General features: G+C 65.4%; 74 protein-coding genes, 1 rRNA gene and 4 pseudogenes. 34 read left to right on the top strand and 45 right to left on the bottom strand.

Annotation, left to right across the window (positions count from 1 at the left end; all coding sequences use genetic code 11):
• The 3 genes from AB0B25_RS16385 to AB0B25_RS16375 all read left to right on the top strand — a co-directional run.
• A partial coding sequence (locus AB0B25_RS16385; protein WP_357179535.1) for an IPT/TIG domain-containing protein occupies positions 1-1,607 on the top strand: 1,607 nt, incomplete at its 5' end.
• Positions 1,608-1,929: 322 nt separating this feature from the next.
• The gene (locus tag AB0B25_RS16380; RefSeq protein WP_357179532.1) at positions 1,930-2,136 is read left to right on the top strand and encodes a hypothetical protein; all 207 of its coding nucleotides are present in this window, start codon (positions 1,930-1,932) and stop codon (positions 2,134-2,136) included.
• Positions 2,137-2,845: 709 nt separating this feature from the next.
• The gene (locus tag AB0B25_RS16375) at positions 2,846-3,241 is read left to right on the top strand and encodes a hypothetical protein (protein ID WP_357179530.1); all 396 of its coding nucleotides are present in this window, start codon (positions 2,846-2,848) and stop codon (positions 3,239-3,241) included.
• 263 nt (positions 3,242-3,504) lie between these two features.
• Here the strand turns inward: AB0B25_RS16375 and AB0B25_RS16370 are convergent, their stop codons facing one another.
• The 4 genes and pseudogenes from AB0B25_RS16370 to AB0B25_RS16355 form a co-directional block, all read right to left on the bottom strand.
• Positions 3,505-4,296, bottom strand: a complete 792-nt coding sequence (locus AB0B25_RS16370; RefSeq protein ID WP_357179660.1) for a hypothetical protein — start codon at positions 4,294-4,296, stop codon at positions 3,505-3,507.
• Positions 4,288-5,295 (bottom strand): annotated as a pseudogene (locus AB0B25_RS16365) (family 2B encapsulin nanocompartment shell protein); the annotation flags it as partial. The gene AB0B25_RS16370 and the pseudogene AB0B25_RS16365, both read right to left, overlap by 9 nt.
• A gap of 682 nt (positions 5,296-5,977) precedes the next feature.
• Positions 5,978-7,504 (bottom strand): FAD-dependent monooxygenase, encoded by a 1,527-nt coding sequence (locus tag AB0B25_RS16360; RefSeq protein ID WP_357179527.1) that lies wholly within the window; start codon positions 7,502-7,504, stop codon positions 5,978-5,980.
• Between the two features lie 488 nt (positions 7,505-7,992).
• Positions 7,993-8,868, bottom strand: a complete 876-nt coding sequence (locus AB0B25_RS16355) for a hypothetical protein (RefSeq protein ID WP_357179524.1) — start codon at positions 8,866-8,868, stop codon at positions 7,993-7,995.
• A gap of 556 nt (positions 8,869-9,424) precedes the next feature.
• Here AB0B25_RS16355 and AB0B25_RS16350 point away from each other — a divergent pair.
• Complete coding sequence (locus AB0B25_RS16350) at positions 9,425-10,825, top strand: NAD-dependent succinate-semialdehyde dehydrogenase (RefSeq protein ID WP_357179521.1); 1,401 nt, start codon at positions 9,425-9,427, stop codon at positions 10,823-10,825.
• A gap of 90 nt (positions 10,826-10,915) precedes the next feature.
• Here the strand turns inward: AB0B25_RS16350 and AB0B25_RS16345 are convergent, their stop codons facing one another.
• Entirely contained in the window at positions 10,916-11,344 is a 429-nt protein-coding gene (locus tag AB0B25_RS16345; RefSeq protein WP_357179519.1) for a hypothetical protein, read from the bottom strand.
• 1,480 nt (positions 11,345-12,824) lie between these two features.
• On the opposite strand from AB0B25_RS16345, the gene AB0B25_RS16340 reads away from it, so the two are divergent.
• The 6 genes from AB0B25_RS16340 (at position 12,825) to AB0B25_RS16315 (ending at position 19,853) form a co-directional block, all read left to right on the top strand.
• Positions 12,825-13,007, top strand: coding sequence for a hypothetical protein (locus AB0B25_RS16340; RefSeq protein ID WP_357179516.1), 183 nt, complete (start codon positions 12,825-12,827; stop codon positions 13,005-13,007).
• Positions 13,008-13,139: 132 nt separating this feature from the next.
• A complete protein-coding gene (locus AB0B25_RS16335) occupies positions 13,140-13,364 on the top strand; it encodes a hypothetical protein (RefSeq protein ID WP_357179514.1) in 225 nt (74 codons plus the stop codon).
• The gene (gene uppS / locus AB0B25_RS16330) at positions 13,297-14,106 is read left to right on the top strand and encodes a polyprenyl diphosphate synthase (protein ID WP_357179511.1); all 810 of its coding nucleotides are present in this window, start codon (positions 13,297-13,299) and stop codon (positions 14,104-14,106) included. The genes AB0B25_RS16335 and uppS overlap by 68 nt, the downstream gene beginning before the upstream one ends.
• A gap of 50 nt (positions 14,107-14,156) precedes the next feature.
• Positions 14,157-15,146, top strand: coding sequence for a terpene synthase family protein (locus tag AB0B25_RS16325; RefSeq protein ID WP_357179508.1), 990 nt, complete (start codon positions 14,157-14,159; stop codon positions 15,144-15,146).
• A 629-nt stretch (positions 15,147-15,775) separates the two neighbouring features.
• Positions 15,776-17,782, top strand: coding sequence for an FAD-dependent oxidoreductase (locus AB0B25_RS16320; protein WP_357179505.1), 2,007 nt, complete (start codon positions 15,776-15,778; stop codon positions 17,780-17,782).
• 883 nt (positions 17,783-18,665) lie between these two features.
• Positions 18,666-19,853, top strand: coding sequence for a glycoside hydrolase family 19 protein (locus AB0B25_RS16315; protein WP_357179502.1), 1,188 nt, complete (start codon positions 18,666-18,668; stop codon positions 19,851-19,853).
• 270 nt (positions 19,854-20,123) lie between these two features.
• Here the strand turns inward: AB0B25_RS16315 and AB0B25_RS16310 are convergent, their stop codons facing one another.
• The gene (locus AB0B25_RS16310) at positions 20,124-21,332 is read right to left on the bottom strand and encodes an FAD-dependent monooxygenase (RefSeq protein WP_357179499.1); all 1,209 of its coding nucleotides are present in this window, start codon (positions 21,330-21,332) and stop codon (positions 20,124-20,126) included.
• A gap of 117 nt (positions 21,333-21,449) precedes the next feature.
• On the opposite strand from AB0B25_RS16310, the gene AB0B25_RS16305 reads away from it, so the two are divergent.
• Positions 21,450-22,040, top strand: a complete 591-nt coding sequence (locus AB0B25_RS16305; RefSeq protein ID WP_357179496.1) for a TetR/AcrR family transcriptional regulator — start codon at positions 21,450-21,452, stop codon at positions 22,038-22,040.
• A 205-nt stretch (positions 22,041-22,245) separates the two neighbouring features.
• On the opposite strand, the gene AB0B25_RS16300 is transcribed toward AB0B25_RS16305, so the two are convergent.
• Positions 22,246-22,518, bottom strand: coding sequence for a hypothetical protein (locus AB0B25_RS16300; protein WP_357179493.1), 273 nt, complete (start codon positions 22,516-22,518; stop codon positions 22,246-22,248).
• Positions 22,519-22,582: 64 nt separating this feature from the next.
• Here AB0B25_RS16300 and AB0B25_RS16295 point away from each other — a divergent pair.
• Positions 22,583-23,391: pseudogene (locus AB0B25_RS16295) on the top strand (IS5 family transposase).
• A gap of 9 nt (positions 23,392-23,400) precedes the next feature.
• Here the strand turns inward: AB0B25_RS16295 and AB0B25_RS16290 are convergent.
• Positions 23,401-24,894, bottom strand: a complete 1,494-nt coding sequence (locus AB0B25_RS16290) for a pyridoxal-dependent decarboxylase (protein ID WP_357179490.1) — start codon at positions 24,892-24,894, stop codon at positions 23,401-23,403.
• Positions 24,888-26,237, bottom strand: a complete 1,350-nt coding sequence (locus tag AB0B25_RS16285; RefSeq protein ID WP_357179487.1) for an ATP-grasp domain-containing protein — start codon at positions 26,235-26,237, stop codon at positions 24,888-24,890. Before AB0B25_RS16285 ends, AB0B25_RS16290 begins: the two co-directional genes overlap by 7 nt.
• Before the next feature lie 63 nt (positions 26,238-26,300).
• Between AB0B25_RS16285 and AB0B25_RS16280 the strand changes: the two genes are divergently transcribed.
• Both AB0B25_RS16280 and AB0B25_RS16275 read left to right on the top strand, forming a co-directional pair.
• Positions 26,301-26,828 (top strand): hypothetical protein, encoded by a 528-nt coding sequence (locus tag AB0B25_RS16280; RefSeq protein ID WP_357179484.1) that lies wholly within the window; start codon positions 26,301-26,303, stop codon positions 26,826-26,828.
• A 96-nt stretch (positions 26,829-26,924) separates the two neighbouring features.
• Entirely contained in the window at positions 26,925-27,845 is a 921-nt protein-coding gene (locus tag AB0B25_RS16275; protein ID WP_357179482.1) for a hypothetical protein, read from the top strand.
• A 365-nt stretch (positions 27,846-28,210) separates the two neighbouring features.
• Here AB0B25_RS16275 and AB0B25_RS16270 read toward each other — a convergent pair whose 3' ends face one another.
• The 5 genes from AB0B25_RS16270 to AB0B25_RS16250 form a co-directional block, all read right to left on the bottom strand.
• A complete protein-coding gene (locus AB0B25_RS16270; protein WP_357179480.1) occupies positions 28,211-29,170 on the bottom strand; it encodes a pyridoxal-dependent decarboxylase in 960 nt (319 codons plus the stop codon).
• 543 nt (positions 29,171-29,713) lie between these two features.
• Entirely contained in the window at positions 29,714-30,616 is a 903-nt protein-coding gene (locus tag AB0B25_RS16265) for a dioxygenase (protein ID WP_357179478.1), read from the bottom strand.
• Positions 30,617-30,684: 68 nt separating this feature from the next.
• Positions 30,685-32,271, bottom strand: a complete 1,587-nt coding sequence (gene npcA, locus AB0B25_RS16260; RefSeq protein WP_357179476.1) for a 4-nitrophenol 4-monooxygenase/4-nitrocatechol 2-monooxygenase oxygenase component — start codon at positions 32,269-32,271, stop codon at positions 30,685-30,687.
• Between the two features lie 15 nt (positions 32,272-32,286).
• A complete protein-coding gene (locus AB0B25_RS16255; protein ID WP_357179474.1) occupies positions 32,287-32,844 on the bottom strand; it encodes a flavin reductase family protein in 558 nt (185 codons plus the stop codon).
• A gap of 439 nt (positions 32,845-33,283) precedes the next feature.
• A complete protein-coding gene (locus tag AB0B25_RS16250; RefSeq protein WP_357179471.1) occupies positions 33,284-34,219 on the bottom strand; it encodes a LysR family transcriptional regulator in 936 nt (311 codons plus the stop codon).
• 188 nt (positions 34,220-34,407) lie between these two features.
• On the opposite strand from AB0B25_RS16250, the gene AB0B25_RS16245 reads away from it, so the two are divergent.
• From AB0B25_RS16245 to AB0B25_RS16230, 4 genes are all read left to right on the top strand, one after another.
• A complete protein-coding gene (locus AB0B25_RS16245; protein ID WP_357179468.1) occupies positions 34,408-35,277 on the top strand; it encodes a bifunctional riboflavin kinase/FAD synthetase in 870 nt (289 codons plus the stop codon).
• A complete protein-coding gene (locus tag AB0B25_RS16240) occupies positions 35,264-36,382 on the top strand; it encodes a maleylacetate reductase (protein ID WP_357179466.1) in 1,119 nt (372 codons plus the stop codon). The genes AB0B25_RS16245 and AB0B25_RS16240 overlap by 14 nt, the downstream gene beginning before the upstream one ends.
• A 68-nt stretch (positions 36,383-36,450) precedes the next feature.
• Complete coding sequence (locus tag AB0B25_RS16235; RefSeq protein ID WP_357179463.1) at positions 36,451-36,855, top strand: ester cyclase; 405 nt, start codon at positions 36,451-36,453, stop codon at positions 36,853-36,855.
• Between the two features lie 176 nt (positions 36,856-37,031).
• Positions 37,032-37,838 (top strand): nucleotidyltransferase domain-containing protein, encoded by an 807-nt coding sequence (locus tag AB0B25_RS16230; RefSeq protein ID WP_357179461.1) that lies wholly within the window; start codon positions 37,032-37,034, stop codon positions 37,836-37,838.
• A 115-nt stretch (positions 37,839-37,953) separates the two neighbouring features.
• Here the strand turns inward: AB0B25_RS16230 and AB0B25_RS16225 are convergent, their stop codons facing one another.
• A complete protein-coding gene (locus AB0B25_RS16225; RefSeq protein ID WP_357179458.1) occupies positions 37,954-38,982 on the bottom strand; it encodes an alpha/beta hydrolase family protein in 1,029 nt (342 codons plus the stop codon).
• A gap of 1,041 nt (positions 38,983-40,023) precedes the next feature.
• On the opposite strand from AB0B25_RS16225, the gene AB0B25_RS16220 reads away from it, so the two are divergent.
• On the top strand, positions 40,024-40,848 hold the full coding sequence (locus AB0B25_RS16220; RefSeq protein ID WP_357179456.1) for a hydrolase: 825 nt from the start codon (positions 40,024-40,026) through the stop codon (positions 40,846-40,848).
• A 76-nt stretch (positions 40,849-40,924) separates the two neighbouring features.
• Here the strand turns inward: AB0B25_RS16220 and AB0B25_RS16215 are convergent, their stop codons facing one another.
• Positions 40,925-41,425 (bottom strand): hypothetical protein, encoded by a 501-nt coding sequence (locus AB0B25_RS16215; RefSeq protein WP_357179453.1) that lies wholly within the window; start codon positions 41,423-41,425, stop codon positions 40,925-40,927.
• A gap of 673 nt (positions 41,426-42,098) precedes the next feature.
• Here AB0B25_RS16215 and AB0B25_RS16210 point away from each other — a divergent pair.
• The 4 genes from AB0B25_RS16210 (at position 42,099) to AB0B25_RS16195 (ending at position 47,832) form a co-directional block, all read left to right on the top strand.
• Positions 42,099-44,555: an FHA domain-containing protein gene (locus AB0B25_RS16210; RefSeq protein ID WP_357179450.1), complete on the top strand. Its 2,457-nt coding sequence runs from the start codon at positions 42,099-42,101 to the stop codon at positions 44,553-44,555.
• A gap of 248 nt (positions 44,556-44,803) precedes the next feature.
• Positions 44,804-45,640 (top strand): glutamate ABC transporter substrate-binding protein, encoded by an 837-nt coding sequence (locus AB0B25_RS16205; RefSeq protein ID WP_357179447.1) that lies wholly within the window; start codon positions 44,804-44,806, stop codon positions 45,638-45,640.
• Between the two features lie 247 nt (positions 45,641-45,887).
• Positions 45,888-46,691, top strand: coding sequence for a DUF6882 domain-containing protein (locus AB0B25_RS16200; protein ID WP_357179444.1), 804 nt, complete (start codon positions 45,888-45,890; stop codon positions 46,689-46,691).
• 478 nt (positions 46,692-47,169) lie between these two features.
• Positions 47,170-47,832: a YdcF family protein gene (locus AB0B25_RS16195; protein ID WP_357179442.1), complete on the top strand. Its 663-nt coding sequence runs from the start codon at positions 47,170-47,172 to the stop codon at positions 47,830-47,832.
• A gap of 247 nt (positions 47,833-48,079) precedes the next feature.
• Here AB0B25_RS16195 and AB0B25_RS16190 read toward each other — a convergent pair whose 3' ends face one another.
• Together AB0B25_RS16190 and AB0B25_RS16185 are read right to left on the bottom strand one after the other, a co-directional pair.
• Positions 48,080-48,331: a hypothetical protein gene (locus tag AB0B25_RS16190; protein ID WP_357179440.1), complete on the bottom strand. Its 252-nt coding sequence runs from the start codon at positions 48,329-48,331 to the stop codon at positions 48,080-48,082.
• A 234-nt stretch (positions 48,332-48,565) separates the two neighbouring features.
• Positions 48,566-49,051: a hypothetical protein gene (locus tag AB0B25_RS16185; RefSeq protein ID WP_357179437.1), complete on the bottom strand. Its 486-nt coding sequence runs from the start codon at positions 49,049-49,051 to the stop codon at positions 48,566-48,568.
• 593 nt (positions 49,052-49,644) lie between these two features.
• Here AB0B25_RS16185 and AB0B25_RS16180 point away from each other — a divergent pair.
• Both AB0B25_RS16180 and AB0B25_RS16175 read left to right on the top strand, forming a co-directional pair.
• Positions 49,645-51,090, top strand: a complete 1,446-nt coding sequence (locus tag AB0B25_RS16180; protein ID WP_357179435.1) for a lipase maturation factor family protein — start codon at positions 49,645-49,647, stop codon at positions 51,088-51,090.
• Between the two features lie 250 nt (positions 51,091-51,340).
• Entirely contained in the window at positions 51,341-52,660 is a 1,320-nt protein-coding gene (locus tag AB0B25_RS16175) for a DUF5933 domain-containing protein (RefSeq protein WP_357179432.1), read from the top strand.
• Positions 52,661-52,782: 122 nt separating this feature from the next.
• Here AB0B25_RS16175 and AB0B25_RS16170 read toward each other — a convergent pair whose 3' ends face one another.
• Positions 52,783-54,039 carry a cytochrome P450 gene (locus AB0B25_RS16170; protein ID WP_357179429.1) on the bottom strand — a complete coding sequence of 419 codons (1,257 nt, stop codon included), beginning with the start codon at positions 54,037-54,039 and terminating at the stop codon, positions 52,783-52,785.
• A gap of 121 nt (positions 54,040-54,160) precedes the next feature.
• Between AB0B25_RS16170 and AB0B25_RS16165 the strand changes: the two genes are divergently transcribed.
• The gene (locus AB0B25_RS16165) at positions 54,161-54,289 is read left to right on the top strand and encodes a hypothetical protein (RefSeq protein ID WP_357179426.1); all 129 of its coding nucleotides are present in this window, start codon (positions 54,161-54,163) and stop codon (positions 54,287-54,289) included.
• 55 nt (positions 54,290-54,344) lie between these two features.
• On the opposite strand, the gene AB0B25_RS16160 is transcribed toward AB0B25_RS16165, so the two are convergent.
• Positions 54,345-54,905 carry a DUF2165 domain-containing protein gene (locus AB0B25_RS16160; protein WP_357179423.1) on the bottom strand — a complete coding sequence of 187 codons (561 nt, stop codon included), beginning with the start codon at positions 54,903-54,905 and terminating at the stop codon, positions 54,345-54,347.
• 683 nt (positions 54,906-55,588) lie between these two features.
• Here AB0B25_RS16160 and AB0B25_RS16155 point away from each other — a divergent pair.
• Positions 55,589-56,356, top strand: a complete 768-nt coding sequence (locus tag AB0B25_RS16155; RefSeq protein ID WP_357179420.1) for a hypothetical protein — start codon at positions 55,589-55,591, stop codon at positions 56,354-56,356.
• Positions 56,357-56,410: 54 nt separating this feature from the next.
• On the opposite strand, the gene AB0B25_RS16150 is transcribed toward AB0B25_RS16155, so the two are convergent.
• Together AB0B25_RS16150 and AB0B25_RS16145 are read right to left on the bottom strand one after the other, a co-directional pair.
• Positions 56,411-56,932, bottom strand: a complete 522-nt coding sequence (locus AB0B25_RS16150; RefSeq protein ID WP_357179418.1) for a hypothetical protein — start codon at positions 56,930-56,932, stop codon at positions 56,411-56,413.
• A gap of 138 nt (positions 56,933-57,070) precedes the next feature.
• Positions 57,071-58,284, bottom strand: a pseudogene (locus AB0B25_RS16145) (DUF2252 domain-containing protein).
• Positions 58,285-58,577: 293 nt separating this feature from the next.
• Between AB0B25_RS16145 and AB0B25_RS16140 the strand changes: the two are divergent.
• Together AB0B25_RS16140 and AB0B25_RS16135 are read left to right on the top strand one after the other, a co-directional pair.
• Positions 58,578-59,228 carry a hypothetical protein gene (locus AB0B25_RS16140; RefSeq protein ID WP_357179415.1) on the top strand — a complete coding sequence of 217 codons (651 nt, stop codon included), beginning with the start codon at positions 58,578-58,580 and terminating at the stop codon, positions 59,226-59,228.
• Between the two features lie 186 nt (positions 59,229-59,414).
• Complete coding sequence (locus tag AB0B25_RS16135; protein WP_357179412.1) at positions 59,415-60,779, top strand: wax ester/triacylglycerol synthase family O-acyltransferase; 1,365 nt, start codon at positions 59,415-59,417, stop codon at positions 60,777-60,779.
• Positions 60,780-60,916: 137 nt separating this feature from the next.
• Here AB0B25_RS16135 and AB0B25_RS16130 read toward each other — a convergent pair whose 3' ends face one another.
• Together AB0B25_RS16130 and AB0B25_RS16125 are read right to left on the bottom strand one after the other, a co-directional pair.
• Positions 60,917-61,357, bottom strand: a complete 441-nt coding sequence (locus tag AB0B25_RS16130; protein ID WP_357179410.1) for an anti-sigma factor — start codon at positions 61,355-61,357, stop codon at positions 60,917-60,919.
• Positions 61,357-61,836, bottom strand: a complete 480-nt coding sequence (locus AB0B25_RS16125) for a DNA starvation/stationary phase protection protein (protein ID WP_357179407.1) — start codon at positions 61,834-61,836, stop codon at positions 61,357-61,359. The genes AB0B25_RS16130 and AB0B25_RS16125 overlap by 1 nt, the downstream gene beginning before the upstream one ends.
• Before the next feature lie 334 nt (positions 61,837-62,170).
• Between AB0B25_RS16125 and AB0B25_RS16120 the strand changes: the two genes are divergently transcribed.
• On the top strand, positions 62,171-63,658 hold the full coding sequence (locus AB0B25_RS16120; RefSeq protein ID WP_357179404.1) for a mannitol dehydrogenase family protein: 1,488 nt from the start codon (positions 62,171-62,173) through the stop codon (positions 63,656-63,658).
• On the opposite strand, the gene AB0B25_RS16115 is transcribed toward AB0B25_RS16120, so the two are convergent.
• A complete protein-coding gene (locus AB0B25_RS16115; RefSeq protein WP_357179401.1) occupies positions 63,655-64,413 on the bottom strand; it encodes an acyl-ACP thioesterase domain-containing protein in 759 nt (252 codons plus the stop codon). The genes AB0B25_RS16120 and AB0B25_RS16115 overlap by 4 nt on opposite strands.
• 300 nt (positions 64,414-64,713) lie before the next feature.
• Between AB0B25_RS16115 and AB0B25_RS16110 the strand changes: the two genes are divergently transcribed.
• Complete coding sequence (locus tag AB0B25_RS16110) at positions 64,714-64,974, top strand: hypothetical protein (protein ID WP_357179398.1); 261 nt, start codon at positions 64,714-64,716, stop codon at positions 64,972-64,974.
• Between the two features lie 164 nt (positions 64,975-65,138).
• On the opposite strand, the gene AB0B25_RS16105 is transcribed toward AB0B25_RS16110, so the two are convergent.
• Complete coding sequence (locus AB0B25_RS16105) at positions 65,139-65,978, bottom strand: LysR family transcriptional regulator (RefSeq protein ID WP_357179395.1); 840 nt, start codon at positions 65,976-65,978, stop codon at positions 65,139-65,141.
• Between the two features lie 105 nt (positions 65,979-66,083).
• On the opposite strand from AB0B25_RS16105, the gene AB0B25_RS16100 reads away from it, so the two are divergent.
• Both AB0B25_RS16100 and AB0B25_RS16095 read left to right on the top strand, forming a co-directional pair.
• A complete protein-coding gene (locus AB0B25_RS16100) occupies positions 66,084-66,809 on the top strand; it encodes an SDR family oxidoreductase (protein ID WP_357179392.1) in 726 nt (241 codons plus the stop codon).
• 73 nt (positions 66,810-66,882) lie between these two features.
• Complete coding sequence (locus AB0B25_RS16095; RefSeq protein ID WP_357179389.1) at positions 66,883-67,806, top strand: NADP-dependent oxidoreductase; 924 nt, start codon at positions 66,883-66,885, stop codon at positions 67,804-67,806.
• 115 nt (positions 67,807-67,921) lie between these two features.
• On the opposite strand, the pseudogene AB0B25_RS16090 reads toward AB0B25_RS16095, so the two are convergent.
• The 12 genes and pseudogenes from AB0B25_RS16090 to steA form a co-directional block, all read right to left on the bottom strand.
• Positions 67,922-68,216: pseudogene (locus AB0B25_RS16090) on the bottom strand (DUF4158 domain-containing protein).
• Positions 68,217-68,407: 191 nt separating this feature from the next.
• On the bottom strand, positions 68,408-69,826 hold the full coding sequence (gene der, locus AB0B25_RS16085) for a ribosome biogenesis GTPase Der (protein WP_357179386.1): 1,419 nt from the start codon (positions 69,824-69,826) through the stop codon (positions 68,408-68,410).
• Entirely contained in the window at positions 69,823-70,530 is a 708-nt protein-coding gene (cmk, locus tag AB0B25_RS16080) for a (d)CMP kinase (protein ID WP_357179657.1), read from the bottom strand. Before cmk ends, der begins: the two co-directional genes overlap by 4 nt.
• A 35-nt stretch (positions 70,531-70,565) precedes the next feature.
• A complete protein-coding gene (locus AB0B25_RS16075) occupies positions 70,566-71,636 on the bottom strand; it encodes a pseudouridine synthase (RefSeq protein WP_357179383.1) in 1,071 nt (356 codons plus the stop codon).
• Positions 71,637-71,645: 9 nt separating this feature from the next.
• A complete protein-coding gene (gene scpB, locus AB0B25_RS16070) occupies positions 71,646-72,317 on the bottom strand; it encodes an SMC-Scp complex subunit ScpB (RefSeq protein WP_357179381.1) in 672 nt (223 codons plus the stop codon).
• Positions 72,318-72,383: 66 nt separating this feature from the next.
• Positions 72,384-73,232, bottom strand: a complete 849-nt coding sequence (locus AB0B25_RS16065) for a segregation/condensation protein A (protein ID WP_357179654.1) — start codon at positions 73,230-73,232, stop codon at positions 72,384-72,386.
• 485 nt (positions 73,233-73,717) lie between these two features.
• On the bottom strand, positions 73,718-74,692 hold the full coding sequence (locus tag AB0B25_RS16060; RefSeq protein WP_357179378.1) for a ParA family protein: 975 nt from the start codon (positions 74,690-74,692) through the stop codon (positions 73,718-73,720).
• 410 nt (positions 74,693-75,102) lie between these two features.
• Positions 75,103-76,056, bottom strand: a complete 954-nt coding sequence (gene xerD / locus AB0B25_RS16055) for a site-specific tyrosine recombinase XerD (RefSeq protein ID WP_357179376.1) — start codon at positions 76,054-76,056, stop codon at positions 75,103-75,105.
• Between the two features lie 6 nt (positions 76,057-76,062).
• On the bottom strand, positions 76,063-76,722 hold the full coding sequence (locus AB0B25_RS16050; RefSeq protein WP_357179373.1) for an NUDIX hydrolase: 660 nt from the start codon (positions 76,720-76,722) through the stop codon (positions 76,063-76,065).
• Positions 76,723-76,726: 4 nt separating this feature from the next.
• Entirely contained in the window at positions 76,727-78,448 is a 1,722-nt protein-coding gene (locus tag AB0B25_RS16045) for a CTP synthase (RefSeq protein ID WP_357179370.1), read from the bottom strand.
• Between the two features lie 154 nt (positions 78,449-78,602).
• Positions 78,603-79,547: a copper transporter gene (locus tag AB0B25_RS16040; RefSeq protein ID WP_357179369.1), complete on the bottom strand. Its 945-nt coding sequence runs from the start codon at positions 79,545-79,547 to the stop codon at positions 78,603-78,605.
• Between the two features lie 13 nt (positions 79,548-79,560).
• A complete protein-coding gene (gene steA, locus AB0B25_RS16035; RefSeq protein WP_357179366.1) occupies positions 79,561-80,775 on the bottom strand; it encodes a putative cytokinetic ring protein SteA in 1,215 nt (404 codons plus the stop codon).
• Between the two features lie 584 nt (positions 80,776-81,359).
• On the opposite strand from steA, the gene AB0B25_RS16030 reads away from it, so the two are divergent.
• Positions 81,360-81,779 carry an SRPBCC family protein gene (locus AB0B25_RS16030; protein ID WP_357179363.1) on the top strand — a complete coding sequence of 140 codons (420 nt, stop codon included), beginning with the start codon at positions 81,360-81,362 and terminating at the stop codon, positions 81,777-81,779.
• A gap of 9 nt (positions 81,780-81,788) precedes the next feature.
• On the opposite strand, the gene recN is transcribed toward AB0B25_RS16030, so the two are convergent.
• The 7 genes from recN to rrf all read right to left on the bottom strand — a co-directional run.
• Positions 81,789-83,573 carry a DNA repair protein RecN gene (recN, locus tag AB0B25_RS16025; RefSeq protein ID WP_357179361.1) on the bottom strand — a complete coding sequence of 595 codons (1,785 nt, stop codon included), beginning with the start codon at positions 83,571-83,573 and terminating at the stop codon, positions 81,789-81,791.
• A complete protein-coding gene (locus AB0B25_RS16020) occupies positions 83,551-84,510 on the bottom strand; it encodes an NAD kinase (RefSeq protein ID WP_357179358.1) in 960 nt (319 codons plus the stop codon). Before AB0B25_RS16020 ends, recN begins: the two co-directional genes overlap by 23 nt.
• Positions 84,507-85,328, bottom strand: a complete 822-nt coding sequence (locus tag AB0B25_RS16015; protein ID WP_357179355.1) for a TlyA family RNA methyltransferase — start codon at positions 85,326-85,328, stop codon at positions 84,507-84,509. The genes AB0B25_RS16020 and AB0B25_RS16015 overlap by 4 nt, the downstream gene beginning before the upstream one ends.
• Before the next feature lies 1 nt (position 85,329).
• Positions 85,330-85,614, bottom strand: a complete 285-nt coding sequence (locus AB0B25_RS16010; RefSeq protein WP_357179353.1) for a hypothetical protein — start codon at positions 85,612-85,614, stop codon at positions 85,330-85,332.
• 13 nt (positions 85,615-85,627) lie between these two features.
• The gene (locus AB0B25_RS16005; protein WP_357179350.1) at positions 85,628-86,518 is read right to left on the bottom strand and encodes an HAD-IIA family hydrolase; all 891 of its coding nucleotides are present in this window, start codon (positions 86,516-86,518) and stop codon (positions 85,628-85,630) included.
• Between the two features lie 581 nt (positions 86,519-87,099).
• The gene (locus tag AB0B25_RS16000) at positions 87,100-88,014 is read right to left on the bottom strand and encodes a hypothetical protein (RefSeq protein WP_357179652.1); all 915 of its coding nucleotides are present in this window, start codon (positions 88,012-88,014) and stop codon (positions 87,100-87,102) included.
• Positions 88,015-88,808: 794 nt separating this feature from the next.
• Positions 88,809-88,899 (bottom strand): 5S ribosomal RNA (gene rrf, locus AB0B25_RS15995); the annotation flags it as partial.

Here is an 88,899-nt window from a genome sequence, read left to right as displayed (position 1 = left end):
TCGACTCCCCCACCCAGATCACCGCCGTCGCCCCCGCCGGAACCGGAACGGTACTGGTCACCGTCACCACCACAGGAGGAACCAGCAACGGGGTCGCCTACACCTACGTGGCGGCGCCCGCGCTGACCACAGTGGTGCCGGATACAGGGTCGGTGACCGGCGGCACCACGGTGGTGCTCACCGGGACAGGACTGACCGGAGCCACCGCGGTGAATTTCGGTGCCACACCGGCCACCTCGTTCACCGTCAACTCCCCCACCCAGATCACCGCCGTCGCCCCCGCCGGAACCGGAACGGTACTGGTCACCGTCACCACCACAGGAGGAACCAGTAACGGTGTCGCCTACACCTACGTGGCGGTGCCCGCGCTGGCCTCGATCGTTCCCGGTTCGGGACCGGTGACCGGCGGCACCACCGTTGTGCTCACCGGCACCGGACTGACCGGAGCCACCGCGGTGAATTTCGGTGCCACACCGGCCACCTCGTTCACCGTCAACTCCCCCACCCAGATCACCGCGGTTGCCCCCGCGGGAACCGGGACGGTGCTTGTCACCGTCGCCACGGTCGGCGGAACCAGCAATGGTGTCACCTACACCTACGTGGCGGTGCCCGCGCTCACCTCGATCGTTCCCAGTTCAGGGCCGGTCATCGGCGGGACAGTAGTGGTGATCACCGGGACTGGTCTGACCGGAGCCACCGCGGTCACCTTCGGCGCGGTACCGGCGGCCTTGTTCACCGTCATCTCCGACACCCAGCTCACCGCACTCGCGCCCGTGGGCGTGGCTGGAACAGTGCAGGTCACCGTGACTACCGCGGGTGGAACCAGCAACGGTGTCGCCTACACCTACGTCGCACTCCCCGCCCTCACCACGATCATTCCGAGCGTGGGGCCGGTGGCCGGTGGGACAACGGTCGTGATCACCGGTACAGGCCTGACCGGAGCCACCGCGGTCACCTTCGGCGCGGTACCGGCGACCTCGTTCACCGTCGACTCCGACACCCAGATCACCGCCGTCGCTCCCGCGGGCGCGGCCGGGACAGCGCAGGTCACCGTCACCACGGCGGGTGGAACCAGCAACGTGCTGGGGTACATCTATCTCGACGTCCCCGTTCTGATCACGGCTCTCCCGATTCTGGGAGCCGAGGCCGGCGGGACAACAGTCGTACTCACCGGAATAAATCTGGCCGGAACCACCGCGGTGAACTTCGGCGCCACACCGGCGGCCTCGTTCACCATCGACTCGAATACCCAGATCACGGCCACCAGCCCGGCTGGGACCGGGCTGGTGCAGATCACCGCCACCACACCGGGTGGAACCAGCAACGGTGTCTTCTTCACCTATCTTCCGGTCCCGACCCTGACCACCCTGGTCCCGAACCTGGGACCTGAAATCGGCGGGCAGGCAGTGCTGCTCACCGGAACGGACCTGACATGGACCACCGCGGTAAACTTCGGCGCCACACCGGCTCCGTTCACGGTCATCTCCGACACACAGGTCACGGCCATCACCCCAGCCGGGACCGGGACGATACAAGTCACGGCCACTACACCAGGTGGAACCAGTAACAGTGGCACCTACACCTACGTTCCGCCTCCAGGAGCCTGACAACTGAAAGACTGGGCCGTCGGCGAGCTATCGCCGACGGCCCACTGCCGGGTCAAGGTCCATGGCCCGAGCCGCATCGCGTCAGCCGGAAGAACCACCGACCGTGAAAGTTTCACCGGATCCGTCACCCGAACTACTTTCCCCCATTCACTGCCCTGGAGTCGGGAACCTCCACCTCGAAGGCGGTAAGCGGTCGCCGACCCGGTTCTACGCCCCGGTCACGGTCCCCTTCGGCCGTCCGATCCTCATCACTGACGAATCATGCGATCAGACAACGCATTTCAGGCGACGAACGGTAGTGTCACACTATAAACTTCCCGCCATGCTGAAGTATCTGATCACTGGGGCTACGGTCGCGGCCTTCGCTTTCGGTGCGGCGGGTACGGCGAGGGCTGATTACACCGTTGGCCATTACTCCACTCACGGAGCTTGTGTCGCGAACGGGGTGAGTAAATTCGGTAAAGAAGAACTGGGCAAGACCTGGTTCTGCCGTCAGTCCGGTGGGCGGTACGAACTGTTTCATCGCTGAAGGGATAGAGGTTCGGGATGGTCTCGCACCCGCGACGAGATCGCCTCCTATCGCACTGGGCTCGACGGCGACAGAACCGCCATATTCGCCGCCTGCGGGACGTTGCCCCCCAGCGCCGCGAACACCCGGCGGTGACGGCGGCTGTGTCGCTGCATCATGCCGGATGCGGCGATGCAGACCGTCTGCGCCGATGTGGTTGTCGATGTCTTGTCGACCCGGAACGGAAATGTCGCGACGTCCTGGAACAAGTCGGTTCCGCTGCTTCGAAAATTGTTGCACCCATGGCCCTTTAGTGGCATGCCGCACGGCGTCATGCGGGTGTTGCGCTGACACATACGCCGGGAGTACCCCAGCGTCCGGACTGTCGGACCTGGTCCAGGCCGAGAGTTCAGCGACGGCAGCAGACCGCAACTCCTACCTGAGGTCCCGGCGCGCACGAACATCTCTCGTCAACGATCGTTCGTGAGACAGATTGGGTGGAAGAGCGTTTCGCTGACCGGCGGGTCCTACACTCCGATTCCGTACCGAATGCGTGCGATTACCTGCCGCTCGAACACGTTTCCGCTCAGCCAGACGTGTTGCACCGGGCAAGATACCCCGAGCGCCTTCTAGGCTCAACCTTGGTTACGCTGACCAACGCTCGACCGTGCTCGCAATCTATTGGCGGAAGCGAACATTGGGTGCACATTCTTCCGATAAGGTCCGCTTTATGACAAACAAGCGAATCAAGGGACCCATTCTGCTGGCCGCGTCCGCTGCGCTTGTCGTGTTCGGCCCGGTCACCGTGCCGGCGAGCGCACAGGCACCGCTGCAGGCTCCCGAGGTCACCTTCGCCGGCACCGGGCCGGGAACTGTGACTGCGACGGTGCACAACCCTAACCGCACCGGCCGATGCTGGGCGGAAGCCGGTGTCGGCCCGGAGAACAACCATCACTTCTTCGGCAACGGCGCCCCGGAGTCGATGGCCGGTCCCGACCAGACCGTGACCACAACGTTGGAAGGGCTCGAACCGGGGTCGACCATCAACGCCCGGGGCGGCTGTTTCGACGACACCCCCACGGGCGGAATGCCGTTCACCGAGCCGGTAACAGTCACCGTTCCCTGATACGCATCCGCGACGGTCGACACCCGTCGCCGCCGGTTCCGTCAGGTGCAGACGTGCCTTCACCCGGCGGAACCGAGGGCTCTGACAGACGCGCTGAACACCTCCGATAACTGTCCGGCGACCTACTTTCGGCTCGGTCCACGGACTATTGTGTCGAGACTGCGCAGCTCAGAACAGCTTTCGTCACGAAGAGCCGTCCGAAGGGCCGTCCGAAGAGGCGCCAGATCGCGGGCCGCGCCAGGAGTCCTCGCCAAGGTCGGGAGTCATGGGCTCAGCAGCAGCCGACGTGCGGTGGCGGTGCCCAAACCGGTGTGGCCGCCGAGGCGGCGGATGTCAGCCGGCTCGCCGTGTACGGTCATCACCGGGGGATTCTGCGGGTATCGTTCGGTTCGCGCGAACCATTCCTGCCAGCCGGGTACCCAGTCTCGGAGATCTTCGATGTATCCGAGCACGTTCGCGCTCTCGGCTGGGCTCAGACCGCATTCTTGGATCATCGCCGGCACCTCGACGTCGGCGAGGTGCTCGAACTGGTCCAGTCGGGAGCGGGCCAGGTCGCTGGTCATGGCTACCGCCTGGTCGAGGTCGCAGCCGAGGAATTTCCGCAGCACGAATATCATGTTGGCGGGCTCGTCCTCGCTCGCCATCTCCCGCTGGTAGGAATGAATGTCATTGACCAGGATCCTCGCGTCGTTGATCGTGTCGACCAGCGATCGCATCACCGGATCAGCTGCGACTGCGGCGGGCAGCTCCGTCGCACGCGCGTATTCGACCAGACACGCGACCACAGGTGCACCGTTGGTGATGCGCTTGAGTTCGAGGTACTCGATCGGATTGCTGGTGTGCCCGTGGACGAGGTTGCGGCGCTCTTGGAGGTTGCCGCTGAGACATTGCTCGACGCGCTCGCGAGTCTTGCGCCGCCAGCCATGCGACATGACCGGCGCGGTGCGCGACCACAGGTCGAGGAGACGGTGTTCGGTGGGGCTGGTCGCCGCCGGCACGTCCTGGACCGACTCGATCGGCATGAACTGCCCCAGCCTGTTGAGCAACTGATCCATGTCATGCGGGGTGGGTGGGCCACTGCGGGTGTAGATACGCTGACCGAAGTCCGCGTTGTGCAGCAGACCGAATTCCCTGTTGTTGACCAGCTCATATTCTTGACGCTCACGCACCGCTTCGATAGTCAAGCGCAAGTGCTGCTCGAGCTGATCGATCGGTTCGTTGTAGAGGTCGCAGACGCGGGTATGGACCCGCAGGATGGTCTGGGCGATGCTCAGCTCGTATTCGCGGGGCTCGAGTTCGTAGTCGACGAAAGTGCCGGTGAGAAGCGCCTCTCCGCGATGACCGGAAATAACCTCCACGTCGGCCTCGCCGTGGACGTTCTGTGGCTTGCCTGCGGTTGTCTGAAATAGGTCCAGGTGGCTGCGCAGCTTGTCGGATTGCTCGAGCAACTCCTGAAAGGCTTTCTTGGGCAGAGACATGACGGTGCAGGCCGTAGTGGCCTTGACCGAGTAATTCCAGGCGCTGTCGGGACCAACGAGTGCCTCGTCGCCGACATAGTCTCCGTCGGCGATGATTTCCAGGGTCGACTCCTGCCCGTACTCGCCCTCGCTGAGTTTGGCGAGCCGTCCGTGTACGAGCAGATAGAGTTCGTCGGCCGGAGCGCCGACCGTTACCAAGACCTCCCCCGGTTCGTATTCGTGTTGCGTGAACCTGCCGGCCAGGGCGCCCAGAACGTCAGCGTCGACGAATGTCCGCAGCCACGGGAGTTCGGTCAGCTCGGCCGGAATGACCTGCACCTCGTCGCCGGTGGTGAGAAAGTCCAGCCGTCCGTCACCCAGCGTGTAGTTCATACGCCGGTTAACTCGGTACGCGCCACCCCGCGCCTCGACCCGTGGCAGTAGTTCGAGCAGCCAACGAGGGGTGATGCTTTGCATCTGTGGAACCGACTTGGTCGTCGCCGCCAACTTGCGCGCCGCCGCCGTGCTGAGGCTGAGCTGTCCAACTCCGTTGTGCCCGTTCGATTCCGGACTCGGTTTTGCTGTCGTTTCACGCATAGCTCGACCAATCGCATAGGTGAAGTGGGGAGTGTCACACGACAGCAACCACAATGACCGGCCTACCGCTAACAGGTTTCCGGCGCTTGTCATCCATCGGACTTGCCGTTCACCGTGATAGATCCGGGACGACACCGTGGGGCTGAAATCAAACAAACCGGCGTACAACGACATTCAGAACGACTGAGCTTCCGCTCGAGCCGATTTCTCGCCGTCTCCGCCCGCACTCGCGGCATCCGCCGGCCCGGATCGAGAGCGTCGGCGCGCGACTAGCACTGCTCTTCCGGCCATAGCGCCGCACCATTAGGCAAGTTATGCGAAACCTGAAAATGTCGAGCACGTTCATCATTTCGTTGAATGACCGACAATGATTGGCAGCGGGCCAGCGGTCGCCGGCGCGGGGATCTGGCCGGGTCCACCCATCGGGAGGAAACATCGATCAGGCGTTCCAGTAGGCGACCGAGGGTTGCCTGACCGTCATCGACCACGACCCGTTCGTCCTCGGCCTGGTGATCTGCACGGTCTTGCTGGACCGACGAGACCAGCTCCCGAGGCGGATCCCACCACTGCCGATGGTGGGTATCCCCCGGGGTCAGCGTCGAGTTCCTCGCTCCGACCCGGCGTCGCCATCCTCGTGGCGCTACTGCCGCTGGTCGAGCCGTATGCGGTGAGACGCTCGGGATTACGCGACGGCCGCTGAGCCGAACCAGCACGACAGCGCTTCGCGCAGCGTGAGTACGGCGCTGTCTGCTGGGTCGCCGTTCGTCGCCGCCCAGGCGATGTGGCCGTCCGGGCGGATCAGCAGGGCATCGGCCGGTCGATCATCGGTCTCGGCCGTGCGAATGTCGATGCGGCGCGCCCATTCTCGGCTGATCTCGCGGAGTTCCGGGCGGTCGGCCAGGTCGAGGAAGACTGGTCGTCCGGCGTGCATGAGTTCCGCGACGCTCGTCGTGCCCTGATCGGTGCGCAGAGCGAGGTCGGCTGCGAAGACGCCGGTCAGGGCGTGCTCCCCGGGGATCGGGTAGCGGATGTCGGTGCCGCCGACCAGTGCTCCCATGCGGCGCAGAGCCGGTTCGTCGCTGAGCAATTCCTGGAAGACCTCGCGCAGCGAGTCTGCGGCCGAATCGTGTCCGCGTCGCAGCGCCACCTGCGCCCGGGTCTGCAGCCGGGCCCGCGCACCAGCGAAGTGACGCTCGTCGTGATAGGTATCCAGTAGTCCGGCCGGAGCCCAGCCCTGGACGTGGGCAGCCAGCTTCCAAGCCAGGTTGACCGAATCGAGCATGCCGACATTGAGCGCGGTGCCAGTGGCGGGCAGCAGGTGCGCCGCATCGCCGGCCAGCAGGATCCTCCCGTCCCGGTACCGTTCGGCCTGCCGATCCTTGAAGGTGAAGCGTGACAGGCGCTTCGGATCCGACATGGGGAGATCCGCGCCGAGCACACGGCGCACGCTGTCCGCGAGCTCGGTCAAGGTCAGCGGTTCGTCATCGTCGTAGTCGGCAGTCTCGTCCTCGACGGTCTGCAGGAACAGGCCACCGGGATTGGGCGCGAAAGCGAACATACCGCGGTCGGTTCGGTTGAATCCGAAGGGAAGCCGGCCGAGCCCGGGGATGTCGATGTCGCCATTGTCATGCACGGCGACCGAATCGCCCAGGCGGACCTGAGCGACCCGGTTGACCTCCGGATAGGTGGTGCCGGGGAACCCGATGCCCGCCAGGTCGCGGATCCGGCTGCGGCCGCCATCGCAGCCCACGATGTAGCGGGCGGTCAGCTGGTACGGTCCGTCCGGCCCGCGCACCTCGGCCTTCGCCGCGGCCTCGTCCTGGCTCACCCCGACCACCATGTGGCCGCGGCGGATCTCGGCGCCGAGTTCGCGGGCGCGTTCACCGAGTAGTCGTTCGATCTCCAGCTGTGGAAGCGGCACCGCCCGCATCGGCGGATCCGTCAGCTGCGTGAAGTCCATATGCGTTCCGCCGAACGGGAATCGGGCGGCCACATGGGGGTCGCTGCTGGCTGCTTCGAAACGATCCAGAATGCCGCGGTAGTGCAGCACGTCCAGGATCCGACCGGCGATACCGCTGGCCTTCGGAACATCTCGGGGTTCGAGGTGTTTCTCCAGCACCAGGGGCCGCACGCCGGCCAAGCTCAATTCGGCGGCCAGTGTCAGCCCGGCTGGGCCGGCGCCCACGATGAGCACGTCGATGTCGGTCACGCATAACTCCAATGTCCACAGATTCTGGCTGAGGTTGGCAATTCTGCGGCACACCCCGGGTCTTGCCGCAAGGCCCCGGTGGGCTATAACTTGAGAAGGGAAAGGAATGAGGACTCTCCGATTCCCGCAAAATCCCCGAGACAGGACGCGAATAGAGCTGCGTCGTGCCGGGAATACCGTTTTATCGAGACCATTGGCATCCCTCGTGTCTTGTGTCGATCCTGTGGTGGGCTTCCGTGGGCGGGTTGAGTTGACAGCCAGGCCCCACACCTCGCCGTAGGAACGCCTGGAAATCCGGATCGTCCGAGGGCCTTGAAGTTGTGGCGGGCGCGTGATCGAGTGAGGTGGGCAATCGGTGATATCGCCCACGACTGTCACCTGGTGTAATGCGGCGAATCCTTGTGCCGGTGCACAGCTTCGGGGTGTCGGGTCGGTCAGGAGTTCCCGGCTTGTCCGGCGGGTACGGCGCGGCGCGGGTCTGAGACCGCTCAGGTAGGTCGTTGTGGTGGGATCGCCCGCTGGACCATGTGGATGATGAGTGAGTTCGGTGGCTGCCAGACGTCGCGATCGTCGAGTGACCATGCATAGGTCAGGGCGCCATCACGAATACAGTCCAGCAGGCCCGGCGCTGCGAGCTCGTGGGCTGACCATTCGTAGAGCTGCTGCAGCCTCGGGGTGATCACCCCGTAGTCCAGGAGTCGGCCGAATCCGAGTTCCTGACCCAGGTAGAACGGGACGCTGTTGCGCAGGGGGTACTCATCCGGGAGCACACGAGACAGTTGCAAGAAAATACCGGCCATGCCAAGTCTCGGGTCACCGAGGAACGGGGCGAGCGGGCGTAGCCACCCCAGTGCGATCCGGGGACCCGCGACGAGGGCGTGGGTGTACAGCACCCGGCAGAGTACGACGTTCATGAAGAAGCGCTCAGCCTCATTCTCTGCTTCTGCCAGGTCGCGACGCTCGAGGTAGGCGGCGACCACGCTCCCGTTGTGTGCTCGGTACCAGGCCCGTGCGGTCAGGCGCTGGGCGAACGACAGCCAGAACTCGACTGTCTGCGAGGAGGTCGGCCCGGTAAGGCCCCCGCTGAGGGCTACCGCTTCACAGCCATCGCGAAGGATGCGCTCGTTGACCACACGCCACCATGCGCTACCGGGGTGCTCGCTGAAGGGTGGTCGCAGCAGACCTCGCCGGAGTTGCCATCGCATGAACGACATCGCCGCCCGGCGGAACGCCAGGTGCTGTGGTGCCGAGCCGAACGGGCCGTGGTAGCAGCGCTGCATCAGGGCCATCCGGCCTGCCGGATCGTCGAGGACTGCGGCAACCTGCTGTTCGGTCCAGGCAGCGGCCGCACTCCCGGAACCCATGCCGACAATGGTCGCACGCCGCACTTCACCGACAGAGTTTCCTCGGCCAGGAGAGAACGAATCGCCACCACTTCTCGGCCTCGTTATCGACCTGATCACGAATGGTCTCCGTGCCGCCGCGGTGCTACGGCCGGTCGCCGCACTGCGGCAGATTTGTCGTTGATCGAGGTCTTGCTCGCAGCCTTGGACTGCCCGGCCCGGCGAACGTGGCTTCAGTTTCGCCTGCCGCCACGAGGGAATGCGGCCTGCGGAAGCATTGCGAGCGCAGATCACGGTCTGCGGCGCGGCCAGCGCGCCCCCTGGAAGGAGAACCAGCATGTCACCTGCAACGATCAATTCGATCCCGGATGCTGTCGACTTCCTGGTCGAGCAGCGCGAACGAATAAGGCGACTATTCCGCGCCGCCACAGAGTAGACCCGACGACGCGCCGGCAGAGGTGCACCCGTGGGTACACCACCATCCGCGGCGAACACTACGACGAGAAACTTGTGCGCGACCGACCTTGCGGGCGATGTATACATTTCCGCACCGTTTACGTTTCGAAAGGAATGATTCATGCCGATCGCCACTATCAATCCTGCCGATAACTCCACGGTCAAGGAATTCGAAGAGTTCACCGACCAACACGTCGATGCCGCTATCGATGCGGCGGACATCGCATACGCATCATGGCGCGCCACGGACAAGCGGGAGCGCGCGGCGCTTCTCGCGCGAGCCGCACAACTCCTGGCCGACCGATCCGACGAGTTCGCACCGTTGCTGACAGTGGAAATGGGCAAGCTGATCGGGGAGAGCAGAGACGAGGTCGCGCTGGCATCCGCGATCTTGCAATATTACGCAGAGAACGGCGAGAAGATGACCGCCGATGAGACCATCGAGGTCGAAAATGGTTCGGCTGTCGTGCGCACTTCGCCCATCGGCACGCTGCTCGGAGTGATGCCGTGGAACTTTCCGCTGTACCAGGTGGTCCGCTTTGTCGGACCGAATCTGATGCTGGGCAACACGGTTCTGATCAAGCATGCCAGCAGTTGTCCGCAGTCGGCGTTGGCGCTCGAGAAGCTTTTCGCCGATGCGGGAGCACCCGAGGGCGTGTACACCAACCTCTTCGTCTCGGGCAATAAGATTTCGCGCATCATCGACAACCCGAAGATCAAGGGTGTATCCCTCACCGGTAGCGAGCGAGCCGGGGCAAGTGTCGGCGAGCGAGCCGGCAGGAACATCAAGAAGGCGGTACTCGAACTCGGTGGCAGCGACCCGTTCATTGTCCTCGATGACGGGGGCGACTTCAGTCGGCTCATCGAAGGCGCCACGACCGGACGCATGGCCAACACAGGCCAGAGTTGTGTGGCAGCCAAGCGCTTCTTCGTCCAACGGGACCTTTATGACGGCTTTGTCAGTGGCCTCGCCGACGCGCTCGGACACCTACGGCTGGGTGATCCGCTGGACGAGTCGACCACGCTGGGACCGCTGTCGTCAGAGCAGGCGGTCGAGGATCTCGAAGAACTCGTGCAAGATGCACTCGACAAGGGAGCGACAGCCGTAGTCGGTGGTCACCGTGCCGGCCGGCCCGGCGCCTATTTCGAGGCGACGGTGCTGACCGGCGTCACCGAGAACATGCGCGCGTTCGGCGAAGAACTATTCGGCCCGGTGGCCGTCGTGTACGCGATAGCCGATGCCGACGACGCCGTGGAAAAAGCCAATGCCTCGAATTTTGGGCTCGGCGCGACCATCTTCTCTGGTGACGTCGACGCCGCGAAGTCGGTCGCTGACCGACTCGACAGCGGCATGGTGTGGATCAACCATCCGACAGGAACCGCACCGGAACTACCGTTCGGAGGAACCAAGCGCTCTGGGTTCGGGCGCGAACTCTCGCACTACGGAATCGGAGAATTCGCCAACCGCAAGCTCATTCGCACCCTTCCGAAGGATTCGAAGATCACCGGAGTCGGTGGGTAGCCCGTGGGAGGGCTTCCTGAGCACGGCAGCGAGGCGTTGACAGTCACCGGGCACGGGGATGAAGTCGGTGAAGGCAGCAAGCGCCGACACTCACCGGCTTCTGAAAACCGAACCAACCCCCTGAGTCAAGGTTCCCCGGCTACCCACGCCCCCGATGCTGTCCCCTAACCCATCGACCATGTCCACGACGATCTTCGCTGTGTGCCCCTGAGCGAAGGCACCGCCACTCGGGCGTACCAGCACGCTGACCACGTGACTCTGCGAGTTGCAGATCGGCACAACATAACCGGCGCCGACAGCGCCCGAGGTTCTGTCGTCGATCGCTGCGGTCAGCCGCCGAACATCGCTCGAGGCATCGCAGCTGTAGGTAATCGAAACGATCACGCTATCGCCGCTGACGGCCGTGGCACTGTCGATAGTGGAGGTTGTCGCAGCGTTGGCGACGCCGGCGAACAGCAAACTGGAAAAAGCCATCACTGCCAAGATCACCACAGCGCGACCGAGGACCTCGAAGCTCATTTCCCTTCTCCTGGAACGGATTACCCTACGAATCCCCGCCGCCAGGGAAAACCTGGCGATTGAACGCCAGTTACCGCCGAATCGAACGGTATCCGTGCCCGGACACCAGGCGGTGCGGTTTGACTCATCGACCACTTCCCGAATATATACGCCCACCGATCTGAACGAAACTCCACATACGGCAGAATTCGTCAGGTGTCGAGAGTGGTCTGACATATCACATTCAAGGAGTACGCGAACGTCAGCGGACACTCGGAGGAATCGCCAGGATTCTGGGCCGACCGAGGTTGTTCAAGTTGCGCACCGACCCGTTCGTACCGATAACAGCAAGCCCGCGTGTTTGGAAGTGGTCGCCGTCATCGTTGCGGGAGTAGATGGCCCTCGCCTTCGAAGTCGAAGTGCCAGAATACTTTCACCTACGGCACGTACAGTTCCTTCCCGATCGGATGATCCGCCCCACGAGGTCGATGGGATCGGTGTTGGGGACACCGCCTACCGCAGGCCGAATACGCCGTCGGTGTCATCCTGCGGCGACGATGACCTACCGGACGACTCCGAGGTACCAAACAGGGCTGCGGACACGGCGGCGATGTCCGCTGCCGCGTTCGGCATGGAGGATCGCCCCCCTTGATGCCTCCTTCGCACCGCCGGCTGCTATTCGCACTGCGGCACACAGTGATTCGACGTCGCCGTTCCTCTGGGAGCTTCACCCCCGGCGCTCCGGCTCCAGTCTCGCGAGCTGCTGATTCGCTTCGTCCGGGCCTCCAGCACCCCCGAATCCTGCGAATGCCGGACATACCGAGGATGGGATCAGTAAGATCATTTAGGACGGCTTTCTACCTCTGACCTGCTAGGACGCAGCGGAGTCGGGCCATCGCCGTACCAATCACTCGCCATGAGAATCAAGGTTGGTTGTGATGTTGACGAATCCGAATCCCATTTCGGCAGTGACTGATCCGTTGCTACAGCTCACCACGGGGGCATCCGCTTTGGTTCCGGCTGGTGACCGATGATTGCAGTCGGCACCGACACGGTGCGCACGGGTGTAGGCCACTCGGATGTTGCGGCAATTCTGCTCGGTGAGCACGGGGTGGTGCATCGACAGTCGGCGCTTGTGCGAGTGGTCGACGACTTGCTCTGTATCACAGAGACGTCGGGCTACCGAGAGGACTTCCGCACGACAGCTGATCGACAAGTACTGGAGCGTCACCGGAGGATCGGTCGCAACCGCTACCGCGAGCCCATGCTATCCACGCTGCCTACCGACGGCGGACACCATGCACCGCCATGGTGACCACCGGACCGTACCGGCGCGCGGCGCTCTCCGGACTCGAGCGAGTCTACGAATTCTGCGGCTGACCGGTCTCCCGGGGAGCAATACCAGGCAGGCGACTGCCTACTGGCGCGTCGTGCCGCCTGACGACTCCGGCAATTCCCTCGGCACCGCCCGCCAAGTTGCCGTACACACCAGCAGCACCCGATGCATCTGGCGTTCGCGCGCAATGGCGCGGTGGAATACGGGGTATGCCCGGTATACCGAGCGATCGTCAACATCCGGCCCAACCCCCGAATCAGAGACGAGAGGCGGGACGCGCGTTGGCTCGCCTGGGGCGACGCTCACTCGGCGGTCACCGGTGGTGAGCTGGCATCGATCTCCCCGTAGTGCCTGGAACGACTAGCCGCCCCCACCCCGCTCGGCAGCGCACCGGGATAGCCCACTAGCTCGGGCATCGACCTCCCCTACCGCCATGAGCATTCTCCCGTAACCCGACACTACTTATGCCGAGGAGGCGCAGTGGAAATCCTTGGCCCGCAGCAGTATCCCGGCTGCCGCTCAGTACCTCACGGCATCGGCGGCATCGGCATCGGCATCGATCCACAGCCCGGCAAATCAACCGGAATCGTAGGCGAAGACGGTAGGGGCACATCAACCCTGTTGAACATTCCGTCCGATGAAATGGTGCCCCGGCACGTTCGCATCGACAACCCGATTGAACACGGAGTTCACATTGAAAAGTAAATCACCTCTCGACCCCGACAATATTCCCCGACACGTCGCCTGCATTCCGGATGGAAATGGAAGGTGGTCCCAGCTGCAAAATGGTTCCCGAATCGGAGGACACAACCAGGGCGTACGAGTAATTCGCGATCTCGCAATAAGCGCATCCGATCTGGGAATCGAATGGTTCACGGTATACGCGTTCTCCACGGAGAACTGGCAACGTCCCGAGCTCGAGGTCAGATTCATTGCGAGTACGATCGAACGAGCCATCTACCGGTGGCTCGACGAATGTAGTCGGCACAATATACGGATCCGATGGATCGGGCGCGCCGAGATGCGCATACCCCGCGCTCTGCGTAGGGCGATCGACTATGCGACATCGACGACGAAGAACAATACCGGAATGACATTCACCATCGCCTTGAATTACGGCGGCCGAGATGAAATCGTCGATGCTGTCCGCAAAATAATCGAGAGCGGTGTCGCTGCCGCAGATCTGAACAATGAGCTGGTGAGTAGATACCTGTACGCGCCCGATATGCCCGATCCAGATCTCGTTATCCGCACATCAGGCGAGAGCAGGATCTCCAACTTCCTACTCTGGCAGCTCGCTTACAGCGAACTGGTCTTCACACCTGCGCTCTGGCCGGATTTCACCGTTGATCACCTACTGGATGCAATCCGGGAGTATCAGCGACGCGATCGCAAATTCGGGAGTATCGACAACGGCAATAGAGAATTCGATACGCAACTACAATAATTCCCCAGTTGAACCCATCACCATCCTCAGATGATCATTTGGAGATATTCATGAGCACGGATTGGGCAGCCGCGATCCCGGACCTACCGTTCGAGGATCCCTATGTCGAGAGTTCCCGCATAAACCTTCTCCGGGAGCAAGTCGACAAGAAAGCGCGGTCAGTGCGTACGAAATGGCTGGGGACGCTCACTGCTACCGAAGAAGAGCGGTTGCGCGGTGTGGACTGCGCAAAAATCGCATGTCAGATGTTTCCCGACTCCGATCCCGAAGACCTGGTTACATTTACGATAGCTTGCGAGAGCAGCTTCCTACTCGACGATCGAATCGGATTCGACGAATACGACTCACCGGAGGACTTCCAGAACCATATTTCCCGCTTCGATCGCATACTCGAAACAGGGCAGGCCGAAACGCGCGAGCCCGGGATCGAAACCGCCCTCGCCGGATGCCTGCAGAGGATGTACCCTCGACAGTCGCACAGCTGGCGAAAACGAATGCGGCAAAACTTTCTCGACTGCATTTTTGCCATGGCGATCGAACTCGACAACCGACGAGAAGGGCATTTTCCGGGTCTTCAAGAGTATATTTCGATGCGCCGAAATACGGTCGCACTCTATCTATTTCTGGATTTCGTCGAATTCATGCACCATATCGAATTATCGGACGTGCTCTACGATAGTATCGAAATGTGCGATCTTCGCGAGAGTTGGGTCGACATCGCAGCCTGGGTGAACGACATGGCGTCGTATCATAAGGAAGACGCAGCCGGTGAAGTGAACTTGATACATGTCGTCCGAGCAGAGAAAAATCTGTCACTCGTAGCGGCATTCGACGAAGTGGCCGACATGATCGAATCTCGTGTCGCCGATTTGATCGAGGCCGAGCGCTCATTGAAAAGTAGTGTCGCATACCGCAATAGCACCGCCGGTCAGCGCCGTGCGGTCGACAAAGTGATGGAAACAGTACGGAACGGATTGGGGATGTACGTGCGACTACACCGGGAATCACCGAGATACGCGAATCAGGACAGCCGGGTGTAACTCGGCGTGCAGGCCCCGGGCCTGCACTCGGTGCTGCCGTCGGCCAATGCGGTCGGTTACGAGCTCGTGATGCTCGACGGCATTCTGATTTCACAACGACCGGGCGTCCGAACCGATCCCGCGGTGGACATAGGCAAGGGCACCAGGGAGATCCGAGTCGAGCACGGATTCGCAGGCGGGTGGACCTGCAGTGTTCGGGGTGCACGGGCTCGGCACCGGCGGCTCGAATGTCATGCCCGTACCCCGCCGGAGTTGCGCTACCTTCCGCCGCGTGGCCACTACAGTCTGCGCGGAGGGCTTCGTCCCTGCCTCGCAGCCCCCTTGCTCAATTGCAGAACAGCCGGGCTGGAGCAGTCCGGGCTTCCAATACTTCGGACAGTGTCTGCCGATCACAGGTCGTCGCGTCAGGAGCCGTCGCGGCGTGGCAGTACTGTCCCCAGTTGCCCGTTTGGGACAGCCGACTCGTGGCGACGAGAATTTCTGCCGCCGGCGTGTCGTGGCGGATGGGGAAGTACTCGGATGGCCCGAATCGGCCGGGTTTGTCGAGTGTGGTCCGAAATGGTCGATCGGCCGTGGGTGAACCTGGTGAATCGCTCTCTCACCCAGCGCATTTCCCCGATACTGTGACAATGGACCAGTCGAGCGACATTTCGTCGAGCCATGGCTCGGAGCCTGCCATCCCGGGGCAGCCGACGATCGGCGACGCAACGATCGGAACGGGGCCGTCGAGCGTAGTCGTAGTCGGCGCCGGGATCGCGGGATTGACTGCCGCGCAAGCCCTTCGGAAGCGTGGACATGCCGTGACGGTGCTGGAGGCGCGCGACAGGATCGGCGGCCGGATCTGGACCGACAGCGACGGCGTCGACCTGGGCGCGCACTGGATACACGGTACGGAGGGCAATCCGCTCACCGAATTGGTCGATCAACTCGAGATCCCCCACAGTTATGTCGGCGGAGACAGTTCGTATACCGGCGGATTCGACAGTCTGGCGCTGATCGGGCCTGATCGGCAGATCAGCCCCGCAGCGGTGAAGAACAGGACCCTGGAACTCGCCGACAAAGTGCTCCACGAACTCGAGCAGCGCGCCGAAATCGCCCGCCGTCGCGGATATCCAGATGTGCCGCTGGCCGCGGTCGTGGACCGGATCCTCGCCGAAGCGGGCCACAGTCACGATGATGAGCAGGCCATCCGCTACCACCTCAATGTGATCCTGCGCGAAGACGTCGGTGAGGATCCCGGCGGACTGTCGTTCAAGTTCTGGGAAGACGGCTACCGCGTCTACGGATATGGCGACAGCGTCCTACACGGCGGCTACCAAGCGGTTGTCGATGCACTCGGCGAGGATCTGACCATCGAACTGGAAACCGTGGTGCGCCGAATCGATACCGGTGACGGCTCGGTGCCGATACGGGTGACGACCGACCGCGGCGTCCACGAGGCCGACAAGGTGCTGGTCACCGTGCCACTCGGCGTTCTCAAATCGAACGGGATAGAGTTCTGCCCGCTGCTGCCGGAGACCAAACGCCGAGCTATCGACCGCGTCGGGTTCGGCACGCTGAACAAGATCGCCCTGCATTACGACCGAATCTTCTGGCCCGCGGAGCAATACGTCTTCGGCTATCTGTGCCGGGAGACCGACAGTTACCCGACCGTGGTCATCAGCATGTGGAAGTCGCACGGCAAGCCGATTCTGGTCCTGCTGCTCGGCGCATCGCTCGGACGCGCCATGGAAACCTGGGCCGATGTCGAGGTCCAGGAGTACGCTACCAGCGTCGTGCGAGATATCTTCGGCACGAATACTCCCGAGCCCAAGCATGTTTCCAGAACGGCGTGGTCGACGGACCCCTACGCACTCGGTTCCTACGCCTGCATCGGTGTCGATGCTTCCCCACGCGACCTCGACACACTCGCCGAACCCGTCGACGCGCGCCTGTTCTTCGCGGGCGAGGCGACCAACAGTTACCACTGGGGCTGCGTCCACAGTGCCTACGAGTCAGGCCTGCGCGAAGCGGCCCGCATCGCGGACGACCCGTCGATCTACAGCCCGCCGAGCACCGAGACCTCGCGCCGACAGCGCCGCGATATCGACCGGATGAAACGCTTCGCGCGGATGCGTATGAGGCACCTCAGCTTCGACTGCCTACGCACTCGCGTAGCGTGCCTCACCGACGGCGTCGACCCCTTCGGCGTGCCGTTGTTCGCGCCCCTGGTCGACACCGACCTGGAAACCCTTGCCTCCATGTTCGATGAACTCACCTACGCCCCCGGCGATCCCATCTGCCGCGAAGACGACACCGCCCACGGCGTCTACGTCGTCGCCGCGGGTGACGTGGAGGTCGATTTCGGCGGTGTCTACGACCGCGCCGTGCTGAGCAGAGGCAGTATCCTCGGCGGTCACGACCTGTTCTTCGACGCCAGAACCATTACCGTCACCGCCGTGAGCGCGGTTCGCCTCTACTACCTCGACCACTACCGCTACAAGACGTTCCTCTACGCCTTCCCCGATGTCATGATGATGATGGTCGCCGACCTGGTCACCCGCTGGGAGCAACTGGAAGAGGTCCTCGGCGCCGCGGCACTGACGGGGGCGCGCCGAATTGTGCAGTCCAGGCACAGCGGTGATATCGCGTCCTGACGCACGCGCCGTTCAGAGTAGGCACGCCAATTCCGAACACAGGTGCAGCATCGGTCCGACGGCTTTGGGGGTACAGCCAGCGTTTGCCGGCCTCCGCCACCTACTCGTGCAGGCTCGATCTCGCGGCGTCGTGGGTCTGGGGTCGGTGTGCAGGCAGCAATACAACCGGCCGAGGGGCTGCACGGCGCCGCGCGATGCCTTCGACACGTTCGACCAGCCCTCTTTCGGCAGCGGACCGGTCACTACGAGGACGCAATCAGCTGCTGCCGAACACGCCACCCGGTATGAGATTGCGGAATAGACGCCACAAGGGATCATTGCCGCGACCGCGGTCGTGATCCCCCCACCAATCTTTGCCGAAACCGTTGCCATGGAAACCAGGACGGTCGTCCGAACGGTCGTGTCTGATTTCGGCGCGGACCGCGACGGACGTCGCCGGGTCGGCCGAGGCCGGAATCGTCGGTATTGTCAGGGATACAGCAGCGATTGCGCCAGCGACAGCTGCGCGGGCCAATCTCCGGCGCGAAGTAGTGCATGTGGTTGCCATGAACACGGCAGCTCCTTTCCAGCGATGGTGCACATATTCACCGTCCCCAACCCACCCGAAGGAAACCGAGGCAGTTTGGAGATGGACAGTGCCGACGTACGGGCGTCCTGTCCCCACCCATCATCGGCCGCAGGTCCCACACTAGTCCGACCACAACACTGACGACAGTTGCCATCAGATACTCTGACAACCGTCGCCAGGCTGCCTTCGGAGCAGACTCCCACCGCTCGAGGACAAGACTGTGCACCAGGGCCGAGGTGGGCGACGGGGCTTCGGTTCGAGTGCGCCGTCCCCGCCGTATCCAAGATCGAGCGTTGCGATGTGACAATCACAGGTATGGGCCCTCAGTACGACCCCGTCACCGCGGATCCCTGGGGCCTTGCGCGATACGGTCTACGCGCACCGGAGGCCACGGCGCATCAGTCGGGTTCGACGACGACGGCGTCGTCGATCACCAGTGCAAGGGAACAGATCGAGCGTCTCGCCGCCCCGCCGCAATGCTCCGCCGCGATGCGAGAGGTCGTCGAACTCGCCCGCAGCGCGTTCGATCTCATGGTCGACCACCTCGGCACCGGGCACACCCGCGATATGCCGGACCTGATCGCTCTACTGGACGAGGCCGACCTGTACGACGTGGCGAACAAATCGATCGTGACGGTCCACTACAACGAGAAGTCCGGAAAGCTGGCGCGGCTCACCGCCGATCTGACAAGGCAGGACGGGAAAATCTCCGGCAAGGTCAAGAACACGGCGACAGACACCATCGAGTTGATCGAGACGATCACCGACGAGGCGGAACGTCTCGCGCCGATCCTGCAAGCCGCCGGGGTGCTCGTCGCCGCACGGTCGAAGAAATTGACGCCGACCGAGGAGACGTCGCTGCTGACCGAGGTCGTCGCGGCGCTGGTGCGTGCGGAGACGAAATTCGCCGCTGTCGCCGGCCGCAACACCGACCGGGGCGAGACCTTGGGCCCGCTGACGCTGTCGCAACTCGAGCGGATCTTCCCAGGCACATCTCGCGCAACGTTGCAGAAGTATCTTCCATATCTCAACCAGGCGATGCGCGACTACGGGATAAACACCCCCGAGCGAGAAGCCGCGTTCCTCGCCCAGATCAGCGTGGAAACCGACGATTTGAAAACGCTCACCGAATACGGCGACGCCGCGTACTTCAATCGTAACTATGGGCCGCAATCCAGTGTCGGCCCGAGCCTCGGCAACACACGGCCCGGCGACGGCGCCCGCTTCCATGGCCGAGGCGGAATGCAGCTGACCGGCCGCAACAACTATCGGGCGGCGGGCGAGGCACTCGACGTCGATCTCGTTGGACACCCCGAACTTGCCGCCGATCCGAAATACGCCTTCGCTACCGCGGGCTGGTATTGGCATTCCAGGAATCTCAACGACCAAGCCGATGAAGCAAATTTCAGCGAGATCACCAGATCGGTCAACGGCGGTTACAACGGCGCGTCAGAACGGAACGAAACCTACGCCCACGCCCGCAAGGTCCTCGGCGCGGAATGAACACCAATGATGACTGCGACGACCGAGTCCACCGCGCATCGCCTCGGACCTGCGCGAACTCCACACCCCTGTACGCCGAAGCCCCGGAGCGGCGGTTGTCGAAACAATGGACGAGGCCGCGCGGCGCGGAGTCGGTGACCGCACCGGCCTACACCGTCGGCGCCGGGTCATTCGACCTACACCCCGACTGCCGCGCCGGGCTCGCGCGCAATGAAGTGTCATCGCGTATTTCCGACCACTACCCACTCTGGATAGAGCTCGGAACAGAACTCATGAAGGGGTCGCTCGGTCCGGCGCCAGAACCGGCAGCGGGTAGTGCTCGAGTGCGCCGGTGTTCGCGGTTCTCCTGCTCAGCCAACCGATCAACCCGACCCCCACGGGAGATGACAGGATCCGAAAAGTGCGGTTGCGCTGGCGGATCTTTCGTTCCGACGGCGGGGCGAGGAAGCGCCCGGCACCAGTGGCGAACTTCTGCGACTTCTCCACTGCCGGACGCATGATCTGCTCATAGCGCCGGTACCCGATCCGGTAGTCGCCGCCTGCCAACGCGATCTCGCCCGCCAGGGTGTACGCGCCCAGCATCGCATGCCCGGTCCCGTTGCCACCTGGACCAGCGCACCAGGCGGCATCGCCGAGCAGTACCACTCGTCCGGTGGACCACCGATCCAGTCGGATCTGGCTCAGGCTGTCGAAGTAGAGGTCCGGCGCCTCCCGCATTGCCTCGAGCAGTGCCGGCACCTTCCAGCCAGCGCCGGCGAAGTGCTGGGCGATGATGCGTTTCTGCTCGTCGGTGTCGTGGCGATCGTAGTCCGATGTCGTGGCGGCGAACATGAAGCCGACAGCCGCCCGAGTGGTATCTCGCGCGCTGGCGACCGTCACGCAACAGCCCGGTTCGTTGTAGATCAGCCCACTGCGTTCGAGGCCGAAGGAGTTCGCGACCGTGAACCCTGCGACGCAATATCCCAGGTCGCACCGGAATTCGTGGTCGTCGCCGAAGGACAGCCGGCGTACGACCGAGTGCAACCCGTCCGCGCCGACAACGAGATCGAACCCGCGAGTCTCCCCGCGGGCGAACGTCACTTCGACACCCTCGGCGGTCTCGGCCATCGCCGTGATGTGGTCGTCGAAGACGTACTCGGCGTCGCGCCTGGTGTGGTCGTAGAGAATCCGGGAGAGATCGGCACGGTCGATCTCGACCTCGCCGCTGAACATCGCAGACGGGAACGTCGCCAGCCGGCGGCCATCAGCGTCGACCACCGTCTGGTCTCCCATACCTGTTCGGTGGGACCGAATTTCAGCGAGTATGCCCATGCGCTGGAGCAGCGCCAGTTGGTCACCGCGAAAGTCGACGGCCGACCCGCCGACGCGTAGTCCAGGCGCCCGTTCCACAACGGTGACGGCGTACCCACACCTGCCCAACCAGTACGCCAATGAGGGCCCGGCGATCCCGGCGCCGGAGATGAGTACGGACCTGGCCATGAGAACTCCTCGTGCTGTCACCGGGTGTTGCGCTGAACCGCAACCATACAGTTGTCTTATCCATTTGGTCAATCCACCTGGATGATCCATTCGGACAAACCATATAGGCTGTGTGCCATGGGAAACCGGGAAGACCTGCTGGCTGGAGCGCTCGAGTGCCTCAAGGAGAAGGGCTGGGCACGCACGACCGTCCGCGATATCGCCGCGGCAGCCGGCGTCAACCACGCGGCTATCGGCTATCACTTCGGGTCCCGGGAGGCACTGCTGATCGAGGCGTTCACCCAGGCGATGGAGGATTGGGGCGCGGAGGTCGAGCGTGCCGTGCACGCTGCCCTGGATCCGGACGCCAGCCCTCGACAGCGGTATGAGGCGTTCTGGCGACAAACGATCGCGAGCCATGCCGCGAACCGGCAGCTTTGGCTGGCCTCGATCGAGGCCGCGGTCCAAGCCGAACACACACCCAAGGTCCGCGAACTACTGATGGAAAGCATGCGGCAAGGCCGCAGCGGGCTCGCCGTCGGGCTACTCGGTATCCCACCGGAAACGCTGGACAACCGGACCCGAACCGTCGGCGCTGTGCAACTGGCCCTGATGTCGGGTGTGCTGATCCAACAGATGATCGACCCCGAACGCGCACCTTCCGGGCCGGACATCGCCGACGGTGTGCTGGAGCTGGCCGCACATCTCACCGATGCCCCAGCGCCATAACACTTCCTCGATCAGGAAGTATGGCCTGAACGGCTGGAACCACGCTCGGCTCGTTCCAGCCAGTGCCCCACACTTACCGATCGTTTCAGAATGCGGATGGTTGATCACTCGTCATCGAGTCGTTGGAGGATCTCGTCGAACTCGCCGACGTTGAGCAGGCCGGTGATCACCTGGGTTATGTTGGCGATGCCGGGATCTCGCACGATCAGACCGTCGGAGTACCAGAAGTAGCGGCCACCCATGGCCTCACCGCTCTTCGGGACCAACTCCCCATCAGTCGTTCGACCTCGGCGATGGTGAACACGGTCGCGCTCCAGCGCGAGCCATCCGGGAGCCGGACCTCGACATCGACGTTGCACACCGCATCCAGGTCCTCACCGGCGCTGGGCAGGAAGGACGCCCCGATGTCCGTACGGACCCGGTACCAAGGCCCGTCCCAACTCTGTTGGGCCGCATCGAACGGTGCGCAGTTGTTCATCGCGTGAGTATCCCGAGCCAACCCCGCGATCTCAACCGGCTTCCTTGTGGCAAGCCACTGCGCCGTGAACGCCGACCTCATCCCGGATGACTTGTGGGAGCGCATAGTCCCGTTGCTGCCGGAACGTCCTCTCCGGCGCCACCGTCACCCGGGACGGCTGCCCGTGCCGGACCGGATCGCACTGGCCGGCATCGTTTACGTCCTGCGCAAGGGAGTTGCCTGACGCGATGTGCCCAGACAGGTCGTGGGCTGCTCACGCGTGACCGCCTGGCGCCGGCTACGGGACTGGACCAATGCCGATGTCTGGCACCGTCTGCACGAGGCGCTTCTCGCCGAGCTGCGGTCAAGCGGCCTGCTGGACATGGATGATGCGGCATTCGACGGATCCCACGTCCGGGCGCTCAAAGGGGGGATCATGTCGGCCCCTCACCAGTAGACCGTGGTCGTCCCGGCTCCAAGCAGCATGTGATCGTCGACCGCCACGGCACACCCTTGGCCGTTTCCCTGACCAGCGGCAACCGGCACGACGTCACACAGCTGATCCCCCTCCTAGACGTGATACCCCGCATCCGGGGCCTGCGCGGACGCCCGCGCAACCGGCCAAAACGGCTCTTCGCCGACCAGGGTTACGACTACGACGAGTACCGCCGCTTGCTGTGGAAGCGCGGCATCAAGCCACTCATCGCCCGCCGCGGCGTAGCCCACGGCTCCGGACTCGGACGCACTCGCTGGGTGGTCGAGCGAACTTTCGCGTGGCTCCACCAGTTCAAAAGACTGCGCATCCGCTACGAGCGGCGGGCCGATCTCCATCAAGGCCTGCTCGAACTCGCATGCAGCATCATCTGCCTCCGCCGCCTCCGCAAGTCATTCTGAAACGATCACTTATACGGCCGCATCCCCGTCCCGGTCACGCACCTTCGCCGCCCGACGGTCGTTGTGAACGGAGACGGCTCGGGCGCACTCCACGACATGATCGAGGGTGTCCTCGACGTGCCGGACGCTCGTCCTCGGGTTGATGGTGCACATGCGCAAAACGGTCTCGCCGCGCACCGCGGTGGTGGTGATCATGGCGAACCCGGCCTCCCACACAGTGCGGGCCAGCATGGCCTGGAAGGAGTCCAGATCCGATCCCGACGCCACGCCGGGAGGGCGATATCGGAAGGTGACAACCCCCAGCCCCGGCTCGCTGCCCGGTTCGAGTTCGGGATGGGTCTCGATGAATGCAGCGGCATGCTCGGCCAACGTGATGCCTTGGTCGATCGCGGCGCGGAAGGCCTCCGCGCCGAAGGTTTTCAGCGACAGCCAAAGTTTGAGCGCACGAAGCCCGCGGGTCTGCTGCGGGCCGTAGTCGGAGAGATTCGGTTCTCGACCATCGGATTCGGAGACTGCGAGGTAGCCGCTGTCGAGGAAATGGCGGGCCATCGCGAACGTGTCCTTCAACTGCTCGGGTCGGCGGAGCAGGACACAGCCGAGTTCGTAGGGCTGGAAAAGCCACTTGTGTGGGTCCAGGGTGAGCGAATCGACACGGTTGAGGCCCGCCATGATGCGCCGGCCGCGGTCGGTGGCCGCGGCCGCGGCGCCCAACGCGCCGTCGGCATGAAGCCACAATCCTTCTCGTCCGCATACATCGGCGAGTTCTTCGATCGGATCCACCGCGCCGGTACCGGTGGTGCCGATCGTCGCGACGACCAGGAACGGACGCCATCCGTCGTCGCGGTCCTGACGGATACGTTCGGCCAATCGCGCCGGGTCCAGTCGTAGCCGGTCATCCGGTGGCAGGACGACCAGTTGATCACGTCTCAGGCCCACGATGTGCAGGGCACGTGCGATCGAGGGATGGGCCTGGGTCGAACAGTAGGCGCGCGCGGCGGTGAGATCGCCGCCGAGCATGCTGTCCCGCGCCGCCGCCAATGCCGTGAGGTTGGCCATCGAGCCACCGGAAACGAACAGTCCGCCGAAACACCCGTCGAGACCGAGAAGTTCACGCAGCCAACGCAGTGTCACCAACTCCAGTTGGGTGGGTCCGGAGCCGACCAACCATGCACCGGGGACCGATAGAAACGCTGCCGTCAATGCGTCTGCGAGCACCGCCGGATAATTGCCGGAGGTCGGCACGAAGGCAAAGCACCGCGGATGATCGGAGTGCATGCCGGACGGCAGCGCGTCGACGGCCAGCCGCTCCACCAGCGCGATCAGGTCCTGGCCATGCTCGGGGATCGGCTCATCCCAATCCTGTTCGAGGTCATCGCGAGACCGGCGGACAAGCACCGGCCCGAGCGCACCTTCGCTCATGCGCTCGATGATCAACTCGATCGCGCGCCCGCCCGCCGCACGCATCTGGTCGGCTGGCAGCGTCAGCGGTGGCCGGGTCAGCACGATGGCCCCTCGAAGCAGGCGGACAAGGCGGTCACCCAGTCGGACGCGGCCGCGGTGAGTCGCGGTGCCACCTGCAGGGTAGCGACGAATTCGGCGAGTTGAATCAGGATGAGCTCGTCTCCCTCGTCCACCGTTGTTCCGGGTTGCGTTTGCGCCCACACCAGCGCGTGTTCAACCGGAAGATCTGCCAGGCAACGACTCTCCCCGCGCATTGCGATATCGCGGTGCCGCGCGTACGTTCCGGATTCCGGCAGTGCGCCCAGCTGCCTCTTCCGGTCTGCATGCACAACCAGCTGGCCTAGCGGCGGTACCGACGCGACAACGGTCTGGACCGGCAGCTCCGGCAGCAGACAGGCGAGGACATGCAGGCCGAGGCTCGGCAGCAGATCCGCGCTCTGCTCGGCCGCATGCACCAAGGACACGACTGTCTGGAACCGGGGATTGATCTCGATGGCCAAGGGCCGATTACGTTCCAGCACCAGATCCATGCCGAAGACCCCGCGATATCCGCGCCGACGCAGCTGATCTCCCGCCCGAGCCGCGGCCGTGCGGATGGCGTCGTAGGCGCCATCGGGTAGATCGGTGGGCGCTACGAGCTGATTGCCGCAGTGAGCGCCCCAGACGGTGGTCAAACCAGGTACACCGACCAGCTGGTGCGACACCGCCGATACAATCGTGGTGTTTCCGGCCACGCATGCGGTGACGGTCACCGGGAGGCCGTCCACATATCGGCCTACCCTCAATTCCCGTCCGGCCCAGGCATCGAGACACTCCTGCAACTCAGCGTGATCACGCGCGAGACGAGTGCCCCTGCCGATCAGATTGTTCTCGCGGCGTTGGACCACCACCGCCTCCCAGCCGTCGCGCCAGTACTTGGTCGCGTCGGCACGGCCGTTCGGCGGCACCCGCACGAATTCCGGAGCTTCGATGCCTGCTGCGGCGAACACTGCCAGCACGTCGAGCTTGTCCGCCGCGAATGCGGACATCGCCGGGTCGGGCGCCAGCAGCGGCAGAGCCCTGGCCGCGGCCCACTCGCGCGCCACCGGACCGTGTTCGGGGGCGAACGCCACGCACACGGCCCGCGCGGCCCTGATCCCGAGCCCATCCCCATCGGTATTCGACAATGGTGAACAGGCATGCAGCTGGGGACCGCGCCCAGCACGGAAGGATGGGCGAGCGGACGCGGCCAGGAACGGCGAACGGTCCAACCAGTAGATCTCGTCAACCGCTGCTTCCAACATGGCAATGCCCTGGTCGAGGCGTATTCCGTCGATCTTCGCGAGTCTTTGTGGTGGAAGGCCGGATTCGGCCGCCGCGCCACCGGTCGCCTGGCTGATCCGCATGGCCGGTGACTCTATCCGGTCAAGTGACCGTTCCGGCGACGAGACGTTGCTAACCTCACGGCCATGACCAAGACACGATGCGCTCTGGCCCTTGTCATTTCGGTCCTCGCCACGCTCGCGGGGATACCGCTCGCGGGACATGCCAACGCCGCTGTTGTGCTCACCTGCGAAGAGAGCGGCACCGTCAGCTGGGCCGGGCTGGGAATCGGCGCCCTACCCTCGAAGGTCTATTGGACCGACGCGATCACGTTCAGCAACTGCACCGGCACCGCGGTGGACCAAGGACTGCCCATCCCGGTCAGCGAGACGGACATCGGGACCGAGACCGCCGGTTGCGATGCCGAAACCACCGACAACACGAGCACAGGGACGATCATCTGGTCCGATGGCACCAGCACCGACGTCAGCAGCGGAGGAGGTTCCCAGATCGAGGGCAGCGGATCCCGGCGCGGCGACTTTCCCACGTTGCTCAGCACCGGACCCTACGCGGGCAAGACCGCGATCGACTCCAACACGGTGACCCCCTCCGACCAGCAGTGTCCCGGCCTGACCTTCGCGACACTCGAGGGGACCTGGACGATCGCCGACTGAGCCATGCGCGCTTCGTCGAGGCATGCGGACCTGCGCCGCGAGAGCGCCGTACCGCTGCCCATTCTTCCCCTCTTGCCGCCTCGGAAACTGCACGGCATGCGCGAAGGGGCGCTGGTGTTTTCGCCGATTCTCCTCGTATCCGATGCGGCGATGTGTCTTCGCCAGGCGGTGGTCGACGAGTACTCACCGTTACCCGACCTCCGGAGTCTCCCGCCATTGCCCATGGCGGGAGACGAGGATCCGGCCGCGTGGCCGCGGACCGCGCCGGATCGCTATGACGAATATTTCCGAGTCCGCAGAACTCGGCACCAGAACACCCTGGCCTACAGCATCCTCGTCGGCTTCCACGATGCGCTCGACACGCTACGGCCTGCTCGATCGGGCCTCGCAACGACGCAATGGCATGCTCTGGCAGCTGGCATACACTGCACACTGAACCTCCTGCTTCCCGCCGAGCGGCGGTCCCGGTACCGACGCTCCCCCCTGACGCACGCGAGCTCCGCTCCCGATCCCGACCGGCGCTGGATACTGGGGCACCGCGCGTTCTTCGTCCTCACCCAGTGCGTCATCATCGGACTGCGCGGCTTTGTGGACGCTGCGAAACGTGCAGCGTGGTACGACGCGGTCACCGCACTGACCTATGGCACCACGATGTTGGCCACATCAGAAGCGTGCCTGCGACTCACCGCGGACTTCCATCCCGACGACTACCGCCGAACCGTGCGCCCCGCCATGCCGGCGGAATTCAGCGGCCTGGCGTCGGCAGACCACGCCTGCCTTGTCGCCCTGCTCCGCGCGGTAGGACCGTCGTTGCAGGCCATGCCACCGGAGTTTTCGGAGCACCGGGAGGCGCTGCGCGCAACATTGCACTCGGTGTACTCCGCCCACCAAGGCATCTGTGCTCGATTCGACGGCGACCACGGCCCGAGTCTGCGGATGGCGCCAGGCAGCGCCACACCCGCGACGACTGTTCTGGCTCGTCTTGCTCGCTCGCGCAGTCGGCTTCTCGAATCATAGGTGGATTTCCCGTCACCTCTTCCGGAGACGGTCGGCTTCGCGGCAGAGCAGATCCCACGCGTCTGCTACATGCTTGTCTCGAGTGGAGGTTGCGCCTATCGCCATGCGCAACATGTAGGCTCCCCGAACCTTGGTATGGGACAGATAGACCCGTCCGCTCGCGTTGACTGCCTCGAGGAGTTGTCGGTTCACCTCGTCCGGCCCGCACAGTCGGAAACAGACCAGCGACTATGGATGTGGCGCCATCAGTTCGAATCGATCGTCGCCGGACACCCATTCGGCGAACTGCTGTGCGAGCGCGACGTGATGTCAGATGTAGGCGCGAAGGCCTGTCGCGCCATACCAGCGGATGACCGACCAGAGTTTCAGGGCACGGAACCGGCGGCCCAGCGGCACCCCCAATCGCGATAATCCACCACCGCATGCGACTCGCTGGCTTGGTTACGCAGATATTCCGGCAGCACGGACAGGGCGCCGATCAGCGCGTCACGATCAGTGAGGTAGCAAGTATCGCAGTCGGAAGTGGTGAGCAGCCATTTGTGCGGGTTGGTGGCGTAGGAGTCCGCATAGTCGTTGACTCCGTCATGAATCCAGCGCAGTTCGGGGCACATGGCTGCCACCCCGGCGTGTGCTGCGTCCGCGTGGAGCCAAGCACCGAATTCCGTGCAGACAGGCCCTATTCCGGAAACCGGATCGATGGCGCCGGTCGAGGTCGTACCGATAGTCGCCATCACCATGACGGGGATACATCCGGCGGCGACATCACGTTCCATCGCGCTCCGAAGCGCGTCGGGGTCCATCGAGAAGTCGGCGCTGGTGTCGATCGATCGCACCGCCGCGGCACCGAGTCCGGCGACGCGGGCAGCTTTCTCGCATGCCGAATACCCTTCGGTGGATGTGTAGACGGTGAACCGACCGCATGCCACGCCGTCCCGTGTCACCCGCCCGCTCGAAGCTCGGTGCAGCGCGGCGAGCAGGGCCATCAGTATTGCGCTGGAGGCAGTGTCCTGAATGACACCACCCCCACTGCCGGAGGAGAGAAACCGGTCGGACAAACCCAACATTCCAGCCAGCCAATCGAGGACGTGCTGCTCCAGTTCCGTACACGCCGGGCTGGTCTGCCACATCATCCCCTGGACGTTCCGCCCGGCCGTGAGCAATTCGGCCAGCACCGCGGGGCCCGAGGTATTGCTCGGGTAGTAGGCGAAGAAACTCGGGCGCTGCCAATGCGTGAGACCGGGCACCACGATCGCATCCATGTCCTCGAGTACCCCACGGAAATCCTCACCGAACTCCGGCGGCTGGGAAGGGAGCTGCTCGCGCACCTTCCCCGGTTCGACCTAGGAGAGAACGGGCAGCGACTCCACTCGGTCCCAGTAGTCCGCGAGCCAATCCACCACTGCACGACCGTATTCCCGAAACTCGTCCGCGGTCATATGCCTGGGCGCAGGACCGACTTCTTCCGGAGTCGGCAACCGATGAGCTTCTCGCATTTATCCGCCCTAACCTCGGTGTTCCAGGATGATGCCGCGACTTACGTATTCGGCGCTGTCGACGCGTCGGGCGGCGATCGATCCGACCCGATCAGACCAGAACCGAGAACGTTTCGTCACCATCCCACCACAGATCAGCGGCATGCCGACACCCTTGTACCTCGCTCGACCGACCTCCTCGTACGCCACTGAATGGTTGTCCGCCAAGACATACGGACCACACTGACCCGCACGCCGCGAGACGCGCACGTGCCGGGTAGAACCATGTCGATTCCCCAGGGCTGTCGCCGAAATCGACGCGGCGTCCCCGCTGGTCCGGTTGTGTCGGGGCAACGGTTCTCCGATGTGGTGCATCGGGGCGATGATGGGCAGGGATCAGATCCGTTCCGGCGCGAGGACCAAGTCGAAATCGCATCGAGACCAGGACCGGTCGCCGATGTCTCTCCCATCAGGTGTGGGTGTCCCCGGAGGTTGCGCTACGAACTGCTTGATCAAGGATTCCTTCACCCCGAATACGCTGTCCCCGCGTTCGAGCTGCGGATCTCCGGCAACGAAAATGTGCGTAACGAGGGTGCGCAGGCCTTCCGCAGTGACCATGAAGTGCAGGTGCGCGACCCGCATCGGAGATCTATTGGTTGCCGCCAGCATCTTTCCTACCGGGCCATCGCTTTGGATGGGGTACGGCACCGGTGTCAATCCCCAGAACCGATAGCGCCCGTGTGCATCCGCGTACAAGTGTGCTCGTCCGGCGACTCGGCCATCGGGGTATTGGACATCGTAGAAGCCGTCTTCGTCGTTTTGCCACACTTCGATGCGAGCTCCGGGAACCGGATTACCCGCGGTGTCGGTGACTGTTCCTTCGATCCAGCAGGGTTGCCCGGTCGCATTGCCGGCGATATCGCCGCCGAGGGCGACTTCAGGTGCGTCCTCGACGAAGAACGGTCCGAAGACGGTGGCTTCGGTGGCATTCTTGTAGGCCGGGTTGTTGACAGCGATGGTCTGCATGGAGACACCGAGGACGTCGGAGAGCAGGATGAACTCCTGGCGCCGTTCATCGGTGATATGGCCGACGGCGGTGAGAAACCCGATGGCTTTGCTCCACTCCTCCTCGCTGAGGCGGACTTCCCGGATGAACGCATGCAGATGTCGGGTCAAGGACTGCATCAACTCCTTCAGCCGTGGGTCGGCGGTGGAGTCGTAGGACGCAACAACACTGTCGACGAGCTGCCGCTCGATTGCAGTCTGCTCGTCGCGGTTTTCGGCACTGGTGTTCTGCATCGGTAGTCCTCTCACAACTCGGGGTCAGAACTGTCGGGCCGGGAACATACCCGGCCCGACAGGGTGGCTCAGACCTTCTGGGTCTCCTTGTAGTAGCCGTCTCGAACGTCCTGTTCCCGTGCGTACTCGGGCTGGTACGCGACGGATGCCCAGTTGGATTTCTGCTCCACTTCGGCGGCGCGCGCGGCGAGGGCTGCGGTGTCGCCGAAACCGAGGACCTGCCGCGCCAGATCGGTCAACGGGCCGTCGACCTGGTATTCGGTCCGCTGCATCGTCAACAGTCGCACCAGGTAGAGCGGCGTGCCGTTGAACTTCTCGAACATCTCATGACGCGCACCCCACTGGGTGAGATACCGCTCGCTGATCTGACGGAAGATGGCCGCACGGTCGCGCGCGCTGATCGACGTGCCGCGCAGGGCCTCTTCGAGCCTAGGTCCGATGTATGGGTGGTCGAAGTCGGCTTTGGTCGGTGACATCACGACGCCGCGACCACAGAATTCGATCAGCTGGTTGACGGCATTGTGAATGTTCTCGAGATAGTGGGCGCGCCCGAGGTCGACGTAGATGTTGTTGGGCTTGAACAACCCACCGGGCGTGGTGAAGCCGGTCTCCTCGGCGGCGATGGTGAACGCCTTGCAGGTCTCGCGGAAACGGACGAGATCGGCGAGCTGAGATTGCACAATCGGATTGTTGTTCGTCCCGAGCGCGTTGGTGAGCAGCAGAGCGAGACCGACGATCAGTTCGGCGTGAACGGCATGCCGAATCTGGGTCTCGATGTGGACCCAGTCGAACTGGCGCTGCGGATACCACTTCGAGTGATCGGGGTTACCGATGTGCTGTACCCGGTCCCAGGGAATGAAGACGTCGTCGAAATAGGCCATGCCGTCGAGTTCGTCGCCGATCGTCGACAGCGGATGGTCGTAGGGGTCGGCATCCGGAGTGGCGTTCGATTGGCGACAGACCAGCGACAGTCCCGGGGTGTCCACCGGGACGATCGCGTACACGGTTTGGTCCGAGGTCTGTCCCGGTCGCCACAGGTTGCCGATGAGCAATTCGTTGACGAAGGGAAGCGATGTTCCCATCGCCTTCCAGCCGCGGACGACGATTCCCTGGTCGTTCTGTTCGACGATGCTGAGCATCGGGGTCTCGACCAGCGCGTCATCGCGGCCACGGTCGTATTGCACGTCGACGAACATCGGCGACAGCGCGATGTCATCAGTCGTCACGCGTTGCCATTGCGCCCGAATATTGTCCGCGAAGGGGATTTTGCGCCCATCGGCGACGATGGCGTTCTCCTCCCATGGCTGCGGATCGTCGACCTGGGCGTACATGACGACATGCATTCCGGCCGGCGGCCGCGTGAAGATGCCGCCCTGGAAATGCCGGAACCAGAATTCGTGGTAGGCACGGCGCCGTGCCGCATCGGCCTTCGTCTTGGGGAGGAACCAGTGCATCGACTTCCGGACACCGTCGTCGTCGACGAAGGTCAGAACATCCTGATGCTTCGGGTCGAGATGCAAGTCGTAGTACTCCGCGATGGCTTTCGCGTACCCACTGGTTTTGGGGTGGGTGGTGACGTCGTCGATGAGTTCGCCGCCGACGTACACCTGGCGTCCGTCTCGAAGCGACTCGAGATATTGCTGTCCTGTCCGCATTGATGGACCTTTCTCCTATTTGTAAGAAACTGCGTTGTCGGCCTGGGTGGTTCGCCACGTCGCATTCCGATGCGGAACGAAGTGGCCGAAGCTGCCGCGGTAGTACGAGAGCGGATTGCCGGTTCCGGCACGTGCTTCCAATACCTGGGCAACAAAAATTCGGTGCGTGCCGCCTTCGATGTCGTCGACGACGCGGCACGTGAGATACGCCAACGCCTCCGCGAGACGGGGTCCATGTTCGCCGTGGTGCACGGCCACGTCGGCGAACTTGTCCGCGCCGGGGGTGGCGAACGTATGGGCCACAGCGGTTTGATCCTCACCGAGGATATTGATCGTGAAATGGCGGGTATGACGGATCGCGGCGTGCGTTCCGAGGTTCTGATTCAGGCAGACCAGGACCATGGGCGGCGTATCGCACAGCGAGGTCACCGCGCTGATCGTCGCGCCGTAGCGAACACCGCCGTATTCGGCCGTCACAATCGTGACACCACTGGCGAAGTGTCCGACAACGTTGCGGAATTCGGATTTATTCAAGGGTTGCAAGACATTCTGCTCCATCTGGTCCTCCAACATTCGGCGCCCGGCCGGCCTGTCTGGAATGTGTTGTTCGACTGGCTAGACCTGCCATTCATGCGCCCTGACCTGATCAGTGCAGTGGAGTGGTCTACGCCGTACAAGCTGCAGGCTGTGATCTGCCCGACAAAGAACGCTAGAAGCTCGGACAGATTCAGTCCAACAGATGTGGCCGATGCGAAACATCGGCCACACCGATATTTCATCGACACACGACCGTGCGGCGCCGACCCCCGCGTCGCAGGTCGCTCACCATCCCCTAGGCCGCTGCGATCGAAGTTCGGGTGCGAAGTTTTTCCCGAGCCGACGCCGACGGCGAATCAGCCGGGCAGTCGGCAGGAAACGCAGGCTCGGTATCCGCGAGATCCGCCCTCCGACGGCGCGCAACGCGCGTTCACGACTGTGCCATGACTGTCGATCCAGGCCCGTTCGCGGGCGTTTACGACGCGCCTCCCATCGGGGTGAGACGCGCTGCGGTAGCGGCCAGGCGGTGCCGAAGCCAACGATGACCAGAATCTTCTGTGTGGCGCGGATTCCAGTACATCGCATCCGTAATGTTCGGCACGGGAATCGGCGGCTCGACGAGGCGCAGACCCTCGAGAGGCAGAATGAAAGCCGCACGCTCCAGAACCAAGCCCACGAGGGATGTGCCCCGAATCAGCAGCGGCGCCATGAGGAAACTTTCCACCGTGAGTTCGATCCGCCGATGTACCCCGAGTGAGGCCAAATGGCGATCGGCGAAGTTCAACTGCCGCTCTTGGCCGATGGAATAGACAAGATGGGGCAACTGCAGGTATCGGTCGCGGTCGAACGGTTCCAACACCGCCGGCTCGTGCATACCGGCATCGAGCATGCATACCCAGCGGTCGGAAAACAGCGCATGCCCGGGCAGCGGGGTATCGACCATCATCTCCTGCGGCTCGATCACCAGATCGGCGGAGTCGAGGCGAAGAACAGCGGGAACGTCGGGCGAGCGGGGCAGCACGTTCACCGTCACGTTCGGGGCCTCCTCCGCGAGTCCGCGCAGCAGCGGCGCCAGGACAACCGCCGTCGCATAGTCCGACGCGCTGATCGAGAACGACCTGGTCGTTGTGCGTGGATCGAAGTCGGCGCGCTCCGCGAACACGCCATCGATCTGATGCAAGATCTCCCGCACCGGCGGAATCAGAGCCTCCGCGCGGGGCGTGAGCGTCAGCACGCGACCGTTACGGACCATGAGGGGATCGGCGAATACTCGCCGGAGTCGCGACAACGAGCCGCTCATCGCCGACTGGCTCAGGTTCAACCGTCGGGCGGCCTCGGTGACGCTTCGCGTGCTCAGCAGGGCATCGAGATCAACCAACAGGTTGAGGTCGATACTGCGGAGATCCTTCATCTTCTCCACACTATCGACGCGGCCGATGTGTTGCATCCGTGACATCTGTTGGACCGGACGGTCGAGACTGAGGGAGGATCTTCCAACCAGGAAGCGGACCCGCGTAGAAGTCCATCGAACGACGATTTGCCAGCTCGGTCGCATCGACCGACTACCCGGCGAGTACACGAGAAGGGTCGAGGACGCCGATGACTCAACCAGCACGCCCCTGCAGCGATCGTCGTCCGTCGCGACAGACCCTCTGGCGGCGTGCCGAAGACGTCCCCGCCGATCTGGGCCCCACCGTGATCGCCATCGGACATTTCGACGGCGTGCACCGCGGACATCAGCGACTTCTGGCCGACGCCGAGCAGCGAGCACGAGCGCTCGGACTACCGGTCGGTGCAGTGACCTTCGATCGGCATCCGGCCACGATCCTCACCCCAGGACGCCAACCCGCCGTGCTGACCGGTCCCGACCGAAAATTCGAGTTACTTGCGCACTACGGCCTCGACTTCGTTCTGGCGCTGCCCATGACCCTTCCGCTGCTGACGACCTCCGCCGAAGACTTCGCGACGGAGCTACTCGCGACCCGACTGCGGGCGCGGTCGGTGTCCGTCGGCGAGAATTTTCGCTATGGGCATCACGCGGCAGGCAACATCTCGACTCTCCACGCCGCCGGCTGCCGGCTCGGCTTCGAGGCCCGAAAAGTCGACCTCCTGAACATCGACGGAAGCCCGGTCTCTTCGACACGTATCCGTGCAGCGGTTGCGGAGGGCCGGGTGCGGTCCGCGACCACACTGCTCGGCCGCTCGCACAGTGTCGAGGCCATCGTCGCGACGAGTTCCGGCAGGCAGGCGACCGCCTGCACAGACCCCGGGATCGCCGCGCCGGCGCTCGGCAGTTACCGCGGCGCGGTCTACGGCCTTGCCGATCCGACGCAACGGACCGAGCAACGCGTGCGGGTGCGGGTTCACCACGGTGCACTCGATATCGATTTCGATCACGAAGCCTTCGCCGGCTCGACACCGGCGGTGGGTACCGAACTACGAGTGGAGTTCATCGATGAGAACAGCTAAATCTCCGGACCGATCGGGGTCCGATGTGCTCAGGCCCGCGCCTTTCGCTCGAACAACCCTGCCCGGCCGCATCGTCTTCGGCAACGGGACGCTGAACCAGCTCGCGCCGGAACTCGACCGCGAACGCCGCCGCAGAGCCATGCTCATCGTCTCGGCCCGCCAGCGGGAACTCGCGGACCGCGGACGGTCCGCACTCGGCCACCTGATGACGCTGGAGTGGAACGAAGTGCGACAGCACGTTCCCCGCGATCTGGCCGAACGCGCCACGGCCGCCGCTACCACCGCCGACGTAGACGCGATCGTCGCCCTCGGTGGCGGCAGCACCGTCGGGCTCGGCAAAGCGGTCGCGGTGAATACCGGCCTCCCCTTGGTCGCTGCGCCCACCACGTACTCCGGTAGCGAGATGACGCCCATCTACGGGCTCACCAGTGGCAACCACAAGAAGACCGCCCGCGATCAAGCAGCCCTGCCGAAGATCGTCGTGTACGACCCGCAGCTGATGACTGCGTTGCCCTCGTCGATCGTGGGTCCCAGCGGCATGAACGCCCTTGCCCACTGCGTCGAAGCCTTGTGGGCAGCAAACCATGACCCGATCACCGACGCACTCGCGCTCGATGGCGCCGCCCGGCTACAGCGCTTTCTGCCCAGGGCATACACCACGACCGACGTTGCGCCCCGTGGCGAGGTTCTCATCGCCGCCTGCCTCGCCGGCACCGCGTTGGGCACAGTAGGCAGCAGCGTGCACCACGCACTCTGTCATCTTTTCGGCGGAATGTACGACACCCCCCACGCCGAAACCCACGCGATCGTCCTGCCCTATGTCATTCGGTACCTAGAGCCCGCAATCCCGGACACCGTGGCACGTTTGGCCGAGGCAATGAAATGTGATCCGACAAAACTCGCTGAAAACGTATGGGCACTTGCTCGGTCGGTCGGGACACCGCCAGGACTCCGAGCCATCGGCCTCACCGAGAACCAGACCGACGCGGTCGCGGAAGAAGCTGTGGCCAAGCACCTCGTCAGCCCTCGGCCGCTGGAACTGCACTCGCTTCGCGCCATGCTCCGCGAAGCGTGGAGCGGCGAGCCTCCCCGGGCTCGAGAGTAACGATCCCAGGTCCGTGGGCACCACGATGCCCGAGAACCGCAGTCCGGCAAAGAAAGGAAACCTCTCACATGGCCTCGATCACCCAGATCGTCACCGACCTGTACACGGCATACAACAATCATCGCCCCGCGGCCGTCGCGCAGCTCTACGCTCCGCAATGTCGGCATCGCGATATCGCGGTCGGTGCAGACCACAGCAAACCGGAGCAGATAGCCGCGGGCCTCGCGAGGCTGTTCGAAGCACTCCCCGACGTGCAATGGAACCTCGAGGAGATCCTCATCGACAGCAACCGCGCGGCGGTGTCCTACGAACTGTCCGGTCACCTGCGCGGCCGCCTCGGCTCGTACGAGCCGAAAGGGCAAAGCCTCCGCTTAGCGGGGGTGCAGATGCTGGAGGTGTGCGACAACCAGATCACTACCAGCACCGACTATTGGGATGGTGGCGCACTTCATCGCCAGCTGAGCAAGATTTAGATCCGGCACGCTCGTACTCGGATGCCAGAGCCGATGCCGCAGAGTCAGAGCGTGCAGTTCACCAACACCCGACGTCGGTCTCGGTGACGAAACTCGGTCGAAATCAGCCGTGGCGACAGTCTCGACACCCCGAAAATCGGCTGCTTGCCGGGTGGGCCGCTCAGTAGCATCGCCACATGGAACTGCGCGCTATCCCGGATTCGATGGCTCCCACGGTGGTGGAGAAGATCGATGCCGAGCTGGGCCGGATCGAGCACAGACACGGCGTGTCCATCGGACTGGCCATCGAAAGCGGCAGCCGCGCTTGGGGTTTCCCTTCCCCCGACTCGGACTATGACTGCCGGTTCGTCTATATCGCAGGCCTGCACACCTATCTGTCGCCGTGGCGTACCCGCGATGTGATCGAGACGCCGCTGACCGGATTGCTCGACGTCAACGGCTGGGATCTGGCGAAGGCGATGCGGCTGCTGGTCAAGGGCAACGCCGTACTGATCGAGTGGCTGATGTCACCGATCGTGTACCGGGGCGACGCCCGATTCCGCGACGAGCTGCGCGCGCTGGCCGCTGAGGTCGCCGACCGTAACCAGGTGGCCCGGCACTATCTGCATCTGGGCGCCCGCCAATGGAAGCTGTTCGGTAGCGGCGGTTCACTGAAGAAGGTGTTCTACGCCCTACGTCCGGCTATGGCCCTGCGCTGGCTGCACGAACATCCGGACGCCGCGATGGCGCCCATGCATCTGCCGACACTGCTCGAGCGATGCGAGCTGCCGGCAGATCTGGTGTCGGCCGTGCGTGAACTCACCGACCTGAAGTCGCGTACCCGCGAAATGGGCAGCGGCACCGCACCGGCGCCGATCGCCGAGTTCATCATGGCCGAATTCGACCGTGCCACAGAAGCTTTCCCGAAGACGCCCGATCGTGACCTGGCGCGCGCAAAGGCGCTGACCGCAGAGTTCTTCCGCAAGCAGGTCATCGGAAACTGACAGCAGTCGACGCTGGGAGGTCCGCCGTCGGTAGCCGGTAGGCCGGGGCGATGCCTGACGATGGCGGACGACCCGGTAGCCGGTCGAGACGTCGGCGGCTAGCAGGTCACCGTCGTCAGTGGTTGCTGCCGAGCGCTTCGGCGATGGTCGGCCAGGACCTGGACAGTTCGTCCGCCCAGTACGGCCAGGAGTGTGTTCCGGTGGGCCGCAGATTCACTGTCGCCGGAATCTGCAGCTTCGCCAGTCGCTTCCCCAATGCGTCAGCGCATTCGTAGGCTCCGGTCTCGAGCGGGCCGCCGACGGTGATGGCGTCCGGAAGCTCGACTTGACCAGGTACGTCGTGCTCTCCAGGGATTCCGCTGCCACTGGACAGGTAAATCCTGGTGCCGCGCAAAGCTTCCGCGTGTGTCATGACGTCGTGGGCGGCCCAGTCCGGGTCGGTGAGTGTGCCGAACATGTTGTCCGGGTTGCCGCCATAGGTTTTGACGATCGCGCGGGCTTGGGCTTGACCGGTGCCGGAGGCAACGGTGTAACACCCGCTGTGGGCAGCGACGACGGAGTACAGGCCGCGCGTTCGGAAGGTGAGCATCATCGCTGCTTCAGCGCCCATCGAGACCCCCTGGATCCCGTTACGTCCGTTGCCCTCGAACTGCGCGTCGATCAGCGGCGGCAGTTCCCGGGTGAGGAACGTCTCCCATTTGTTGGTCCCCAGCACCGGATCGCGACGCTGCCAGTCGGTGTAGAGATTGGCCGGACCACCGGTGGTGAGCACGACGTTGACGTTTTTGTCGGCGAAGAACTGCACGGCATGACCGTGCTCTGTCCAGCTACTTTCATTCTCGGGAGCACCCCGGCCATCGAGCATGTACAGGGCGGGTCGCGGCTGGCTACGGTCGGCCGGTAGCAGCACCTGCACCTGCACGACACGGTTCATCGCCGGCGATTTCACGAACACCCGCAGCCATCGGTCGGTGATCGGCTCGATCCGCTCGATAACCGGCCGGGCCGGAAGATCGGAGCTCTCCGACGGGGCTTGGTAACCATCGGGCGACCCGACATTCGAGCCAGAGGTCTCCGGCGCGGCGACGGCGACCCCGGGCGCCATCGCCAGCGCCCCCAGCATCACCACTGCGGGCACAACCACCTCGGCGACCCACCGTCTGGACGGGCGCGGGCCATCGAGGTGCACGACCGAAGACGAGTCCGAACGGCCTCGCCGCGTCAGCCACCCTCTTGTACTGAGACGGGTTCGGTCGACAGTTTCATGCCGACTGACACTTCTGGTCCGGGCAGCGGGCCCCCCGCAGACATCACACACTCGCCTAGTAAACCGTAGGGGCAGTTCGACGGTCCATGCGCGGGGTAGATACGACGCCACACACGCCGCCGAGCCGGGTGCGTCCTCGGGTCACGCAAACATCCTGCGCACCTACGTATTCCAAATCTGGTGCCGCAAGGACCCGGTCGGTGAGGCGAGGAGCGGTCAGCCGGCCCGCTCACTTCCCGGCCGCCTCCTCAGCCTGCGAACCGCATCCGCAGTGCAATCCGCCGCCGCACGGGAGGTGGCCCACTCGTGCATCCGCCCTAGGCGGTCGCGTCAGCGCTTCGGCCACCCCGATGCCCATCCCGAAGCGTTCAGACGACCGTTCGGCTCGAACAGTGAGTATGTCCACCGAACACCGGGTGTCCAGGTACACCGCGAGGCCATCGGGTGCCGCCGACCGGCGACTCCTGACCCACCAACCTCATCCACGTCGGATTTCTGTGCATTCCATCGGAAATCTCACGAGAAACGTCCCGGAAATCCTGCGGTACGCCGACGCCACCGCCTTGCCATCCCGCCCGAGGCGCTGCGCGATCCGCCGCGCCACCACGAGAAGTCCGCTTTCCACCGGTTCCTCCCGTCGGCCGCCAGACCGCGGTCGATCCGACGGGCGCCCAGGCCTCGGGAAATCGGGACAGCACACTCGGGTGAATTCATCTATTCCCCACCGCCGGGACGTTTGCACACGCTCGCCGCGGCGTGTTATCAAGCACCGCGTCAACGTGCCGGCCCAAGGCGCGCTATCGCTGCCGCCTCACATCCGGACAATCCGTACCGGCACCGCGGAGGTGAACAGATAGCCCAATAGCGCGCTGACCCGATGCTTGACCTCGAGCCGGCTAGAGGTTTCAGAATGAAGTCATGACGACCTGGGTATGCGCCGGGTGCGGCCTGGAACATCCGGAATCCGACCAACCGCCCGCCGATGGCTGTGTTCTCGCCAGCGACGCCGTCACCGACGAGGAGCGTGGCGATCTCGGACCGCACGGGTGGTGGACCACCCATGTGGAGTTGGCACGCCAACCCCATCGGACGGTGCTGCGCGAACACGGCCACGGTCTGCACAGCCTGCGCCGCGAACCGCGATTCGCGATCGGCCACTGGTCCTTCCTGGTCGCGACCCCTAACGGCACCCTGCTGTGGGATCCGCCCGCCTATCTCGACGACGAGGTGCTCGGCTTGGTCCGCAGCCTTGGTGGGGTCGCGGCGATCGCCGCGAGCCATCCGCACATGTTCGCCGCGCAGGTGGGCTGGAGCCATGCCTTCGGGAAGGTGCCGGTGCTGGTGAACGCCCTGGACAAGGAATGGGTACCGCGCCCCGACCCGGTGATCGAATTCTGGACCGAGCACGCCGAGCCGCTGCCCGGCATCGAACTCGTCCATGTCGGTGGCCATATGCGCGGCAGCGCCGTCGCTCACACCGCAGACGGCGCCCTGCTGACCGGCGACACCATTGCGGGCTGTCATACCCCCGGATGGGTGTCGTTCCAACGCAACTATCCCCGGCACGTCCCGATGTCGGCCGCAGTAGTGCGCCGGATCGTCGAGACCCTGGAACCCTATGACTACGACCGCCTGTACACCCTTGGCGGTGACACCATCGACCACGACGCCAAATCCATCGTCCGCGCCGCCGCCAACCGCCACATCCGGTGGATCAGCGGAGAATTCGACCATCTGACCTGAACTCGCGACCCATCACACTCGACTCGGAGTGCACGGCCGAGCGCCCGCCGCATGCCCCCAGCGGCAACTTTCGCCCCTAGGCCGCCTCCTGCGCGGTCTGTTCCCAGTCGATGACGACGCGTTCCGGCACCCAGCCGCGCCGCAGGTCAAAGACTTTCGACACCACGCGGACGCGACCCGGCCGGTTGAGCCGCCCTACGATCGTGATGGCGTCGCCCAGGTCGTCACACGCGAAGAACTCCGCGGCTACGTCGCCGCCAGGAAACTGCAGCTCGACCGCATGCCGAACCTGCCCTGCCCACGTGTCCCGATACGCCGACTGCCACGCCCGCGACCGTTCACCGGTGGCAGCCACCCACGCCGCAACCTGACGCGTGGGCACGACCCCGGCGGGGCCTTCGATGCATTCCGGAGAGGTGTGGTTGCTGTCGGACACGACCGCGAACCAACCGAGCGCATCCTCGAGGCTGTCGAATTCTTCGACTTCCAAGCCGCTCCGCCCATACGCCCACAAGAGGTAGATACCCTCCGGGCCAGTGGATTCATTGCCGTCGAGACGGATCGTGTACGCGTTCATGCTGCTCGTTCTCCAGTGTCGGGTACTCGATAGACACGATCATGGAGTTCGATCGGTTCATCGACCGTGTCCCCCATCGACTGCCGACTCGGTAATTCCGGCCGGCGAAACCGCGCGTGCCAACCGCCCTGTCCTCGTCGCAGAGCCTGGGCAGGACTTCGGCGAGTCTTCCTCGGCATCCACGTATTCGGGATCTATTTCCCCATCCCGGTTCCGCGTCTGCGGGCTACCGTATTCGATCGGATTCCATGCCGTTCTGAGTCCCGATAATCGTGCGAACAAAAATGTTGCGGTCTCGACAATTTCGCATGGCGAATCGGCTCCGGTCGCCAAAATCCGTGGGCCGCAACCGCGCCTCCGACGCTGCGGCCGGGTCGGCGACGGGGAGACCGGCGCAGGTATGCGGATACGGCGGTGCTGCCGAGGTCCCGGCGGATTTCAAGAAGTGAAAAAGCAAGTGAAGCGGAAACGTACCCATACCGCGGTCTCGGCGGCCAATCCTCGCCCGGCCGGATTTTACCGCCTTTCCTCGGTCGTTCACCATGGAAAACTCCGGTTTCAGCTGATCAACGTGGGGCGGATTCGGAGTAGACGGCGAGCAGACACCGCACCGTGTATCGCAGCATGGTCGACTATTGCGGAGGCACTACGACACAGTCGTATACTGGCCACTATGGCGGATGAATTATCCTCCAGAGAATTCCGTGAGGCACCCATTCTGGTGGTGCAGACGAAGGAGCGCGTCTATCGGCTACGCGCCGGGGGCGCGTATAACATCGGCCGCGATCCGAGTGCCGACATCGTTGTGACCGATCCGCGCGCGTCATCGTTGCACGCCGTTCTCGAGCGGGGTGCGGACGGTTGGGAAATCGAGGACGTCGGAAGTCTCAACGGCACTTTTTTCGCCGGCCACCGCGTCGACCGGATGGTGATCGACCACGAGGAGACGTTCCAGCTCGGACACGCCGTGGACGGCGAGAAGTTGGCCTGCTCGCTGCCGACCCCATCCCGCCCCGAGCCCGGTCTCGATGCCGGTGGAGACACCATGGTGGTCCCCGATCCCGGCTACGCCCTCGACGATGAAGCGACGGTCACGAAGATCCATCCGGGCCTGCCCCGGAAAGTATCACGATCGTCATCCCCGGCGGCCCATCCGAGCACGGTCGTCCGGATCACATCGCCCACACTGCGGATCGGACGCGCGACCGACAACGACATCGCCGTGCCCGACCTGATGATCTCCCGACATCACGCCGAACTGCACACGATAGGCGCTGGCCGGTACCGGATCGTCGACCTCGGCAGCCATAACGGCACCTATGTCAACGGCGCCCGGGTCGATACCGCCGACCTCTCCGAATCCGACTTGATCGGCGTGGGGCACACCACGTTCCGGCTCGTCGGCGATGAACTGCGCGAGTTCGTCGACACCGGTGACGTGTCGGTCTCGGTGCAGAACATCACCGTGCGGACACCGGACGGCAAGGTGCTGCTCGACGGGGTGAGCTTCCCCATCTCGCAGCGCTCGCTGGTCGGCGTCATCGGGCCCAGCGGCGCCGGTAAGTCGACGCTGCTCGGCGCGATCACCGGGTTGCAACCGGCCACGGAGGGGACGGTCCGCTACGACGGACGCGACCTGTACACCGATTACGACGAACTCCGACACCGGATCGGGCTGGTCCCGCAGGAGGACATCCTGCACAACCAGCTTCCGACGCGGCGCGCGCTGCTCTACGCGGCCGAACTGCGCTTCCCCGGTGACACGCGCAGCGAGGAGCGCGAGCAGCGGGTCGACGAGGTGCTCGACGAACTCGGCTTGGCGCGGCACGCCGACACCCGCATCGATCGACTCTCGGGCGGGCAGCGCAAACGCGTGAGCGTCGCACTCGAGTTGCTGACCAAACCGTCGCTGTTGTTTCTCGACGAGCCGACCTCCGGCCTCGACCCGGGCCTGGACAAGACGGTCATGGAAATGCTGTCCGAACTGGCGCATGACGGACGCACCGTCATCGTCGTCACGCACAGCGTGGCGAATCTCGATTCCTGCGACCGCCTGCTGGTTCTGGTGCCCGGCGGCCGACTGGCATACTACGGGCCGCCGGAAGAGGGGCTGCAGCAATTCGCACAGCGAACCTGGGCCGAGGTGTTCCAGGAATTCGACAACGACGAAGACCGCGATTGGGCTGGTGAGTTCCGGACTTCGCCGCGCTTCGAGAACTATGTGGCGGTCGGACTGACCGACGACGTCGGCCCAGCGGAGGAAGTGCGTCCACCGGCGCCGCCGCCCGCGCCGCAATCCAAGCTCAGCCAGCTCAGTACGTTGTGCCGGCGATATCTGGCGGTGATCGCCTCGGATCGAAGTTATTTGGCATTGCTGGGCGTGATGCCCCTGCTTCTCGGTGGCTTGATCGCCGCGGTGCCGTCGGGCGCCGGCTTCACCGGAACTCCGGGAACCAATACCGATGCTCCCACCAAACTCATGGTGTTGGCCTTCGCCGCATGCTTCGTCGGCACCGGCAACGCGATTCGCGAGATCGTCAAGGAACAGACGATCTACCGCAGAGAACGCGCGGCAGGCCTGTCAGCAGGCGTCTATCTGATGTCGAAGCTGCTGGTTCTGGGCGTGATCACCGTCGTTCAGGCGGCGGTATTGGTCGTGATCGGCACCATTGGCGAGAGTATGCCGCCCAAGGGAATTTTCACGATGGTCGAGCTGGAACTGGTCCTGGCGATGGCGATGCTCGGCATCACGTCGCTGGCTTTGGGCTTGCTGGTCTCGGTGTCGGTGAATACCTCGGAAAAGACACTGCCGCTGCTGATTGTGCTGTCCATGGCACAACTGGTGCTGACGGGCGGGCTGGTGCGGCTCCCCGGCACACCCGGCCTCCAGCAACTGTCGTTCCTGTCGCCGTCCCGCTGGGGGTACGGAGCGGGAGCCGCCACCCTTGACCTTGACACTCTGTCACCGCACACCGGCGCGGCCGACCCGCTATGGAAGCACACCATCGGCACCTGGCTGGTCGACATGGGAGTCGTCGCCGGGCTGGGGGTCGTGTTCCTCGCGCTGGCCTGGTACCGCTTGTACCAGCTGCGTCCACGGCGCCAGGGCGCCCGCGTCGCGAGGCTTTGACGCCCGCGACACGAACCACGTGACGCCACCCACCTGGTTGCGGGATCTGCGGTGCAGGCCGTCGCGCATCGACCTCATGCTGGCGAAAAGCGACCACTCAGGTCAACTCAGCGTCGCTGTAGACCGGTTTTCCACTGGCGGGAAGGCATTCGGTACAGGGGCTGGGGCGCACGGGGAAAATTACCTGCCGTTAGCACCCGGGCCTCCGATCTGGCCTGACGGCTCACCGTGAGAGGGAACCAAATTCGATGAGCATCAACCGCATACTCCGCCTCGGCATCGGAGCGATCGCCGTCACCCTCGTCGCTACCGCCTGTGGTGGCGGCAGCGACGCCGCGACCGCCAATGATCACGCGAGGGCGGGAAAGCTGACCATCGGCATCAAGTTCGACCAACCGGGACTGGGCTTCCGCGAGAAGGACGGGTCATTCCACGGCTACGACGTCGAGATCGCCAAGTACGTGGCCGGCAAGCTCGGCGTGCAGCCCGGCGACATCACCTTCAAGGAGACGCCGTCGGCTCAGCGTGAGTCGATGATCATGAACGGCGACGTGGACTTCATCGTCGCCACCTACTCCATCACCGATGCCCGCAAGGAGAAGGTCGACTTCGCCGGGCCGTACTTCGTAGCCGGGCAGGGCCTCCTGGTGAAGAAGGAGAACACCGATATCACCCGTGTCGAGTCGCTGACCGGCAACAAGAAGCTGTGCTCGGTCAGGGGCTCCACCCCGGCGCAGAACGTCAAGGACCATTACGCCAAGGACGTTCAACTGGTGGAACTGGACACCTACTCGCAGTGCATCGAATCCCTGCGCAGCGGTTCGGTCGACGCGGTCACCACCGACGACATCATCCTCGCCGGGTACGCGGGGCAGGCACCGGGCGAACTGAAGCTGATCGGCAGTACCTTCACCACGGAGAAGTACGGCATCGGCCTGAAGAAGGGTGATCAGAAGACTCGGGCCAAGATCAACGACGCAATCGAGGACATGTTCGCCGACGGTTCCTGGCAGAAGGCCTTCGAGGACACGATCGGTCCACTCCGCGACTCGACACTCACGCCGCCCGCCGTCGACCGATACTGATCAGGCTCTCCGACTCCCGCACCTGCACGCATCACCTGATCCCGCAATCCGGCGCGCTGTCGGAGCAGGCGTCGATCGCACCGTGCAGGCAGGGGGCGGCCACAGGTAATCCCCGTCGTCCGACGGTGGGCATGATGGAGGTACGTCGCGACCCATCGAATCGGCCGCTGGGCTCGTCCGATGAGACCTGTCTCGTGACATTCGGTCGGCAGCCGAGGGGGGAATCGCGTTGACTACGCTGACGCGGGTGTCCGAATCTGTGCCACTGACGATGCTGCTCGATGACGCGGGCCTGCTGTCGCTCGAGCACCAGCTCTACCTCGAAGAAGTACTGGGCGCACACGTGTGGCAAGCCGATCTCGAGGGACGTCGACTCGAATTCATCGGCGAAGAGCGCTCATTCGTGTGCACCAAGGTCCACCTGCTCGGCACGGTGGACGCGGAGTCGTGGTTGTGGGGATGGGCCAATCCGTGGGGCTACCCGTCACCGCTGATCCGAGCGGCCCAGACGGTGCGCGAGTTCGGCTTTCGGTACGGCGTCGCCGAACTGCGCTCAGCGGAGCTACCCGTCACTCTCGGGGGTGCGGCGCCGCTACCCCATCAAGTGGCCGGGCTGCTGACAGACGCAGCGAAGATCGTCAGTGGGCGCTGGAGTTCCTACTGCGGTGTCACCGACGGCACGTGCGTGGCATTTCTCGTCGAGCATCCGGAGTTCGTGCTGCCGCTTCCCACCGCGTCCGGCCTTGCCCGGGTATTGGCCTATGGCGTCGGTGCGCTGCCGCTGACGGACCATCGACGCGCGGTGCACAGCTATCTGACCAGGCGGGGCCTGCTCGCCGGATTTCTCGACAACCACCGCTGGCTCGAATTCAGCGGCCACGGAGTCGCGGGCGACATCGAATTCGACACTTCCGGCCACATCACGAATCTGGATGTCCGCGTGGTCATGGATCGGATCGAACTGCCGGCCGGGCTGAAGACACCGTCGGCCGCCGCGGTTTCCAGCGAACCGACGATGATATCGAACGGGTGCGACGGATTGTCGGAGTAGTTGCCGCGCTGCCCGACGGAAAGTCGCACCGCGGCGAGAACGAGCCCCAACTGTTGCCTACCACCGGTGCCCGCGATTCGGCGGGCTGGTGAAAACGGCGCGCAGGTGGGCGTAAGCGGCGTACGACGGCGGTGAACCGTGCGATGCGACGCGGACATGCGGTACGCGCGGCAATCACTCGATCAAGGGTCGACTGAGGGTTGCTGTACCAGCTATTCGTCAGACCGGACTGGCGTGTCTATCTGGCGACACGCCGATAGCACTCGGGACACTTGCTTATGCGTCGCGGGGTTGCGGCCCAGGGAAAAAGAGGTCGGACACTCGGGTCGGCGGTGGATGAACCAGCGATGGTCCTGGACCCGGCAGACTTACCGGCCAATGATGGTCTGAGCGAATGTGCTCATGGCATCGCCCGCCGTCGCGGCTCAGTTCTCTTGGCAGTACACCTGCACGATCCCGGACTGAATAGGAGCGTCACATGCGGTCGACAGCTATGCCCGACAACCTGCGCGCCGACGTCGAAGTCCTCTGGGACTACAACCAGATGCATCATGAAATCTGCCCGACCGATGTGGGCATCGGGTTGGGCAGCCATGACCTCGGGGTCGCCACCTACACCGCGGATCTCTACGACCAGGGCATGTTCCCGCTGATCGTGTTCACCGGCGCGAACGCTCCGACGACCGTAGAGAAGTTCCCTCGCGGCGAAGCCGTGCACTACCGAGAACATGCCATCGATCTCGGTGTGCCGGACAGCGCAATCCTGGTCGAACCCAACGCGACCAACACCGGAGACAATATCGATTTCACGCGAGCTCTGCTCGAGCGCCATGGCATTGCCGCCGTCGAGTCGGTGACGCTGATTTCGCGTCCGTATCAGCAGCGCCGCAGCTATGCGGTCTGCCGCAAACGATGGCCCGAGGTCGACGTGGTCTGCGCGTCGCTCCCGCTTCCGCTCAACGAGTACATCAGGAGCATCGGAGATGCGAATCGGGTGATCAACACGCTGGTGGGTGACACGCAACGAATCTGGACCTATTCAGATAAAGGATGGGCGATCGAGCAGGATGTCCCCGATTCGGTCCGCGCGGCGTACAAGCGACTGGTTGACGCGGGGTTCACCCATCGACTGGTTTCCTGACCCGTCCAGCGCACGTCGAATCGCGGTTCGCCGGGCCACAAAGCTTGGGCGCTGCAGCGTGCCGCCAGGTATTCGTCCAGTCCGTAGCGCGTCGAGCACTTTCAGTGCTGATTGCGCCCGACGGCTCGACGCGATCCGCCGCGCCCGGATCCAGCGATTGCCCGAAACTCTTGTTCTCGTCGACGTCGTGTACTCCCAGGTCAGCGCCCGGTCATCACAAGCTACCGGCGCTCCAGCCACGACCGCCTCAACCTCGGTCCCAGCCACCGCGGGCGCCCCAACCCCAGCCGCCATGATCGCTCCGACCGCCGAAACGAACGTAATCCACGTGGCCGGTCACGGCCGTCGGCACAGTAGCGGTCACCGCCGACCGCGTCGGAAGAGGGTCGGCGGCGGCAGTCGGTGCGATGGCGACAGCGATCGCGACAGCACCCGCCACAGCGATCGCGACAGCACCCGCCGTCAAGGCCGATGTGACGTAGATCAGGCCGACTGGCATGGTAGCTCTCCTTCGACGTGTCCTGTCCGAACGCGCTCCAGCATCGCGCTCCAGCCGAGCCCGTGTCATTACCGCTGGCACCTATCATCGCTCTCCGCGAGCGGGAGTCCGTGCGCACCAGCGGCGTGCAATCGATCCTGCTTACCCGATCCGGAGGCGACGATCACGTCGGGCTTCGGGTGGCGAGAACCAGAAGCGGGATTGTGGGCCGCCCCGCTCCGCACTCGGTGGTGATCAGCCGCAGTGCGAGCGACCGGACATCCAGACGCTGAATCCTTCTCCGGCGACGGGTACGCCGCCGCCCCAATCGATGCAGACGCCCGCAGCGTTCACCTTTACCGGGCCGGCGTAGTACTCGTAGTTTCCGTCGTCGTGGATGTATTGGGTGAAGTTTCCGTCCGAGTTCTGTTTCGCGATCGAGGCCAGCATACGGGTGGATTTACCCGCGTATGAGGAAAACTTCGCCGTGACAACGCAGTTGGTCGAGCCGTTGTACAGCAGGTGGATGCGAGCGACCTTACCCAGGTCGTGGTGGTCGATCTCATGATAGTTGTTGCCGCACGCCTCGGCCGGGGTTGCGACCGCCTGCGCTGTCGGGCTGACGACCACAGATAGGGCGGCCGCTGTGGCAAGTGCGAGTAGTGCTCGATGTATGAACTTACGCAACGCGTTTCGCTCGCTTTCCTGATTTCTATCGAGGCCGTGGAAGCCTATCTGCATCAGAGCGCCGCGGCAATGGAACCGCGACGGCTGAAAGACTGTTCGCGGCAATATATTTCAAGACCGCCATTCCAGCGCTCGCGGCGATGCCCTGATGGTCACGCCGATTCGCTTCGACAGCGATGAATCGAGGTGGGCGGCGCCGATCGCGCTTCGCGAATCCGATCGTTATCGCGTCGAATTTCTTCGCAGGAGCCGGGTGCCACGACAAATGGCGAGCACTCGTCGGTCGTATCCGCGACGCCAGCACAGTAACCTCGACCGCGAAGACCGGAATGGCGGTCCACGGACACTGTGGCGGTCCCGAACAATCCTTCGGGACCGCTCGAACAGTCTTTCGACAGACGTCCGAGCCATGGGGCTCACTCGACCACACCGTCACGACAGACGAGACCTCCATACGCGGTGCCGACGCCGTGAAAATCGAGCCGGCGTGGTGGACGGAGACGGTCACACCGCCCGCCGGCGATGAGTAAGGTCGAAATTGTGGCGAAAAGCGGCGCCGACGCCTGCTCCCTGCCTGATGAGAGTGCGCTCGGCGCCGGGTACGCAACTGATGCGGATGAACTTTCGCGGTCCGAGGAGCGGCGGGCATGGAATGGTTCACGGCACCCGATTACTGGTTGAGCAGACTGGTGTTCCACCGTGGGCTCGCTGCGGTCTACCTGGTCGCCTTCCTGGCGGCGGCGCGGCAGTTCCGGCCGCTCATCGGCGCGCGGGGAATGTTGCCGGTGCCGCGGTTCGTGCGGTACGCACCGTTCCGCCGGGCGCCGAGCCTGTTCCAACTGCACTATTCCGACCGGTTCTTCGCACTGGTCGCGTGGTCGGGCGCGGCGCTGTCCGCCGCCATGGTCGCCGGGGTGACCGACCTCGTGCCGCTGTGGGCGGCGATGCTGCTGTGGGCGGTGCTGTGGATGCTGTACCTGTCGATCGTCAATGTGGGTCAGGCGTGGTACGCCTTCGGCTGGGAGTCGTTACTACTGGAGGCCGGATTCCTGGCGATCTTCTTGGGCAACGACCACACGGCGCCGCCGGTGGCGGTGCTGTGGCTGGCACGCTGGCTGCTGTTTCGAGTGGAGTTCGGCGCTGGTCTGATCAAGTTGCGCGGCGACCCGTGCTGGCGCGATCTGACCTGCCTGTACTACCACCATGAGACGCAGCCGATGCCGGGGCCGCTGAGCTGGTTTTTCCACCATCTGCCCAAGCCGCTGCATCGCATCGAGGCGGCAGCCAACCACTGTGCCCAACTCGTGGTGCCGTTCGGGCTGTTCGCGCCGCAACCAGTGGCGAGCGTCGCGGCTGGAATCATCGTCGGCACGCAGTTGTGGCTGGTCCTTTCCGGCAACTTCGCCTGGCTGAACTGGGTGACAATCCTACTGGCCGTCACCGCGATCGACGGGTCGTCGGCCGCGGATTTGCTGCGGCTATCCGAGTCACCACGACCATCCGGGACACCGCCCTGGTTCGTGGCACTCGTTCTCGCGACGACCGTACTGATGGTGTGCCTCAGCTACCCGGCGGTGCGCAACATGGTCTCCAGCCACCAGCAGATGAATGCGTCATTCAACGCCTATCACCTGGGCAACGCCTATGGCGCGTTCGGCAGTGTCGGCAGGAACCGTCACGAGTTGGTGATCGAAGGAACCGACGAGCCGGAACCGACCCAGCGGACGGCGTGGCAGGAATACGAGTTCAAGGGCAAACCCGGTGATCCGCGTCGGTTGCCGCGCCAGTGGGCTCCCTATCATCTGCGGCTCGACTGGTTGATGTGGTTCGCGGCAGCTTCGCCCTTCTACGCGCGCGGCTGGCTGATCCCGTTCCTCCAGCGGCTGCTGGAAAACGATCCGGCCACGCTGCGCCTGCTTCGACGCTGCCCCTTTCCCGATAACCCGCCGAAATACGTGGCGGTGCGGGTATACGAATATCGTTTCACCACCCGCCGCGAGCTGCTGCGCGATCGAGCATGGTGGCATCGCACGCTGATCGGCGAATTGATCCCGCCGATAACGATGCAGAACGCGGATTTCAGGTCGCGGTAGGGCATCGTCGCGGTCACCATCCGGCGGTGACCAGGTGGGCGGACTCCCTCGACAGCCGGCGCCACCGCGCGGCGGCACCAACAGGCCACGCGAAACGATCGTGTGGTCGAGCGCGGCTCATCCGCCCGTAAGCCCTCGTTAATGTCGTGTTTACGATGTCCCAATGCTTGTGGACGACGTGCAACGGAGCTTGACCTCATCGGCAGAGCGAGTAGATGTCGAAGGGCTTCGCCAGCGTCGGTTTCGACCGGTGGTCGTTTGGGGCGGTATCGCGGGCGCGTTGCTGGCGCTGGTCGGCGGGGAACTCATGGCCGCGTACATCGGTGCGCTCGGGCCGCTGACCAGTCTTCTTCGGGACTATGTCGGCACCCCCAAGTCGGCGACCACGCCGTGGGCCGGGTTTCTGTTGGCGCTGGTGGGATTCACGGTTCGCGTGCGTGTGAGCGCTCTTGCCGCCGCGGTCGCCATCGACCTGGCCTTCGTGGCCATCCGGGCGACCGAGGGACGACCGTTCACGGTCGGCAACGGTCCGACCATCGTGCTCACCGCACTGGCGGTGATCGCCGTCGCGCGGTACGACGGGGAGCGACGCCACACCGCGCTGCGCACCATCGCTCTCGGGGCGCTACTGATCTTCGCGACGAAGGTCGGCGAGATCTGGTTGGACATCACCGCGTGGGCGTGCCCGATGGTCCTCGATCCGTACGTGCAAGTGGCGGATCGTGCGCTCGGTAATCCGTCGTGGCTGGTCGGGCGGGCACTCGAGGCGGCGGGACCGGTGGCCACGGCGGTGGTGCGTTGGGTGTACTTCGAGCTTCCGGTGGCAGCCATCGTGGTCGCCGCCTGGCAGCTGCGCGGCGTGGTCACGGGCGGGTGGCCCCGACACTACCTGGTGCGAACGTTCTTGACGCTCGGACTCATCGGACCGATCTGGTATGTGATCTTCCCTGTGGTAGGGCCGGTACTCGCCTTCGGGCCGCAGGGGCATGGTCTCGAGGTCGCCGACGTCTGGCCGAATGTTGTTCCAGCGCTGCCCTCCTCGGTCGAGCCGCTCCTGTTCGACACCATCACGCCACGCAATTGCATGCCGTCACTGCACACCGCATGGGCACTGTCACTGTTCATCCACTCCCGGCGCGGGCCGCTGTGGTTGCGCTGGGGCGGCACGTTCTGGCTGGCGGGCACGCTCGTCGCGACGCTCGGCCTCGGCGCCCATTACGGCATCGACCTCGTCGTGGGCGCGGCGTTGTGTCTGACCGTCGAATCCGCGCTGCGCGACCCGGGCCGTGGCTGGGACCGTTACCGGGTACGGATCGTGACCACCGGGATCGCCACTTTCCTCGGAATTCTGCTGTGTATCCGCTTTCTCGCCGTTCCGATGGCGTTTCACCCGGTCCCGTTCGGCATCGCGATTCTCGGGGCGCTCACCGCGCTGGCAATCGCGTTTTATCTCACCTGGTTCGCCACCCCATCGGTGCAACCGAATCGGTTCAGCCAGCAATCATCGAACCTCGGAGATACCCCCACCGCCGCGACCCCAGGCCTGCGCGGCCAGGGGCCGCAGCGGTGACGGCCATGGACATCGCCTTCGAGATGAATGCCGCAGCCTGCGGAAAACGGTCGACCTGATCGTCAGCGCGACAAGCGTTTACCACCTCAGCGATCTGTGCCGAGCCCAGCGCTCGCGCACGGCTATATCTGGGGTAGTAGTGGTGATTTCGGGAAGACGACAGGTAGCGCAGTCAACGCTCGATGAAATGAGCCCGGCCGCCAGGTCAATTCGCTGGCCGGTATTGCCAGGCGTATCTCGGGCAGGGCGTCGAGCAGTTGGTCGACGGCGTCCTGCGCGATCAGGTAAGCCAGCGAACTGGCCGGGCACACATGCGGTCCGCCGCCGAAAGCCAGGTGGGCACGGTTGCCCGCGGATTGGTCCGCACCGATCACCGGGTCGGTGTTGCAGGCAGCCACGCTGATGACGACAGGTTGGTGGGCGGGCAGCCAGACGTCGTCGACAAGGATCGGCTGCTTCGGGAAACTGAAGCAAAAGTTCGCCATCGGCGGATCGTTGAACAGCACCTCGTCGAGAGCGTCCCTGGTCGACAGGCTCCCGCCCAGCACGCTGCCGCCGAACCGCTCGTCGGCGAGGATCAGCCGCAAAGTGTTGACGATCAGATTCTGCTGCGGTTCTATTCCCGCCCCGTACAGCGTGCCCACCTGGTGCGCCATTTCGGTATCGCTCAACTCTGCCGGGTGTTGCAACATCCGCGTCGTCACGTCATCGCCGGGTTCGGCTCGCTTGAGCTGGATCAACTCCAACACCGCCGCCATGAACATGGTGTTCCCGCGCTCCGCGTCGACGCCCTCGAACATCGCGGCCATTCCGGTCGCGGCGCGCTGGGCGATCTCGGCCGGACAACCGAGCAAAGCGTTCAGCACCTGGAAAGCAAGCGGAAACGCGTACTGGCGGACCAGTTCGGCGGACCCGTCCGCGCAAAACGAGTTGATCAGCGGGACCGCGATCTGCGCGACGGTGTCGTGCAGGCTGTACTGATCGATCTTGTCGAGCCCCGCGGTATTCGCTTGCCGATAGCGAGCATGCGCGGCGCCGTCGTTACGCCGCGCGTTCGGCCGCCACTGCATGAGCGGAAGCACCGGGCAGGCCGCCGGAACATTCTGCTGCCAGGTCCGCGGATCGGCCGGAAAATGGTCCGGGTCATTGAAGATCCGCACCGCGGTGTAGTAGCCGATCACCAAGGTGGCGGGCACGCCTGGGACCAACTCCACCGGCACCAGCGACCCATACCGTTCGCGCATCGCGCGATAGGAGCCGTGCGGGTCCGACGAGAACTCCGGCGAGTACAACGACACCCGTGGGCCGTCGATATCGAACGGCGAGCTGTAGTGGACACGACCGGATCGGCTGTCCGCTGGGGGCGGGGACATCGTCATCAAAGACTCCAGGCGGTTGAACAACAAAACTCCGTGAGCCTATGACCTGTTCACGCACACCCGAAACCACACCACCGAACACAACAGCCCGGCCGAGTAGGGAACCGGCGTCGGACGGGAGATGAGACGCATCTCGGCCACCGACAACATTCGCCTGCCGGAACGACCGGTACTCGATGCCGAATCCGATGCGCGGGTCGACCAAGAGCCGCTGTTCCCGTCGTTCGGACTCGCTGGCCCGGTGAATTGAGATCGCCGGGCCAGTGCCGCAGGGTATTACGGTCGGCCCGCGCTCGGGCCCGCCATCAGGGGTTGGGGTCCGAGCGCGGACCGACCGACTCCGGCAGATGCACGAGAATCAGTCCGACGGCGGCGATCAGGAAGTTCTGCAGCGCGGCCCCCGAGGCGTCGACCTGATCGTTCGCCCACATCCGGAACCACTCGCCCGCAATCGTCAGGAATCCGCCCGCGAACAGCAGCATCGCCATTGTCCAACCCAGGCTGGACAATTTCACCGCGACAGCCGACCTGCCCGCGAACCGGCGGGGAAACCCGGTCAACACTCCACCCCACACCGCCGCCGCGGCCAGCAGCACGAATGCGGTCAGGTACTCCCAGATCACGATCAGGATGTAGGCGACGAGGGCGACGCCGCCGTTGGTGATGGCCCGCCAGTCGGTACCCGGGTTGTGGATCGTCGATCTCATCGACAGCACCGCGGCAACCGCATGCCGATTGGTCTCGGTGTCCGCGCAGTTGGTCACCGCGACGAAAAGATAGTAGAACCCGGTGATCGTCGCCAACAACGCCACCGCCATACGACGGCTCCCCACCACGTCGAGAAACTTCGTACCGCTGAATCCCATGTGCCCTACCTCGGGTTTGACTAGCCGTTGAACTGTCGATCGGCGTGAACGGCCCGGATCTCCCTGAGTGCGGGATGGCATCGGTGCGCCGATTCCGCCGATTCCGCAGCGCCGCAGACCGAGTCGCTTGGCTTGCGGCATGATACCCCGAATCACCCAGGGCGGACGCGATGTTCGAGCTGGGCTGCACCGACGCCGCTGCCGACGTCCGCCACCATCAGGTCGACCCGGTGGACGGTTTCTCGATTCGAATCGACAGCCGCCGCGGCTCGACCGGTGACCGGGAACCAACCTTGGTCATCGCCGCGCCGACAATCCGTGCACGACGTACACCGGCGCCCTGAAGGGCGTGGTGTCATCGGCCCCGCATCGCCGGCAGCGAGACGCCGGCGCAGCGAAAACTCCTCTGGCCCTTACTCATCGCCCTCTATACCGACTCGGCACCAGCCGCTCGTGGACACAGCTCGATACCCAGGCGATGTTCCTCGAACCGCGGCCCGTAATCGGCTCAGCGCCCGCGCGCGAAACACATACTCGACCTTGTCCACTCAGAACGCTCATGGGTTGCTGTGCGCGCTGATAGGCTGCTCAGCGACCTCAGCGACTGCGCTTGCGCCGCCGGAGTGCGCGGGTCCGCCCGCGCGAGACGCAGCCGCGAATCCTGGTGACGGAATGGACGAATCATGCATCTCCGCGGCATCACAGCGGCAGCGACACTGGCTATCGGTTCCTTGACCCTCAACTCGGCCGTGGCCCACGCCGAGCCGACGACGCCCGACATCGGCTACTCGGTCCAACTCGTGGACAAGACGGTGGTCGCTGCCTTGAAGGACGGAACTTTCGCGTTGTCCAAGGCACTGCGCGATCAGGTTGCCACCGACGCGAACGCCCGGCTGACCGAGCACGACGGTGTGCTCGTCGACGGCAACGGCACCCGCGCCGATCTGGCACAGGTGATCGACGTGGTGGACATCCGCGACCGTGAAGGTCGCATCGCCATGACGTTGCCGCTGGACTTCCGCGTCGCCGACACAGCGATCCCGGTGCGACCGGAACTTCGCAAAGAGGGTACGGTGCTGGAACTGACGTCGACGCGGCCCGAAGGCCTGGTCATGGACGAACCGCTCGTCGCGAAACCGGTGGCATCGATGGTGGAAAACCAGCGTGCCCGGGACAACTTCGCCAGCCAGTTCGGACTCGCCACCGCCGTCGGTGGTTTCGTCGGCACCGCTATCGGCGCCACAATCGGGTGCATCGTCACGATCGCGCTCGGTTGCGTGGCCGGTCTGCTGACCGGCGCCAGCCTCGGCGGCATCCTCGGAACCATTGCGGTCGGCGGCCCGACCCTCGTCGCGGTGGGCGTGGACCTGCTCACTACGTTGCAGGCGGCTGACGGGACCACCCAGTGGGCCGACAAGCCCGTGCGATCCGCACCGACACAACCGAAGTGACCTCGGATCCCGACGGCGAGCACGACGCCGTCGGGATAGTCCGTCCCCGGGCCGCTACAGCGGCGCCGTCGTCGTGTTCGAGCGTCCCACCCGCTCGTCATTGATCAAGTGGTAGGCGTGGCCGAGGTCGTCGAGCGCCCGCTGCCATCGGGCGTCGGCGGCGCCGCCCCGGGGATTGCGGCTGAGTTGGAGCAGAGCCTCGGCCGCGTCGGTGGAGCGTGCGGCGGCGTCGAGCAGGACCGGCACCGGCTCCACGGTGGTGCCCGCCGCGAGGACGCCGATCCGCTCGTGCAGCCAGCGTGCATCGAAACGTGCTTGTTCGGTGGAATTTTCGCCGTTCACCGACAGCGCGCTGGCCGCGGCGGCCATGGCGGCCTCGGCGTCATCCATGGTCGTGGTGACGACTTCCCGCAGCTCGCTGCTCGCCACCCGATGTAGTAGACCGACCAGCATTGCCCGCTCCGCGTGTGGACCGCGCATGCCTGCCTGGCCGAGGCGCACACCGACCGCATCCGGGTCGACGCGCAGAATCGACAGAACTGCTCGCAATTGCGCAATCGTGACCACTTCGTCCACCCCTCCTCGTCGTCGCGGGCCCACCATCACATCTCGGCGAGAGCGCGCCGAGCCCACAGCACGTTAACCACCCGGTTGCCATATTGCGCGATCGGGCATCACAACAACAACCACCCACACTGCGGGGCTTTTCTCTGGTCATACGCCGTACTCAGCGGGCAATTCACCCCGCTTGACCGCTCGCTCCAGCAACCGGTAGTCCTGCTCGGCGCGATCGGCATACATCCGGGCCCAGGTCGCCATCGCCTCGGCGAAACCGCCTCCAGCCCCGAGATAGCCTGCGATGAAACCCGCACCGGGAGTCTGACAGTGCGCCCGGGCCGGCAACGCCGCGCACAGCCTGCTGTAGCTGACCGTGCGCTGCGGTGTCAGCGACTCTAAATCGACGGACTTCTTCATGTCTCGGAATTGCCGGATGTAGTAGTCACGCGGGACGCTGTCGTCCTCGCTGACACCGTGTACCCAGCCGAGGAACGGGTCGGACTGCGCCTGCAGCACCCGCTGCGCACCGACGACCCTGGCGCCCTGGCCGCCAAGGGGATCCGCGATCGACCGCAGTCGCGGAGCGTGGTCCGGTCCGATTCCGCCGAAGATCTGCAGCACCGAGGCCGGCGCTTCCTTCGCCTGGAGGAACAGCGGCTCACCGGATGGCCCCTGCAGGTAGAACAGCCAGCACCGCGTGCCCACACTGCCGACTCCGACGATCCGCAGCGCGTAGTCGACCAGGTGATACTGCGACAGCAGCAGCTGCACATCAGGCCGCACCGTGCGTAGATAGGACAACCAAAGGCGGCGCATCGCAGGCAGGTCATACCGGCCGGAGTGTCGGATCAGCGGGAACACGTCGCGAATCCGGAAGACACCGTTTCGGTTGATCGTCGTCACCTTCTCGAGCACCTGTTGCGCGGTATGTTTGCGCGCCTTCTGCGCAATCTGTGCGACGCCTGCCTTCTCGTCGCCCGCCCGCTGCTCGAGTAGCCCGGAGTCGACTTGGAAGTAGTAGCGGTCGGTGGCCGATAGCGCGAACAGGCGCCGAATAACGTTCTGATACGCGGTCATCGTGGCAATCGCCGCCTCCCGGCACTGTTCCTCGGTGTGGGAGTAGGTCCGGCCCTGAATCCATACCGAGGCCACCAGACGCCGGGCATCCCACTCCCACGGTGCCGGATACGCCTCGTCGAAATCGTTGAGGTCGAACAGCACTCGACGTTCCGGCGATCCGAACAGCCCGAAATTCGACACGTGTGCGTCCCCGCACGCCGCGACGTACAGACGGTCATCGGGCTGTCCGCGAGATCGTGTGCCATCACCGCGGCCGCGCCGCGGTAGTACGCGAAGGGCGATTGCAGCATGCGCCCGATGCGTACCGGGACCAGATCAGCCAGCCGGGTCGTGTTCTGCTGGACGACGATCGCGATGGGGTCGCGGGTAGGAAGATCGACTACCGCATGCCCGCCCCGGGGAAGCCTCCGCCGAGCCGCCTTTCCCGCCATCCGAGCCCGCTCGAGGGCCTGTGCACCGACCGCCTGGTCCGGTACTGCCGATTCCGAACCCACTCGGCGATTATCGCCCGGGTTCGGCCCTGCGGTCCAGGTCACGCGAACCGGAGGGTAAACCTGCACGCATGTTGGGTACTCCGTTTGTTATGGGAGCGATACAGGCGCGGGTCACAGGTGACACGACCACGCCCGCAGTGCGCGAATCCGAACACCGCGGTGCGATCGCGAGCACGAAATGGCGACGGATCAGGGAGGTGATCGCCACCCGCACCGTCGCCGACGCGGCACGGGAGGTGTCGATCGAGGTCGGCAAGCCCCAGATGGCACCGGGCGATACCGGTGTGGTGTGTGGATTCCGTATTCAGGGCATCGGAGAACGGTGGGCGCATGGCACCGATTCCATCGCGGCACTCTACGGCGCATTCCAGGGGATCGCCGCCGAGTTGCGGCAGGCGAACAACGGCGGCGCGCGGTTCGAGGTGGCCGAGCCGACCGATCCGCGATTCCCAGCCGCCCCCACCCGCCCGTCGCACGCGGCGACCACAGCGGAGCACGAACCGCAGGCCATGATCGCCGCGCGTACACTGCGCGACGACCACAACTCGCTGTCGATCATCATCGGGAGGCCGTACCTGGCTGCTGACCGGCGCAACCACCTGTGCCGGTTCCACATCAGCGAGCAGGGCGCATCCGTAGCCACCGGGGTCGACGAGATCCAGGCGCTACACGCGGCGATCCGCATGATCAGCGAACGCCTCGAGCTGCCGCCCGACTGGCCGGTCACCCGCCTGTCCTGAGAGTAAGTCGGCAAAGTACTTCCCAGCCGGGTCCGATTCGGCGTCGAATCACGGTTGGCGGATCGTCGACCGCGCAGAGACCCTCCAACGCCGTGCGCAGTGGGGGATGCCCGTCCCGGCCGCCGCAACCCCGAGCCTGAACCAGATCGTGGCGAAGCTGCAGCGTCGTCAGGAGGGACCTTACCCATGGAATTCATCTCGCCGGTCGACGCCCTTTTCCTCATCGCGGAATCCCGAGAGCACCCGATGCATGTCGGTTCGCTGCAGATCTTCGACCCGATGGAAAGCACCGGATCGCAGTTCGCCCGGCGCGCGTACGCGACCCTGGCCGGCGACCGGAATTTCCATCGCACCTTCCGCAAGCGCCCGGCCAGACTGTTCGGCACACCGCAGCTGGCCTGGACGGTCGACAGCACCGTCGAACTCGACTATCACGTGCAGCGGCGGGCACTCCCGGAAGCCGGGTCGCTCGGCGCGCTGGTGGAGGTCGCCGCCGGGCTGCACAGCGCACTGCTCGACCGCCATCGGCCGCTGTGGGAACTGCATCTGATCGAAGGGCTCGCGGACGACCGAGTCGGCATGTATTGCAAGATGCACCACGCCCTCATCGATGGCGTCGCCGCCCAGCGCTTGGTGCAACGCACGCTCACCACGGACCCCGACGCCGAAGAAGCCCTGGTGCCATGGCATCTTCCGCCCTCCGATCGCCGCGCCGAGAATCCGCCGCGCCCGCGCTCATTCGGTGCGATGACACGAGGGATGGCCGCTGCGGCAGGCGCCGCGCCGACAGCGCTGCGTCTCGCCCGCGCCGCACTCGTCGAACAGCAGCTGACGCTGCCGTTCGCCGCGCCGCGCACCCTGTTCAACGTCCCGATCGGCGGGGCCCGCCGGTGCGCCGCCCGCTCCTGGCCGCTGGACCGGGTCAGGCAGGTCAAGAAAGCGACCGATGCGACGGTCAACGATGTGATCCTCGCCGTGACGGCGGGAGCGCTGCGCACCTACCTGGTCGAGCACCACGCCCTACCCGACAAGCCGTTGGTGGCGATGGTGCCGGTGTCGCTGCGGCAGGACTCCGACGACAGCGATATCGGCGGCAATGCGCTGGCGGCACTGCTGTGCAACCTCGCCACCGACATCGCGGACCCCGCCGCACGGCTGACGGCGATCAGTTCCTCGATGCGGCGCAGCAAAGACATCTACCGCGCGCTCTCCCCCGCGCAGGCCGTTTCGCTTTCCGCGCTGACGCTGAGCCCGCTCGCGCTGTCGCTGCTCGTGCCCGCCACGGTGGCGCTGACGAGCCCGCCGTTCAATATCGTCATCTCCAATGTGCCGGGACCGCGCGAAACCCGTTATTGGAACGGCGCGCGCCTCGATGCCAGCTATCCGCTCTCGATCCCGATCGACGGCCAGGCGATCAACATCACGCTCACCAACAATGCCGACAACCTCGACATCGGTATTGTCGCCTGCTGGCGCAGCGTGCCCGACGTGACCCGGCTGCTCGACCACCTGGAGTCGTCACTGACCGATCTGGAGGACGCGGTCCGCTGAGATGGATGCATCGTTGCGATGATCGGGCGCATCGGTTTCTCCCGCAGCGCGGCTCGATGCGGGTCGAGCTCGTCCGGCGCGGCCGACAAGGCTCGACATCGTCGTGGCCGGCCGCTTTGATCCGGTCGGTCGGGAACTCACGTGTCATCGGCACGTCCTCGTTCCCACCTGAATTCGATGGCGGTCCGATATTCGCGGGCATCTGTCGCACCGGGATCACGGAACACCGCTATGGAGCTGGTGAGCATGCGTACCAGCTCCCAGGTCAGCGGGTCGCCGCTGACTTCGACCTCCCGCTCGGAGACGGCGTCGACCCGCACGTCCATCCGATTCGCGCTGTAGGTGAACGCACAACCGAGCAAGGAACCGGGCACGGCGTCGACTATCAACATGCTGGCGATCTCGCTGATCGCCAGCCGGATGTCCGCGGCCGCATCGAGCGGAAAGTCGGCCACCAAACACACCGTGTCGGCCATCCCGCGCACCATGGCCAAATGCCGCGCCGCGGCGGGAATCCGGACGGATACCGTGGTGCCGGCCGCGGTCCGCGCGCCGAACGCGTCGGTGATCACGCGCATCAGACCGCTGCGAGCTGCGCTTGCCACATCCCGTGCAGCAGCTCGAGTCGGGTGGTGATGGCCAGGAAGAGGTCCTGACTGACCGGGTCGGCTTTCTCGGTGGCCGCGATGCGCTCGCGCAGTCGTTCGATTACTGCGGAAACGTTGCCGGCGATCGTGTCGACAGCATCGGTGTCAGGCTGCCCGCCGCCGGAGATTCCGATCGTGCCGGGGTCCTCGACCACTGTCGTGCCGCGAACATCCGGACGCACCCCGATCGTGATGGCGCGCTCCACAGCGGCATCGGTGAACTCTCGTGCAGCGGTGACCAATTCATCCAAAGCCAGGTGAGCCGAATGGAAGTCGGCGCCGACCACGTTCCAGTGCGCCTGTTCGGCGATCAGCGACAGGTCGATCAGGTCGATCACTGTCGCACGCAGTGTCTCTCCAGCGATGCGCTGCTGTTCTGGATCGAGGGTGCTCGTGATGGGCTCGGTCATCGCTTCCGCCTTCCTTCCGTCAGTCCCTGGTCATCACGGGCTACCCACCTCCTCGACGTTAAACATCGGCCGGTCAGCGCGCCCTGTGCCGGTTGTCGAGGACCGCACTTGCACGTAATCGCACGAAGCGTGGCTCCTCCGGCACGATCCGAACGGCCACCGCTTGCGCAACGGACAGCACATCCGACGACAGGTCGACGTATCGGGTCAACGGCGCCCGCCCTGGCGCATCCGTGGCCCCATGAGCTTCGCACCGCACATCGCGTACAAGGCGAGCTACGCACGCAGCAAGTAGCATCCAAAATGTGACGTACCCAACATCTCGGGACGCGGGATGGTAGCGGACACGCCGATCCCGCTGCAGGCCGCGACGACAGCCGACTGCACCCGCCGCGTCTCGACACCCACCTATGACAGATCCGAAATATCCACCGGCATAGTGCATTTCGGCGTCGGCGGGTTCCATCGCGCCCATCAGGCGATGTACCTCGACCGGCTGCTGGAGCGCGGCACGGCACGCGAGTGGGGTATCTGCGGAGTCGGCGTGTTACCCGGTGACCGCAGGATGCGCGACGTGCTCGCGGCGCAGGACGGCCTCTATACGCTCTCGACCGTCACACCGGATGGCACGTGGACAACCCGCGTGATCGGCTCGATCGTCGAATACCGCTACGCGCCCGACGACCCAGAGGCCGTGCTGGAGAAGCTCGCCGCTTCGACCACCCGCATCGTCTCACTCACCATCACCGAAGGCGGCTACCACATCGCCGCAGCCACCGGTGAGTTCGATGCCGGCGATCCCGCCATCCGTGCCGACCTGCGGGCGGACGCGCCGCCCGCCACGGTGTTCGGACTCGTCACCGAAGCGCTGGCGCGGCGAAGAGCGCGCGGTGTCGCACCGTTCACTGTGATGTCATGCGACAACATCGAGGGCAATGGGCACGTCGCGCGACGAATGTTCGCCGCGTTCGCCACACTGCGTGATCCCGAACTCGGAGCGTGGGTGACAGACCAGGTGCGGTTTCCGAATTCGATGGTGGACCGGATCACCCCGGTGACCCCGCCCGAGGCCACCGGCGAGGTCGAACGGCGCTACGGGGTGAGCGACCGTTGGCCGGTGCTCGCCGAGCCGTATACGCAATGGGTGCTGGAGGATTCGTTCGGGCTCGGCCGACCCGCCTTCGACGAAGTCGGCGTGCAACTCGTCGCCGATGTCGCCCCTTATGAACTCATGAAACTGCGGCTGTTGAACGCGAGCCACCAAGCGTTGTGCTATCTCGGATATCTGAGCGGCTATCGATTGGTCCACGAGGCGGCACAGGATCCGGCATTCGCCCGATTCCTGTCGCGCTATATGGACACCGAGGCCACGCCGACATTGCGCGCGGTGCCCGGCGTCGATCTGGGCCGATACAAACAGACACTGCTCGAACGGTTCGCCAACCCCGCGATCGGCGACACCATCGCTCGGCTGTGCGCGGAATCTTCCGACCGGATTCCGAAATGGCTCCTGCCGGTGGTCCGCCACCAACTCGCCGCGGGCGGCGACATCGCCTGCGCGGCGACGGTTGTCGCGGGATGGGCGCGCTATGCCGCGGGGGTCGACGAGCAGGGCGAGCCGATCGAGATCGTGGACCCGTTGCGCGACCTGCTGGTTCCGCTAGCGCGGCAGGAGCGTGAGCGACCCACCGCTTTTCTCGGTGCACGTGCTGTGTTCGGCGATCTGATCGACGAGCCCCGATTCGTGACCGCATATCTGGCGGCCATGGACTCGCTGCGCACCAGAGGAGCCCGCGCCACTGTCGAGGCCCTGGCAGGTTAGCGCGCGGCTACGCGCGCGACCGCGCGAGCCTCCTCGCCGACGGCGAACCAGAGATCGAGGACCGAGCCGGTGCGGCGGCCGATGAGGCGAAGGTCGTCGCCGGAGCGCACCGGCTTCAGATACTCGATGACGGTGCGATGCGGACCGGACTTCAGGTCGGCGTGATCGGCGAGAATCTCCTCGACCGCACTGAGGTAGACCGCGTTGTTCACGTGGTCGAACATGTCGATATCGGTGGCCCGGAGCGGGAACGGCCGGGTCAGGACGCCGGGCTGGTCGGCGTCGGGCAGCGGGTCGGTGAGCGCGGCCTTCCAGCGCAGCCGGTGTTCGGTTGTGCCGGCCTGCAAGGGCGCCATGAAGCGGTCGCTCATCCGGGCCGGCATGCCGGACTCGGCGCCGAAGTGGATCAGGAAGCCCTCGGTCTCCACCAGACCGCCTCGGCTTCCGCGCACCTGGACGCGCATATTGCACCACCGCGTCGACAGGCCGGAGCACCACCGACGCAAGTCGACCCGTTCGCCGAAGGAAATGGGTTCGAGTACGTCGATCACCGTCCGGCGGACCACCCACGCACGATGGGTGTCGCCGCCCTCGACGACCTCGAGATGTTCGAAGCCGATGTCTTGCAGGTAGCGCGCGACGCCATCGAGGCGCAGACGCTGATCGCCGTCGGTGTCGGCAAGGCGGACCGGCCAGCCCGTCTCGAACGGGATTGCTTCGGTCGGACGTTCCGGCAACACGCTGGGTATGACCATGACCGGATAATGCCAGGAATTTGCCAATCGCGCTAAGTCGGACGCGCCGGACGGCAACGATGCGATCGACACCCCCGGAGGATGGACCGCCGACCGACCGCCAACCCCAGAACATTTACCCAGCACACCTGGGTATATGTGCCGCACTACAAGAAAGACCGTGGGCATGGACCCCGGCAGCGAGAATGATGACCATCCGCTGGATCACGCCGCAGTGTCGATTGCCAGATGTTGTCCATTCAACCGATAGGCTCCGCTTGTCGACCAGCGGACGGGCTATCCCGCCCTGATCCCACCCGGATGCGAGCGATCGCTACCCCCGTCGGCGTCGGTCAGCGCGTAGACAGTGCCGAGAAGGTGCTGAATCTGAACATCCCGGATCTGGATACCGTGAACCGGTGCGCGGTGGTGACCCGCAGGGGCGGGGGCGCGGGAGGTGATCGCGTGGCAGACCGGCACCGCCCTGCCGCTGCCGCGCAGCTCGCGGGCCGCCGCACTGGCCCGCTACGCCGGTGCCAGGCCGACAGCGACCCGGCTGCGCGTCTGCGGCCGGGCGGCTGACTTCTAGGCCACGGCTGTAAGGCGCGCGGCCCGTTGGTCTTCCGTGGGCACGCGTCAGCCGGCTTCGAACCGTGCAGGTTGCGGCATCTCCGGATGTATCCCGAATCCGGATGTATTCTGAAAGATTGGTGATGATCGATACGGCCGGCGAACAGTGGTGTCGGTTAGAGGCGCGTCGCGGTGTGGACGAGGTCGGCAACGGCTTTGGATCTGCTGTGTGGTGGCCAAGCGATGACGGTCGTGACAGCCGGTGCGTCTGGCACGGGCACGACGGCATGATCGTCGCGTAGCTGGGTTCGCAGCGACTCGGGCACGACCGCGCAGGCCAGTCCGAGCGCGATCAGTTGGAATAGTTGGGTATGGTCGCGCACCTGCGGGCCGGGGCCGTCCGGATAGCTGCCATCCTGTCCAGGCCAGCGCGGCAGGGGCAGGTTCGTCAGGGTGTTGACCTCGGCCAATGGCACATGCGCCCGGTTGGCGAGGGGATGACCCGCAGGCAGGACCACGACCTGCTGTTCGGTGTGCAGATCCTCGGTGTCGAATCCGGCTGTCGTGTCGTAAGGCCGGTGGAGCAGAGCAACGTCGGCACTCCCGTTGCGCAGCAGACTTTCCGGCTGGCCTGGCCCGCACAGCATCACCTCGACTGCCACGGCGCCCGGTTCGGCCGCGTAGGCGTCCAGCAGCTTGGACAACAGTTCGCTCGACGCTCCTGCCTTGATGGCCAGCACCACACCGGGCCGGTCGGCAGCGGCACGGCGGGTTCGCCGCTCGGCGGCTTCGACCGCTTCGAGCGCGGTCCGGGCCTCCCGCAGCAGCACCGACCCGGCCTCGGTCAAGGCGATGGCGCGAGCGGTGCGGTGCAGTAGAACGACTCCGAGCCGCCGTTCGAGCTGCTGGATGGCTCGCGATAGTGGTGGTTGCGCGATCGCGAGCCGTTGTGCCGCCCGCCCGAAGTGCAATTCCTCGGCGACGGCGACGAAATATCGCATCTCCCGCGTCTCCATCAGATCATGGTATCCAGCGATGACCACGGCCGATACCCGTGCGGTATCGCCACCCACCCGATCGGTCTTGGACGCTACACCCGCAGTCGCAGCAGGATCGGCGGTGTGAGTGAACAGACGATTGCGCTGGTGACCGGCGCGAACAAGGGAATCGGATACGAGATCGCCGCGGGCTTGGGCGCGCTCGGCTGGCGAATCGGTGTGGGCGCGCGCGATCGGCAACGCCGCGACACCGCGGTGGAGAAGCTGCGCGCGGCCGGGATCGATGCGTTCGGTGTGCCGCTCGACGTGACCGACGACGCAAGTGTGGCCGCGGCGGCCGAATTGATCGCCGACCATGCCGGAGGGCTCGATGTTCTGGTCAACAACGCCGCGATCACCGGCGGTATGCCGCAAACGCCGACCACGCTCGATCCCGCGACCGTGCGAGTTGTCGTGGAAACCAACGTGATCGGGGTCATCCGGGTCACCAACGCGATGCTGCCGATGCTACGCGCCTCGACCTCGCCGCGAATCGTCATCATGTCCAGCAGCGTCGGGTCGCTCGCCCTGCAAACCACACCCGGCATCGACATGGGCCAGGTTCCCGCCGCCTACTTGGCCTCGAAGACCTTCCTCAACGCCCTCACTATCCAATACATCAAGGAACTGGGTGATACCAACATCCTGATCAACTCCGGCTGTCCCGGTTTCACCGCCACCGACCTCAACGGCTTTCGCGGCGACCGGACACCGCAACAGGGTGCGGCGATCGCGATTCGCCTCGCGACCCTGCCCGACGACGGACCGACCGGCGAATTCTTCGACGACGCCGGGACGGTGCCCTGGTGACGGGCACATCGGTGCCCACCATTCCCGTTCTCGAGGTCGTTCGCGCGTCGCGCATTGGAGGAGAAGCAAGACCATGACAAAGGCAGTCAGATACGACGAGTTCGGCGGAATCGAGGTCTTGCGGGTCGACGATGTCGACCGCCCGGTGCCTGACGACGGGCAGGTCCTGGTTCGGGTGAAGGCGGCCGGCATCAACCCCGGTGAGGCGGCCATTCGAACCGGCGCGATGGCCGGCATCTTTCCCTCGACATTTCCGTCCGGGCAAGGCAGCGATCTCGCCGGGGTTGTCGCCGAGGTCGGCGTCGGAGTCGACCGATTCTCGGTCGGCGACGAGGTGATCGGGTTCTCCGAGAAGCGGGCCGCCCAGGCCGAGTTGGTGGTGGTCGACGTCGACAACCTCACACCCAAACCGAACGGCGTCCCTTGGGAGGTGGCTGGCGGCCTGTACGTCGCCGGGGTGACGGCCTGGGGGGCAGTGCATTCCGTACAACTCGACAAGGGCGAGACGGTTGTCGTCTCCGCAGCAGCCGGAGGAGTCGGCTCGCTCGCCGTTCAGCTCGCTCGCCGTGCCGGAGCCACGGTCATCGGCCTGGCGAGCGACAGCAACCACGACTGGCTGCAAAGCCACGGCGTGATCCCGGTCGCATACGGTGACCGCGCCGTCGACCGGATCAAGGCCGCCGCACCGGGCGGCATCGATGCCTTCATCGACACCCACGGCGGCGGGTACGTCGAACTGGCCCTTGTCCTTGGCGTCGCGGTCGAGCGGATCGACACCATCGCCGATTTCGCAGCGGCCGCGAAGTACGGAGTCAAGACCGAACACGGCACCAACGCCAGGCCGGGCGCCGAGGTACTCTCCGAATTGGCCGCCCTGATCGCCGAGGGACACTTCGAAGTTCCTATCGCGAACGTCTACCCGTTGACACAGGTTCGCCGGGCCTACACCGAACTCGAACGCCGACACACCCACGGCAAAATCGTGCTCGAGCCCTAACCTGTACCAACACAATGCAGCCCGCTCCAAGAACCGCAGGATGAATCCCGTCGGGACTGTCCAGTCGGCCACCCCGCGGACTACGACAACCCGACGACACATCCGATATTCGGCATTACATCCGCGCCTGGATCAGCGACCCACTCCGACGGATCGGTCTCGATCTCGCTGTACGGGTCAGCCCGTAAGCACGCACGATCTCGTCTTGATGGTCGTAACGGGTCTGCTTGCGGTCGGCGTACGCCTTCACGCAGGCCGGATCGGCGATAACGAGCTGCTCGGCAAGGTATTCCGAGGTGGTGGACAGTCACCGACTGGACGCTGAAACCGAGGCGGTTGCTGTCGCGGCGCCGCTCAGCGATCAGCTTGCGGTCCTCGTCGTCCAGATGGAAGAACCGCTCCAGCTCCATCCGCGACACCACCGGAAACCCGGCCGAACCTCACCACACCCTCATCACGCATAGCCGCACATGAAACAACCTGCCGCCCAACATCACTCGCTAAGCGACTTGTCGCCTCACTGGACCCCTTGGGCCGCGACCATCCTGGACAAGCAGGAGGCCCCGTGAGCGACGGGCTCCCGGGGCCTCATGGCAAGCGTCTACTTCTTCGAACGATCCCGTTTCTCCCGCACCCGCACCGAAATGCGGACGGGCGAGCCATCGAAGCCGAATTCTTCGCGCAATCTGCGCTCCAGGAATCGGCGATAGCCTGCCTCCAGGAAGCCGGTGGTGAACAGCACGAATGTCGGCGGCCGGCTGGAGGCCTGCGTGGCGAACAGCACGCGAGGCAACCTACCGCCACGCATCGGCGGCGGGGTCGCGGCGATCACTTCCTTCAGCCACGTGTTCAGCCTGCCGGTCGGAATACGCTTGTCCCAGGATTCCAGCGCGGTTTCCATGGCGGGCACCAGCTTCTGCACCGCACGACCGGTGTGTGCGGAGATGTTCACCCGCTGCGCCCACGGCACCCGGACCAGATCTCGATCGACCTCACGCTCCAACTGCAGGCGCCGGTCCTCGTCGACCAGGTCCCACTTGTTGAACGCCAGCACCAACGCGCGACCCGAATCAGCGACCATGCTGATCACCCGCAGGTCCTGCTCGGTGATCGGCTGCGAGGCGTCGATCAGCATGATCGCCACCTCGGAGGCCTCCAACGCGGACTTGGTGCGCAGCGATGCGTAGAACTCGGTGCCGCTGGCGTTGGACACCTTGCGACGCAACCCGGCGGTGTCGACGAACTTCCAGACCTTGTCGCCCAATTCGACGAGCGTATCGACCGGATCGACCGTAGTGCCCGCAACATCGTGCACCACCGAGCGCTCGTCGCCGGACAGCTTGTTCAGCAGGCTCGACTTGCCGACATTGGGCTTGCCCACCAGCGCGACACGCCGCGGGCCGATACCACCGGTCCCCTCGCGCGGGGTCTCCGGAAGCGCGCCGAGCACATCGTCGAGCAGATCGCCGGTGCCGCGGCCGTGCGTGGCGCTGACCATGCGCGGCTCGCCGAGGCCGAGTGACCACAGCGCCGCGGCGTCTGCTTCCACCCGCTGGTCGTCGACCTTGTTGGCGACCAGGATCACCGGAACCTCGGAACGACGCAGTTTCTTCACCGCGGCTTCGTCGGTCGCGGTGGCGCCGACGACGGCGTCGACCACCAGCAGGATCGCGTCGGCGGTCTGCATGGCCAGTTCGGCCTGCCTGGCCACCGACTGCTGCAATCCCTTCGCGTCGGGCTCCCACCCGCCGGTGTCCTGAACGAGGAAGCGGCGACCCGCCCAGTTCGCCTCGTAGGACACGCGGTCGCGGGTCACACCGGGGATGTCCTCGACGACCGCCTCACGGCGACCGATGATCCGGTTCACCAGCGTCGACTTGCCCACGTTCGGACGGCCGACCACGGCAAGCGTCGGCATCGCCACATGCGACGCATCCTCGAATTCACCGGCGAGATCGGACAGTTCCCAGTCGGTTTCGTCGCTCCAGACACCGTCACCGGCCAACACATCTTCGCTCATCGGTCACTTCCCGCCCGGCTCGTCGAAAGCTGCCGCGCGACAACGCCGTACAGCTCGTCGATGACCTCGTCCATGGTCAGCTCGCTGGTGTCGACCAGCACCGCGTCCGCGGCCGGACGCAGAGGTGAGACCTTGCGGGTCGAGTCGAGGGTGTCGCGACGCTGCACATCCGCGAGCACGCCCGCATAGTCGTCACCGCGGCCCTCGGCGATGTTCTGCTGGTTGCGCCGCTCGGCGCGCGCCTCCGCGGAGGCGGTCAGATAGATCTTCGCGTCCGCCTCCGGCAGAACGACCGTGCCGATGTCACGGCCCTCCACGACGATGCGCCGGGCGGCCGTGGTGAGGTCGCGCTGCAGAGCGACGAGCAGCTCGCGCACCTCGGGCACCGCCGAGACCGCGGAGACCGCCTTGGTGACGGCATCGCCGCGGATCTCCGACGAGACGTCCTCGCCGTCGAGCCGGATCACCTCACGACTCGGGTCGGTGCCGATGGACAGCGGCAACTCCTTGACCGCCACGGCGATGGCGGCGATGTCGGTGAGCTCGATGCCCGCGCGCAGCACACGCAGCGTCGCGACCCGGTACATGGCGCCGGTGTCGAGGTAGCGCGCGCCGAGCCGGGTGGCCAGCAGCCGCGAAACGCTGGACTTGCCGGTACCCGACGGCCCGTCCATGGCGACCACCAGCGGGCTCGCACCAGACATCCGCCTCGGCACCTCGACCGGGATCTCCACACCGTTCACAACGACACCGCCTCGTAGAGTTTGCCGACTTCATCGCGGCCGAGCACACGCAGCGTGCCAGGCCGTTGGTCGCCGAGCGCGACCGGACCGATATTCGTGCGCACCAGCCGGGTGACCGGATGACCGACCGCGTCCAGCAGCCGGCGCACGATGTGCTTGCGCCCCTCGTGCAACACCAGCTTCACCAGGGACCGTCCCTCGCCCAGTTCGAGCACCTGGAAACGATCGACCCGGGCGGGACCGTCCTCCAACTCGACGCCCTCCTTGAGTCGCTTGGTGACCGCGCGATTGACCTCACCGTTCACCGTCGCCAGATAGGTCTTGGAGACCTCGAAGGACGGATGCATGAGCCGGTGCGCGAGATCACCGTCGTTGGTCAGCAACAGTAGGCCCTCGGTGTCGGCGTCGAGTCTTCCGACATGGAACAGGCGCTGACCGGCGGCGATCCGCTCGGCCACGATATCGCCGACACAGGGACGCCCCAGATCGTCGGACATGGTCGACTGCCAGCCCTTGGGCTTGTTCAGCGCGACATGCACCAATTCCTCGCGCACCATCACTCGGGTGCCGTCGACCCGCACCACCGCGTTTTGCGGATCGATGCGCAGGCCCTGCTCACGCACGATCAGGCCGTCGACCTCGACGCGACCCTGCGCGATCATCTCCTCGGCGGCGCGGCGCGAGGCGACCCCCGCCTTCGCGAGCACCTTCTGCAGCCGTTCTCCCTCACCCCACGGTAGCTTCGGATGGGCGGCCGCGGCCGGCTCGACGTGCTGGCGTCGCGCGGGCTTGGCGTTGCTCAGCAGGGTGGGCTGTGCGACCTGACGCTGCGGTTTGGGCTTCTTCTTGCCGATCGGGGTGGACTGGGCGCCATGGCGCTGCCCGCCCGTCGATGATGCTCCGCGATGGGCGACGCCGCCCTCCTGCTGTGCGCCACGGGGAGTGCTCCCCCGTTGCGCCGAGCGGGCGTCCCTGGCGCCTGCGTTGCGGCCCGTACCACCCCGTTCGGGCTGGGTGCCGCGTTTTCTACGATCCGGTGTGCCATCTCGGCGAGCGGGCGTATTCATCTTGTCCTGTCAGTCTTCGGTGCCGAGATCCAAATCGGACTCGGCTGGTTTCTTCAGCCTGGTGTAACGGGGATCCGTCTCCAGGCTCTCATTGATCTCATCGATCAGGTCGACGCCGGGAAGCAGGGGCGCCAGCGGCGGCAAGTCGCTCAGCGACGCGAGTCCGATCCGTTCCAGGAACAGTTCGGTCGTACGGTACTGCGTCCCGTTCGTCTCCGGGTCGACTCCTGCCTCGGCAATCAAGCCCCTGGCCAGTAGCGTGCGCATCACGCCGTCGACATTGACGCCGCGCACCGCGCTGACCCTGGTCCGAGTCACCGGCTGACGGTATGCCACCACCGCCAGCGTTTCCAAAGCCGCCCGTGTCAGTTTCGAACGGGAACCGTCGAGCAGCATCCGTTCCACATAGGGTGCGTACTCGGTGCGAGTATAGAAGCGCCAACCGTCCCCGACGAAACGCAGATCGATTCCACTGGCCCGGGCGGACAGTTCCGCGGACATCGCGCGCAATGCGGCCCCGACCCGCTCGGTGCTGTCGTCCAAGGCGGCCGCGAGCTGCTCTACCGGGGCAGGTGCGTCCACGACCAGCAGGATGGCCTCCAGCGCCGAACGAAACTCCGCCTCGTCGAGCGGTTCCGGGGTGAGTTCCGCCACTGCCTCGCTCACCACTGCGCTCCGCATGCTCGGTTCACTCGCTGGCGCGCACTCACCGGCGTGCCTCACCCGCGGTGTTGTCGATCCGCTCGCTCACCCGTAGTCCTCCTCGATAGTTACCGTGCCCGCCTGGTTCGCGGCGTCGTCGCCGACCCAGCTGACCGACAGCGGGCCGAGCGGGTCAGGCTGGTCGAACTCGATCGTCTTGCCGCGATACAGCTCGAGCAACGCGAGGAACCGGGCGACGATCTGGACCGGAACCTCGCAGTCGGCAACCAGCTCACCGAAAGTCGTCCAGCCACCGACGCCGCGCTGTTTGAGCCGCTCCAGCACGAGCACCGCCTGTTCGGCGACCGAGATGGCGTGCGTATGCAGATGGTCGAGCCCGACGGTGGGCACCGGGCGAGGCCGGAAGGCCGCCGCGGCGATCTCGGCGAACTCTGCCGCCCCTACCCCAAGGGTAACCTCGGGCAGCAAGCCGGCGTAACGCTCCTCCAACCCGACCGCGCGCGGGTAGCGGCGCAGCGCTGCGGCCTCCAGTTCGCCGAGCAATTCGGCGACCTGTTTGAACGCGCGATACTGCAGCAGACGGGCGAACAGCAGGTCGCGCGCCTCGAGTAGTTCGAGGTCCTCGGTGTCGGTCATCTCGCCGGACGGCAGCAGGCGCGCGGCCTTCAGGTCGAGCAAAGTGGCTGCGACGACCAGGAACTCGGTGGTCTGGTCCAGGATCTTGTCCGCTCGCAACGTGTTCTGCCGCGCCATGGTCGCGGTCAGCGCCTTGGTGTAGGCGATGAACTCGTCGGTGACCTTGTGCAGAGCCACCTCGGTCACGTCCAGCTTTCGCGAGCTGATCAGGGTGAGCAGCAGGTCGAATGGACCTTCGAAGTTGCTCAGGCGCAGACGGAACCCGGCGGGCTGGGCGGAATTGTCATCGGCAGAGATGTTCTGGGATGTCGTGGAGGCCGCAGCCGCGGTGTCAGCTGCGTCTGCTCGCCTGGGTGCAGCCGATTCGTCGGCAGCGGACACCCCCGGCGAATCGTCCGGCCCTGCGGCAACTTCACGCGCGACCGTCACGGGATGGGGCGTCGGTTCGGTCGTCGGTGATTCTCCCACCGAAGCGTTCACGCTCGACGGGATCGCGGCCACGGGCTCTGATTCGACCCGCGCGCGGGCCCTGCCGACGATCGCCGCGTTCGTGCGCGGCGACGATGCGCCCCGGCCCGCGGCGATGTACGCGGCGGCCGCGTTTCCGAGCGCGGGAGTTCCGGAAGCCGAGCGTTCGCGTGATAGTTCGGCGGGTTCATGGGCGACGCCCGGTGCACCGGCCTCGGGTGCGCCATCATCGGACACCGAGACATCGCCCGCGGTGGAAACCCCCGGGCGGGGTGTATCGGTCGTTCTCGCGGGATCGGGGTCGGAGCGACCGATCACCGGCCCGACCGGTGGATGACTTCCCGCGCCATCGCCCGATAAGCTTCCGCGCCGCCCGATTTCGGCGCCCACGTGGTGATCGGCTCGCCCGCCACGCTGGCGTCCGGAAAACGGACCGTGCGCGAGATCGCCGTGTCGTAGACCAAGTCGCCGAACACCTCGACGACTCGTGCCATGACCTGGCGGGAATGCAGCAGCCGGGCGTCGAACATGGTGACCACTATTCCGTACAGGCTCAGCCTCGGATTCAGGCGGTCACGCACCTTCTCGACGGTGTCGTTGAGCAGGGCGAGCCCACGCAGCGAGAAGTATTCGCATTCCATCGGAATGATCACACCGTCCGAGCAGGCCAACGCGTTGACGGTGAGCAGGCCGAGCGAGGGCTGGCAGTCGATGAGGATGTAGTCGTAGCGGTTGCGGATCGGTTCCAAAGCCCGGCCGAGCGACTGCTCTCTGCCCACCTCGTTCACGAGCTGGATCTCCGCGGCGGACAGATCGATATTGCTCGGCAACAGGTCCATGTTCTCGACCTGGGTCGGCATCAATACGTCGTCGATCGACCCCTTGGAGCCGATCAGCAGGTTGTGCACGGTCAGATCGAGATCGTGGTGCGCCACACCGAGTCCCGCTGACAGTGCACCCTGCGGGTCGAGATCGACGAGCAATACGCGGCGACCGTATTCGGCCAGTGCGGCACCGAGGTTGATGGTGGAGGTGGTCTTGCCGACCCCGCCCTTCTGGTTGCACATGGCCACGACCAAGGCGTCGCCGTGCTTGTCCGGCATGGGCGGCTCCGGGACCAGGCGCAATGGCCGTCCGGTCGGACCGAGAACTCCGTCCTCCGGCACCGGCGTCACTCCGCCGCCCCAGAGAGTCTCTGCCGCGGTGTCCGAGTACGGACCCGATCGCGGGCCCGTAAGCGGTTCCGACCCAGCACCCATCGACGGCTCTGCCGCTCCGGCTGTTGTCACGATCCGCTGCTCCTTATACGTTCCTGCCCGTTGCCTCGCCGAGCCTAGCGAGGCCGATCAGGGCCCGACCTCGCTTTCGTACGGTCCAGCTCTCGATAGACGCTACCGCCTGACGGCACTCGAGGACCGCGCCTGCGCGCGGCGTGTTCGCCAAGCGCTGGTCAGCGCCTTCCCGACCTCCGACGAAATGGACGCCGAACCGGTTGTGCACAGTGTCCACGCCGTCCCGGTCCGCTTTACCCGCGCGCGATCCGGCCGCGCTGCCGGAAGTGTTCGAAGCGGACGATACCTGGTGCGCGGACAGCGCAGAACTCCGAAGGTCCATGTATAGCCGAGTCGAAGGTATGCACGGTGCCCGGCAGGACGGCGACACGCCTCACCCCGTGGCTCGAACCGGGCGGCCGCGGGTGTCAGCGAGCGCGAGGATGCGCCGTGGCCCACACCTCCCGCAAGGTGTTGACCGTGACCAGCGTGTAGATCTGGGTCGTGGTCACCGACGCGTGGCCCAGGAGTTCTTGCACGACACGAACATCGGCGCCGCCGTCGAGCAAGTGCGTGGCGAAGGAGTGACGCAGGGTGTGTGGCGACACCGCCGCCGCGATACCCGAGCGCTCGGCAGCTGATTGCAAGACCTGCCAGGCGCTCTGGCGGGACAGACGTCCGCCCCGGGCGTTCAGAAAGAGCGCACCGGCATTGCCTTTCGCGTGGGCGGCGAGCATCGGCCGGCCACGGACCAGGTAGGCGTCGACGGCAGCGAGAGCGGGACGTCCGATCGGAACCATCCGCTGCTTGCCGCCCTTGCCGCGCAGCACGACGGCCCGCTCCTCGGTGTCGAGATCGTCGACATCCAACCCGACCATTTCGGAGATCCTGGCACCGGTGGAATACAGCAGTTCCAGCAGCGCGCGGTCGCGAAGTCCGCGAGGTCCCCCCTCCGCCCCCGCGACGCCGTCCGGATCGCGCACGGGCGCACCGCCGGCGGCTTCCAACAGTTTCAGCACTTGGTCGTAGGACAGCGCCTTGGGCAGCCGGCGGCCCGGCGTCGGCGGCTTCACCGCGTGTGCGACGTCGGTGCTGGTCAGCCCCTCAGCGGCGGCGAAGCGGTGCAGTCCACGGACCGCGATCAGCGCGCGAGCCACCGAACTCGCCGCCAGCGGCGGATGCGGACCGCCGCTCATGCGCAGCACCACGGTGAACTCGGCGACGTCGGATTCGGCGACCCGCTCGAGTGAGCCGATACCACGCCCGGTCAGGAAGTCGAGATAACGGCCGAGGTCGCGCCGATACGCGCCCAGCGTGTTGCGCGCGACGCCGCGCTCGACCGCGAGATGGTCCAGATAGGCGTCCAACTCCCGCGCGAGCACCGTCGATCAGTCTTCGGACTTCCGCGCCGCCTTGCGGCGCAGGAAAGCGGTCGGCTGTCCGGGCCACGGCGCGTCCTTCGCCCGTAGCTCGACATTTCCAGCCCGGGCGGCCGCGAGCGCGAGCACACCCGCGACAGCGGTGGCGTTCACGATCTCCCCTGCCAGCGCACTCCGAACGGCCGCGGCGACCGGCATCCGGACCACCTCGAGGTCGGCCTCCTCCAGTTCCGGCTCGGGCCGGTCGGTCTCATACAGACCGCGTGCCAGGTAGACCCGTAGCGCCTCGTCGGTGAAACCGGGCGAGAGCACCACATCCACCAGTACCGCCCACTCCCGCGCGGCAAGCCCGGTTTCCTCGGCCAGTTCGCGCTGCGCAGCGACGAGCGGATCCTCGCCGGGGAGGTCGAGCAGGCCGGCAGGCAACTCGAGCAGCCGTCGGCCGATCGGGTGTCGGTACTGGTGGATCAGCACCACATTGTCGTCGTCGTCGATCGCGGCGACCGCGATGGCGCCGTGATGCTCGACCACCTCACGCTCGACGATCCGCGCGCCCGGCATCGACACCTGGTCGAGCCGCAGCGCCATGATGGCTCCGCTGTAGACGGTCGTACTGGACATGGTCTCGAAATCGTGGCTGCCGGGTTCGACAGCCCCACCATCGGTCATACTGCTACGCCTGTTCTGTCGCGCCGGCGAATTCCCCGTCCGGGATGTCGACCGGAAGCCGTTCGGCCGCCTTGTATTTCAACGCCGCCGAGATCAGTGCCGCGAACAGCGGATGGGGGCGGGTCGGGCGGCTCTTCAGCTCCGGGTGCGCCTGGGTGGCGACGAAGAACGGATGCCTGTCGGCCGGCAGTTCGACGAACTCGACCAGGTGTCCGTCCGGCGAGGTGCCGCTGAACTCGAGACCGCTCTCGGCGATCTTGTCGCGGTAGGCGTTGTTCACCTCGTAGCGATGCCGGTGACGCTCAGAGACGTGCTCGCTGCCGTATGCCTTCGCGACCACCGACCCCTTTGCCAGGGTCGCGGGGTAGGCGCCCAGGCGCATGGTGCCGCCGAGATCGGCTTCGCCGGCCACGGCCTGCTCTTGGTCGGCCATGGTCGAGATGACCGGATGCGGTGTATCGGGCTCGAATTCGGCCGAGTTGGCTTCGTCCAGGCCGACCGAACGAGCCGCCTCGATCACCACGCACTGCAGACCGAGGCACAGACCGAGCAGCGGAATACCACGGGTCCGCGCGTATCGGATGGCGCCGACCTTGCCCTCGATGCCGCGAATGCCGAAGCCGCCGGGGATCAGCACGGCATCCACGTCGTGCAGCGCGTGCTGCGCGCCGGCCGGGGTCTCGCACTCGTCCGAGGGCACCCAGCGGATGTTCACCTTGGCACGCGAGGCGAACCCACCCGCCCGCAGTGCCTCGGTGACCGAGAGATAGGCATCGGGCAGGTCGACGTACTTGCCGACCAGTGCGACCTCGATCGTCTCCCGCGGTGAATGCACCCGGTCGAGCAGATCGCCCCACACGGTCCAGTCCACGTCGCGGAACGGCAGACCGAGCCTGCGCACCACGTAGGCGTCCAAGCCCTCGCGGTGCAGCACACGCGGGATGTCGTAGATCGATGGCGCGTCCGGCGTGGAGATGCAGGCATCCACCTCGACGTCGCACATCAGGGCGATCTTGCTCTTCAGCGCCTGCGGCACCTCACGGTCACAGCGCAGGATCAACGCGTCCGGCTGGATACCGATATTGCGCAGCGCCGCCACCGAGTGTTGCGTCGGCTTGGTCTTGAGCTCACCGGAGGGCGCGAGGTACGGCACCAGCGAGACGTGCAGGAAGAAGACGTTGTCCCGCCCGACATCGTGGCGGATCTGGCGGGCGGCTTCGAGGAACGGCTGCGACTCGATGTCGCCGACGGTCCCGCCGATCTCGGTGATCACCACGTCCGGGGTCTGCCCCTGCAGATCCGGGCCGCTCATCGCCAGGATGCGACTCTTGATCTCATCGGTGATGTGCGGGATGACCTGCACCGTGTCGCCGAGGTATTCGCCGCGACGCTCCTTGGCGATGACCGACGAATAGATTTGCCCGGTAGTCACATTCGCGTCCCGGGACAGATCCCGATCGAGGAACCGCTCGTAGTGGCCGACGTCCAGATCGGTCTCGGCTCCGTCGTCCGTCACGAAGACCTCACCATGCTGGAAGGGGTTCATGGTGCCGGGATCGACGTTCAAGTACGGGTCGAGTTTCTGCATCGTGACGCGCAGCCCACGCGCCGTCAGCAGCTGACCGAGGCTGGAGGCGGTAAGACCTTTACCCAATGAGGAGGCGACTCCACCGCTGACGAAGATGTGCTTCGTGGCCGTTCGCGCCTGAATCCGTGTTTGACCCACGGGTCTTCACGGTAACACGAATCCGCCCGTCTGTTCGACGCCACGCAAGTTTGCCACTTGATCGCCACGCGGATCCGGCAGCGCCGGACAGCGCTGCTGTGCGCAGGGTCGTCGCGCGGGCCGATCGCGGACCACGGGCGCGGGTACCGCCGAATCAGCCCGGGAGTGCGGCGAGGGTCAAGGAGGCGGCTTGGGCGCCGGTGCCGTACCGGCCTGTCCCGCCATTGAGTTGTTCACCGAGGGCGAGGGCGGTGGTGACGCGGCCGATGTCGCGGTCGAGGTTGTCGACGGTGCTGACCTGGGTGGCGAGCGCGGCATTGGTGCGAACGACGGCGATCGGGCCGACGCCATCGGCGGCGCCGGAGCGACCCGCCAGGACGACGCCGGAACCGCGTCCGCGCAGGGCGCCGGCGAAGTGGGCGATGTCAGCGCCCTGGCTTTTGTCGGCCGATCCGGGATTGTTTCCGGCTACCACCACGGCAAGCTGTGCGGGACGGACCGGGGTGTCGCCGTAGGCGAGGAAGCCACCGCCGCGCAGGGTCTGCAAAGCCAGGTCGAGCTCCTCCGGAGTGCTCCGGGTTTGCCCGTTCGCCGGGTCGAGCAGAAGCACCAGACCGAGAAGATCGCCCGCCATGCTGCCCTGGTCGATCGCACCGGTGCGCAGTTCGGCGCCCGCGGGAATCACGTTGGTGACAGCGGTGCGCATCCGGTCACCCTCGGCGGCGTCGAGGAATGCCTCGGTGAGCGCGATCCGCCCGGTGACCGCGGCGCCGGAAGTCTGCAGCGCTGCGGTCACCGCGTCGACGTCACCGGAATCGGCGTCCGGCGTCGTGAACACGACAACGCCGCGGTCGGCGAGCGTGCCGGCCAAAATACGGCCCGACGATCCGGCGATGAATCGGTCAGCGGCGGCCAGTTCGTCGGCGAGTCGCCCATTCTGTTGGGAGAGCGCGTCGACCTGGTGGCGGAGATCGGTCCGGTCCGCCCGTAGTCCGGACAGTAGATCCGCCGCGAGTGTCTGCGATCCGAGCACCACACCGAGCGCGAGGGCAAGGAAGATCGCCACGATCGAGATGGCATGATGGCGCACCGAAATCATCATTCTCCCTTGATTACTCGAGTCCGGAGCGGACCAGTGCCCGCGCCGAGAGCGCCAACCGATTCCAGCTGTCTACCGCCCAGTCCAGGACATCCCCGCCGCTGTTGGACGCGAGCAGCACGACGATTACCGCGACCAGCGCGGCGAGCACGACCAGCGCGACGACAATCCCGGAGACCCGGTCGCGGTACAGCGTGGCGACCGCCTTCGCGTCGGTCAGTTTGGTGCCGACCTTCAGCCGGGTGAGGAAAGTCGCCGGATTGGTGCTGCGGCGGCCGCGGTCGAAGAAATCATCGAGCGACGCCGCGGCCCCTGCGGTGACGATCAGCGCGGCACCGTGATGGTCGGCGAGCAGCAACGCCAGATCGGCAGGCGAGCCCGACGAGGGGAATGTCGTCGCGCCGATACCGAGATCCTGGATGCGTTCGAGTCCCTTCGCGTGCCCATCGGTGTCGGCGGGCAGGATCACCTCGGCACCGCACTTCAAGGTCGCGGAGGTGATCTCGTCCGGGTCCCCGACGATGAGGTCGGGCTGGTAGCCCTGCCGCCTCAGGGTGTCCGCGCCGCGGCCGACGCCGATCATGATCGGTGCGTACTCCTTGATGAACGGCTTCAGCCGCTTGAGATCGTCAGCGTGATCGGGGCCGTCGGCGACGACGACCACATGCCGCTGCCTCATCGACAGCTCGAGCTCAGGTACGCCGATACCCTCGATGAGCAGCGCGCTTTCGGTGCGGATGAACTCGATGGTGTTACCCGCGAAAGCCTCCAGGTGATCGGCCAGCCCGTTACGCGCCTCGATCATCCGCTCGATGATGGCAGCGTCGGTGAGCTCGATGCCTTCGACCAGAACCTCCGGCTCCTTCTTGATCACCTTGTCGGCATAGACCACACCGTCATCGATCCGGACCTTGGCGCCGTCTTTGATCTTGCTGAACGCATCCGAACTCACGATGTCCAGCAGCAGAATCCCGTTCGCCACCAGAACTTCCGGGCCGAGATTGGGATAGCGGCCGGAAATCGACGGCGAGGTGTTGATCACCGCTACCACGCCCGCCCGAATCAGGCGATCGGCAGTCATCCGGTCGAGGTCCATCTCGTCGAGGACGGCGATGTCACCCGGCCCGACCCGCGTGAGCAGACGCCGGGTGTTGCGATCCACCCGGGCTATCCCGGTCAGACCGGGCAGCGTTTCGGCGTTCTTCGACAACAGTGCCAGCATCCGCATGAGGCCGATAATGCTGGCTAACCCTCAACCATTGGTGGAGGCGCGCCGTATCGCCTGCCCCATTCGTCACTGCAATATTCCCCCGCACCAGACATCCCCAGCTCCTCCTCGCCGGCGGTCCACACCCTCGAAGCAGGCACCAGAACGTCTCGCATCATTATTCCGAATTCCCTTTTCGCTGCTCAAACCATTTCAGCGAACTACGACACTGCCAAGGTCGGAAATCCGAGCAACCGTTCACGCCCCCACACAGGCCGAAAAAGGGACGGCACGGACAGAAATCTCTTCCCCTCGTTCGCCTGGCCGTTTTGTTTCGACTCCTAGAACAGCGAACAAGTGGCTATCATTCGGCGGCGCGCTCGGAGACAAACGGCGTCCGGCACCGTCAGTTCCGATCCGGACAGCGCCGACGGCACGCCGGAAGCGTCGTCCACGATCAAGCCTCGGCGCCTCGGCAATGGCGCACCAACACGATCGAGTTCATTCAGCTGCCCGGGCCGGCGTCCGATCCCGATGCGAACAACACGATCGACGAACCAAGTAGCTATATACTGCCCGTCACAGGTAACTCGAAGAGGAGACTCATGGCCAGCACCACCGTCGATGCCGTCATCGCCGCCCCACGCGACGTCGTGTACCGGCTCTTCGCCGACCGCGAGAGCATCAGCCCGTACCTACCGGTCCAGGTCAAGCTGATCAAGCCAGGTCCGACCGACCGAGAAGGTGTCGGCGCCCAGCACCACATCGGCGTGGGCCCGGTCGGCGTCACCGAGGAGATCACCAAGCTGGTACCCGGCGAGCGGATGGAATACAAGATCATCAAGGGTGCGCCGGTGAAACGCCACGTCGGCGTCATCACCTTCGCCGACGCCGACAACGGCACTCTGGTCTCCTACACGATGGAGTCCGACCCCACACTCCCGGTGCCCGAAAAGGTGCTGGAATTCGGTCTGAAAAACCTGATCGAGACGTTCATCAAGGGTGCGCAGAAAGCTGTGCGCTGACCGAGGCGATCACCGCGTCGCCACCTCGGCGCTCGCTTTCTCGGCACGTGCCGTTGCCAGCAGTTCCTCCGCGTGCGCCCGGCCGGTCTCGGTGTCATCGAGACCGGCCAGCATCCGAGCCAACTCGATGACACGCTCATCCTTGGTGAGCGCGCGGACGCCGCTGGCGACCTTGCCGTTCCCGTCATCGAACTTGTCGACCACCAGATGGGTGTCGGCGAACGCCGCGACCTGCGGCAGATGGGTGACCACGATGACCTGATGGGTACGGGCGAGGCGGGCGAGTCTACGGCCGATCTCTACCGCGGCCCGACCGCCCACGCCCGCGTCGACCTCGTCGAACACCATCGTCGCGCCGTGGTCGGAGCCGGCGAGCACCACCTCGAGCGCCAGCATCACACGCGACAACTCACCACCGGATGCGCTCTTGCTCAACGGCAGCGATTGCGCGCCGGAATGCGCCGACAGACGGAATTCCACCTCATCGATGCCGGACGAACCGGCATGCACTTCCTGCCCGCCGATGGTGAGCGGCGCGGTTTCCTGCGGGCCCGCGGGAAGCCGCCGAACCTCGACCTCGAGACGGGCCTTGCCCATGGCCAGACCACCCAGCTCGGCACTGACGGCAGCCGCCAACTTGCCCGCCGCCCTGGTCCGCGCGGCGCTCAGTTTCGTCGCCGCCTCCCGCACCCGCTCCGCCGCGATGTCGACCTCGGCCGACAGCGTGGCCAAAGCCTCCTCGGAGACGTCCAGCGAGCCGAGCCGGGTGCGGGCCTCATCGGCCCAGGCGATCACGCCGTCGATGTCCGGGGCGTATTTGCGGGTCAGCGTCTTCAACTCGGCCTGCCGGGTGAGCAGCGAATCAAGCGCGCCGGGGTCCGAAGGCAGATCGGAGAGGTAACCGCTCAACTCGGTGGTCAGATCGACCACCACGGCGATCGTGTCGGCGAGGCGGGGCGCGAGGGCGATCAGCGCCGGATCATCGGCCGATTCGATCCGGGCGCGCGCGGCACCGAGCAGTTCCAGCGCACCCGACCCGGCTTCGGGCGACTCGGCCGGACCGGCCAGCGCGTCATGTGCGGTGGCAGCGGCCTCCCGCAACGAGTCCAGGTCGCTGAGCCTGCGGACCTCCTCGACGATGCGCGCATCCTCGCCGGGTTCGGGTGCGATGGCGTCGATTTCACTCAGCGAATGCTTGAGCCGGTCGGCCTCGAGCGCCAACTCTCTGCTGCGCGCGGTCCGTTCGAGCAGTTCCGTCCTGGCCTCCAGCCAGCAACGCCGCTGCACCTGATACTTCCGCAACAGCGGACTGACGGCGTCGCCGGCGAACCGGTCCAATGCGGACAACTGCTGATCTGGTCGCTGCAAGCGCAACTGGTCGTTCTGGCCGTGCACCGTCAGCAGCGACGCCGTGAAATCGGCCAGCACCGAGGCCGGCACTCCGCGACCCCCGAGATGCGCGCGCGAGCGTCCATCACTACCTACCGTGCGGATCGCGATGACACTGCCGTCATCGTCTTGTTCGGCTGCGGCCGCCTCCAACACCCGCGCGACCTCGGCGCGAGCGATGTCGTTGACGTCCTCGACGGTGAACCGGCCCTCCACCACGGCCCTGGACGCGCCGAGCCGAACCCGGCCCGCGTCCGCCCGCGCACCGCTGAGCAGATGCAGGCTGGTCACCACCATGGTCTTGCCCGCACCGGTCTCGCCGGTCAGGCAGGTCAGGCCTTCGTGGAACTGCGCGGTGGCCGTGGAAATGACGCCGAGGCCGTCAATCCTGATCTCTGTCAGCACTTGTGCTCTCCGTTCGCCGTCGGCCACGCCAGCCGGTCACGGGCAATTGGAACTTGCGCACCATCCGGTCGGCGAATGGCGCGGAGTCCAGCCGCACCCAGCGCACCGGTTCGGCGCCGCGAACCGCTTCCACTCGACCGCCCTTCGGCAGAGCGAGTGTGCGCCTGCCATCCAGGAAAACTATCGCATCGTGCCCCGTCGCGACGGATTCGACCGCGATCCGCGACTCGGGGCTGGTCACTAGTGGCCGCGCGAACAGGGCGTGCGCATTACTCGGAATCACCAACAGCGCTTCGAGTTCCGGCCACACCACGGGCCCACCGGCGGAGAAAGCATAGGCCGTCGATCCGGTCGGTGTGGAGATCAGGATGCCGTCGCAGCCGAACGAGGACACCGGACGACCGTCGACCTCGAGCACCACTTCGAGCACCCCGATCCGCGAGGCGTTTTCGATGCTCGCCTCGTTCAGCGCCCAGCCGCTGTCGACTACCTCGTCCTCGACTCGGACCTTGACGTCGATGGTCATTCGGTGCTCGATCGTGTAGTCACCCCGGACCACCTGCGCCAGCGCCTCGTCCAGATTCTCGGCCTCGGCCTCGGTGAGAAAGCCGATGCGGCCGAGGTTGATTCCGAGCACCGGCACCGCAGCGGAGCGTGCCAGCTCGGCGGCGCGCAGGAAGGTCCCATCACCGCCGAGCACGAGCACCATCTCGCAACCGACCGCCGCGGCCGGACCGTGCTCGACCACGCGCACCGGGGAGCCACACGGCTGCGCCTCGAACCGAGTGCTGTCCGCTTCGTTGGCGAGCACCCGTAGGCAGATTCCCGCGTCCGCGAAGATCTTCGCCACCCGGTGGGCAGTCTCGATGATCTCCGCCCGGCCCGGATGGGACACCAACAAGATCTCGCGGCCACCCGCCGGCGCCTGCGCGTTCACTGTGGACCCTCCTCAACCGCACGCTGGACCAGAGCGGCGACCCGCTCACCATCGTCGTCGAACTGCCCATCTTTGCGCAGCCACAAGAAGTATTCGACATTGCCCGACGGCCCGGGCAAGGGACTCGCCACTACGCCGACCGTGCGCAATCCAAGCGCCGCCGCGGCGGTGGCGACCGCACAGACCGCGTCTACACGCAGCACGGGGTCACGCACCACGCCGCCGGAGCCCACTCGCTCCTTGCCCACCTCGAACTGTGGCTTCACCATGGGCAGCAGGTCGGCGCCCGGCGCCGCGCACGCCGCGAGTGCGGGCAGGACCAGACCGAGCGAAATGAACGACAGGTCGCCCACCACCAGCTCGACGATCCCGTCGATGGATTCCGGAGTCACGGTGCGTACGTTGGTGCGGTCGAATACCCGTACCCGCGCGTCATTGCGCAGGCGCCAGACCAGCTGGCCGTAGCCCACGTCGACAGCCACGACCTCACGGGCCTCGCGCGAGAGCAGCACGTCGGTGAAACCCCCGGTCGAAGCGCCGGCGTCCAAGCACCGTTTGCCCGCGACCGTGAGCCCTTCCGGCTCGAACCGCGCCAGCGCGCCGAGAAGTTTGTGCGCACCACGCGATGCCCAGGACACCTCGTCGGGCACCGCACGCACTACCAGCGGTGTGCCCGCCTCGATAGCGGTCGCAGCCTTCGAGGCAACCGTTCCAGCTATCAGGACGCGACCGGCACCGATCAGTTCGACCGCGTGTTCTCGCGATCTCGCTAATCCGCGGCGAACCAATTCCGCGTCCACGCGCGCGCGTCGGGCCACCTCAGATCTTGTCCACCGTGGCCAGTGCCTGAACGAGCACATCGTGCGCCTGCTCCAGAATGCGGGCGCGACGGGTGATATCGGCGCCGGATTCCGCGCTGTCGGCGGGCACGTCGACGCCGCCACGCGCGGTGCGACCATCGAGCTCGGCGAGCAGGCTGTCCACCTCGCTGCGGATCCGACCCTGATCGGCGAGCTCCGCGCGACCTTGCGCACCCAGCAGATGCTGACCGGGCAGCGGGGCCCCCGGGCGAGGGCCGTTCGGACGGGGCATAGGAGTAGTCATCGTGCCGTCAACGCTATCGGATTTCCGGATCGGACGCGCGTAAGGTCACAGCTCGTCCCGGGGTGCGCCGCAAGACCTCCCCCAGGTCGCCGCCGGATTCCAGGTACACTGGCGGATGGTTGAGAGCATCCAACGAGTCCGACACATAGGTGGGGATTCGGTCGACATCGGCGTCGCGCAACTCATCGAGGGTGCTCACGCCGGTCAGCACCAGTAGCGCGTCGAGGCCGACACGGTTGGCCCCTTCGATATCGGTGTCGAGGCGGTCGCCCACCACCAGCGCGCTGCGGGTGTCCGCGCGGACAAGGGCGTCCTCCAGCAGGGGTGCGTACGGTTTGCCCGCCACGACCGGCTCCTGGCCGGAGGCGGCACGCAACGCGGCGACCATCGCGCCATTGCCCGGAGCGAGACCGCGTTCGTTCGGCAGCGTCTTGTCGGTGTTCGCGGCGACCCACAGCGCATCCGCTCTCAAGGCGTAGGCGGCCTCGGCCAGATCCGGCCACGCCGTGTGCGGGGAATGTCCCTGCACCACAGCGGCGGGCACGGTGCCGTCGAAGCGCCGGATCGAGCGCAGACCCACCCCCTCCACCTCGGCAGCCAGATCATCGGTGCCGACAACCAGCACCCGCGCGCCCTGGTCGAGCCGTTCGGCCAGCAGGCGCGCCGCCGCCTGCGCACTCGTCACCACGTCATCCGGCGTCGCGGGAAACCCGAGCTCGGCCAGATGCCCTGCTACCACGCCCGGCCCCCGGCTGGCGTTGTTGGTGACGTACACGAGTCGCTGGACCGTCTCCCCCGCATCGGCCAATGCCTGCGGCGCACCCTCGATCACCGCATGACCGCGATACAGCGTACCGTCCAGATCCAGCAGCAGGGCTTGGTAGCGATCCCGTAGTCGCTTCACACCACTCTCACTCCATGTCACCGATCGGCGTCGTGCCGACTTACACACCACCGGATCCCCCGGCGGCACAGTCGCTCGGCGAGTCCGAGACATTCGAACACTACGCCAGACCAGCAACGAAAAAGACATGGCGTCAGCCACTTCAACCGGCCGATGGTCGGCGCAGCCGGACACACTCGGCATCCTCACCATCATCGATCAACCGACTCGAGTCCATTCCACCAGTGCATATCACACCCGAGTCGTCGGCTTTGCCATGGCAATCCGACCGTCTCGACGGAACGTCGCGATCCTCTCGCCGCGCACTTCATCGCGGTAGCGACCCAGCAGTGCGCAAACTACGGGGAGCCGCCCCGCTATGGCCGAAAACTCCGCGGGCAGACGCCGACAAGATCCTCGCAGGGAGGTACGCGTCGATCCGGATGGACGGGCCCGCATGCCGATCGCCGGACAGAACCTATCCGGCCGGTACCGGACCCCTATCCACTCGTGCCGCCGAGCGTGCGATGCCCGTGCAACCGACGAAGCGGCGCGGCGCTCGCACCAACTCTTGTCAGCGGCGAGAGCGAGCCGCCCGACCGCTACAGGTCGACGTCGCCCGTCAGTTCGGCGGCACGTTCTTCAGCGTCGGTTTCGCCGTCCAGGTCGGCCGAGGCGGCATTGAGAAACCAAGTGAGGCCCTCGTCGGTACGGCCTGCGGCGACCAGTGCGTCGGCATAGGCGTAGAAGAGCCGAGCCGCGGCCGAACCGGTGCGTACGGGGTCCAGATCCGAAGTCTGCAGCGTCACGACGGCCTGGTCGTACTGCCCGAGGTCCATGCGCGCGCCCGCGACGACGATGCGCAACTCGGTGGCCTCGTCGCCCCGTAGTGCACGGCCCTCGTCGCTGCGACCGAGCTCGATCGCGCGTTCCGGACGGCCCAGGCCACGTTCGCAGTCGGCCATCACGGCCAGCAGACCGGAGCCACCGGACATCCGACGTGCGGTACGCAGTTCTGACAGCGCTTCGGCCCATTCACCTGCGTGATACGCGGAAACCCCTGCGGTCTCGCGAACCACGGCGATCCGACCGGCGCGCTGGCGAGCTGCCCTGGCGTGCGCGAGTGCCAGACCTGGATCGTCATCGATGAGTCGAACCGCCATCACGAGGTGACGAGCGACCGTCTCCGCGTTGCCCTTGTCGAGGCTGAGCAGGTCACGTCGAACAGCAGGGTCGAGGTCGGTGGCCTGCACGTCGTCGGGCAGATCGGGCTCTTCCGGACGAGGCGGACGGCGGTCGAGCGTATGACCGCTACCTCCGCGAGCGCCTTCGCCACCACGCCGTCGATCCTGCGATGCGCCGCCACGCGCAGACCAGTCCGCACGTTCCGAGCTGCCACCGCGGGCGCCTCGGTCGAATCCGCGACGTTCGCCGGCGTCGCGGCCTCCGGTTGTGCCACGACGATCGTCGTCACGCCTGCCGCCCCCGCTACGGTCGACGGATCCGCCACGACGGATCGAGCCGGATCCGCCGCGTTCGCCGAAATCGCTACGCCGCGAACCACTCTGGTCGCCGGATTCGTCACCTCGACGAAGGAATCCGCCGCGCGAATCACCACCTCGGTGGGCTCCGCGATCCGCACCGGAATCCCCGCCGCGGCCGAGGGCCCCACGCGAATCTCCCCGGCGCTCGGTGGAATCGCCACGACCACCGAACTTGCCACGCTCGCCGGAGTCGCCGCGCCGGTCGAACCCGCCACGCTTGGCGGTATCGCCCCCACGGGGAAAGCCACCGGAACCACCACGCTCGCCGGAGTCCTGGCGTCGGAAGCCGCCCCGCTCGGACGAACTTTCGCGCCGGTCGGAGCCGCCGCGCGCGCCGGAATCACCACGACGGTCGAACCCACTCCCGGAATCGCCGCGCTGCTTGAAACCACCGCGCTCGGAAGAATTGTCGCGTGAACTGTCGCTACCGGAGTCCGGGCGTCGCTTGAATCCGCCACGTTCTCCGGAATCGTCGCGGCGGTTGAACCCACCGCTGCGCTGGCCCGAGCCGGAGCCCCGGTCCCTATCGTTGTTGTCGCCTCGTCGGCCGGACCCGGCGTCGGGAGCGCCACGCCGGAAGGGCTTCCGATCGTCGTTGTGTTCCGGCACGGTGCTCCCTTTCTGGATTCCGCAAAAATAAGTAGGCCCCACAAATTCAATCACGCCGCACCGATGGGGGTACCGGCACGGCGACGCGCTCCGAGCACCGACAGGTACTCAAACGCCGATAGGGGACCCAGATTCTGGGTCCCCTATCGCGAAGGATGTTCCGGCGGTGTCCTACTCTCCCACACCCTGTCGAGTGCAGTACCATCGGCGCTGGCAGGCTTAGCTTCCGGGTTCGGAATGGGACCGGGC

Source organism: Nocardia sp. NPDC049190 (assembly GCF_040648115.1).
Classification (GTDB): domain Bacteria; phylum Actinomycetota; class Actinomycetes; order Mycobacteriales; family Mycobacteriaceae; genus Nocardia.
Note: the sequence above shows the minus strand (reverse complement) of the source record. Positions and strands in the feature narration are given on the sequence as shown.

What these genes read in the sequence shown, in the direction of transcription:
- AB0B25_RS16300 (WP_357179493.1), bottom strand. Translation starts at nt 22,518, where the DNA reads ATGAACAACTGCGCACCGTTCGATGCGGCCCAACAGAGTTGGGACGGG.
- AB0B25_RS16075 (WP_357179383.1), bottom strand. Translation starts at nt 71,636, where the DNA reads ATGAATACGCCCGCTCGCCGAGATGGCACACCGGATCGTAGAAAACGC.
- AB0B25_RS16315 (WP_357179502.1), top strand. Translation starts at nt 18,666, where the DNA reads ATGGGCCCTCAGTACGACCCCGTCACCGCGGATCCCTGGGGCCTTGCG.
- AB0B25_RS16265 (WP_357179478.1), bottom strand. Translation starts at nt 30,616, where the DNA reads ATGCAGAACACCAGTGCCGAAAACCGCGACGAGCAGACTGCAATCGAG.
- AB0B25_RS16310 (WP_357179499.1), bottom strand. Translation starts at nt 21,332, where the DNA reads ATGGCCAGGTCCGTACTCATCTCCGGCGCCGGGATCGCCGGGCCCTCA.
- steA (WP_357179366.1), bottom strand. Translation starts at nt 80,775, where the DNA reads ATGCGGATGCTGGCACTGTTGTCGAAGAACGCCGAAACGCTGCCCGGT.
- AB0B25_RS16235 (WP_357179463.1), top strand. Translation starts at nt 36,451, where the DNA reads ATGGCCTCGATCACCCAGATCGTCACCGACCTGTACACGGCATACAAC.
- AB0B25_RS16105 (WP_357179395.1), bottom strand. Translation starts at nt 65,978, where the DNA reads ATGGAGACGCGGGAGATGCGATATTTCGTCGCCGTCGCCGAGGAATTG.
- AB0B25_RS16355 (WP_357179524.1), bottom strand. Translation starts at nt 8,868, where the DNA reads ATGGGTTCCGGGAGTGCGGCCGCTGCCTGGACCGAACAGCAGGTTGCC.
- AB0B25_RS16115 (WP_357179401.1), bottom strand. Translation starts at nt 64,413, where the DNA reads ATGGTCATACCCAGCGTGTTGCCGGAACGTCCGACCGAAGCAATCCCG.
- AB0B25_RS16195 (WP_357179442.1), top strand. Translation starts at nt 47,170, where the DNA reads ATGCGGTCGACAGCTATGCCCGACAACCTGCGCGCCGACGTCGAAGTC.
- der (WP_357179386.1), bottom strand. Translation starts at nt 69,826, where the DNA reads ATGAGCGAAGATGTGTTGGCCGGTGACGGTGTCTGGAGCGACGAAACC.
- npcA (WP_357179476.1), bottom strand. Translation starts at nt 32,271, where the DNA reads ATGCGGACAGGACAGCAATATCTCGAGTCGCTTCGAGACGGACGCCAG.
- AB0B25_RS16350 (WP_357179521.1), top strand. Translation starts at nt 9,425, where the DNA reads ATGCCGATCGCCACTATCAATCCTGCCGATAACTCCACGGTCAAGGAA.
- AB0B25_RS16340 (WP_357179516.1), top strand. Translation starts at nt 12,825, where the DNA reads ATGCATCTGGCGTTCGCGCGCAATGGCGCGGTGGAATACGGGGTATGC.
- AB0B25_RS16375 (WP_357179530.1), top strand. Translation starts at nt 2,846, where the DNA reads ATGACAAACAAGCGAATCAAGGGACCCATTCTGCTGGCCGCGTCCGCT.
- AB0B25_RS16040 (WP_357179369.1), bottom strand. Translation starts at nt 79,547, where the DNA reads ATGATTTCGGTGCGCCATCATGCCATCTCGATCGTGGCGATCTTCCTT.
- AB0B25_RS16220 (WP_357179456.1), top strand. Translation starts at nt 40,024, where the DNA reads ATGACGACCTGGGTATGCGCCGGGTGCGGCCTGGAACATCCGGAATCC.
- AB0B25_RS16185 (WP_357179437.1), bottom strand. Translation starts at nt 49,051, where the DNA reads ATGCAGATAGGCTTCCACGGCCTCGATAGAAATCAGGAAAGCGAGCGA.
- AB0B25_RS16170 (WP_357179429.1), bottom strand. Translation starts at nt 54,039, where the DNA reads ATGACGATGTCCCCGCCCCCAGCGGACAGCCGATCCGGTCGTGTCCAC.
- AB0B25_RS16010 (WP_357179353.1), bottom strand. Translation starts at nt 85,614, where the DNA reads ATGACTACTCCTATGCCCCGTCCGAACGGCCCTCGCCCGGGGGCCCCG.
- AB0B25_RS16205 (WP_357179447.1), top strand. Translation starts at nt 44,804, where the DNA reads ATGAGCATCAACCGCATACTCCGCCTCGGCATCGGAGCGATCGCCGTC.
- AB0B25_RS16165 (WP_357179426.1), top strand. Translation starts at nt 54,161, where the DNA reads ATGAGACGCATCTCGGCCACCGACAACATTCGCCTGCCGGAACGACCG.
- AB0B25_RS16160 (WP_357179423.1), bottom strand. Translation starts at nt 54,905, where the DNA reads ATGGGATTCAGCGGTACGAAGTTTCTCGACGTGGTGGGGAGCCGTCGT.
- AB0B25_RS16285 (WP_357179487.1), bottom strand. Translation starts at nt 26,237, where the DNA reads ATGCGGATCAGCCAGGCGACCGGTGGCGCGGCGGCCGAATCCGGCCTT.
- AB0B25_RS16305 (WP_357179496.1), top strand. Translation starts at nt 21,450, where the DNA reads ATGGGAAACCGGGAAGACCTGCTGGCTGGAGCGCTCGAGTGCCTCAAG.
- AB0B25_RS16240 (WP_357179466.1), top strand. Translation starts at nt 35,264, where the DNA reads ATGAGAACAGCTAAATCTCCGGACCGATCGGGGTCCGATGTGCTCAGG.
- AB0B25_RS16210 (WP_357179450.1), top strand. Translation starts at nt 42,099, where the DNA reads ATGGCGGATGAATTATCCTCCAGAGAATTCCGTGAGGCACCCATTCTG.
- AB0B25_RS16125 (WP_357179407.1), bottom strand. Translation starts at nt 61,836, where the DNA reads ATGACCGAGCCCATCACGAGCACCCTCGATCCAGAACAGCAGCGCATC.
- AB0B25_RS16215 (WP_357179453.1), bottom strand. Translation starts at nt 41,425, where the DNA reads ATGAACGCGTACACGATCCGTCTCGACGGCAATGAATCCACTGGCCCG.
- cmk (WP_357179657.1), bottom strand. Translation starts at nt 70,530, where the DNA reads ATGTCTGGTGCGAGCCCGCTGGTGGTCGCCATGGACGGGCCGTCGGGT.
- AB0B25_RS16345 (WP_357179519.1), bottom strand. Translation starts at nt 11,344, where the DNA reads ATGAGCTTCGAGGTCCTCGGTCGCGCTGTGGTGATCTTGGCAGTGATG.
- AB0B25_RS16095 (WP_357179389.1), top strand. Translation starts at nt 66,883, where the DNA reads ATGACAAAGGCAGTCAGATACGACGAGTTCGGCGGAATCGAGGTCTTG.
- AB0B25_RS16130 (WP_357179410.1), bottom strand. Translation starts at nt 61,357, where the DNA reads ATGCGCGTGATCACCGACGCGTTCGGCGCGCGGACCGCGGCCGGCACC.
- AB0B25_RS16120 (WP_357179404.1), top strand. Translation starts at nt 62,171, where the DNA reads ATGGTAGCGGACACGCCGATCCCGCTGCAGGCCGCGACGACAGCCGAC.
- AB0B25_RS16275 (WP_357179482.1), top strand. Translation starts at nt 26,925, where the DNA reads ATGCGCGAAGGGGCGCTGGTGTTTTCGCCGATTCTCCTCGTATCCGAT.
- AB0B25_RS16280 (WP_357179484.1), top strand. Translation starts at nt 26,301, where the DNA reads ATGACCAAGACACGATGCGCTCTGGCCCTTGTCATTTCGGTCCTCGCC.
- AB0B25_RS16190 (WP_357179440.1), bottom strand. Translation starts at nt 48,331, where the DNA reads ATGCCAGTCGGCCTGATCTACGTCACATCGGCCTTGACGGCGGGTGCT.
- AB0B25_RS16230 (WP_357179461.1), top strand. Translation starts at nt 37,032, where the DNA reads ATGGAACTGCGCGCTATCCCGGATTCGATGGCTCCCACGGTGGTGGAG.
- AB0B25_RS16325 (WP_357179508.1), top strand. Translation starts at nt 14,157, where the DNA reads ATGAGCACGGATTGGGCAGCCGCGATCCCGGACCTACCGTTCGAGGAT.
- AB0B25_RS16245 (WP_357179468.1), top strand. Translation starts at nt 34,408, where the DNA reads ATGACTCAACCAGCACGCCCCTGCAGCGATCGTCGTCCGTCGCGACAG.
- AB0B25_RS16155 (WP_357179420.1), top strand. Translation starts at nt 55,589, where the DNA reads ATGCATCTCCGCGGCATCACAGCGGCAGCGACACTGGCTATCGGTTCC.
- uppS (WP_357179511.1), top strand. Translation starts at nt 13,297, where the DNA reads ATGAAATGGTGCCCCGGCACGTTCGCATCGACAACCCGATTGAACACG.
- scpB (WP_357179381.1), bottom strand. Translation starts at nt 72,317, where the DNA reads ATGCGGAGCGCAGTGGTGAGCGAGGCAGTGGCGGAACTCACCCCGGAA.
- AB0B25_RS16380 (WP_357179532.1), top strand. Translation starts at nt 1,930, where the DNA reads ATGCTGAAGTATCTGATCACTGGGGCTACGGTCGCGGCCTTCGCTTTC.
- AB0B25_RS16370 (WP_357179660.1), bottom strand. Translation starts at nt 4,296, where the DNA reads ATGGATCAGTTGCTCAACAGGCTGGGGCAGTTCATGCCGATCGAGTCG.
- AB0B25_RS16030 (WP_357179363.1), top strand. Translation starts at nt 81,360, where the DNA reads ATGGCCAGCACCACCGTCGATGCCGTCATCGCCGCCCCACGCGACGTC.
- AB0B25_RS16050 (WP_357179373.1), bottom strand. Translation starts at nt 76,722, where the DNA reads ATGACCGATGGTGGGGCTGTCGAACCCGGCAGCCACGATTTCGAGACC.
- AB0B25_RS16255 (WP_357179474.1), bottom strand. Translation starts at nt 32,844, where the DNA reads ATGTTGGAGGACCAGATGGAGCAGAATGTCTTGCAACCCTTGAATAAA.
- AB0B25_RS16320 (WP_357179505.1), top strand. Translation starts at nt 15,776, where the DNA reads ATGGACCAGTCGAGCGACATTTCGTCGAGCCATGGCTCGGAGCCTGCC.
- AB0B25_RS16135 (WP_357179412.1), top strand. Translation starts at nt 59,415, where the DNA reads ATGGAATTCATCTCGCCGGTCGACGCCCTTTTCCTCATCGCGGAATCC.
- AB0B25_RS16110 (WP_357179398.1), top strand. Translation starts at nt 64,714, where the DNA reads ATGCGAGCGATCGCTACCCCCGTCGGCGTCGGTCAGCGCGTAGACAGT.
- AB0B25_RS16180 (WP_357179435.1), top strand. Translation starts at nt 49,645, where the DNA reads ATGGAATGGTTCACGGCACCCGATTACTGGTTGAGCAGACTGGTGTTC.
- AB0B25_RS16250 (WP_357179471.1), bottom strand. Translation starts at nt 34,219, where the DNA reads ATGAAGGATCTCCGCAGTATCGACCTCAACCTGTTGGTTGATCTCGAT.
- AB0B25_RS16140 (WP_357179415.1), top strand. Translation starts at nt 58,578, where the DNA reads ATGGGAGCGATACAGGCGCGGGTCACAGGTGACACGACCACGCCCGCA.